General features: G+C 53.7%; 102 protein-coding genes, 4 tRNA genes and 1 pseudogene (2 of these 107 running past the window's edge). 49 read left to right on the plus strand and 58 right to left on the minus strand.

Features of this window, described 5'->3' with window-relative positions:
* Window positions 1–1,354, plus strand: partial view of a hypothetical protein gene (locus tag ACUY4S_RS06415; protein ID WP_458022207.1) — the 3' end only. 2,504 nt of this gene lie to the left of the window's left edge; only the last 1,354 of its 3,858 coding nucleotides appear in the window; its start codon lies off the left edge, out of view; its stop codon occupies window positions 1,352–1,354.
* Window positions 1,355–1,954: 600 nt separating this feature from the next.
* Here the strand turns inward: ACUY4S_RS06415 and ACUY4S_RS06420 are convergent.
* Window positions 1,955–3,157 (minus strand): sugar efflux transporter, encoded by a 1,203-nt coding sequence (locus ACUY4S_RS06420; RefSeq protein ID WP_458022206.1) that lies wholly within the window; start codon window positions 3,155–3,157, stop codon window positions 1,955–1,957.
* Window positions 3,158–3,461: 304 nt separating this feature from the next.
* On the opposite strand from ACUY4S_RS06420, the gene ACUY4S_RS06425 reads away from it, so the two are divergent.
* The gene (locus tag ACUY4S_RS06425) at window positions 3,462–3,704 is read left to right on the plus strand and encodes a helix-turn-helix domain-containing protein (RefSeq protein ID WP_312690783.1); all 243 of its coding nucleotides are present in this window, start codon (window positions 3,462–3,464) and stop codon (window positions 3,702–3,704) included.
* A gap of 52 nt (window positions 3,705–3,756) precedes the next feature.
* Here the strand turns inward: ACUY4S_RS06425 and ACUY4S_RS06430 are convergent, their stop codons facing one another.
* Both ACUY4S_RS06430 and ACUY4S_RS06435 read right to left on the minus strand, forming a co-directional pair.
* Window positions 3,757–4,365 (minus strand): SMI1/KNR4 family protein, encoded by a 609-nt coding sequence (locus tag ACUY4S_RS06430; protein WP_458022205.1) that lies wholly within the window; start codon window positions 4,363–4,365, stop codon window positions 3,757–3,759.
* Window positions 4,366–4,378: 13 nt separating this feature from the next.
* Complete coding sequence (locus ACUY4S_RS06435) at window positions 4,379–4,951, minus strand: hypothetical protein (protein ID WP_458022204.1); 573 nt, start codon at window positions 4,949–4,951, stop codon at window positions 4,379–4,381.
* A gap of 143 nt (window positions 4,952–5,094) precedes the next feature.
* On the opposite strand from ACUY4S_RS06435, the gene ACUY4S_RS06440 reads away from it, so the two are divergent.
* Together ACUY4S_RS06440 and ACUY4S_RS06445 are read left to right on the plus strand one after the other, a co-directional pair.
* The gene (locus tag ACUY4S_RS06440) at window positions 5,095–5,478 is read left to right on the plus strand and encodes a hypothetical protein (RefSeq protein ID WP_458022203.1); all 384 of its coding nucleotides are present in this window, start codon (window positions 5,095–5,097) and stop codon (window positions 5,476–5,478) included.
* Window positions 5,479–5,631: 153 nt separating this feature from the next.
* Window positions 5,632–7,605, plus strand: coding sequence for a tetratricopeptide repeat protein (locus ACUY4S_RS06445; RefSeq protein ID WP_458022202.1), 1,974 nt, complete (start codon window positions 5,632–5,634; stop codon window positions 7,603–7,605).
* 486 nt (window positions 7,606–8,091) lie between these two features.
* On the opposite strand, the gene ACUY4S_RS06450 is transcribed toward ACUY4S_RS06445, so the two are convergent.
* On the minus strand, window positions 8,092–8,283 hold the full coding sequence (locus ACUY4S_RS06450) for a YfgG family protein (RefSeq protein ID WP_312690637.1): 192 nt from the start codon (window positions 8,281–8,283) through the stop codon (window positions 8,092–8,094).
* A 346-nt stretch (window positions 8,284–8,629) separates the two neighbouring features.
* On the opposite strand from ACUY4S_RS06450, the pseudogene ACUY4S_RS06455 reads away from it, so the two are divergent.
* Window positions 8,630–10,861 (plus strand): annotated as a pseudogene (locus tag ACUY4S_RS06455) (EAL domain-containing protein).
* 17 nt (window positions 10,862–10,878) lie between these two features.
* Here the strand turns inward: ACUY4S_RS06455 and ppx are convergent.
* From ppx to purM, 4 genes are all read right to left on the minus strand, one after another.
* Window positions 10,879–12,417, minus strand: coding sequence for an exopolyphosphatase (gene ppx, locus ACUY4S_RS06460; RefSeq protein WP_312690633.1), 1,539 nt, complete (start codon window positions 12,415–12,417; stop codon window positions 10,879–10,881).
* Window positions 12,418–12,420: 3 nt separating this feature from the next.
* Entirely contained in the window at window positions 12,421–14,481 is a 2,061-nt protein-coding gene (ppk1, locus tag ACUY4S_RS06465; RefSeq protein WP_312690631.1) for a polyphosphate kinase 1, read from the minus strand.
* A gap of 267 nt (window positions 14,482–14,748) precedes the next feature.
* Window positions 14,749–15,390 carry a phosphoribosylglycinamide formyltransferase gene (purN, locus tag ACUY4S_RS06470; RefSeq protein WP_312690629.1) on the minus strand — a complete coding sequence of 214 codons (642 nt, stop codon included), beginning with the start codon at window positions 15,388–15,390 and terminating at the stop codon, window positions 14,749–14,751.
* On the minus strand, window positions 15,387–16,424 hold the full coding sequence (gene purM, locus ACUY4S_RS06475) for a phosphoribosylformylglycinamidine cyclo-ligase (RefSeq protein ID WP_312690627.1): 1,038 nt from the start codon (window positions 16,422–16,424) through the stop codon (window positions 15,387–15,389). The genes purN and purM overlap by 4 nt, the downstream gene beginning before the upstream one ends.
* 235 nt (window positions 16,425–16,659) lie before the next feature.
* Between purM and upp the strand changes: the two genes are divergently transcribed.
* From upp to ACUY4S_RS06490, 3 genes are all read left to right on the plus strand, one after another.
* Window positions 16,660–17,286: a uracil phosphoribosyltransferase gene (gene upp, locus ACUY4S_RS06480; RefSeq protein WP_312690626.1), complete on the plus strand. Its 627-nt coding sequence runs from the start codon at window positions 16,660–16,662 to the stop codon at window positions 17,284–17,286.
* Window positions 17,287–17,396: 110 nt separating this feature from the next.
* Entirely contained in the window at window positions 17,397–18,683 is a 1,287-nt protein-coding gene (gene uraA, locus ACUY4S_RS06485; protein ID WP_458022201.1) for a uracil permease, read from the plus strand.
* Window positions 18,684–18,782: 99 nt separating this feature from the next.
* Window positions 18,783–19,484 carry a DnaA inactivator Hda gene (locus ACUY4S_RS06490; RefSeq protein ID WP_458022251.1) on the plus strand — a complete coding sequence of 234 codons (702 nt, stop codon included), beginning with the start codon at window positions 18,783–18,785 and terminating at the stop codon, window positions 19,482–19,484.
* 40 nt (window positions 19,485–19,524) lie between these two features.
* On the opposite strand, the gene arsC is transcribed toward ACUY4S_RS06490, so the two are convergent.
* Window positions 19,525–19,881, minus strand: a complete 357-nt coding sequence (gene arsC / locus ACUY4S_RS06495) for an arsenate reductase (glutaredoxin) (protein ID WP_312690624.1) — start codon at window positions 19,879–19,881, stop codon at window positions 19,525–19,527.
* A gap of 12 nt (window positions 19,882–19,893) precedes the next feature.
* Window positions 19,894–21,357, minus strand: a complete 1,464-nt coding sequence (gene bepA / locus ACUY4S_RS06500) for a beta-barrel assembly-enhancing protease (protein WP_312690622.1) — start codon at window positions 21,355–21,357, stop codon at window positions 19,894–19,896.
* A gap of 219 nt (window positions 21,358–21,576) precedes the next feature.
* Here bepA and ACUY4S_RS06505 point away from each other — a divergent pair, with 219 nt between their 5' ends.
* On the plus strand, window positions 21,577–22,638 hold the full coding sequence (locus ACUY4S_RS06505) for an AI-2E family transporter (protein WP_312690620.1): 1,062 nt from the start codon (window positions 21,577–21,579) through the stop codon (window positions 22,636–22,638).
* 48 nt (window positions 22,639–22,686) lie between these two features.
* Here ACUY4S_RS06505 and focA read toward each other — a convergent pair whose 3' ends face one another.
* The 14 genes from focA to ACUY4S_RS06575 form a co-directional block, all read right to left on the minus strand.
* Entirely contained in the window at window positions 22,687–23,535 is an 849-nt protein-coding gene (gene focA, locus ACUY4S_RS06510; RefSeq protein ID WP_312690618.1) for a formate transporter FocA, read from the minus strand.
* Between the two features lie 108 nt (window positions 23,536–23,643).
* A complete protein-coding gene (locus ACUY4S_RS06515) occupies window positions 23,644–25,581 on the minus strand; it encodes a sigma 54-interacting transcriptional regulator (RefSeq protein ID WP_312690616.1) in 1,938 nt (645 codons plus the stop codon).
* A 130-nt stretch (window positions 25,582–25,711) separates the two neighbouring features.
* Window positions 25,712–26,125, minus strand: coding sequence for a formate hydrogenlyase maturation HycH family protein (locus ACUY4S_RS06520; protein ID WP_458022200.1), 414 nt, complete (start codon window positions 26,123–26,125; stop codon window positions 25,712–25,714).
* The gene (locus ACUY4S_RS06525; protein ID WP_458022199.1) at window positions 26,118–26,885 is read right to left on the minus strand and encodes an NADH-quinone oxidoreductase subunit B family protein; all 768 of its coding nucleotides are present in this window, start codon (window positions 26,883–26,885) and stop codon (window positions 26,118–26,120) included. The genes ACUY4S_RS06520 and ACUY4S_RS06525 overlap by 8 nt, the downstream gene beginning before the upstream one ends.
* Window positions 26,882–27,430 (minus strand): hydrogenase 4 subunit H, encoded by a 549-nt coding sequence (gene hyfH / locus ACUY4S_RS06530; RefSeq protein ID WP_458022198.1) that lies wholly within the window; start codon window positions 27,428–27,430, stop codon window positions 26,882–26,884. The genes ACUY4S_RS06525 and hyfH overlap by 4 nt, the downstream gene beginning before the upstream one ends.
* An 11-nt stretch (window positions 27,431–27,441) precedes the next feature.
* Entirely contained in the window at window positions 27,442–29,169 is a 1,728-nt protein-coding gene (locus ACUY4S_RS06535) for a hydrogenase large subunit (protein ID WP_458022197.1), read from the minus strand.
* Window positions 29,166–30,752 carry a hydrogenase 4 subunit F gene (locus ACUY4S_RS06540; RefSeq protein WP_458022196.1) on the minus strand — a complete coding sequence of 529 codons (1,587 nt, stop codon included), beginning with the start codon at window positions 30,750–30,752 and terminating at the stop codon, window positions 29,166–29,168. The genes ACUY4S_RS06535 and ACUY4S_RS06540 overlap by 4 nt, the downstream gene beginning before the upstream one ends.
* Window positions 30,753–30,756: 4 nt before the next feature.
* Window positions 30,757–31,407, minus strand: a complete 651-nt coding sequence (gene hyfE / locus ACUY4S_RS06545) for a hydrogenase 4 membrane subunit (RefSeq protein ID WP_312690605.1) — start codon at window positions 31,405–31,407, stop codon at window positions 30,757–30,759.
* Between the two features lie 11 nt (window positions 31,408–31,418).
* Entirely contained in the window at window positions 31,419–32,858 is a 1,440-nt protein-coding gene (locus ACUY4S_RS06550; protein WP_458022195.1) for a hydrogenase 4 subunit D, read from the minus strand.
* A 16-nt stretch (window positions 32,859–32,874) separates the two neighbouring features.
* Window positions 32,875–33,822 carry a respiratory chain complex I subunit 1 family protein gene (locus tag ACUY4S_RS06555; protein ID WP_458022194.1) on the minus strand — a complete coding sequence of 316 codons (948 nt, stop codon included), beginning with the start codon at window positions 33,820–33,822 and terminating at the stop codon, window positions 32,875–32,877.
* Window positions 33,823–33,835: 13 nt separating this feature from the next.
* On the minus strand, window positions 33,836–35,857 hold the full coding sequence (gene hyfB / locus ACUY4S_RS06560; RefSeq protein WP_458022193.1) for a hydrogenase 4 subunit B: 2,022 nt from the start codon (window positions 35,855–35,857) through the stop codon (window positions 33,836–33,838).
* Window positions 35,857–36,477: a 4Fe-4S dicluster domain-containing protein gene (locus tag ACUY4S_RS06565; protein WP_458022192.1), complete on the minus strand. Its 621-nt coding sequence runs from the start codon at window positions 36,475–36,477 to the stop codon at window positions 35,857–35,859. Before ACUY4S_RS06565 ends, hyfB begins: the two co-directional genes overlap by 1 nt.
* Before the next feature lie 272 nt (window positions 36,478–36,749).
* A complete protein-coding gene (gene bcp, locus ACUY4S_RS06570; RefSeq protein WP_312690595.1) occupies window positions 36,750–37,220 on the minus strand; it encodes a thioredoxin-dependent thiol peroxidase in 471 nt (156 codons plus the stop codon).
* Entirely contained in the window at window positions 37,220–37,792 is a 573-nt protein-coding gene (locus ACUY4S_RS06575; RefSeq protein WP_312690594.1) for a glycine cleavage system transcriptional repressor, read from the minus strand. The genes bcp and ACUY4S_RS06575 overlap by 1 nt, the downstream gene beginning before the upstream one ends.
* A gap of 145 nt (window positions 37,793–37,937) precedes the next feature.
* Here ACUY4S_RS06575 and dapA point away from each other — a divergent pair, with 145 nt between their 5' ends.
* The 6 genes from dapA to ypfH all read left to right on the plus strand — a co-directional run bounded on the left by dapA (window position 37,938) and on the right by ypfH (window position 44,490).
* Window positions 37,938–38,816, plus strand: coding sequence for a 4-hydroxy-tetrahydrodipicolinate synthase (dapA, locus tag ACUY4S_RS06580; RefSeq protein ID WP_312690592.1), 879 nt, complete (start codon window positions 37,938–37,940; stop codon window positions 38,814–38,816).
* 16 nt (window positions 38,817–38,832) lie between these two features.
* Window positions 38,833–39,867 (plus strand): outer membrane protein assembly factor BamC, encoded by a 1,035-nt coding sequence (bamC, locus tag ACUY4S_RS06585; protein ID WP_312690590.1) that lies wholly within the window; start codon window positions 38,833–38,835, stop codon window positions 39,865–39,867.
* A gap of 110 nt (window positions 39,868–39,977) precedes the next feature.
* Window positions 39,978–40,691 carry a phosphoribosylaminoimidazolesuccinocarboxamide synthase gene (purC, locus tag ACUY4S_RS06590; RefSeq protein ID WP_312690589.1) on the plus strand — a complete coding sequence of 238 codons (714 nt, stop codon included), beginning with the start codon at window positions 39,978–39,980 and terminating at the stop codon, window positions 40,689–40,691.
* A 131-nt stretch (window positions 40,692–40,822) separates the two neighbouring features.
* Window positions 40,823–41,686: a KPN_02809 family neutral zinc metallopeptidase gene (gene ypfJ, locus ACUY4S_RS06595; protein WP_458022191.1), complete on the plus strand. Its 864-nt coding sequence runs from the start codon at window positions 40,823–40,825 to the stop codon at window positions 41,684–41,686.
* A 9-nt stretch (window positions 41,687–41,695) separates the two neighbouring features.
* Window positions 41,696–43,711, plus strand: a complete 2,016-nt coding sequence (locus ACUY4S_RS06600; protein ID WP_458022190.1) for a tRNA(Met) cytidine acetyltransferase TmcA — start codon at window positions 41,696–41,698, stop codon at window positions 43,709–43,711.
* Between the two features lie 77 nt (window positions 43,712–43,788).
* A complete protein-coding gene (gene ypfH, locus ACUY4S_RS06605) occupies window positions 43,789–44,490 on the plus strand; it encodes an esterase (RefSeq protein WP_312690583.1) in 702 nt (233 codons plus the stop codon).
* Between the two features lie 33 nt (window positions 44,491–44,523).
* On the opposite strand, the gene ACUY4S_RS06610 is transcribed toward ypfH, so the two are convergent.
* The 4 genes from ACUY4S_RS06610 to ACUY4S_RS06625 all read right to left on the minus strand — a co-directional run bounded on the left by ACUY4S_RS06610 (window position 44,524) and on the right by ACUY4S_RS06625 (window position 46,758).
* A complete protein-coding gene (locus ACUY4S_RS06610) occupies window positions 44,524–44,724 on the minus strand; it encodes a YpfN family protein (RefSeq protein WP_312690581.1) in 201 nt (66 codons plus the stop codon).
* A 17-nt stretch (window positions 44,725–44,741) separates the two neighbouring features.
* The gene (gene dapE, locus ACUY4S_RS06615) at window positions 44,742–45,869 is read right to left on the minus strand and encodes a succinyl-diaminopimelate desuccinylase (RefSeq protein ID WP_312690579.1); all 1,128 of its coding nucleotides are present in this window, start codon (window positions 45,867–45,869) and stop codon (window positions 44,742–44,744) included.
* 3 nt (window positions 45,870–45,872) lie between these two features.
* Window positions 45,873–46,229: an ArsC family reductase gene (locus ACUY4S_RS06620; protein WP_458022189.1), complete on the minus strand. Its 357-nt coding sequence runs from the start codon at window positions 46,227–46,229 to the stop codon at window positions 45,873–45,875.
* 91 nt (window positions 46,230–46,320) lie between these two features.
* Window positions 46,321–46,758 (minus strand): GNAT family N-acetyltransferase, encoded by a 438-nt coding sequence (locus tag ACUY4S_RS06625; RefSeq protein WP_458022188.1) that lies wholly within the window; start codon window positions 46,756–46,758, stop codon window positions 46,321–46,323.
* A 191-nt stretch (window positions 46,759–46,949) separates the two neighbouring features.
* Between ACUY4S_RS06625 and ypfM the strand changes: the two genes are divergently transcribed.
* The gene (ypfM, locus tag ACUY4S_RS06630; protein WP_100181659.1) at window positions 46,950–47,009 is read left to right on the plus strand and encodes a protein YpfM; all 60 of its coding nucleotides are present in this window, start codon (window positions 46,950–46,952) and stop codon (window positions 47,007–47,009) included.
* Window positions 47,010–47,147: 138 nt separating this feature from the next.
* On the opposite strand, the gene acrD is transcribed toward ypfM, so the two are convergent.
* On the minus strand, window positions 47,148–50,261 hold the full coding sequence (gene acrD, locus ACUY4S_RS06635; protein WP_458022187.1) for a multidrug efflux RND transporter permease AcrD: 3,114 nt from the start codon (window positions 50,259–50,261) through the stop codon (window positions 47,148–47,150).
* Between the two features lie 199 nt (window positions 50,262–50,460).
* Window positions 50,461–52,155, minus strand: coding sequence for a nitrate/nitrite two-component system sensor histidine kinase NarQ (gene narQ / locus ACUY4S_RS06640; RefSeq protein ID WP_458022250.1), 1,695 nt, complete (start codon window positions 52,153–52,155; stop codon window positions 50,461–50,463).
* Window positions 52,156–52,376: 221 nt separating this feature from the next.
* On the opposite strand from narQ, the gene aegA reads away from it, so the two are divergent.
* From aegA to ACUY4S_RS06660, 4 genes are all read left to right on the plus strand, one after another.
* The gene (aegA, locus tag ACUY4S_RS06645; RefSeq protein ID WP_312690575.1) at window positions 52,377–54,356 is read left to right on the plus strand and encodes a formate-dependent uric acid utilization protein AegA; all 1,980 of its coding nucleotides are present in this window, start codon (window positions 52,377–52,379) and stop codon (window positions 54,354–54,356) included.
* 68 nt (window positions 54,357–54,424) lie between these two features.
* Window positions 54,425–55,000 (plus strand): GDP-mannose pyrophosphatase NudK, encoded by a 576-nt coding sequence (gene nudK, locus ACUY4S_RS06650; RefSeq protein ID WP_312690574.1) that lies wholly within the window; start codon window positions 54,425–54,427, stop codon window positions 54,998–55,000.
* A 126-nt stretch (window positions 55,001–55,126) separates the two neighbouring features.
* Window positions 55,127–56,167, plus strand: coding sequence for a DUF1176 domain-containing protein (locus ACUY4S_RS06655; protein ID WP_458022186.1), 1,041 nt, complete (start codon window positions 55,127–55,129; stop codon window positions 56,165–56,167).
* A 49-nt stretch (window positions 56,168–56,216) separates the two neighbouring features.
* A complete protein-coding gene (locus ACUY4S_RS06660) occupies window positions 56,217–57,155 on the plus strand; it encodes a hypothetical protein (protein ID WP_312690570.1) in 939 nt (312 codons plus the stop codon).
* 76 nt (window positions 57,156–57,231) lie between these two features.
* Here the strand turns inward: ACUY4S_RS06660 and tkt are convergent, their stop codons facing one another.
* Window positions 57,232–59,226 (minus strand): transketolase, encoded by a 1,995-nt coding sequence (gene tkt, locus ACUY4S_RS06665; protein ID WP_312690568.1) that lies wholly within the window; start codon window positions 59,224–59,226, stop codon window positions 57,232–57,234.
* A 20-nt stretch (window positions 59,227–59,246) separates the two neighbouring features.
* Window positions 59,247–60,197, minus strand: coding sequence for a transaldolase (gene tal, locus ACUY4S_RS06670; RefSeq protein WP_312690566.1), 951 nt, complete (start codon window positions 60,195–60,197; stop codon window positions 59,247–59,249).
* A gap of 280 nt (window positions 60,198–60,477) precedes the next feature.
* Between tal and maeB the strand changes: the two genes are divergently transcribed.
* Window positions 60,478–62,757, plus strand: a complete 2,280-nt coding sequence (gene maeB / locus ACUY4S_RS06675) for an NADP-dependent oxaloacetate-decarboxylating malate dehydrogenase (RefSeq protein ID WP_312690564.1) — start codon at window positions 60,478–60,480, stop codon at window positions 62,755–62,757.
* Window positions 62,758–62,802: 45 nt separating this feature from the next.
* On the opposite strand, the gene hemF is transcribed toward maeB, so the two are convergent.
* On the minus strand, window positions 62,803–63,702 hold the full coding sequence (hemF, locus tag ACUY4S_RS06680) for an oxygen-dependent coproporphyrinogen oxidase (protein ID WP_312690562.1): 900 nt from the start codon (window positions 63,700–63,702) through the stop codon (window positions 62,803–62,805).
* Window positions 63,699–64,574, minus strand: coding sequence for an N-acetylmuramoyl-L-alanine amidase AmiA (gene amiA, locus ACUY4S_RS06685; RefSeq protein ID WP_312690561.1), 876 nt, complete (start codon window positions 64,572–64,574; stop codon window positions 63,699–63,701). The genes hemF and amiA overlap by 4 nt, the downstream gene beginning before the upstream one ends.
* Window positions 64,575–64,788: 214 nt before the next feature.
* Here amiA and ACUY4S_RS06690 point away from each other — a divergent pair, with 214 nt between their 5' ends.
* The 10 genes from ACUY4S_RS06690 to pdxK all read left to right on the plus strand — a co-directional run bounded on the left by ACUY4S_RS06690 (window position 64,789) and on the right by pdxK (window position 73,148).
* Window positions 64,789–65,214, plus strand: a complete 426-nt coding sequence (locus ACUY4S_RS06690) for a GNAT family acetyltransferase (protein ID WP_312690559.1) — start codon at window positions 64,789–64,791, stop codon at window positions 65,212–65,214.
* The gene (locus ACUY4S_RS06695; protein WP_458022185.1) at window positions 65,201–65,650 is read left to right on the plus strand and encodes a DUF2919 domain-containing protein; all 450 of its coding nucleotides are present in this window, start codon (window positions 65,201–65,203) and stop codon (window positions 65,648–65,650) included. The genes ACUY4S_RS06690 and ACUY4S_RS06695 overlap by 14 nt, the downstream gene beginning before the upstream one ends.
* A gap of 63 nt (window positions 65,651–65,713) precedes the next feature.
* Window positions 65,714–66,286 (plus strand): RpoE-regulated lipoprotein, encoded by a 573-nt coding sequence (locus ACUY4S_RS06700; RefSeq protein ID WP_458022184.1) that lies wholly within the window; start codon window positions 65,714–65,716, stop codon window positions 66,284–66,286.
* Between the two features lie 90 nt (window positions 66,287–66,376).
* The gene (locus ACUY4S_RS06705; protein WP_458022183.1) at window positions 66,377–67,276 is read left to right on the plus strand and encodes a Dyp-type peroxidase; all 900 of its coding nucleotides are present in this window, start codon (window positions 66,377–66,379) and stop codon (window positions 67,274–67,276) included.
* Window positions 67,277–67,451: 175 nt separating this feature from the next.
* The gene (locus ACUY4S_RS06710) at window positions 67,452–68,468 is read left to right on the plus strand and encodes a sulfate ABC transporter substrate-binding protein (protein ID WP_458022182.1); all 1,017 of its coding nucleotides are present in this window, start codon (window positions 67,452–67,454) and stop codon (window positions 68,466–68,468) included.
* A complete protein-coding gene (gene cysT / locus ACUY4S_RS06715; protein WP_312690549.1) occupies window positions 68,468–69,301 on the plus strand; it encodes a sulfate/thiosulfate ABC transporter permease CysT in 834 nt (277 codons plus the stop codon). The genes ACUY4S_RS06710 and cysT overlap by 1 nt, the downstream gene beginning before the upstream one ends.
* Window positions 69,301–70,176 carry a sulfate/thiosulfate ABC transporter permease CysW gene (cysW, locus tag ACUY4S_RS06720; protein WP_458022181.1) on the plus strand — a complete coding sequence of 292 codons (876 nt, stop codon included), beginning with the start codon at window positions 69,301–69,303 and terminating at the stop codon, window positions 70,174–70,176. The genes cysT and cysW overlap by 1 nt, the downstream gene beginning before the upstream one ends.
* Window positions 70,166–71,260, plus strand: coding sequence for a sulfate/thiosulfate ABC transporter ATP-binding protein CysA (gene cysA / locus ACUY4S_RS06725; protein WP_312690545.1), 1,095 nt, complete (start codon window positions 70,166–70,168; stop codon window positions 71,258–71,260). The genes cysW and cysA overlap by 11 nt, the downstream gene beginning before the upstream one ends.
* Before the next feature lie 119 nt (window positions 71,261–71,379).
* The gene (gene cysM / locus ACUY4S_RS06730; protein ID WP_458022180.1) at window positions 71,380–72,291 is read left to right on the plus strand and encodes a cysteine synthase CysM; all 912 of its coding nucleotides are present in this window, start codon (window positions 71,380–71,382) and stop codon (window positions 72,289–72,291) included.
* Window positions 72,292–72,308: 17 nt separating this feature from the next.
* On the plus strand, window positions 72,309–73,148 hold the full coding sequence (pdxK, locus tag ACUY4S_RS06735) for a pyridoxine/pyridoxal/pyridoxamine kinase (protein ID WP_312690542.1): 840 nt from the start codon (window positions 72,309–72,311) through the stop codon (window positions 73,146–73,148).
* A gap of 41 nt (window positions 73,149–73,189) precedes the next feature.
* Here the strand turns inward: pdxK and crr are convergent, their stop codons facing one another.
* The 5 genes from crr to cysZ form a co-directional block, all read right to left on the minus strand.
* On the minus strand, window positions 73,190–73,699 hold the full coding sequence (crr, locus tag ACUY4S_RS06740) for a PTS glucose transporter subunit IIA (RefSeq protein ID WP_049841435.1): 510 nt from the start codon (window positions 73,697–73,699) through the stop codon (window positions 73,190–73,192).
* 40 nt (window positions 73,700–73,739) lie between these two features.
* Window positions 73,740–75,467 carry a phosphoenolpyruvate-protein phosphotransferase PtsI gene (gene ptsI / locus ACUY4S_RS06745; RefSeq protein ID WP_312690540.1) on the minus strand — a complete coding sequence of 576 codons (1,728 nt, stop codon included), beginning with the start codon at window positions 75,465–75,467 and terminating at the stop codon, window positions 73,740–73,742.
* Between the two features lie 47 nt (window positions 75,468–75,514).
* Window positions 75,515–75,772, minus strand: coding sequence for a phosphocarrier protein Hpr (gene ptsH / locus ACUY4S_RS06750; RefSeq protein ID WP_007370907.1), 258 nt, complete (start codon window positions 75,770–75,772; stop codon window positions 75,515–75,517).
* Window positions 75,773–76,151: 379 nt separating this feature from the next.
* Complete coding sequence (gene cysK / locus ACUY4S_RS06755; RefSeq protein WP_312690537.1) at window positions 76,152–77,123, minus strand: cysteine synthase A; 972 nt, start codon at window positions 77,121–77,123, stop codon at window positions 76,152–76,154.
* 140 nt (window positions 77,124–77,263) lie between these two features.
* Entirely contained in the window at window positions 77,264–78,025 is a 762-nt protein-coding gene (cysZ, locus tag ACUY4S_RS06760; protein ID WP_458022179.1) for a sulfate transporter CysZ, read from the minus strand.
* A gap of 228 nt (window positions 78,026–78,253) precedes the next feature.
* Between cysZ and zipA the strand changes: the two genes are divergently transcribed.
* The 3 genes from zipA to ACUY4S_RS06775 all read left to right on the plus strand — a co-directional run bounded on the left by zipA (window position 78,254) and on the right by ACUY4S_RS06775 (window position 81,565).
* Complete coding sequence (gene zipA / locus ACUY4S_RS06765; RefSeq protein WP_458022178.1) at window positions 78,254–79,261, plus strand: cell division protein ZipA; 1,008 nt, start codon at window positions 78,254–78,256, stop codon at window positions 79,259–79,261.
* Between the two features lie 69 nt (window positions 79,262–79,330).
* Entirely contained in the window at window positions 79,331–81,349 is a 2,019-nt protein-coding gene (gene ligA / locus ACUY4S_RS06770; RefSeq protein ID WP_312690531.1) for an NAD-dependent DNA ligase LigA, read from the plus strand.
* Window positions 81,350–81,565 carry a DUF3820 family protein gene (locus ACUY4S_RS06775; protein WP_312690529.1) on the plus strand — a complete coding sequence of 72 codons (216 nt, stop codon included), beginning with the start codon at window positions 81,350–81,352 and terminating at the stop codon, window positions 81,563–81,565.
* On the opposite strand, the gene ACUY4S_RS06780 is transcribed toward ACUY4S_RS06775, so the two are convergent.
* Complete coding sequence (locus tag ACUY4S_RS06780) at window positions 81,562–82,551, minus strand: bile acid:sodium symporter family protein (protein ID WP_312690527.1); 990 nt, start codon at window positions 82,549–82,551, stop codon at window positions 81,562–81,564. The genes ACUY4S_RS06775 and ACUY4S_RS06780 overlap by 4 nt on opposite strands.
* Before the next feature lie 89 nt (window positions 82,552–82,640).
* On the opposite strand from ACUY4S_RS06780, the gene ACUY4S_RS06785 reads away from it, so the two are divergent.
* Window positions 82,641–83,570, plus strand: a complete 930-nt coding sequence (locus ACUY4S_RS06785; protein WP_458022177.1) for a LysR family transcriptional regulator — start codon at window positions 82,641–82,643, stop codon at window positions 83,568–83,570.
* Here the strand turns inward: ACUY4S_RS06785 and ACUY4S_RS06790 are convergent.
* The 5 genes from ACUY4S_RS06790 to ACUY4S_RS06810 form a co-directional block, all read right to left on the minus strand.
* Complete coding sequence (locus ACUY4S_RS06790) at window positions 83,561–83,920, minus strand: FlxA-like family protein (RefSeq protein WP_312690523.1); 360 nt, start codon at window positions 83,918–83,920, stop codon at window positions 83,561–83,563. The two genes, ACUY4S_RS06785 and ACUY4S_RS06790, sit on opposite strands and share 10 nt — an antisense overlap.
* Before the next feature lie 482 nt (window positions 83,921–84,402).
* Window positions 84,403–84,478, minus strand: a tRNA-Lys gene (locus ACUY4S_RS06795).
* Window positions 84,479–84,482: 4 nt separating this feature from the next.
* A tRNA-Val gene (locus tag ACUY4S_RS06800) sits at window positions 84,483–84,558 on the minus strand.
* 40 nt (window positions 84,559–84,598) lie between these two features.
* Window positions 84,599–84,674 (minus strand) — tRNA-Val (locus ACUY4S_RS06805).
* A gap of 41 nt (window positions 84,675–84,715) precedes the next feature.
* Window positions 84,716–84,791: transfer RNA gene (locus tag ACUY4S_RS06810), tRNA-Val, on the minus strand.
* A 257-nt stretch (window positions 84,792–85,048) separates the two neighbouring features.
* Between ACUY4S_RS06810 and gltX the strand changes: the two genes are divergently transcribed.
* Window positions 85,049–86,464 carry a glutamate--tRNA ligase gene (gene gltX / locus ACUY4S_RS06815; protein ID WP_312692319.1) on the plus strand — a complete coding sequence of 472 codons (1,416 nt, stop codon included), beginning with the start codon at window positions 85,049–85,051 and terminating at the stop codon, window positions 86,462–86,464.
* A gap of 50 nt (window positions 86,465–86,514) precedes the next feature.
* Here gltX and ACUY4S_RS06820 read toward each other — a convergent pair whose 3' ends face one another.
* A complete protein-coding gene (locus ACUY4S_RS06820) occupies window positions 86,515–88,671 on the minus strand; it encodes a TonB-dependent siderophore receptor (RefSeq protein ID WP_312692317.1) in 2,157 nt (718 codons plus the stop codon).
* A gap of 157 nt (window positions 88,672–88,828) precedes the next feature.
* Here ACUY4S_RS06820 and ACUY4S_RS06825 point away from each other — a divergent pair, with 157 nt between their 5' ends.
* On the plus strand, window positions 88,829–90,391 hold the full coding sequence (locus tag ACUY4S_RS06825) for an alpha/beta hydrolase-fold protein (protein WP_312692315.1): 1,563 nt from the start codon (window positions 88,829–88,831) through the stop codon (window positions 90,389–90,391).
* A 62-nt stretch (window positions 90,392–90,453) separates the two neighbouring features.
* Here the strand turns inward: ACUY4S_RS06825 and ACUY4S_RS06830 are convergent, their stop codons facing one another.
* From ACUY4S_RS06830 to pdxR, 6 genes are all read right to left on the minus strand, one after another.
* Entirely contained in the window at window positions 90,454–91,053 is a 600-nt protein-coding gene (locus ACUY4S_RS06830; RefSeq protein ID WP_458023379.1) for a nitroreductase family protein, read from the minus strand.
* Window positions 91,054–91,185: 132 nt separating this feature from the next.
* Window positions 91,186–91,395: a YdgH/BhsA/McbA-like domain containing protein gene (locus ACUY4S_RS06835; protein ID WP_312692311.1), complete on the minus strand. Its 210-nt coding sequence runs from the start codon at window positions 91,393–91,395 to the stop codon at window positions 91,186–91,188.
* 201 nt (window positions 91,396–91,596) lie between these two features.
* Complete coding sequence (locus ACUY4S_RS06840; protein ID WP_312692309.1) at window positions 91,597–91,839, minus strand: DUF1158 family protein; 243 nt, start codon at window positions 91,837–91,839, stop codon at window positions 91,597–91,599.
* A 72-nt stretch (window positions 91,840–91,911) separates the two neighbouring features.
* Window positions 91,912–93,819: a methyl-accepting chemotaxis protein gene (locus ACUY4S_RS06845; RefSeq protein ID WP_312692307.1), complete on the minus strand. Its 1,908-nt coding sequence runs from the start codon at window positions 93,817–93,819 to the stop codon at window positions 91,912–91,914.
* 217 nt (window positions 93,820–94,036) lie between these two features.
* Window positions 94,037–95,155: a YbdK family carboxylate-amine ligase gene (locus ACUY4S_RS06850; protein WP_312692305.1), complete on the minus strand. Its 1,119-nt coding sequence runs from the start codon at window positions 95,153–95,155 to the stop codon at window positions 94,037–94,039.
* Between the two features lie 85 nt (window positions 95,156–95,240).
* The gene (gene pdxR / locus ACUY4S_RS06855) at window positions 95,241–96,704 is read right to left on the minus strand and encodes a MocR-like pyridoxine biosynthesis transcription factor PdxR (protein ID WP_458023380.1); all 1,464 of its coding nucleotides are present in this window, start codon (window positions 96,702–96,704) and stop codon (window positions 95,241–95,243) included.
* A gap of 233 nt (window positions 96,705–96,937) precedes the next feature.
* On the opposite strand from pdxR, the gene ACUY4S_RS06860 reads away from it, so the two are divergent.
* The 4 genes from ACUY4S_RS06860 to ACUY4S_RS06875 are packed head-to-tail and all read left to right on the plus strand — an operon-like array spanning window position 96,938 to window position 99,908.
* Window positions 96,938–97,786: a transporter substrate-binding domain-containing protein gene (locus tag ACUY4S_RS06860; RefSeq protein ID WP_312692303.1), complete on the plus strand. Its 849-nt coding sequence runs from the start codon at window positions 96,938–96,940 to the stop codon at window positions 97,784–97,786.
* A 45-nt stretch (window positions 97,787–97,831) separates the two neighbouring features.
* A complete protein-coding gene (locus ACUY4S_RS06865; RefSeq protein WP_458023378.1) occupies window positions 97,832–98,473 on the plus strand; it encodes an amino acid ABC transporter permease in 642 nt (213 codons plus the stop codon).
* 15 nt (window positions 98,474–98,488) lie between these two features.
* Entirely contained in the window at window positions 98,489–99,154 is a 666-nt protein-coding gene (locus ACUY4S_RS06870) for an amino acid ABC transporter permease (protein ID WP_458023377.1), read from the plus strand.
* A complete protein-coding gene (locus tag ACUY4S_RS06875) occupies window positions 99,147–99,908 on the plus strand; it encodes an amino acid ABC transporter ATP-binding protein (protein ID WP_312692297.1) in 762 nt (253 codons plus the stop codon). Before ACUY4S_RS06870 ends, ACUY4S_RS06875 begins: the two co-directional genes overlap by 8 nt.
* 61 nt (window positions 99,909–99,969) lie before the next feature.
* Here ACUY4S_RS06875 and add read toward each other — a convergent pair whose 3' ends face one another.
* The 4 genes from add to ACUY4S_RS06895 form a co-directional block, all read right to left on the minus strand.
* The gene (add, locus tag ACUY4S_RS06880) at window positions 99,970–100,989 is read right to left on the minus strand and encodes an adenosine deaminase (RefSeq protein WP_312692295.1); all 1,020 of its coding nucleotides are present in this window, start codon (window positions 100,987–100,989) and stop codon (window positions 99,970–99,972) included.
* A gap of 69 nt (window positions 100,990–101,058) precedes the next feature.
* A complete protein-coding gene (locus ACUY4S_RS06885) occupies window positions 101,059–101,223 on the minus strand; it encodes a XapX domain-containing protein (RefSeq protein ID WP_312692293.1) in 165 nt (54 codons plus the stop codon).
* A gap of 2 nt (window positions 101,224–101,225) precedes the next feature.
* Window positions 101,226–102,554 carry an MFS transporter gene (locus ACUY4S_RS06890; RefSeq protein ID WP_312692290.1) on the minus strand — a complete coding sequence of 443 codons (1,329 nt, stop codon included), beginning with the start codon at window positions 102,552–102,554 and terminating at the stop codon, window positions 101,226–101,228.
* A gap of 59 nt (window positions 102,555–102,613) precedes the next feature.
* Window positions 102,614–103,336, minus strand: coding sequence for an oligogalacturonate-specific porin KdgM family protein (locus ACUY4S_RS06895; RefSeq protein WP_312692288.1), 723 nt, complete (start codon window positions 103,334–103,336; stop codon window positions 102,614–102,616).
* Window positions 103,337–103,795: 459 nt separating this feature from the next.
* On the opposite strand from ACUY4S_RS06895, the gene ACUY4S_RS06900 reads away from it, so the two are divergent.
* From ACUY4S_RS06900 to ushA, 6 genes are read left to right on the plus strand one after another with little or no spacing between them, the layout of a single operon-like run.
* On the plus strand, window positions 103,796–104,560 hold the full coding sequence (locus ACUY4S_RS06900; RefSeq protein ID WP_312692286.1) for a GntR family transcriptional regulator: 765 nt from the start codon (window positions 103,796–103,798) through the stop codon (window positions 104,558–104,560).
* A 12-nt stretch (window positions 104,561–104,572) separates the two neighbouring features.
* Window positions 104,573–105,628, plus strand: coding sequence for an ADP-ribosylglycohydrolase family protein (locus ACUY4S_RS06905; RefSeq protein ID WP_458023376.1), 1,056 nt, complete (start codon window positions 104,573–104,575; stop codon window positions 105,626–105,628).
* 18 nt (window positions 105,629–105,646) lie between these two features.
* Window positions 105,647–106,702 (plus strand): SIS domain-containing protein, encoded by a 1,056-nt coding sequence (locus ACUY4S_RS06910; RefSeq protein ID WP_312692283.1) that lies wholly within the window; start codon window positions 105,647–105,649, stop codon window positions 106,700–106,702.
* 5 nt (window positions 106,703–106,707) lie between these two features.
* Window positions 106,708–107,622 (plus strand): carbohydrate kinase family protein, encoded by a 915-nt coding sequence (locus ACUY4S_RS06915; RefSeq protein WP_312692280.1) that lies wholly within the window; start codon window positions 106,708–106,710, stop codon window positions 107,620–107,622.
* 14 nt (window positions 107,623–107,636) lie between these two features.
* Window positions 107,637–108,770, plus strand: coding sequence for an esterase-like activity of phytase family protein (locus tag ACUY4S_RS06920; protein ID WP_458023375.1), 1,134 nt, complete (start codon window positions 107,637–107,639; stop codon window positions 108,768–108,770).
* Window positions 108,771–108,796: 26 nt separating this feature from the next.
* The gene (gene ushA, locus ACUY4S_RS06925) at window positions 108,797–110,359 is read left to right on the plus strand and encodes a bifunctional UDP-sugar hydrolase/5'-nucleotidase UshA (RefSeq protein WP_458023374.1); all 1,563 of its coding nucleotides are present in this window, start codon (window positions 108,797–108,799) and stop codon (window positions 110,357–110,359) included.
* Window positions 110,360–110,427: 68 nt separating this feature from the next.
* On the opposite strand, the gene ACUY4S_RS06930 is transcribed toward ushA, so the two are convergent.
* Entirely contained in the window at window positions 110,428–111,729 is a 1,302-nt protein-coding gene (locus tag ACUY4S_RS06930; protein WP_312692274.1) for an ADP-ribosyltransferase domain-containing protein, read from the minus strand.
* A 213-nt stretch (window positions 111,730–111,942) separates the two neighbouring features.
* Between ACUY4S_RS06930 and ACUY4S_RS06935 the strand changes: the two genes are divergently transcribed.
* The gene (locus ACUY4S_RS06935; RefSeq protein WP_312692272.1) at window positions 111,943–113,214 is read left to right on the plus strand and encodes a Glu/Leu/Phe/Val family dehydrogenase; all 1,272 of its coding nucleotides are present in this window, start codon (window positions 111,943–111,945) and stop codon (window positions 113,212–113,214) included.
* A 227-nt stretch (window positions 113,215–113,441) separates the two neighbouring features.
* On the opposite strand, the gene ACUY4S_RS06940 is transcribed toward ACUY4S_RS06935, so the two are convergent.
* Window positions 113,442–114,359: a DMT family transporter gene (locus ACUY4S_RS06940; RefSeq protein WP_458023373.1), complete on the minus strand. Its 918-nt coding sequence runs from the start codon at window positions 114,357–114,359 to the stop codon at window positions 113,442–113,444.
* Between the two features lie 305 nt (window positions 114,360–114,664).
* Between ACUY4S_RS06940 and ACUY4S_RS06945 the strand changes: the two genes are divergently transcribed.
* Window positions 114,665–115,343: the 5' portion of a transporter substrate-binding domain-containing protein gene (locus tag ACUY4S_RS06945; RefSeq protein ID WP_312692268.1), read on the plus strand. Its footprint extends 161 nt past the window's final position; the window shows 679 of its 840 coding nt (coding positions 1–679); its start codon is at window positions 114,665–114,667; its stop codon lies off the right edge, out of view.

Genomic DNA, 115,343 nt, shown 5'->3' on the forward strand with positions numbered 1-115,343 from the left:
GCTGCCGCACATCGGAAAGTACCAACCAGGGGGCGCCACATTTATGGACCTTGATGAAATGCGCAAGGAAGTATTGGAGCGAGTTCTCCTCCGGGACGGTGTGGAGGGCATCTTGCGGCTAGCTCGGATGGTCAAACTCCCGAGTCTTATTGGTCCAGCGCTTCGACATACCTCGATTTCAATGGAGCAGATGATTGAGTTATTACATGGAACATTCAACCATGGTGCTCTGAAAGAGCTGGCTTTTAACATATCAGCAGTTGGTGCCGCACATTTTGGCGATCAATGGAAGGAAGTTTTCGCCGAGCGTGTACTGGCACACGTTCAAGACGAACCTACTAAGGTTCGGTTGCTGCTTGGCTGGCCACAAGACGAGGCGACGTGGTCGCTGGTTGACAGTTTGGGAAGCCAAATACGCGAAATGTACTGGACACAGATCCATTTGCTTCCTATCCACGGCACACTCGAGCAATTGCTGTATGCCATTGATCAATTGCGCCAGCATAACCGCGATATTGACGTGCTCGGCCTTGTGCATTTGCGATTAAAGGATCTGTCAACAGACCTGATTCAGGCTCTCTTAATTAAGGGGGTCTCTCAAGTGGAAGGTGCGGCGAAGCGTATGGGCACAATGCTTTCGTACTACGTCTCGCAAGCACTTACAGAGCTGAGGAAGAGGAGTGACGCACAGGAGATAAATATAGCTCGGATCGAATATGCTTACCTTCCGGTCATCCGTTTCGAGGAGCAGTCACTGATTATTATCGGGCTTATGACGCGTGCCCCCGACCTATTTGTTGATGTGCTATCTCACGTGTTCAGAGGTAAAAGTACCGCGCCGGCAGAGGTTGTTACTGACGAAATGAAAGCGCGAGCCCAGGCATCCTATGGATTACTGAACGCATTCAAGACAGTACCAGGGATCAACGGAGTGGAGGTGGACTCTGACATTCTCGCAGAGTGGGTCTCACAAGCTCGCAGTATTGCCGCGACAAAAGATTTGACCGAAATTTGCGACATCCAAATCGGGAAGCTTCTTGCTCATGCTCCAAGTAACACCAATAAGACTTTTTGGCCGCCCTCAGCTGTATGTAAAGTCATTGAGGACACAGCCTCTAGCGATCTTGAGAGTGGCTTCAGGATAGAGTGTCATAACAAGCGCGGTGTCTATACTAAAACCCTCAATGAGGGGGGGGACCAAGAGCGTTACCTTGCGGAGCAGTATCAACAGTGGGCAGATAGCGCACATTTATACCCAAGGACATCGGTAATGCTGGCAAATATTGCTGACAGCTGGCTCCGCCTGGCAGCAGATGAGGACATCCGAGCGGAACAAGACAAAATGAAATGGTAGAAGGCACCGAGTCGGCCGGGATAGTCTCTGAGTTTATCATTAGTGGAATGCTCCCAGCATTGATCAATACATTGCATGGCACTATTCATGGTCTTTCGATTGTTTTATTTCTCAACTCTTTGTTTTTTGTATTTTATTTTAGTTAATTGATAATGGAGTGGGAATAAGATTTAGTTCCTGTTGATATATTAAATCTCAAATATTAAAGCCCGCGAAAGCGGGCTTTTTTGTTTTTAGATAAAGTATTGTTGAGGGGTTATTAGTGGGTAATTAAATCTTTTCATCGGTTAATTAAGGGTAGGGTTAAACATGTATAAATGGTATTTAATGTAATGCGCTTTATAATTTGGGGGATATGGCATATTTACATGGCTGCGTTGTGGTTTGCTTTTGAACGAATAACATTCGCCTGAGATGTTTTTTTGATATAAAAATAAATTGTTAATATCCTTTGGAGGGCATTACTGGTACTTAATTCGGTAAACACGTGATGCTATAGATCTTAGATAGTCAGTTTTAGTGCCAGAAGCAGAATGAAAACGGCGCAACAGCGCCGGTTTATCGTAATATGATCGCATATTTATGTGCTTAGTCAGCCCGTTACTGAACGCTTTTTGTCGAGTGGCTTCTGTTGATGCTAAACATCAGTAAAGCAGCACAACACACTGATAGCAATGGAACAAACAGAGCGATTTTATAGCTGGCCAGCTGTGCCATCAGACCTGCAATCCCGTTACCCGCCATCATGCCTGTACGCATGGCATTGGAGTGAAATGCTGATGCGAAGCCGCTACGTTCAGGCAACGCGTCCTGAATAACAGAAATTCCCAGGCCGACAAAAATACCAAAGAATAATCCGTTAAAAAGTTGCAACACAATCAATTCGGACATGTTAGTGGCCAGCTGAAGCAGGCTGTAATAGACGGCTGCAAAGAGAAATCCGAACATAATCAGTAGCTCTTTCCCTGTTTTCTCTGCCAGATGAGCAGCGGCAAGCATAACGGGAATTTCCATTATCGCGGTTGCGCCTATCAGAAAGCCCGGAAACGAAGCGGGTAAATGAAGCTCGTGTACCAGGTACAGCGGCATAATGGTCAGGTACATATTATTGGATAAATTTGCCAGCATCATTACTGCGCCCAGTGCCCAAATCATACCCGTGATGCCCCCTTTACTGGCTTGAGGCGTTATTGTTCTGCCTGTATCGGCGATTTTTTTATTCTTCCCAGGCAGCAGCAACAGACTGGCAAGTAAGGTCATGGCTGAAAGCAGGGCTGAGGCCAGAAAATTAAAAGTAAATCCAAATTTGTCAGCAAAGACAAATGCCATAGCAGGTCCGGCAATCCATACAATTGACACGCCTGAACGCATTTGGGTATTAAGCCGTGTGGCGTTCAGCCCTGCCGTCAGTGAATGCTTTCGGATCATCGACAGGAGTAATGGAATAGACGCATTGCCTGGCCCCATAAGAAAAATGCCGATGGCCAGAGCCCCAATAGGTTGACGGCAGATACTGAAAGCTAAACCCGCCAGAAAAAGGGCCATAACAGAAATCATGAAAAGTTGCCTGACCGAATATCCCTTATCTGCAAGAGAACCCATCAGCTGGCTGAAAAACAATCCTGACAGGGCAAATCCCAGGCTGTAGAAAGTGATAAAAATAGGGCTTGCATGCAATCCGTTTATCAAAAACAGGCTCATAACAGGCAAAACGAAGGCATATGAAATGGCGGTCATTACGTTTATCAAGAACAGCCGCCCGGCAATCCCGGAAAAAAAAGCCATAAACAACAGTATCTCCATGTGAGTTAATCATATTTTTTAACACGGAAACTTCACAAAGCAATGCAATATTTCACTCCACATGAGTTGTACTGATTTTTTGGCTCTCAGAACTTCGTCGGCAGACTGTGTCAAACTCCTTAGATAGGATCACCCTGAACGTCCGCTTCACGCTCTTAGTGGACATGCAGGTGGTTATTTCCTCCTGATTAGCATTTAAAGGAAATACATCTCCTCTCTGGCACCTCTAAAGACGTTCCCTTTAATCAGAGTAAGTTTTAGTTTTTGTTCTGACAGTTGATTAAAAAATGAGAATCACCATGGAATACAGGACTGGCATCCGGCAGATATCATTGCGAGTTTACGGAAAAAAGGGACATCGTTGGCGGCGCTTTCTCGCGAGTCGGGGCTGGCTTCCTCCACGCTCGCTAATGCCTTAACCTGGCACTGGCCGAAAGGGGAGCGGTTAATTGCCGAAGCCTTAGATACCCGACCAGAAGTCATCTGGCCGTCGCGGTATCCGGGGTGTAAATCCGATCAGCGTGTGTATGAAGTGCAGAGCGTATAAAGTCTGAAGCGAAAAGCGGTAATGCTCCCGTGCCAGGGCCATTACCGCCTTCTCAATACATCCATTTCTCTACAACCTCATCGCCGAGGTGTTCGCGCAGCAGATCCTCATTGTCCTCCTCGTCGTGGGCTGCCAGCAGGCATTTGAACATCAGCACGTCGAGGTACTGGCCCGCGTCGCTGAAGATCTGTGTCAGCATCGGCGAACTGTCGTGATCGAAGTACCACACTTCGCCCGTTTCCCGATGGAAGCACCACATATTGCCGTTGCCGAGGTAGTCGCCAAAAGCAACTAACTGATCAACCAGCGCCGGGAGTTGTTCTGCATCGGGCGCACCTTCCAGAATGTCGCTAATGCCGGGGTACGCCTCAAGCAGTGGTTCGATGCTGGCGTATTTCTCGGGCGTTACGCTGCACAGCCTTTCCGCCAGATCGAGTGCGCCAATCTGTTCGTGGTAGCAGCGCAGCAAAGGGGGCAGGGGGCAGCTCAGGCGCTGCTCCAGTGCATCGATCTCTTCGGGTTGCACAGGCGTGATAGGCGGTGGGTTATTCCATAAGTCGAGGTAAGCCTGCGCGCAGGCTCGCCACCATGCCTGCCGTTCTGCTTCGTCGGTAAATGCTGGCCACGCGAGTGGCGGCAGTGCCGGGTAATCTGAATCCATTATCGTGTCCTGGTTAATAGGTCTGGCTATCGACAGTGAAGCGGTAATTCATATCCATTTCGGCTGTCGCGTGATTGCGGCCGGTTCTCTTCAGCACGAACTCAATCGCAGGTTCATAATCGTCGCCGCGCAGCACCTCTCCGGCGAGGATCTCAACCTCATACATGCCGTTGACGATGCCAATTTGCGGTCGTCCCGGCTGGCGATAGCGTTCCTCAAGCACGCGGATTTGCGCATCGGTGAAGTTTTGCAGGATCCGCCAGGTAAACAGCATTACCTGCCGGTTTTCGATGCGCAGCACGTAACCGCCGCGCTGGTGCTGCAAACGGCTCTGTGGCTTGAGCAGTTCCGGGGGTTCATCCGCAAGGGTGAAAAGCACGGTGTAGGGGTAATTTTCAATGCCCGCCAGCGGGATAACAATGCCTTGTTGCACCGCGTTGTCGCTGCTCTCATTGCTGATAAATTCCGAAGCCAGGTCGTCCGCCAGCGCATGTTCTTCTTTCCAGGTCTGCAGCAGGCGAATGTCGCCCAGTAAAAAGTAATCAATCAGATCGTTGAGCACTTCAACGAATTCATACCGCATCATCAACTCCTGAGTCAGTTTTGCTGCCAGTGGGGACCATCGTTCAACCGTTCAGCGACGACAGACCCTAACTTATGGCTTTACTGAATGTTTTACTGAACGTTAATGTAATCGAAAATATGTCAACATGCTGAACGGAGCGCGCGATGCAGCGATCACGCTTAATGGGTGAGGGATATGAGCCGCAGGTGTGGCAGGAAGGCGGGCGGCTGACCTACTCGCTGCCTGTGGAGTCTGGATTTGTCAGCTTCGACTTCACATTTGAGATCCAGCAGCCGGATCTGGATGTGCTACTGACCGACGACTACCGCCGCGCGGTGCTGGAAATTGTCGCCCATACGTTGCTCCAGTGCGCGAGTGTGCGGATCAATTTTACGCAGAGCGACTTCGATAAACTGATCGCAGACACGCTACATGCCTCGCCCGAGGGTTTACAAGCGCTCATTGCTCGCGTCAGTCAGGATCATCACATTGGGATTGAACCGTACGCGCAGCAGATCATGGCGCGACGTTGCGGGTTGAAGAGGTAGCGGCCTGCCATTTTGCCAGGCTTCAGGTGCGCCAGATTCAACTGACAGCAGGGCACTAACCCCTCGTAATTAGTAGCTTTTTTTTGGAAGGCCTGGCGGTTAAGGTCTAGGCTAATAGTGTCTAAAACGTCAGCAACCCACAAGGCAACTGTCATGTTCAAACGCCTGCTCTCTGCCATCAGCGGCAAAAACGCCCCTGAACCGACACCGACTACCGATACGCACACTACGGAACCGTCGCCAGACGAGCAGCCAATTGTGGCGTACGACGCTTATGGCCGCGAGATGCAGATCTCGCGCAGTGAGTGGCGCGAGAAGGTATTCTTGCCGTCTCTGGAACAGAAGCGTGATAACGCCGACGAACTCTATCAGGCGATTGTCGACGGGCTGAATGATGGATTTGCTGCGGACCTGGTGCAGGCAGCCGAGCGCCTGCTGGCGATTGATCCGGTTCCTGAACGCAGCCATACCATTCATGGCATTGTGCTGATGGATAACGGCCAGCTTACAGCGGCAGAGAACACGCTGCAGGCGGGCATCGCGAAGGTGGGGGCAACCGGCACGCTGCTCACTAATCTGGCGAAAGTGTTTTCTTCGCGCGGGGAAGACGCGCGCGCAGACGAAACGTTATGGCAGGCAGTGCAGGCTGATCCGAATCAGGAAAATGGCCTGATGTGGTGGGCGTCTATCCAGCAGGAGCGGGGTGGCGATGAGGCCTGGCTCGCCGCGCTGAAAACCGCTGCGGCGTTGCCGGGTAGCTGGCGTGCGCAGCTGTGGCTGGCGCGCCATTATTTGCAACAGCAGGATATTGCTGCCGCCCGCGCATTATATGCCGGGGTGCTGGCTGGCGGGCGGTACGACAGTGGCGCGTTGATGATGATTTCCGGGGATCTGGGTAATAACGGGCAGATCCCGATGATTGTTGAATTGGTGGCGCCGGTGTATGACGAACATCGCCACGATCCGATGGCGGGCCTGAATGTGCTGCGTGCCTGGCAGGCACTGGGTAATGCGCAGGAGGGGGAAAAACTGCTGGCGCGCATGTATGCGCTGGGGTATGCGCCTTTGAAGCAGCACCTTGATGAATTTGCCCGCGCGTTCCAGGAGATGAACCAGCAAGAGGCGACTTCAGTCCCTGCCGATGCCGACGGGCTGAAGGTCAACACGCTGGCGATCACCCAGCCGATCTGGCAATACGGCCTGTGTAAAGCCGACTGGTTGTTTGCCAGCAAAACGGAAGACGCGCCGTCTGTCGGCTTTTTTGCGTTGTCCAAACTGCAGAGCGGCCCCGAACGCACGGAATCGCAGCGCGAAGATGATATTGGGCGCATGTCGCGGGCGATCTCGCTCTATTTTGCCGAGGCTGCACACTACTGGAGCGACTATGCCAGCCGTTTCTATGTGCAGGTGGTCGAAGGGGGCGGGCCAGTGCTGATGGGCGGCGAAATCGACGGCCATGTGCTGTTCGATATTGTCCCGCCGACGATGAAATACTTCGTCACCGGGGAGATGGGCTGCACCGGCGAAGGCGCACAGCGTGAGTGGCAGCTTTCATTAAGCCTGTGGGATTGTGCTGCCCGGGCTAAAATATCGAGCATTACAGAGCGTTGCGTGGACGCGGAACTGGGCGCACTGGTGCTCAGTCTTGAGCAACAGTTACTTACGCAAACAGGCGCGCCGCGCCAGCAGCCGCTGGATGCGTTTTACCTGCGCCCGTCAGCAGAGGCGATGGCGATTTACCTGGGCGAGTTAGCGCAGGCATTTACCCTGACGCTGGTGGCGAACGATACTACCCCGCGCGAGGCGATGTGGGGAGAACGGGCGATGCTCGACTGGCCGCTACAAATGGCGCTGCAGTGGCCGCAGGTGGAGGTCCCAAAATTGATGTATCTCTCCGGGCTGGGTAAAGCGTTCGATTACCATTCCGACACCCTGGCTGAGTACCAACAACGCAGCCTGGAGCTGCTGCGCGATGCACAGCGGAGCAATAGCCCGGCAGCCTCGCTTGCGCCGCTGGTGTGGAAAATCTTTGGCATGAACGAGGAATTCAACGCCCACAGGCAGAATTTACCCGACGATGCGGATCCTGCCTACCGCGACTGGCTTCAGCGCGTGGAAGAAAAGTAGCCGTTGTCTTGGGGCCGCAAATCCTGCGTACGTAATGGCTTATTTAAAGCCCTTTACGGGTGTTTTTTCTTACTAAGGGGTTTCTTACGGCCTCTTTCGGGTCTTATTTCTCTCTTAATGATGCTTTATCAATAATGTTCATATATGTCTTTCTTACGCCTTTTGGGGGGAAGGGTTTCTATATGGCCGTTAATGGATGTGCAGCAATCCGCTTGCGTCTAATCTGCATTGACGCTCTTTGCCCACTGAAATCACACATTCTGCCGGGTGTATTGCTGGTTAAAGGCCGAAGAGTACATTGAACAGGCCCTGGCGGCGTTATCACCGTTAAAGATGTATTCGGCTGGCTAAAGATCCCTTACCAAGCCGGGTAGGGCATTGTTAGTGTGCTGACAAAGGCGCATGAAGATATCGAGAAATACCTGTCCCGAACAGCAGATGTGCGTAAACCCACGCGGTGAACGTGTCGTAAAAGGACGTTAGATTTTAACGTTGGGCGGTGGAATCGATAGTCTGGCTGACTTGTTGCGACTGGACTTTATCCTGATGATGATACCAGGCGCCAATAGTGGAATAGACGAAACGGCCGAAGAAAAACAGGAAGCTGATAAGAAGTACGATACGGGTCATGCGACTGTCAAATCGATGTCGTTTTCGCATACTGGTTGCCTGACTCACAATGGTTCCTTTAAGAAAGCCCGATCAACGGGCGACGGTGCCATTAAGGCACACTCTTTTGGTGAGGTCAATTGCGCCTGGCGCAAAAATGAGGCGAATAAAAAATAAACAGGCTTTATATAAGATAAATTAAATATTTACGTATAGAATAAGTTTTCGCGATTTAGTTAAAAAAATAGCAAAATAATTCTGAGTGACGAGAAATTTTTGATTTAAATCAATTATCGGATATTGTTCAGCACTAAAATTTTGGTTTCTCTAAGCACGGGCACCCTTGTGTCTGCACAGTCAGGTCGGATACCTGCCTGAAACGCCCGCCCGGAACAGGGTTTCTCGTCGAGCATCTATGACATTGTTAAAAAAATATAATCATCTGAAAGATCGGTGGTGGGCACTGCCTCTTGTTGTTCCCGCAGTACTGTTTCCATTATTTAGTCTGGCTAATACTTTTGCGTCCGTCTCCGGCCAGCACGTCATTCTTTATTATCTGCCGATGGCATTGTTAATAAGCCTGATGATGTTTTTTGGCTGGGCGGCATTGCCCGGCATTATTGTCGCGCTGCTCTTGCGTTACGGTGTGCAGGAGCCGTTCATGGTTCTGTTGCATATCCTGCGGCTGCTGATCCCGGTGGTGCTGAGCTGGGGCGGTTACCGTGTGTTCGTAACCCGGCGGCATTGCGTGTCGTATGGTTCTTCGACGCTGATTTCTCAGCGCGTGTTCTGGCAGGTGCTGTGCCCGGCTACGATTTTGCTGATTATTCTTGAAATGGGCGTCTGGCTGAACCTGTACGATCAGCCGGTCAGCGAGTTGAATACACTGGCGCTCAATATGCCAATGTTAATCAACTACTAGGGGTTACTGGTCGGTTTAATTAGCGGCGTTCCGTTTAGTTATGTGGTTATCCGTGTGCTCCGTCATCCGCGTTACGCGCTGACGTGGTTGTCACAGTTGCGTCATGAGTTCGATCCCAAAGTCACCCGCCTGGAAGTGGTTGTCTGGTTTGGTATCGTTGCCGGTATCGTCTTTTTACTGCTCATGCCGCTAAACATGCACAGCTCGATTTTCAGCACCAATTACACCTTATCGTTGCTGTTACCTGTGATGTTGTGGGGCGCGATGCGCTATGGCTACCGCTTTATCTCGGTCATCTGGACGCCATTGCTGATCATCTCCATTCACTTTTTTGATCGCTATTTGCCGAAATTTCCCTCTTACGATGTGCAAATGGCGATCGCCTCGTCCAGTTACCTCGTCTTTACGTTCATTATTATCGCCATGTCGGTAATGGCGACCCGGCAGCGTAAAGTCAACGACCGTGCCCGCCGCCTGGCGTTTATCGATCCAGTGACAAATCTGCCCAACCTGCGGGCACTTAGCCGTGCGTTGTCAGATACACCGTGGTCGGTGCTCTGTTTCCTGCGGGTGCCAGAGCTGGAACTGTTAGGCCGTAATTACGGCGTATTATTGCGCATTCAGTACAAACAGCAGCTGGCAAGTTGGTTAAAGCCTCTGCTGACGGCGGAGGAGTGCGTTTACCAACTATCCGGGCATGATCTGGTTATTCGCCTGAGCACCCAGTCGCACCAGACACGTATCGAAGAACTGGATGCGCGCATTAAACAGTTCCGCTTTGTCTGGGATGATATGCCGCTGCAACCGCAGGTCGGGCTGAGCTATTGCTATGTGCGTTCCCCGGTCAAGCATCTCTATCTACTGCTGGGCGAGATGAGCACTATTGCTGATTTGTCGCTGGCGACTAACCATCCGGAGAATCTGCAAAACCGCGGGGCAGAAAACCTGCAACGTTGTCTGCGTCTGAAAGTCGACATGATGAATCGCCTGCAACTGGCGCTGGAGCAAAACCAGTTTGAGCTGATGGTACAGTTGATCCGGGGCGTTCGTGGAGACAGCTACTATGAAATTCTGCTGCGACTGAGCGACGAAAGGGGCGAAAGTATCAGCCCGGATGAGTTTTTACCGGTGGCCTATGAATTTGGCCTCTCTTCACGCATTGACCTGTGGGTTATCGATCATGTGCTGAGTTTTATGGCCCGCCACCGCGAGCGCCTGCCAGCACAACGCTTTTCCATTAACCTTTCTCCCGCCTCGGTGTGCCGAAAACAGTTCACACAGGAAGTGCGGCGCTTGTTACGTAAATATGGCATTGAAGCCTGGCAACTGATTTTCGAGATCACAGAAAGCAATGCATTGAATAATGTCGCGCAGGCCAACCAGACGCTGGTGCAGTTACAACTGATGGGTTGCCGGGTAGCGATTGATGATTTTGGTACGGGGTACGGAAGCTATGCGCGGCTGAAAACGGTCAATGCAGACATCCTGAAAATCGACGGCAGTTTTATCCGTAATATTGTTTCAAACAGCCTCGACTACCAGATTGTGGCTTCCATTTGCACGCTGGCGCGGATGAAGAAAATGCATGTGGTGGCGGAGTATGTCGAAACGGAAGAGATCCGTAGCGCGGCCATTGCTCTCGGCATTGATTATTTACAAGGGTATATGATTGGTAAACCTGCGCCGCTGGAAAAACTGCTGGAGCCGCCTTTGGCGCAGGTTTAAATGAATGACGAGGCGGTTCAGGCCGCCACGTCAGATTGCTCTTCTTCGATTTTCAACCGCCAGCCGGTCACCGCTTCCCAATAATCCTGCTCTTTTTCCAGATCGAGCAGTACCAGCGCATTCTGACTGAACCAGTCATACGGGAAACTCAGCGTCCAGTGGTTATCGTCGGTTTTCAGGCGCAGCGTCGGCGGTGTTGTCGTCGCCTGACGCTGGTTATTCAGCAGTACCCCGAGGCGTAAAATCTGCACCAGGGGCAAATATTGCTTCTTCTTAAACAGCGTGAAGCGCGGCAGCTCATCAAGCTTAATGCCTTTACGATGGAAGCGCACCAGCGTCGCCATCATCAGCTGTTGCTCCTGATTGAAGCCCGGCAAATCACTGTTTTGCAGAATATACGCTGAATGTCGATGCATACCGCTGTGGTTAATATTCAGCCCGACTTCGTGCAGCATCGCGGCCCACTTCAGCAGCGCCGCCAGTTGCGGATTCCCCAGCCTGGGGTTTTGCGCCAGCCACTGATCGTACATCAGGGTGGTGGTTTCCAGCACGCGTCGCGCCTGCTCGCGGTCAATGTTGTACTGGCTGGCGAGACTCTGCGCAGTGCGGCTGCGGATGTCCTGATGGCGGAAGCGGCCCTCCATCTCATACAGCACGCCTTCACGCAGCGCGCCATCGGAGAGACGCAGTTCGCGGATCGCCAGGGCGTCAAACACGCCGCAAAGAATGGCAAGGCCCGGTACAAACACCGCTTTGCGCTCTTCGGACAGCCCCGGCAGGCTAAGTTCACTGAAGTTTTTATACTTCAGCACTTCTGCTACCAGTTTTTCCAGCCGCTCCGGAGTAATAAAACCGTCTTTCTCGCCGGAGGCGATCAGCACTTCGTGCGCGGCTTTAATGCTGCCCGACGCACCCAGCGCCACGTTCCAGCCCTGAATACGGAACTGCCAGGCCAGCGACTCCAGCTTCTGTGTTGCCGCCATGCGCGCACGGCGGAAATTTTCGCCATTGATCACACCATTTGGGAAGTACATCTGCGCAAAGCTGACGCAGCCCATACGGCGGCTTTCAACCAGCTTCGGTTCGAAGTCTTCACCGATCACCAGTTCGGTTGATCCACCGCCGATGTCGATCACCAGCTTGCGGCCTTTTTCCGGCTGCGTATGTTCCACACCCATAAAAATCAGACGCGCTTCTTCGTTGCCCGGAATGATTTCAATGGGGTAGGGGATCACTTTTTCGGCACGTTTGAGAAACTCCGTGGCGTTCAGCGCCTGGCGCAGCGTATGCGTACCCACGATGCAGACGCTCGACGGATCGAAGCCCTGCAAACGTTCGGCGAATAGCGACAGGCAGGCCAGCCCGCGCTCCATCGCCTCTTCGCTCAGCATATTGTTGCTGTCCAGACCATCTGCCAGATGAACGCGTTGCTTCAGACGGCCGATGATTTGCATCGCGCCATCCACCACACGGGCAATCACCATGTGGAAACTGTTGGAACCCAGGTCGACGGCGGCAAACTCTTCCGGTCGTGGTGTCTTCTCTTGTATCGGCATAGGTTAATCGGGCTGTTCGAGTGATTTGATGTAGTCGTAAATCGCCAGCTGTGCCCGCACTTTGCGGCGGTTGCCGCGCGGCACATAGCGATTACTCAGTTCTTTATCGATATACCTGGCTTTAACGGTATCACTTAAAAGCAAATCAATGATATCCAGAACGCGCTGTTTAAGGCGCGGATCGAGCAGCGGCGCCGCCACTTCGATACGGTAATCGATGTTACGTGTCATCCAGTCAGCGGAAGAGAGATAGACTCTCTTATCGCCGCCATTCTCAAAAATATAGATGCGATCGTGCTCAAGATAACGGTCAACAATGCTGGTGACACGAATATTTTCGCTGATGCCTTCCAAATCCGGGATCAGCGAACACATGCCGCGCACTAATAAGTTCACCGGCACGCCGGAACTTGAGGCCGCATACAGCCTGTCGACCAGACCTTTATCGACGAGGTTATTCAGCTTCAACGTGATCCCCGACGGCTTACCTTCCTGTGCATTGGCAATTTCCGCGTCGATCATGTCATACAGCAGGCGACGTGAGTTCTGCGGCGACACCAGCAGGTAATCAAAGTGCACCGGACGGTACGGGTTTTCAATAAAGTTAAATACCCGGCGAACCTCATTGGTGATCCGCGCATCGGCGGTGATCAACGAGTAGTCGGTATAAAGCCGGGCGGTTTTTTCGTTAAAGTTCCCGGTCCCGATGTGGGCGTAACGTACCACTTCCTCGCCTTCCATACGGGAGATCAGGAACAGCTTGGCGTGAATTTTTAGACCCGGTGCAGAGAAGATAACCTGCACACCGGCTTCGGTCAGACGTTTTGCCCAGTGAATATTCGCCTCTTCGTCGAAGCGTGCCTGCAGCTCCACCACTACGGTCACTTTCTTGCCGTTGTGCGCGGCGTGGATCATAGAATCAATAATGCGGGAGTCTTTCGCCACGCGGTAGATATTGATTTTAATCGCCAGCACGCTCGGGTCGAACGACGCCTGGCGCAGCAGTTCCAGCACATGCTCAAACGTGTGGTAGGGGTAATAGAGCAGGACATCGCGTTCGCGAATGGCGTCGAACCCGTTGCGGAATTTATCAAACCACAGGTGACGCAGGCGCGGCAGCGGCTTGTTGACCAGGTTGGCTTTGCCCACGTTCGGAAAGCCAATAAAGTCTTTAAAGTTGTGGTAACGCCCGCCAGGGATAATGGAGTCATAGCGGGAGATGGTGAGCTTCTCACGCAGCATCTCCACCATTGCATCCGGCATATCGCGCTGGTAAACAAAACGCACCGGTTCGGCTGTCAGTCGCTGTTTCAGGCTGGAGGACATTAGCTCCATCAGGCTCGATTCCATTTCGTGCACCAGATCGTATTCGGCGTCACGGGTCATTTTCATCGAGTAAGCGTTCAGCGTGTCATAATCGAAGAAGCCTTTAAAAATATCATCCAGGCAGTAACGCAGAATGTTATCCAGTAGGATCATGGGCTTACGGCGGCGCGGTGTTTCCGGCGGCAGGTTAACGAAGCGTGGTACTTTGTCGGACGGGATTTCCAGCAGCGCGTAGCGGATTTCATCGCCGCGAATGATTTCTACCGCGAGGTAGGTGTAATCATCTTTCAGGAACTTCACCAGGTTGGTTTCGCGGTTAATCAGCGTTGGCGTAATGTGCTGACGCAGGTACTGTTTAAAGTAGTTGCGCAGCCAGCTTTGCTGGTTTTGCGAGAGCTGCCGTTCGTTAATCAAAAAGATTTGATTACGCGCCATCTCCAGCAGGAGTTCGTTATACAGGCTGTCAAACTCCTGGTCGGCTTTCAGTACGCGGGACTGAATTTTCCCCAGCAAGTGACGCGAGTTAGTCGGTAAGCCTTGCTCTTCGCTGATGATCAGCCGGCGCTTCAGTTCGGCGAAACGCACTTTGTAGAATTCATCGAGGTTATTGGAATAGATGCCCAAAAAACGCATGCGCTCGATCAACGGGTTGCTTTTATCTCCGGCCTCCTGGAGAACGCGTTCGTTGAAGCACAACCAGCTTAGTTCTTTTTCGAGATATAACTTTTCCTGACCCATTCCTGTTTACACTCCGGTTCAATCTCGGGACACGCAAGCCCGTCTCGCGCTTGCGGCGTCCCGACTTACAGGTGAACGTTGCTGGCGTTCCTTCGTATAACACAACTTATTATGGCGAGCTTTGCCATCAGATGTCCAACTGTGCCAAAAAAGTATGACAGTAATCTTTTTTCTGACGTAAGGTGATGAAAATACTGCGGGGAAAAGGCGCGGTTAATGCCGGATAAGCATTGCGCCATCCGGCTACTGGGCCCTGAAAGGTGAGAATTATTCGTCAGCCGCATGGCCTTGTGGCGGTAAGCAGACGCCATCCAGCCAGGCGCTGTTATTTTCCATCTTCAGGCGACCCTCAACAAACCAGCTCACCACCAGCGGATAAATGGCGTGCTCCTGCGCCTGCACGCGTGCGGTGATCTCTTCTTCTGTATCACCGTCAAACACCGGGACTTTGGCCTGCAGGATCACAGGCCCGCCGTCCAGCTCATCGGTCACGAAATGCACCGTGGTGCCGTGCTCGTCGTCGCCGTTCTCCAGCACCTGGCGATGGGTGTGCAGACCAGGGTATTTCGGCAGGAGGGAAGGGTGGATATTCAGTAAGCGCCCGGCATAATGCGCGACAAACGCCGGACTGAGGATACGCATATAACCCGCCAGCACCACCAGATCAGGGGCGTAGGCGTCAATTTCCTGCATCAGTTCACGATCGAAGGCATCGCGGCTGGCAAACTGGTCAGCGGTGAGGGCGTGGGCGGGAATAGCCGCTTCCCGCGCACGTTCAAGGCCGAACGCATCGGCCTTGTTACTGAAGACTGCCCGCAGGGTGCCGTTGATTCTCTTCTGTTTGCAGGCGTCGATAATCGCCTGCAAATTGCTTCCGTTACCGGAAATCAGCACCACGATATTTTTCATTCAATGACCACACGCTCGCTGGAATCGGAGGCTTTGATAATACCGATTTTCCACGCGCTTTCACCTTTTGCATTCAGCAGGGTGATGGCTTTTTCTGCTTCCGCTGCTGGCAGCGCAATCACCATTCCGACACCGCAGTTAAAGGTGCGATACATTTCATGACGGCTGACGTTGCCTGCGCTCTGCAGCCAGTTAAAGACCGCAGGCCACTGCCAGGATGACTCGTCGATCACCGCCTGGGTGTTGTCGGGCAGCACGCGCGGGATGTTCTCCCAGAAACCGCCGCCAGTCAGGTGGGCAATAGCGTGGACGTCAACATTCTCGATCAGATCCAGCACCGACTTCACATAAATGCGCGTTGGCTCCAACAGGTGATCGGCCAGCGGTTTGCCTTCCAGCTGCGTGGTTTGCGGATCGCAGCCGCTTACTTCAATCACTTTACGTACCAGCGAGTAACCGTTGGAGTGCGGGCCGCTGGACGCCAGTGCCACCAGCACATCACCATCGGTTACTTTCGAACCGTCGATAATTTCTGATTTTTCTACCACGCCGACGCAGAAACCGGCCACATCGTAATCTTCGCCGTGATACATGCCCGGCATTTCGGCCGTTTCACCGCCGACCAGCGCACAACCTGATTGCAGGCAGCCTTCGGCGATACCGTGGATCACACTGGCTGCGGTGTCCACATCCAGTTTGCCGGTTGCGTAATAGTCGAGAAAGAACAGCGGCTCCGCGCCCTGTACCACCAGGTCGTTGACGCACATCGCCACCAGGTCAATGCCAATGGTGTCGTGGCGCTTCAGATCCATTGCCAGACGCAGTTTGGTACCTACGCCATCAGTGCCGGAAACCAGTACTGGCTCACGATATTTTTGCGGCAGAGCGCACAGCGCGCCGAAGCCGCCCAGACCGCCCATGACTTCCGGGCGGCGGGTTTTCTTCACCACACCTTTGATTCGGTCAACCAGAGCATTGCCCGCGTCGATATCAACACCGGCATCTTTGTAGCTAAGAGAGGTTTTATCGGTCACTGCTTCAGTCCCCACGCGTTTACTAGCGGTAGAAATAAAATTCGGCGCAATTCTAGCAGTCCAGGCAAACGTTTGCGAGCCTATTATTGTCGGGCCTGGCTTATAACTTTCGATATACTATTCTCCAGGTTGATTGATCGTGATCAAGCGCCTGCCTGTAGCGCAACGGAAAAAAAGCGGTATAATCCGGCGATTTTTTTTGTGGCTGCCACCTGTCTGGGGAAAGGAGAAGAGTATGAAGATCGTGGAAGTAAAACACCCACTCGTCAAACACAAGCTGGGTCTGATGCGAGAGAACGACATCAGCACCAAACGCTTTCGTGAACTCGCCTCGGAAGTAGGCAGCCTGCTGACCTATGAAGCGACTGCCGACCTGGAAACAGAAAAAGTCACTATCGAAGGCTGGAACGGCCCGGTACAGGTTGATCAGATCAAAGGGAAAAAAATCACCGTTGTGCCGATCCTGCGTGCAGGCCTGGGCATGATGGAAGGCGTGCTGGAGCACGTACCGAGCGCGCGTATCAGCGTGGTGGGTATTTACCGTAACGAAGAGACACTGGAGCCGGTGCCGTACTTCCAGAAGCTGGTGTCCAATATCGATGAACGTATGGCGCTGGTGGTTGACCCGATGCTGGCAACTGGCGGTTCGATGATCGCCACGATCGACCTGCTGAAAAAAGCGGGCTGCCACAGCATTAAAGTGCTGGTGCTGGTAGCCGCGCCGGAAGGTCTGGCGGCGCTGGAGAAAGCGCACCCGGACGTGGAGCTGTACACAGCGTCTATTGATCAGGGCCTTAATGAGCACGGGTACATTATTCCGGGCCTCGGCGATGCCGGCGATAAAATCTTTGGTACGAAATAACGCATTAAACATCGAAAGCCGACTTTGATAGTCGGCTTTTTTTTGGGATTCAAACCACTCCCTGCCGTTAAGGACAGGGGGACACACAACAACACTCAGAGGAAAACACTATGACGCGCCGTGCTATCGGGGTAAGTGAAAGACCACCGCTTTTGCAAACCATCCCGCTTAGTTTGCAGCACTTGTTCGCTATGTTTGGCGCAACCGTGCTGGTGCCAATCCTGTTTCATATTAACCCGGCCACCGTGCTGTTGTTCAACGGTATCGGGACACTGCTCTATATCTTTATTTGTAAGGGAAAAATCCCGGCATATTTAGGTTCCAGCTTTGCCTTTATCTCACCGGTACTGCTGCTGTTGCCGCTCGGTTACGAAGTGGCGCTTGGCGGCTTTATCATGTGCGGCGTGCTGTTTTGCCTGGTCTCTTTTATTGTGAAAAAAGCCGGTACCGGCTGGCTGGACGTGATGTTCCCGCCAGCGGCAATGGGGGCAATCGTTGCCGTTATTGGCCTGGAACTGGCGGGCGTGGCGGCGAACATGGCGGGTCTGCTGCCTGCCGACGGGCAGTCTGCGGACTCCAAAACCGTCATCATCTCGCTGGTGACACTGGGCGTAACGGTTTTTGGTTCCGTGCTGTTCCGTGGTTTTATGGCCATTATCCCGATCCTGATTGGTGTGCTGGCGGGCTACGCGCTCTCCTTTGCAATGGGCGTTGTCGATACCACGCCCATTGCTCAGGCGCACTGGTTCGCGCTGCCGACATTCTACACCCCACGTTTTGAGTGGTTTGCCATTTTCACCATTCTGCCTGCGGCGTTAGTTGTGATTGCCGAGCACGTTGGCCACCTGGTGGTGACGGCCAATATCATCAAGAAAGACGTGATCCGCGATCCGGGTCTGCACCGCTCCATGTTTGCCAACGGTCTGTCGACGGTGATTTCGGGTTTCTTCGGCTCCACGCCAAACACCACCTACGGTGAAAACATTGGCGTAATGGCGATCACCCGCGTTTACAGTACCTGGGTGATTGGCGGCGCGGCAATTATCGCTATTCTGCTCTCATGCGTGGGTAAACTGGCGGCGGCGATCCAGATAATCCCGGTGCCGGTGATGGGCGGCGTTTCTCTGCTGTTGTACGGCGTCATTGGTGCGTCCGGTATTCGCGTACTGATCGAATCCAAAGTGGATTACAGCAAAGCGCAAAACCTGATCCTGACCTCCGTTATTCTGATTATCGGCGTGAGCGGCGCGAAAGTGCACATTGGCGCGGCAGAGTTGAAAGGCATGGCGCTGGCGACCATCGTTGGTATTTGCCTGAGCCTGATCTTCAAACTGATCAGCGTCCTGCGCCCGGAAGAAGTGGTGCTGGATGCCGAAGAAAGCGACGTGACGAAGTAATTGTTGCCTCTGTTTGAACCGGGTTTCGCGCCCGGTTCAAACCTCACGCTTTTTTATGATAAACTCACTGCGTTTTTTGTAAGCCCTGTTGAGGTACTTCTGAACACGCCGGCACAGCTCTCCCTGCCATTATATTTACCCGATGATGAAACCTTCGCGAGTTTCTGGCCGGGTGATAACCCCTCTTTACTGGCGGCGTTGCAAAACGTTTTGCGCCAGGCGCACAGCGGTTACATTTATATCTGGTCGCGTGAAGGCGCAGGCCGCAGCCATTTGCTGCATGCTGCCTGTGCGGAGCTTTCTCAGCGCGGCGACGCCGTGGGCTATGTGCCGCTGGATAAACGCACCTGGTTTGTACCGGATGTGCTGGAAGGGATGGAGCAACTCTCGCTGGTCTGCATTGATAATATTGAATGCATTGCCGGTGACGAGCTGTGGGAAATGGCGATCTTTAATCTCTATAACCGTATTCTGGAGTCGGGCAAAACCCGGCTTTTGATCACCGGCGATCGCCCGCCACGCCAGCTTAACCTGGGGCTGCCGGATCTGGCATCACGCCTGGACTGGGGGCAAATCTACAAGCTGCAGCCACTGTCTGATGAAGATAAATTGCAGGCGCTGCAATTGCGTGCGCGCTTACGCGGTTTTGAACTGCCAGAAGATGTGGGGCGTTTTCTGCTTAAGCGTCTGGATCGGGAAATGCGTACCCTGTTTGATACGCTGGATGAACTGGATCGTGCCTCAATCACCGCGCAGCGCAAGCTGACCATTCCCTTCGTCAAAGATATTCTCAAGCTGTAAATCACCGGCCGGATACGCGTTGCGCCCTCCGGCCACCTGATTACAGGATTTCCAACACCTGCTCCGGCGGGCGTCCTATACGCGCTTTACCGTTGGCCAGTACGATCGGGCGCTCAATCAGTTTTGGGTTGTCCACCAGCGCCTGCACCAGCGCATCTTCCGCAAGCGTGCTGTCATCCAGCTTCAGCGCTTTGTAGAGATCTTCTTTGGTGCGCATCAATTCGCGCGCGCTGGACATGCCAAGCAGCGACAGCAGCTGGCGCACGGTTGCGGCATCCGGCGGCGTGTCGAGGTAGAGCACAACCTCCGGCTCCACACCCTGTTCTTTCAGCAGGTTCAGCGTTTCGCGGCTCTTGGAGCAACGCGGGTTATGGTAAATTTGCACGCCCTTTGACATTTCTTCTCCTTATTACATCTTCTGATACGGCTTGAAACGTTGCTGCATCTGCCGTAGCTGATCAATCCGCGCATCATAACGCGCCTGTTGCAGGCTGCCGAGTTTCACCTGCGAACTGGCACTGCTTAACAGGGTGATGGCCTGATCCAGTTTTCCCACCAGCGCCAGGCTTTCCGCACGGGCGGCCAGTTCCTGATCGCGGTTATTCAGGGCTGCTTCCGCCTGTGCCAGCAAGTCCCAGCCATTCACATCTTCTTTATAGCTGAAGGTATAGCGGTTGAGGATCCGCGCCGCTTCTGCCGGCTGGCCACCCTCGAGATACGCATTCGCCAGGTTAAGCTGTAACACCGGGTTGGTTTTTAGCTCCCGCGCGGCATTCAGCCGTTTAATGGCTTCGCCGCTTTTGTTCTGCCCTAAATCGATATCGGTTGCCAGGTCGATAAACCAGGCATTATTGGGATCGGCATTTAGCAGGGGCTGCAATATTTTTTCCGCCTCGGCAAATTTTTTCGCGTCCATTGCCTGTAGTGCACGGCCATATTGCGCGGCATGTTGCTCTCGCACGTTGCCGTTTGCCCAGCTGTCCAGCAGGTCGCTGGTCAGTTGGTTGCGGCCCGAGTTATACATCCCCAGCGTTCTGGCTTTTGCCATATAGAACTCAGCCGATGATTGCACTACCACCGGGCGCATCTGGTTGGCGCGGTTGCGCGCATCTGACAGGCGGCTTTCCGGTAACGGGTGCGTCAGCAGGATTTCCGGCGGGCGGGTGGAGTAGCGAGACTGGTCGAGCAATTTCTCCAGAAAAGTCGGCATCGCCTGCGGGTCGAAACCGGCGCGCTGCAACACCTGAATGCCGATACGGTCCGCTTCCTGTTCATTCTGCTGCGTAAAGCTGATCATCCCTTGCTGCGTACCGGCCAGCGTACCGGTTAGCGCAGCCATCCCGGCTTGCGGGTTCGCCATTGCCAGTAAAATTGAGCCGAGTGCGCCTGCCCAGGTGAGCGGTGCGCTGCGTTTTTGGTCTTCCATCGCCCTTGCCAGATGGCGCTGGGTGACGTGTGAAATTTCGTGCGCCATTACCGAAGCCAGCTGACTCTCATTATCCGTATAGCGGAACAACGCAGAGTGCAGCACCACATTGCCGCCAAAAAAGGCGAAGGCGTTAATTTCGTCGTTATTAATGAGATAGAAGTGGAAGGGGGTTTTTACCGAATCTGCATGGGCAACCAGCCGCATTCCCAGTGTGTTGATGTACTGAACCAGCAGCGGATCGTTAATCAATGGCGCGCTGCCGCGCAACTGGCGCACATAATAGTCGCCCATTTGCATCTCCTGACCGATGGAGAGCGTGCTGCCTGCGGAGGTGCCCATATCTGGCAGGCTGTCTGAGGAGTCCGCAAAGGCCGGGGTCAACGGGCCTGCGCTCAGCGCCATGACAAGGGTTGCGACCAGCGTTCGTTTCAACTGCCTGAACATAACCTCTTCCTGTATTGTAGGGGGTACCAATATGACTTGCGTTTGCGGGCTTCGTTCCTGCTTCCGGCACAGGGAGTGTAGCCGCCTTCCCGGTTGAAGAAAATCCTATTCACCACATTGTTATGTTTCCTGGAAAGGATAAGAAAAGCGAAGTCTTTTTTGTGACATTTCGATACACTTCCCCCTCTTACCCGCCAATGAGGCTCAAGAAAAAACGTTATGCTCGAAATGTTGATGCAGTGGTATCGCCGTCGCTTTAGCGATCCGGAAGCGATAGCACTGCTGGTCATTCTCCTCGCGGGATTCTGTATTCTCTTCTTTTTTAGCGGCCTGCTTGCGCCTCTGCTGGTGGCGCTGGTCATTGCTTATCTTCTGGAGTGGCCTACCGCGCGCCTGCAACGCATCGGGTGTTCGCGTAGCGTTGCCGCCACACTGGTGCTGTTGCTGTTTGTGGGCATCCTGCTGGTGATGGCATTTGTGGTAATGCCGGTTGCCTGGCAGCAGGGAATTAACCTGATTCGGGATATGCCCGGCATGCTCAATAAACTCTCCGATTTCGCCGCCACGCTGCCGCGTCGTTACCCGGCATTGATGGATGCCGGCATCATCGATGCGATGGCGGAAAATATGCGATCGCGCATGCTGACCATGGGCGATTCGGTGGTGAAATATTCGCTGGCATCGCTGGTCGGGCTGCTAACGCTGGCGGTCTATCTTGTGCTGGTGCCGCTCATGGTTTTCTTCCTCGTCAAAGACAAAGATCCATTGCTGAACGCCGTGCGCCGTATTTTGCCGCGCAACCGTGGCCTTGCGGGCCAGGTGTGGAAAGAGATGAACCAACAGATCACCAATTATATTCGCGGCAAAGTGCTGGAGATGATTGTGGTCGGCATCGCCACCTGGATTGGCTTTATTCTGTTCGGCCTCAACTACTCGCTGCTGCTGGCGGTGCTGGTGGGGTTCTCCGTGTTGATCCCCTATATCGGCGCGTTTGTGGTAACTATTCCGGTGGTGGGGGTGGCGCTGTTCCAGTTCGGGTTGGGTACCGAGTTCTGGAGCTGTTTCGCGGTCTATCTCATTATTCAGGCGCTGGACGGTAACTTGTTGGTTCCGGTGTTGTTCTCTGAAGCCGTTAACCTGCACCCGCTGGTGATCATCCTGTCGGTGATTATATTTGGCGGACTGTGGGGCTTTTGGGGCGTGTTTTTCGCCATCCCGCTGGCGACGCTGATCAAGGCGGTGATCCACGCGTGGCCGGATTCGCCGGCGATTGAAGAATAAAGATGCCGGGCGGAGGCCTGAGCGCCGCCCGGCAGGTATTCACTGTGCCTAACGCTGATTACGCAGATAAATTATCCAGTACGTCACGCCAACCAGTAACCCGCCGCCGATAATGTTACCCAGCGTCACCGGGATCAGGTTGGCGGTTATAAAGTTGCTGAACGTTAATGCGGGGAAGCTGTCCGCCGTGCTGTGTATGGCGCTCCAGAAGCTGTCCGGTGCGCAGTAACGAATAATAATCGCTAGTGGGATCAAAAACATATTGGCGATGCTGTGCTCAAACCCGCTGGCGACAAACATGCCAATCGGCAGCAGCATTGCCATCACTTTATCGGTCAGCGTATGGCCGGAATAACTCATCCATACTGCCAGGCAGACCATCAAATTGCACAAGGTGCCGAGGCACACCGCTTCAATAAAGGTGTGATGCATTTTATGGTCGGCAGTAAGCAACACATTCAACCCCCACAACCCGTTGCCGCTCATGGGTTGCCCGGCAAACCAGATCAGCGCGACAAAAAACAGCGCTCCGGTCAGGTTGCCAATATAAACGATGACCCAGTTCAGCGTCAGTTGTCGCCAGCTGATCAGGCCACTGGCTTTCGCCATGACGGTCAATACTGTCGAAGTGAACAGATCCGCGCCGCAAACCACCACCAGAATCAGCCCGAGGGAAAAACACAGCCCTCCCGCCAGCCTGGCCAGCGCGCTGGCCGGTGCCGGCCCGGTGGTCACAGTAATATAGAAAACAAAGGCAATAGAGATAAAAACGCCTGCGGTGATGGCAAGAAAGAACGACAGCTCTTTTTTCTTGCTGACTTTATACAGACCAGACTGCTCGGCGACTTTTGCCATTTCCGCAGGAAGTCGCAGGTCAAACGCATTGCCGGTATCCATTTGATTCTCCTGATTCAATGCACATAAGCGAGATAACGGCCTGATTATGCATAGCGCATACCAGTCATCAGCAGGAGAGTGTTAACGGCTTCACATAACAGGAGAGGGTTACAGCACTTCGCGCACCGCAATCCCCAGGCGTTGCATGCGGGACAAGAGCGTGGTGCGTTTCATTCCCAGTTTTGCGGCGGCGCCGCGTGGTCCGGCGACGATACCATTGGTTTCACGCAGGATCTGGATAATACGTTGACGTTCCTCTTCGTCATTTTCCGGCGGTTCGGGGTTTATCATTTTCGCCACTTTCGGCAAGGTAAACGGGAACGGATCGTGCGCCACCGGTTGCACCATGCTGACCGGCTGGGCGTGCAGTTGCAGGCTGAGGGTATTATCGCGCGACAGCAGGACGGCGCGTTCAATCACGTTCTCCAGTTCGCGCACATTGCCCGGCCACTCGTAGCGCATCAACTGGCGCAGGGTGTCGGCCGGAATGGTGTCGATGGTACGGTTCAGGCGACGCGCCAGTTTTTGTGTAAAGTAGCGAGCCAGCAGGGGAATATCTTCCGGTCGTTCACGCAGCGGCGGCAACACCAGCGGGAACACATTCAGCCTATAAAACAGATCGTTACGGAACTCGCGGTCAATCACCATCTGGCGCAGATCGCGGTTGGTGGCGGCGATGACTCGCACGTTAACCGGAATGGTGCGACTACCGCCAATGCGTTCGATCTCCCGCTCCTGCAAAACGCGCAGCAGTTTCGGCTGTAACTCCAGCGGCATATCGCCAATTTCATCCAGAAACAGCGTGCCCTCATCGGCCATTTCAAAGCGCCCGCGATGGGCATTAATCGCCCCGGTAAACGCGCCTTTATCATGACCAAATAGCTCGCTCTCCAGCAGACTGGCAGGAATGGCGGCACAGTTAATTTTTACCAGCGGTTTATCTTTACGCGGGCTCATCTGGTGCAGCGCGCGGGCGATGATCTCTTTGCCGGTACCAGTTTCGCCGAGGATCAGCACCGTGCTGTCGCTCAGCGCCACAATTTTCACCTGCTGGAGCACGTCACGCATGGCGTCGCTCTGGTGAATAATGTCACCGAAGCTCTGGCTGGATGAGATTTGCTCATTCAGTTTGCGGTTTTCGCTGTTGAGGTTCTCTTTCAGTTCAATGACGTTACGCCAGGCGTCGGCATTATCGACGGCGATGCCGATTCTGTCGGCGATCTGTTGCAGTAATCGACAGTTTTGCTCGCTGAACACGCTGTCGTCATGGTGCGCCAGCAACAGTACGCCGGTGGATTTGTGACTGAAGGCCAGCGGCAGAATAAATACTGCTGCCAGTGATTGCGCCGCCAGAGGCTGCAATAGCGGATCGTTTTGCCACAACGCTTCATCCTCTTCCCGGCGCAGCAATGCGCAGTGCTGGTCGTTTAGCGCCGCCAGTAACAATGGGCTTTCACTGCGCAGCGGGAATTGGGCCGTGGTGGGCGGGCAGGGGGGGAAATGGGTGGCGTGGCAAACCAGCTTGCCTGCATGCAAACTGTCGCGCAGGACCATGCGAATATTATCAATGCCAAAAAAACGGTGGATCGCCTGCGACACATCCGCAATCAGCGCATCGAGATCGAGATGTGATAGCACCGAGTTGGTAATATCCACCAGCACCCGATCGTGATCCCGCTCCTGCTGTAACTGTGCAACAGACTGGCTCAGCTGATCGCGGGCACCTTGCTCTTCCAGCGCCTGGGCGGCCAGTCGGGCCAGCCAGGCAAACAGGGCGTTATCGGCGTCATTAAACGTGCCGTTGTCAGTGCGCACAAAACGCAGTTCCACCATCTCGCGCCCGTCAAGCAGGGCGACATGCACTGAACTGTCGCTGACTTTTCCGCCATATGGCTGGTCGCTACACTCAACGCTGCCATCATCAAAGCAGCGCCAGAAGCGGGTGTTATTGAACGATAACTCGATGTGCTGAACGGGACTGAAGGGCGGCGGCAGGGGGATGAATGCCCGGAGAAGTGAAGCCTGCTCGTTATCGTGTAAAATCATGGATACGTCGCCCTTCCAGATTGACCTGTTATCCCCCACAGTGAGTAGGCAGAGTACAATATCCCTTGTTTTTGTAGTGTTACAAGCTTCACGGATAAGTCACTGTTCTTGTATAAACCAGAGAAATATCTTAACGAAGCAATCGCACCATCAGATAGAGCGCCGGTTCCTGCGTCATATCCTGCAAATGCTGTAATAACTGGCGGCTCCAGCCGCGCCAGGGTTCCGCTGTGGTTTCTGCCAGCCTTGCCAGCGCGGGGGCCAGCATATTGACGTGGCAGGCATCCATCACAATTTCGCCAAAGGTTAACAGCCCCTGCAATTTGCGGCGTGCGTCGCCTTCTTCCAGCAGGGCGATCCACTGTTGATAGTCTGCAAGCGGGCACTCAAGCACAACATTCAGGCAATCTATTACCCCAACGTGGTGACCAATCGCCAGTGAGTAATACATTACCTGGCGACTTTTCTCTTCCAACTCTACGCTGTCATCAACAAATTTTTGCCGTAACGCCCAGAACATCACTCTGGCTTCTGTTTCAGACATGGTTGCGCTCCAGTGTGGACATCAGCTCCTGGACAATGACAGTCAGCCGCGGATCGTCCGCCTGCTGAAGCCAGGCATTTACCCGTGCTGCTCGTTGCTCTGGTGCGCCTGCTGTTAACAGGGCGAACAGGTGATCGGTGATCTCGCGTCCCTGTCGGTACCCGGCCAGTTGCCGCGCCTGCCGCTCCAGGCTCACCCGCAACGCCAGCGGCAGCGCGGGCCAGCGTAACTGCGCGATTTCACCTTCGCCTTGCTCCGTCTCCACCGCATGCAGTTTTTGCTCCAGCAAACCCAGCGCAACCGCAAAACCATGAATGGTTGCAGCGGGTGTGGGCGGGCAACCGGGGATCCACACATCAATCGGCACGATGGTGTCGCTGCCGCCCCATACGCAATAGAGGTCGTGAAAAATACCGCCACCGACGCCGCAAGCGCCGTAAGAGATGGCGATTTTATGGTCTGGCGCAGCCTCCCAGGCGCGCAGGGCGGGCATGCGCATCGCACGGGTGACTGCGCCGGTAAACAACAAGATATCGGCGTGGCGCGGTGAAGCCACCACTTTGATACCAAAACGCTCGGCATCGAAGAGCGGGGTGATGGCGGCGAAAATTTCGATTTCACACCCGTTACAACCTCCGCAGTCAACCCGGTAAACATAGGCGGAACGCTGGATGTCGCGCAGCAGCAGTTGTTTGATTTTCTGCGCCGACGCATCAAGCTGTACCGGCTGGCTGACATGCTGGCTAAGCACCTGACTCATGCTTGCTCCTTAAGGTAATAGTGAACATTAACGCTACCGTGGTGTTCCAGCGCGTCGCGACGGCGGCAGGCCGGGCAGACACAGGCCAGGTCGCGTAGCCTCTGTGCCTGCTCTGGTGCTGACTGGTTGAGCGCCAGCAGATCCGCCGCCAGCGCGACGGATTTTTCCGGTGCAAACGCCACACCGCACTGGCTACAGTGCTGCAGACGAAAGGTGGCGCGTACGTACAGATCCGCTTTACGAGTCACAGCCAGTTCAAACTCTTCAGATAAGTGGATGGCCCGTGTCGGGCACACCTCTTCGCAACGCCCACAGTAAATGCAGCGGCCAATAAATAATTGCCAGACACGGCGGTTCTCTTCGGCGAGCGTTTCCATGGTCAGCGCATTCGCCGGGCAGGCGGTGGTGCAGGCACCGCAGGCAATACATTGCCCGGGATCCAGTTCCGGTTTGCCGCGAAATCCTGGGCACACCTCCAGCGGCGCAAACGGGTATTTCGCCGTGACGTCACCCGCTCTGAGGATAGTTTTCAACAATTTCAGCATCGTTTCTTTCCTTACTTCAGCGGCGAATGGCGACGTTCAAGGCTGTACCGTTCGATCTCTTTATAGGGAACCGTGGTCGATTTCCGTTTCCGCACATCCACCAGCGTGACCCGGTCAGTACAGGAGTAACAGGGATCGAGACTGCCAATGATCAGCGGCGCGTCGGAGACGGTATTGCCGCGCAGCATATAACGCAGCACGGGCCAGTTGGCGTAGGTGGCCGCCCGGCAGCGCCAGCGAAAAAGCTTCTGGTTATCGCCAAGCATGCTCCAGTGCACGTCCTCGCCACGCGGAGCTTCCACATAACCGAGGGCGAACTTATGCGGCTGATAGCTGAAGCCTTCGGTCAGCAGCGGCGTGTCGGGCAGGTTATCAAGGGCGAACTCAATCATCGCCAGGGAGTCAAACACCTCTTTAACCCGCACCATTACACGCGAGAACACGTCGCCATCCGGCCACGTGAACAGGGTTTTCGGCAAGTTGCCGTAGTCGGCATAGGGGTGATCAAAGCGTAAATCGCGGGTAAAACCGCTGCCGCGGATCAGCGGCCCCACCGGGCTGAAATCCCGGGCAACTTGTCGATCCAGCACGCCAACGCCCTGGGTACGCTGCGCCATGTTCGGCGTGGAGAGCAGCATATCCACCAGTTGTGATACTTCCGCACGCATCTCTTTCACCAATTGAATCGTCTTCACACGCTGCGCTTTCAGGATGTCGCGACGAATACCGCCAATCAGGTTCAGACCATAGGTTTTACGCGAGCCGGTGAGCAGTTCCGCCATGGTCATCGATTTTTCGCGGATACGGAAAAACTGCATAAAGCCGGTATCGAAGCCGACAAAGTGGCTGGAAAGGCCAATATTCAGCAGATGGCTGTGCAGGCGTTCGACTTCCAGCAACACTGAGCGGATAGTGTGTGCCCGTTGCGGTACCACAATGCCAAGCGCGTTTTCCACCGAGGTGGTATACGCCACGCTGTGGGCGAAACCGCAAATGCCGCATACCCTGTCCGACAGAAACGTGACCTCGTTATAGCCCATCCGGGTTTCCGCCAGTTTTTCCATGCCACGGTGTACGTAGAACAGGCGGTAGTCGGCATCGACAATCCGTTCCCCATCAACGAACAGACGAAAATGACCCGGTTCATCAGACGTAATATGTAACGGCCCAATCGGGACAATGCGTGCCGAACTGCCGCCATCGTTAACAAAGGCGTAGTTTTCCGTCTCGCGGGTGGGTTCCGGGCGCAGGCGGTAATCCATGGTGTCTTTACGCAGCGGGTGGAGATCGTCCGGCCAGTCATCTGGCAACACGAGGCGGCGCTGATCCGGCAGACCCACCGGGATCAGACCGTACATATCGCGGATTTCGCGCTCGCCCCATACGGCGGCGGGTACACGTGGCGTCACGGACGGAAACTCGCGGGTTTGTGCATCCACCAACGCTTTGACAACGATCCAGCACTTTTCTGCCCCTTCCATCGAGAGGGCGTAGTAGACCGCATAGTGACCATTCAGGGTGCGTTCATCATTGCCAAACAGCACGGGGAGCCAGCCGTCATGCTGGTAGTAAAGATAGTGCACAATATCTGGCAGCAGGTTGAGTTTCACCGTAATGGTCACCTGCTCAAAGGTTTGACGCTCTTCGTCCAGCACCGCACCAGGAAACTGCGTTTTTAACGCGGCCAGACAAGCGTTGCCGCGCGGTTGTTGAAGACTGACACTGGCTAAATAACTCACTTTGACTCTCCCGGAACATGCAATGGCGTTGCGAAGGTCGTGGTGTCGAAAGCAGACCACAGCCCGCTAAATGAGGGTGACGGTTGATCGTTGCCAGACAAGACAATCGTGGAGGCATTCGCCAGCAGGCTGCTGACCGGCTGCGGAATATGGGTGCCCATCACCAGCATCATCGCCAGCAAAATCATCATTGGTAGGGTCGTCAGCCAGCCCAGCTCGCCGCCTGCTACTTGCTGCGGCGGAGTGGCAAACAGCGCTTTGGCGACCATGCGCACCAGCCCGCCGAGCACCAGTGTCAGCAGCAGCAATAACAGCACGGTCACCAGCAGGTGCTCTGCCGCCAGCCCGGCTGTCACGGTCATAAACTCGCTGAGGAAAATGTTGAAGGGCGGCATCCCGCCGAGCGCCAGCGCGCCGCCGCCGAGCAGAACGGCGGTGAGGGGCATCACTTTCAGCATGCCGCATACCACGTCCAGATTACGGGTACCGTACTTCAGCAATACATTCCCGGAGCCGCAGAACAGCAGGGTTTTGGCGAGGCTGTGGTTCAGCGTATGCAGCAGCGCCGCCAGAATACCCAGCGGGCCGCCAATCCCCAGAGCCACTGCCACCAGCCCCATGTTCTCCACGCTGGAGTAAGCCAGCAGGCGTTTCATGTCCTGTTGCACCAGGATAAAAAAGGCCGCCACCGCTACCGACAACATGCCAAAAATCAGCAACAACCGGCTGGGGAAGGTTTCGCCAATGGCGTGGCAAATGATGATGTAATAGCGGATCAACACCAGCAGTGCGCAGTTGAGCAGCACCGCTGAAAGCAGGGCGCTGACCGGGCTGGGGGCTTCACTGTGCGCATCCGGCAGCCAGGCGTGCATCGGGAAGAGGCCGGTTTTGGTACCAAACCCAATCAGCACAAACACAAAGGCCAGCGTCATCAGCGTGGGATCCAGCTGACTGCTCGCTTTCAGTACTTCGGTCCACAAAATAGCGTGATCCGGCTCTGCCATAAAGCTGGCGGCGTTGGCATAAACCAGTACCGTGCCGAACAGGCCAAACGCGACGCCAACGGTGCAGATAATGATGTATTTCCATGCCGCTTCCAGCGATGAGCGCTGACCATAAATGCCCACCAGAAACGCCGAACTGAGGGTAGTGGCTTCAATGGCAGCCCACATCACAATCAGGTTATTGCTGGTGACTACCAGCAGCATGGTGAACAGGAACAGATGGAAAAAGCCGTAGTAGTTGCATAGCGTGGGGACGGTGATTTCACCGTGATCCACTTCATGGCGCATATAACCAATGGAGTACAGGCCGGTAAGAAAGCCAATAATGCCCAGCAACGACAGGAATAACCCGCTGAGGCTGTCGATATGCAGCCAGCGATGGGCCGCAAAAATTTCCCCTTCGCCGACGCCTTCCACCACGGTAAACAGGGCGATGACCAGCAACAGACTGATGCCGATACTGTGGATCGTTGTGACGAGCGAGCGTGCCGCCGCACGGCTGAGACGGCAAGCGAAGCAGAGCAGTGAAACCCCCAGCGGCGTCAGCAGCAACAGCGTAAACATCAATGCATGACTCATGGTGTTACCCCTTCAGCGCCGTAAGATTGTTCACATCCAGCGTGCCGTGGGTGCGCCAGATTTTGCGCGCCAGCAACGCCATCACAATCACTGCAAAAATGGCATCGGTGGCGATGCCGATCTCCACCAGCTCCGGCGCACGCCAGGCCAGCAGCGCCAGCACCAGATGCGAGCCGTTCTCCATCAGGCAATAGCCGAACACCTGGCGCAGAATGTTGCGCTGACTGATGATGCACAGCAGCCCGAGCAGAAAGTGGCCCAGCGCGACAGCCAGCGCCGGTTTCAGTTGCGCCACCATCGGCAGTTGCACCGGGCGCACCACAAACCAGCACAGCAGCACAATGACGGCCGCCATCAGCACCAGCGTTGCCGGGCCAAACAGCCGGCCGCCTTCGTCATCGGGTGCCATTTTGCGAAACGCATAACCCATGATCAGCGGCACCAGCAGCACCTTGGTGAAAAGGGCGCTAAACGACCACATCAGCAGTTGATCGGCATGAAGTAACTGCGAAAGGGTAAAGAAGAGAGACACCAGCACCAGCGATTGCAAGGCATACAGCCAGCAGGAGACGGAGTAGCGTCTGGCGCAGGTGACCAGCAGCGAGGTAAACATCATTAACCCCGCCAGATTATTGACTATCAGTGTTCCGGTCATTGTCGGTTCCCTTATCCAAGCCACGCCGCAGCAATTACGCTTGAGCACAGCGACATCACGATCAGAATGATCAGCACCAGTTGCATGGCATATGGCAGCGGAGCGGCCTGTGCCACCTCTTCACTGGGTTCACCCGGCACCACCCGCCCGAACCACCAGATAAACCAGCCGAAACTGGCGACCGACTCCACCAGCGCCAGGACCATTACAGGTAACAAAAGAGGGTACTGGGCGGAGAGGGCAAAACCGGCGGCAAAGAGCGGGAACTTACTGAAGAAGCCGTTAAACGGCGGCACACCGGTGATAGCCAGTGCCGCAACGCAAAAGCCGATACCGGCAACGGGCAATATACGTATCACGCCGCGCAGACGCGGCAGCATCCTTGTACCGCAGCTGTAGCTGAGCGCACCTGCAACAAGGAAAAATAAGCTCTTGGCAAACGCGTGGTTGAAGATGTAGACCACCCCCGCTTTGAAGGCGAGCGGCGAACCGAGCGTAGAGAGCGACAGCGCGAGAAAGATCCATGCCAGTTGCGAGATGGTTGACCATGCCAGCAGGCGCTTCATATCTTTTTGCGGCAGGTACATTAAAAAACCGTACACCAGCGTCAGGGTCGCCATGGCAATGGCTGTCCAGCTTATGGCTGGCGGGATTGAACCGCCTTCTGCGATCGCCCGTGCGAAGATATAAACCCCGACTTTCACCATTGACGCGGCATGTAAGTACGCACTGACCGGCGTCGGGGCTTCCATCGCATCCGGCAGCCAGGCTTGTAACGGCAACTGCGCCGATTTGCCCCACGCGGCAAAGAGGATGCCGCCATACACCAGATACGCCGCGGGCCCGTGTAACTGGCTGAGTGCGCTCAGCGCAAAGGTGCCGGTATTGAGAAACAGCGCGGCGGCCGCCAGGTAGAGGCCAAGCGAACCGACATGGGTGATCAGCAGGGCTTTCATCGCGGAACGCTGGGCTTTTTCACTCTGGTAATAACTGATCAGGGCCCACGAGCAACCGCCAGTGATTTCGAAAAACAGCAATTGCCCCAGCAGCGTGGAGGAGAGTACCAGCCCGGACATGGCGCCAATGAAAACCAATAAAAACGCGTAATAACGGTTACTGCCTTCATGGGGATGTTCGCGGTTGCCACGCGTCAAATAACCCGTGGAGTAGAAAGCCACCAACAGACCGAGAAAGACCACCACAAAGAGGATCAGCGTGCTAAGTCGATCGATTTGTAAGCCAAACAACGCCACCTGCCCGACCGCCAGCAGCGGGATGTCGACGGCTTCACGACCCGCCTGGTAAAAGTGAAATGCCAGCGCGACGGTGGCGACCGTCACCAGCAATGCAAATAGCGTGGCCAGCTGTGGCGCGATTCGCCGGGGAGCCACAGAGACGACCAGCGCGCCGATAAAAGGCAGCAACAGCGTCGTCAGCGCAAGATTTTCCATAGTGTTCCAGTGCTCCTTACAAACCGGTAAGCCAGAGAACGTATGACAGCGCAGCCAGACTAAAGCCGAGCCAGGTCAGGTGATGCGTCAGTAAAAAACGGCCGCGTGCCAGTGCGTTCTCCACCATGGACGCCAGCGTGAACACCAACAGCAGTTTGAGCAGCGTGCTCGCCAGCGACAGCGCCATCGCCCCGATGGTGAGGGTGGTGGCATTACCCCACGGGAAAAAAAGCGCGACGAACAACGAGGCCATCACCACTTGTTTCAGGCCAACGCCCCACTTCACCAGCGCCAGTCCGGCACCGGAATATTCGGTTAATGGCCCCTCTTGCAACTCTTGCTCGGCTTCGGCGACATCGAAGGGGATTTTGCCCATCTCAATAAAACAGGCGAACCCACACGCCAGCAGAGCCAGTAGCGTGGCGACTGGCGAGATCCAGCCAGTAGCTAGTGTGCTGCTGATGGCACTGATATTGGTGGAGCCAGCCAGTAACGCCAGTACCAGCAATGAGAGGATCAGCATCGGCTCGACCAGTATGCCCAGCGTCAGTTCGCGGCTCGCGCCCAACCCGGCGAAGGGACTGCCGGTATCCAGCCCGGAGAGCGCGAAGAAAAAGCGAAACAGCGCAAAGAGATAAATTAAGGTGATCAGATCGCCCGCTCCGGCAAAGGGTGAGGTGCGGAAAAACAGCGGTAAGGTCATGGCCACCAGCAACATACTGCTGAGCAGTACCCAGGGCATTACACGGAATATCAACCCTGAGGATGCCGGCGCGACGGCCTGTCGCTTAAGCAGTTTTTGTAAATCACGGTAATCCTGCAAAATTCCCGGTCCGCGCCGGGAGTGCATGCGCGCGCGGATCTGCCGGGACAGGCCAGTAAACAGCGGCGTTAGTGCCAGCAGCAGGGCTGACTGAAGCAGGGCAAACAGCCCGAGTGACCACGCAGAAAGTTGTTCGGTCATTATTGTTCTCTCCTTACAGCGCTATCGTCAGCAACAGGGTTACCAGGGCGGCAATCATGTACAGGCAGTAGAGCCGGAAATCACCGCTTTGCAGGTGTTGCACTCCCTGGGCAATGCGCTGTGTGCCGCGAACCAACGGGCGGATGAGCTTCTCATCCCAGAACGGTTCGGTACGCGTTGCCGCCTGGGTAATGCCGCCAAGGCTTCGCTGGAGCGGTTGAGCCGGATCAAGCTGTTGGCGCAGGCGATAGAGCGGGCCAAACATCACCCGTAATGGCTGGGTAAAACTGCCTGCCGACGGGGCCATACCTTTTTCCCATGCGTAACCACAGGCCCAGGCATCGCCGCTGCGGCGATAAACACCACGCGTAGAGCGATTGATAGACCAGAGCAGGCCCGGCAAGAGTGGCAGGACTAACAACAGCAGGAACACCGTCGAAGGCGTCAACATGGCTTGGTGAACATCGCCGGGGATAAGTGTTGCGCCCTGCGCCACGGCCAGCGTGGCAGGTGGCGTTAAGGTAAGAACAATCTGCATCAGATACGGTGCAACAACACTCGCGCCGACGCCAGTCAATACACACAGCAGTGCCAGCAGCAACATGGCCGCCACCATCGGCCAGGGTGCTTCGCGCGCCTGATCAGCTTGTTCACTGCGGGCATTACCGCAAAAGCTGACGCCATATACTTTGACGAAGCACATGGCCGCCAGCGCCCCGGTGATCGCCAGCATTACAATGGCAATGGGGCCAGCAAGGCGGGGGATGAGGGCGTCAATGCGGGTCAGGGAAAAGAGGGACTGATAGGTATACCACTCGCTGATAAATCCGTTCAGCGGCGGCATGGCGGAAATCGCCAGGCAACCGACCAGAAAGGCACCTGCTGTCCACGGCATCCGTTTCGCCAGCGCGCCCATTTTGTCCATATCACGGGTATGCAGACGGTAGATAATCGCGCCGGCGCCGAGAAACAGCAGCCCTTTGAACAGTGCATGGTTCAGCAGATGAAACAGAGCGCCGAGCAGACCCACAGCGGCAATCACCGGCTGATGCAGGGCAATGCCCGTCATCCCCACGCCCACGCCCATCAGAATGATGCCGATGTTCTCAACGGTATGCCATGCAAGCAGGCGTTTGATATCGTGTTCCGCCAGCGCGTACAACACGCCCAGCACCGATGAAACAGCGCCGAAGGCCAGTACCAGTACTCCCCACCACAGCGGAATGCCGCTGTGACCGAGCAGATCAATACCGACTTTGATGATGCCGAAAATACCGATTTTCACCATTACGCCGGACATTAATGCCGACGCGTGCGATGGCGCTGCCGGGTGCGCGCGTGGCAACCAGCTGTGCAGAGGTAACATCCCCGCTTTGGCGCCAAAACCCAGGAACGCCAGCAAAAACACAGCCGATGCCGTGCCAGGGGAAAGCGACAGGGAACGGAAACTGGCGAAATCCAGGCTGCCGCTCTGCCGCCACATCAGGAAGAAGGCGATCATGATCAGCACAGACCCGGCATGGGCAATAAAAAAGTAGAGCAACCCGGCGTGGATCGACTCTTCATCCTGGTCGGTGATCACCAGGAACCAGGAGGCGAGGGACATCATTTCGAACAAGACAATGAACCAGAAGGCGTTATCCATCACCACCAGACCGACCATTGAGCCGATAAACAGGTTCATGAAGAAGCCCATTGCCGCTGCACCTTTATGCAGGTATTCGCGAACATAGGCGAGAGAGTAGAGCCCGCATACCGTTACCAGCAGCGAAATCACCAGCACCATGAAGGCGCTGAGGCTGTCCAGCCGTACCTGCAAAGGCGCAAAGTCGAACGGCCCTGCGACGTGCCAGTTGAGGGTTTCGCCCCCGCTAAGCGCCACCAGGGCACTGGCAATACCCAGCACACCGCCGAGCATTGCGGTAATGCCCGCGACGTTAATCGCCAGCGCCTGGCGGTGTGAGAGCAGCAGGGAGATCACGCCGCCTGCAACGTAGAGAATAATTGACCACATTAATAATTGCAGGGCATCCATTAGCGTTGCTCCGACGAAGAGGAAAACGTACCGACCGTCAGATCCGTCGACTGCATCGCGGCTTGTTCCCGGCGTGCTTTGAGGTGCTTATTGACCACGGCATCGGTGACCAGGTGCAGAGCGTTGGTAGGGCAGGCCCGCACGCAGGATGGCCCTTCAGGCAGGAAGTGGCAGAGATCGCATTTCACGGCGATGGTTTGTACACCGGCGTTCCAGCGTAAAAAGGGGTGATCCGTTTGCGCGCTCGCGGGAACATCCCGCAATTGCTCCTCGGGAACAGAGTGTTCGTAGCGGACGGGAACATTCAGCGGGCGGCTGCCGGAAGGCGTAATGGCACCGAAAGGGCACACCAGTCCGCACAGTTTGCAGCCAATGCACAGCGTTTCATTCAGATAAACGGCGTCATCCTGCAAGGAAATGGCATTGACCGGGCACACCTGTTTACAGGGGGCGTCATCGCAGTGCCGGCAGAGTATCGGCGCGGTTTTGCTCTCGGTACGCACCAGCGTCAGCCGGGGATGGTGCTGTAAACCCTGGATTTTATGTACATCCGAACACGCGGCAAGGCAGGTATTGCATCCTATACACCACTCGGGACTGGCCATCACAAAGCGGTTCATGTCGGCTCCTTGAAAACAAAGACAAAAACGTTGAGCCTGCCTAAGCACAAGCTATGCCAGAATTGAATTATCTTTTATTTCAAGAGGTTAATATTTTCCGGAAAACGGGGTGAACAAAAGTGATGGTCAGTAGCGAACGAAAAATATCCTTTCGACACCAGTGACGAGCGCGGAGAATAAAGTGTGATTAACGTCAAAATTGCGGTAAAGGAGGGCACAGAAGAGGAGAGGGCAAACCCGGTCGGGCTGCCCTCCGGAAGCGGGATACGCGATCAGGCGTTCTCTTTCAGCCAGGCGACCACAATGTCGTGGTGATTGCTGGTTTTGAAATCATCAAACACATGTTCGATTTTGCCGTCTGCATCAATCAGGAAGCTGATACGGTGAATGCCGTCATAGGTTTTGCCCATAAACGACTTCTCGCCCCAGACACCAAATTGCTCGCATACCTGATGGTCTTCATCAGAGAGTAGCGTAAAGTTGAGCAGCTCTTTTTCGGCGAAACGGGAGAGTTTTTCCGGTTTATCCGTGCTGATACCCAGCACTTCTACACCCGCTTTTTTTAACTCATCCATGTTATCGCGCAGGCCGCAAGCCTGGACAGTACAGCCTGGTGTCATGGCTTTCGGGTAGAAATAGACCAGTACACGCTGTCCCTGGAAGTCGGCCAAATTTACTTGTTCCCCGTCTTGATCCGGCAAGCTAAATTTCGGTGCGATATCACCGGCTTTCAGTGGATTCATTACTTAACTCCATCCTGTTCATCATGCTGTGAATAGTTGACGATGTTTATACTGCCTTGTGCATTCAATTCTGTACATAGTGCTTTGAACGCCCGCTCAATATTTGATGCGTCTTGTGACGCAGGACTGTGAGCGGTTATCTGGATAAACAACTGCGGCGTGGCGTCGTGATTTCCGGGTTGTGTGCGGGAAACCAGCTCCGCGATATTCATATCATGGGCATCGAAAAGCGCGGTGAAACGCTCAATTAAATGCGGTGAATCAGGGACGTCAACCTGCACCCAAACGGTGGCTGGCATATCAGGACGCGGGCGCGCGTCGGTGCGCTTCATCACGATCAGCAAATCCAGCTCTGCGCCTTTCAGCGGTAAGGTTGATTCGATGAGCGTAATGGCGTTCCACGACCCGGACAGCAGCATAATGAACGTGAACTCTTCCCCCAGCATCGCCAGACGGCTGTCTTCAATATTACAGCCGCAGCTGCTGACGTGGCGTGTGATCGTGTTCACAATGCCAGGCCTGTCGGCCCCCAGCGCAGTGATAACCAAAAAATGTTGTGATGAGGCTGTCAAACCTGTGCTTCCTGTCAAACGTGAGGTAATCATAAGGAAAGCATAAAAAAAACCGGCATACAACCGCCACAGGGACTCAGGTCTCTTGCTTTTCTTACAGTACCGCACGTACCATTGAGAATCTTGTTCGCACAGAGGATGGCCCATGTTTACGGGAAGTATTGTCGCGCTTGTCACGCCGATGGATTCGCAAGGTAAAGTCTGCCGGTCAAGCCTGAAAAAACTGATTGATTACCATGTCGCCAACGGAACATCGGCGATCGTTTCGGTAGGGACTACCGGTGAATCCGCCACGCTGAGCCATGACGAGCACGGCGATGTGGTGATGCTGACGCTGGAACTGGCTGACGGGCGTATTCCTGTTATCGCTGGTACAGGCGCGAATGCCACCGCTGAGGCCATCAGCCTGACGCAACGTTTTAACAACAGCGGCGTAGTGGGTTGCCTGACCGTTACCCCGTATTACAATCGCCCGACTCAGGAAGGTCTGTTCCAGCATTTTAAAGCCATCGCCGAACATACTGACTTGCCGCAAATTCTGTATAATGTGCCGTCGCGCACTGGTTGCGATATGTTGCCGGAAACCGTAGGCCGTCTGGCGAAAATTAAAAATATTATCGGTATTAAAGAAGCGACAGGGAACTTAAGTCGTGTTCACCAGATCAAAGAGCTGGTTTCAGACGACTTTATCCTGCTGAGCGGCGACGATGCCACTGCGATGGACTTTATGCAGCTCGGCGGTCACGGCGTGATCTCCGTGACCAGCAACATAGCGGCACGTGATATGGCCGATATGTGCAAGCTGGCGGCGCAAGGGCACTATGCTGAAGCGCGCGTGATTAACCAGCGTCTGATGCCGTTACACAACAAACTATTTGTCGAACCCAATCCGATCCCGGTCAAATGGGCATGTAAGGAGTTGGGACTTGTAGCAACCGACACGCTGCGTTTGCCGATGACGCCCATTACCGATAACGGTCGTGAGGTTGTCCGTGCAGCGCTTAAGCATGCCGGTCTGCTGTAAAGTTTAGGGAGATTTGATGGCTTACTCAGTACAGAAGTCGCGCCTGGCGAAGGTAGCGGGTGTTTCACTTGTGATGTTGCTCGCCGCCTGCAGTTCCGATTCACGTTACAAGCGTCAGGTTAGCGGTGACGAATCCTATCTGGATGCTGCTCCGCTCGCTGAACTTCATGCGCCGGCCGGGATGATCCTTCCGGTGCAGAACGGGGATTACAATATCCCTGTCACCAATGGCAGTGGCGCCCTTGGTAAACAACTGGACATCCGCCCGCCCGCACAGCCGCTCGCGCTGGTAACCGGTGGACGTACGCAATTCACTGGCGATACCGCGACGTTGATGGTGGAAAATGGCCGTAACAGCACGCTGTGGCCGCAGGTTGTGAGCGTTATTCAGGCGAAGAATTACGCCATCGCCAAACGCGATGATGCGACGCAGACCCTGACCACCGACTGGGTTGACTGGAACCGTCTGGATGAAGATCAGCAGTACCGTGGTCGTTATCAAATCTCGGTAAAACCGCAAGGTTATCAGCAAGCGGTCGTGGTCAAACTGGTTAACCTGGAACAGGCAGGCAAACCGGTTGCTGATACCGCATCGCTGCAGCGTTACAGCACCGAAATGCTGAACGTGATTTCCGCCGGTCTGGATAAATCCGCCAACGATGCACAAAAAGCCGCAGACAACCGCAGCGTATCGTCGCTGGATGTACAGAGCGGCGCGGATGATACCGGTCTGCCGATGCTGGTGGTTCGTGGTCCGTTTAACGTGGTGTGGCAGCGTTTGCCTGCCGTGCTGGAAAAAGTGGGCATGAAAGTGACCGACAGCACCCGTTCTACCGGCAGCATGGCGGTGACTTACAAACCGCTGTCTGACAGTGGCTGGCGCGATCTCGGCGCTCGCGATCCGGGCCTCGTTTCCGGTGATTATAAACTGCAGGTCGGCGATTTAGATAACCGCAGCAGCCTCCAGTTTATCGATCCGAAAGGTCATACTCTGACGCAGTCGCAGAATGATGCGCTGGTAGCCGCATTCCAGTCTGCCTTTAACCACTAATCCCGAAGGCCGGATCGCATCCGGCCTTTTTTTATTATGGTGACGCAAACGTGTGCGTCGGCGTAAAATAGTGAAATTCGATTTATATCCTCACACCTGGAGTAACAAAGATGCAAAAGCAAGCTGAGTTGTATCGTGGCAAAGCGAAGACCGTATACAGTACGGAAAACCCGGATCTGTTGGTGCTCGAATTCCGCAATGATACATCAGCAGGGGATGGCGCGCGCATCGAGCAGTTCGATCGTAAGGGCATGGTGAACAACAAGTTTAACCATTTCATTATGAGCAAATTGCAAGAAGCCGGAATCCCGACCCAGATGGAAGCGCTGCTCTCTGATACCGAATGTCTGGTAAAAAAACTGGATATGGTGCCGGTTGAGTGCGTTATCCGTAACCGTGCCGCGGGTTCGCTGGTGAAACGTCTGGGCATTGAGGAAGGTATCGAACTGAATCCGCCGTTGTTCGATATGTTCCTGAAAAACGACGCGATGCACGACCCGATGGTCAACGAATCCTACTGTGAAACCTTCGGCTGGGTGAACAAAGAAAATCTGGCGCGCATGAAAGAGCTGACTTACAAAGCCAACGATGTGCTCAGCAAATTGTTTGATGATGCGGGCCTGATCCTGGTCGATTTCAAGCTGGAATTCGGCCTGTTCAACGGTGAAGTAGTACTCGGCGATGAGTTCTCTCCGGATGGCAGCCGTCTGTGGGACAAAGAGACCCTGGATAAAATGGATAAAGACCGTTTTCGCCAAAGTCTGGGCGGCCTGATTGAAGCTTATGAAGCTGTCGCACATCGTCTCGGTGTGAAGTTAGACTGAGTATACCTGCCGTTTGCCTGGGGGATGCCCGCATCCTCTGGGTTCCTGTACCTTTTTTCCTGTGGTAATCCTTTCCTAAGCGCCTACGATCATATATACACTGAGTCCATTACTGGGAAAGTGAGGTGGTTATGCGCTGGCAAGGGCGTCGAGAAAGTAACAATGTTGAAGACCGGCGCAATGAGTCGGATGGGTCGTCATTTCGCGGGCCGCGTTTTCGCCTGCCTGGCGGCAAAGGGGGCATTATTCTGCTGTTGCTGGTGATGGTCGCCAGTTATTACGGGGTGGATTTAACCGGTCTGCTGACCGGGCAGCCCGTCAGCCCACCGTCCCAACAGCGTAGCGTCAGTCCGAATGAGGACGAATCCGCGCATTTCACCCGTGTCATTTTTGCCACCACCGAAGATACCTGGGGGCAACTTTTTGCCGGCATGGGCCGTCAATACCACCAACCCACGCTGGTGATGTACCGCAATTATACCCGCACCGGTTGCGGAACCGGGCAGTCGATTATGGGGCCGTTTTACTGCCCGGCGGATAGCAAGGTCTATATCGATCTCTCTTTTTATGACGACATGAAAAACAAACTGGGCGCTGATGGCGACTTTGCCCAAGGGTACGTGATTGCGCATGAAGTTGGCCATCACGTACAGAAGTTACTTGGCACAGAAGAGAAAGTACGACGCCTGCAACAGAACGCCTCGCAGAAAGAGGCCAACGCGCTATCGGTGCGCATGGAACTGCAGGCGGATTGTTATGCCGGCGTCTGGGGGCACAGTATGCAGCAGCAGGGAGTGCTCGAGCCGGGCGATCTGGAGGAGGCGCTGAATGCCGCCCAGGCCATTGGCGATGATCGCTTACAGCAGCGTAGCCAGGGGCGTGCGATCCCGGACAGTTTTACCCATGGTACCTCGGCCCAGCGTTACAGCTGGTTCAAACGCGGCATGGACAGTGGCAATCCGGCGCAGTGCGATACCTTCAGCGGGCAGCTGTAACCGTTAACGATGCAGGTATTTCTTCGACTGAGCGCGCAAATGGCGCGTGAAGGCATTCGCCGTTTGCTGGTGGTGAGCGGCGGCGCCCGGTGGTGTGAACAGCAGGCGGAGCGACTGCGTGACGCGCTGCCTGGCGACTGGTTATGGGTGGGGGACAGCGCAAACTGGACAAAGCAGTGCTCTCCGCGCGCGCTGTCCACGTTACTGGGGCGCGAATTCACCCATGCCGTTTTTGATGCGCGCCAGGGTTTCGATGTTGCGGCTTTTGCCGCCCTGGGAGGCACGCTCAGGGCCGGTAGCTGGCTGGTGCTGCTCACCCCTTCGCACGACCTGTGGCCGGCGTTGCCGGATGCGGACAGTTGCCGCTGGAGCGACACGGCAGAACCCGTTGCCACACCCGTCTTTGTGCACCATTTCTTACGCACTCTCGCAGCGGATAAGCAAGCGGTGGTGTGGCACGAACCTCATTCTTTTACCTTGACGCATTTTCCTGCGCGCGAGGACTGGCACCCGGCCACGGGGGAACCCGTGCACGAGCAGGCCGACATTCTTGCCGCACTGCACGCCATGCCCCCCGGCGTGGCAGTCGTTACCGCACCGCGAGGCCGCGGTAAGTCGGCGCTGGCCGGAATGCACATCGCGCAGCTTCCTTCACCGTCGACGGTGACCGCTCCGGCACGAGCGGCGACCGATGTGCTGGCACATTATGCCGGCGAACGCTTTGTATTTACCGCCCCGGATGCCTTATTGCAAAAGATCGCCGACGCTGGCCCGCAGCGTGGCTGGCTGGTGGTTGATGAAGCCGCGGCGATCCCCGGCCCCTCACTGCATGCGCTGACCACAGCGTTTGAGCATGTGCTCCTTACAACCACGGTGCAAGGGTATGAAGGAACCGGGCAGGGGTTTTTGCTGAAGTTTTGCGCCAGCTTCCCCCGGCTGCATCATTATGCGTTGAGCACGCCGCTACGCTGGGCGAAGGGGTGTCCACTGGAGCAGTTTATCAACACGTTACTGCTCTTTGACGATGCGCAAATCGCTGAGATTGCCCCCGGCGCCAGCACTCTGCAACCGTTGGCACAGAATGCCTGGCAAAACCAGCCCGCACAGCCCATGGCACTTTATCGCCTGCTGGCAAGCGCCCACTATCGTACTTCCCCCCTGGACTTGCGGCGCATGATGGATGCGCCAGGGCAGCACTTTTGGCTGAGTAGTCACGGCCCGGCGCTGACAGGCGCATTGTGGCTGGTGGAAGAAGGTGGATTAAGCCCGGAACTCAGCCAGGCGGTATGGGCCGGTTTTCGCCGTCCGCGCGGGAATTTAGTGGCACAGTCGCTGGCGGCACACGGCGGCAGCCCGCTGGCAGCGACCCTTCGCGGGCTACGGGTGAGCCGTATCGCCGTGCACCCTTTCTGCCAACGCCAGGGCATAGGGTCGGCGCTGATCGCCAGCGCGCAGGCGCATTCTGGTGATTATGATTATCTGTCGGTCAGCTTTGGTTATACCCCGGGTTTATGGCGTTTCTGGCAGCGCTGTGGTTTTGCACTGGTGCGTCTCGGCAGCCACCGTGAGGCCAGTAGCGGCTGCTATACGGCGATGGCGCTGCTACCACTGACGGCGGCGGGAGAGGCGCTGGTCAGGCACGAGCAGGCTCGTCTGTCGCGTGATTTACCGTTCCTGGCACACTGGCGAGAGGAAAAGTTGCCACTGCCTGCTGTGCAGACGACTACCCTTAATGATGAAGACTGGCGCGAACTGGCGGGGTTCGCCTTTGCGCATCGTCCGCTCTCCAGCGCGCAGGGGGCATTGTGCCGCCTGCTTCAGCACAGTGATTTAGCGCTGGCATCGCTGCGTGGCGTACTCACCGAGGGGAAAAGTGAGCACTTGCTCTGCCGTGAGTTGAGCATTCACGGGCGTAAAGCTCTGCTGGCGCGGCAACGCCAGGATACCGCGCTGGCCCTTAGCATGTGCGATCCTCAACGCACAGCATGTCTGAAAGAACAGGTACAAAAGCTGCAGTTTTTTTAACTAACTCATTCAGTTAAATGGCATGGTCATTATTGCTCCCCGGCGTAAACTGCACTCATCGAGTTAAGGAGACCACCATGAAACATGACCATTTTGTAGTGCAAAGCCCGCAATCCCCGGCAAAACAGTTGCTGCTGCTGTTTCATGGCGTTGGTGATAACCCGGTTTCGATGGGGGAAATTGGCCGCTGGTTCACCTCCCACTTCCCCGAGGCGCTGATTGTCAGCATCGGCGGCGCGCAGCCCAGCGGCATGGCGCCGGGGCGGCAGTGGTTCTCCGTAGTGGGCGTGACGGAGGAGAACCGCCAGCAGCGGGTCAACGAGGCAATGCCTGTATTTATCGATACGGTGCGTTACTGGCAACAGCAGAGCGGTGTCGGGCCGCAAGGCACGGCACTGATTGGCTTCTCGCAGGGAGCGATCATGGCGCTGGAAGGGGTAAAAGCACAGGACGATCTGGCGTCGCGGGTTATCGCTTTTAATGGTCGCTACGCCACGCTGCCGCAGAAAGCCCATGCAGCGCAGACCATCCATTTGATTCACGGCGGTGAAGACAACGTCATTGATCTGGCCTGGGCAGTTTCCGCGCAGGAGGCGTTGCTAGGCCACGGTGGCGATGTCACGCTGGATATTGTTGATGATTTGGGGCATGCCATAGACGATCGCAGTATTGAGCTGGCGCTAAACCACCTGCGCTATACCGTGCCGAAGCACTACTTCGACGAAGCGTTAAGCGGCGGAAAACCTAACGACGATGATATTGTTGAACTGCTGATGTGAAATCGCCACTCCTGAGGAGTGGCGTGCGGCAGGTTACTTCTTCGGCTGGTCTTTGTTGGGCCAGTCGTCATCGTCATCCCACTTATCGTTAAAATCACGATGCGGAGGAAGATCCGGTTTGTTAGCGAGGAATTTTTTATGATCGACGCGCGTCAGATCTTTAATCACGTTAATGATCACGCCGAGTAAAAAGACCAGTACCAGGATCCACCAATATTTAGCAAGCCACTCCATGCAATCCTCCAGGCCCGTCAGGCGATAAGCTGTTCCATAATGCGTTGATACATACGCGCAAGCATCTGCAAATCGGCGGCATTCACGCATTCGTTAATCTTGTGAATGGTCGCGTTGACAGGCCCGAGTTCCACGACTTGTGCGCCCATCCGCGCGATAAAACGGCCATCGGACGTGCCGCCTGTGGTCAACAGCTGCGGTTTGATCTCATTATAGTGCTCAATGGCGTTCACTACCGCATCCACCAGTTTGCCGCGCCCGGTCAAAAACGGCTGCCCTGAAATCCACCACTCTACCGTATAACGCAACTGATGTTTCTCCAGCAATGCAGCCACTTTTGCTTTGATCATCTCATCCGTCAGTTCAGTACTGAAGCGGAAGTTGAACTGCACAAACAGTTCCCCGGGGATGACGTTGTTGCTGCCCGTACCGGCTTTAATATTGGCTATCTGCATGCTGGTCGGCGGAAAATACTCATTGCCGTGATCCCACTCAATGCTCACCAGTTCGTTTATCATCGGCGCAGCACGGTGCACCGGGTTATCCGCAAGGTGCGGATAGGCAACGTGCCCTTGCACGCCATGAATCGTCAGGTTGCAGGTCATCGAGCCGCGACGGCCGTTTTTCACTACATCGCCGACCACTTCGGTACTTGAGGGTTCACCGACCAGGCAGTAATCCAGGCGTTCATTGCGCGCCATCAGCGCTTCCACCACTTTAACGGTACCGTGAGTGGCGCTGGCTTCTTCATCTGAAGTGATCAGAAATGCCAGGCGACCTTTGTGCTGCGGATGCTGAGCGACAAAACGCTCTGCGGCAACCACCATCGCTGCCAGCGAACCTTTCATATCGGCCGCGCCGCGACCAAATAGCATGCCATCGCGGATGGTGGGTTCAAACGGTGGATTGATCCAGCGATCGGCATCCCCTGGCGGAACCACATCGGTATGACCAGCAAAGGCCAGCGTTTCGCCCTGACCGCGCCATGCCCAGAAGTTTTGCGTGTCGCCAAAATTCATCGGCTCAATGGTAAAACCGATAGCGCGCAGGCGTTCAATCATTAACGCCTGGCATCCCGCATCATCAGGACTCAGAGAAGGGCGACGAATAAGCTGCTGTGTCAGCTCAATAACCGGGCACGACATAAACTACACCTCGTTGATAAACTTCTCGTAACTGGAATCATTGAAACCCAGCAGCATAGGCTTACCGGGCGCGCAGAGCAATGGGCGTTTAATTATTGCCGGCATTTCCAGCATCAGCGCGGCGGCGGCCTCAGGGGTCGTAATGGTGGCGCGCAGCGATTCATCCAGTTTACGCCAGGTCGTGCCGCGCGTGTTCAGCAGCGCCTCCCAGCCAAGTTCTGCAATGAAACTATGCAGTAATGATGCATCAATACCGTCGGCCCGGTAATCATGAAAGCGATATGCCACCTGGTTATCTTCCAGCCAGCGGCGCGCTTTTTTGATGGTGTCGCAGTTTTTGATGCCATACATCGTCAACATGGTGAATCCTTTTGTCTCATTTCAGGTTATTCGTACAAGAAATTAGAATAACGGAATTAATAAAGAATTTCATTCGCCAGTTAATTATATTTCAGCGAATATAACCACTCTGCTCCAGCTTGAATAAACTCTCAGCGGTAGCGCATACCATGCCGGTGGTTAAAAAACGAAAACCATATTGTTGATAAAATCCTGTTTTTTCGGGTACGGAATAAATAAAGAGTTTGCCGAAAGGTAATAACGTTTTCACGATGTCAGTCATTAATTGTTTGCCGTAACCACGGCCCTGATGAGAAGGCGAGACAACAATATCAGCCACATAGCTGGCCCATGTCAGATCGCTGATGGCGCGTGCGGTAGCGACCAGTTCGCCGTCATGGTAACCGAACCAGCAAAAGGTGCTGTTACGCCATGCCTGTTCGACCTGTTGCAGCGGGCGCTGGTTGAGTCCTCCGGCGGCAAGTAAGTGGCTTAACCTCTGCCAGTCAACCGCATTAATGGTAGATTTATCACACAATGTGATCGTCATTTCATTTAGTCCTAAAGTTTTTATGGAATATTGCCGTTACTCACATTAAATGAAAGAACAACGGCTCATAGTAATATCACGTTATTCAAAATACCCTGCAAACAACGATTGAAGCAATTGTTTAAAATATCTTCACAGTGGTCATCAGATTGAGTAAAATGGCCACAATAATAAGAGAAAGAGAGGTAGTTATGATTGAACATGAACTGGGGAACTGGAAAGACTTTATCGAAGGCATGCTTCGTAAATAATTTCCAAAAGCTTATTAAGCAGTGACGGCTTATAACTAAAAGTGTGAAAACAATCACATGAAAAAGGCGACCCGCAGGTCGCCTTTTTTGTTGCCTGGCTTACATCACCGCCAGGTCATCGGTGATGCATTGGCTGTATTACTGCGCGCGTTCTCTCAGCGGGAAGCGGCGACGTACCAGCACAAAGAACAAAGGTACAAAGAAGATAGCCAGCACGGTAGCGGAGATCATCCCGCCTATCACCCCGGTTCCTACCGCATGCTGGCTACCGGAGCCTGCGCCCGTGCTGGTTGCCATGGGCAACACACCAAACACAAACGCCAGCGAGGTCATCAGGATCGGGCGTAAGCGCTGGCGACAGGCATGTAACGTCGACACCAGCAAATCTTCACCTTTTGCATTCATATCATTGGCGAATTCGACAATCAGAATGGCGTTCTTCGCCGAGAGGCCGATGACCGTCAACAGACCGACCTGGAAATAAACATCGTTCTCCAGACCACGCGCCCAGGTCGCCAGCAGTGCGCCTATCACCCCGAGCGGCACCACCAGCATGACCGAGAACGGCACTGACCAGCTTTCATATAACGCGGCGAGGCACAGAAACACCACCAGCAGAGAAACGGCATATAGCGCCGGCGCTTGCGCACCAGAGAGGCGCTCCTGATAAGACATGGCCGTCCACTCCAGACCAAAGCCGCCCGGAAGTTGATTCACCAGCTTTTCCATCACGTTCATTGCCGTACCGGTGCTGACGCCAGGCGCTGATTCACCGACAATTTCCACGGCAGCATAACCGTTGTAACGCTCCAGGCGCGGTGAGCCGGTTTCCCAGCGCGAGGTGGCGAAGGCCGAGAAGGGCACCATACCGCCGCTGCTGTTGCGCACATACCACAGGTTAATATCCCCCGGCAGCATGCGATATTTTGCCGCCGCCTGGACATACACTTTCTTGACGCGGCCACGATCCATAAAGTCGTTAACGTAGCTGGAGCCCCACGCCGTTTGTAACGTGTCGTTGATATCATCAATGGACACGCCCAGCGCCTGCGCTTTGCGCTGATCGATATCGATTTGCAGCTGCGCGCTGTCATCAAGCCCGTTATGACGAACCCGTGTCAGCGCAGGGTCTTTCGACGCCATGTCAAGCAGGCGGTCGCGGGCGGCCATTAGCGCATCGTGGCCTGCACCTGCATGATCCTGCAGCTCCATATCGAAACCGGCGGAACTGCCCATACCGCTGATCGCCGGCGGGCTGCTGGCGAAGACGCGAGCTTCGTTAATACGGTTAAACGCTTTGGTGGTCCGCTCAATAATGGCAAACGCGCTGCCACTGGTGGGATCGCGTTCATCCCAGTCCTTCAGGCGGACAAACAGACGCGCCACGTTTTGCCCGTTGCCGCCAGGGCCGGAGCCAACGGTGGAGAAGACCGACTCGACATTGGCTTTTTCGTGAGTCGCAAAATAGTTTTCGACTTTTTCGACCACTTTCAGGGTTTGTTGCTGCGTTGCCCCGCTGGGTAACTGCACCGAGGTGGTGAACATTCCGCGATCTTCCAGCGGCAGAAACGAGGTGGGCAGACGCAGGAATAACAGCACCATGCCGCCAATCAGCAAAATGTAGAGCACCATCCAGCGCAGACTGCGGTGCAGAATCTTACCCACTGCGGTTTCGTAACGGGCGGCGTTGCTGTCAAACAGGCGATTGAAGGCGCCAAAGAATCCTTTTTGCCCGTGCAGTTCGCCTTTATGCAGCGGTTTGAGCAACGTGGCGCACAGCGCCGGGGTGAGGATCATCGCCACCAATACCGACAGCACCATCGCCGACACAATGGTGATCGAAAACTGACGGTAAATGGCACCCGTAGTGCCGCCGAAAAACGCCATCGGCACAAATACGGCCGAGAGCACCATCGCGATCCCCACCAGCGCGCCCTGAATTTGCCCCATCGACTTACGCGTCGCTTCTCGCGGCGAAAGCCCCTCTGCTGACATGATCCTTTCTACGTTCTCCACCACCACAATGGCGTCATCCACCAGCAGGCCGATAGCGAGCACCATGGCGAACATGGTTAAGGTATTAATGCTGTAGCCGAAGGTATAGAGCACCGCGAAAGTCCCCAGCAGCACCACCGGTACGGCGATGGTGGGGATCAACGTTGCGCGGAAATTTTGCAGGAATAAATACATCACCAGGAACACCAGTGCGATAGCTTCCAGCAGGGTTTTTACCACATCGATAATTGAGGCTTTCACAAACGAAGTGGTTTCGTAAGCGACTTTGTACTCCAGTCCATGCGGAAAGAAGGGCGCCAGCTCATCAAGGCGCTTGATGACCTGTTCCGCCGTCTCCATTTCGTTCGCCCCGGAGGCGAGTTTTACCCCCAGCCCGGACGCCGCATTGCCGTTATAACGGCTGAGATAGTCATATTTCTCAGCGCCCAGTTCGACGGTGGCGACATCGCCAAGCTTCACTTCAGAACCGTCCTGATTGACACGCAACGTAATATCACGGAACTGTTGCGGGGTTTGTAGCAGTGACTGGGAATTGATGGTGGCATTCAGCGCCTGGCGATCGACCGAAGGCGTGCCACCCAACTGGCCAACGGCAATTTGCGCATTTTGCGAGCTAATGGCAGATGTCACGTCGGAGGTGGTCATCTGGTAACTATTGAGTTTGGCGGGATCAAGCCAGATACGCATGGAGTACTGTGAACCGTAGGCATCAATATCGCCGACGCCATTTACCCGGCTGATAGGGTCCTGAATATTACTGGCCACGTAGTCCGCAATATCTTGTTTATCCATTGAGCCGTCGGTCGATACGAAGGCCAGCGTCAGGATGTTGGTATCACCGGTTTTGCGCACCGTCACGCCCTGGTTCTGCACCTTCTGCGGCAGCTTACGCAGGGCGGATTGTAACTGGTTTTGCACCTGCTGCACGGCTTCGTCAGGATCGGTGCCGGCTTTAAAGTTCAGGGTGACAGTAGCCTGGCCTGTCGCGCTGCTTTGCGAAGACATATACATCAGGTTATCGAGCCCGGTCATGTTCTGCTCAATCACCTGGGTGACGGTGTTCTCCAGCGTTTGCGCAGAAGCGCCCGGATAACTGGCCGTAATGCGCACGTTGGGTGGGGCTAAATCGGGGTATTGTTCGACCGGGAGAGAAATAATGGCAAGTGTTCCCGTAAGACAGATGAGGATCGCCAGTACCCACGCAAAAATGGGGCGATCAATAAAAAAATTCGCCATCAGAAGCCAGACCTCTATTGCTGCGCATCATTATTATTACATTGCTCGCCACAATGTAGCGGCAATGCAGCAACCAATCGTGGAGAAATTAAGGAGAAAATGTAAATTATCATGCCGGGTTGAGGCATAACGCCGCACCGCGTGATTTAAGCAAAATTGCGTCCTCTTAAGAGTTGTAATTGTTTGCTTTTCTTTACGTTTATTGACGTCCGGCAGCGTCTGCCAGTGGAAAACGCAACATCACCTGTGTACCGTGCTCCGCTGCCGACGTAATCTCCAGTTCACCCGCCAGTCGCCCGGCGCGTTCACGCATAATACTCAATCCGTAATGGCCGTCCGGCTCTATTGTGCTACGCATTCCAATGCCGTTATCACGAATATAAACGGTATGCAGTCCGTCGGGATCGGTCACACAGCTCACGCTGATTTCGCTGGCATTGGCATGTTTAATCGCGTTGATCACCGCCTCGCGAATAATGTGCAGGACGTTAATTTGTTGCTGCGCGTCCAGCGCCTGGGTCGGCAGGCGGCAATCCAGTGTCAGCCGTGCCTGGGTCTGGCTTTGCAACAGATCCAGCGCTTCGCGCAGCGCTGCCGTTAAGTCGCTTTGCTGTAAAGAGAGGCGAAACGTGGTAAGCAGCTCGCGAAGCTGTTGGTAGGCATTGTTCAGCCCGCGCGAAAAGTCATCAATAATCGTATGCGCGGGCGCGTTGCTCTCCGGCACGGCGCGCTTGAGCAACGCAAGCTGAATGCGCAAATACGACAACATCTGCGCCAGCGAGTCGTGCAGTTCGCGGGCAATGGTGGCGCGCTCCTCCAGGAGGATCAGTTGCTGGTGCTGTTTCTGCGCCTGGTTGATGTACAAGCCGCGGCCAAGAATGGTGGCGATATTGCGCATTAACGGCAGTAAAGCCTGCTGCTCCACGCTTTGCCAGCGCAACTCGCCCAGCACGGTTTCCAGCATATTCACCGGCAGACTGTGCAATGGCTGTTGCGGGTCCCGTACGCCCTGCTGAAGGCACCAGTTTTCGTTCACGCTCAGTTCAAGAAAACTGACCGCTTCATGTTCATAAACAATGTTCAGCACCTGGCGCAGGCAATGTGCGTCAATCTGGCTGGTATTCAGCGCCTGCGAGCACTGGTACATCAGTTCAAGACGTCGGTGTGCTTCGTGGAGGTCCCGCGTTTTCTCGGCAACCGATGCTTCCAGCGAGCGGTACAGTTTTAACAACTCTCCGGACATCCGATCGAATGTTGAGGCCAGCAGCCCCAGCTCATTATCCAGTTGCGTCTTAAGCGGTGGATAAGAGAAGTGTCCCTTCTGGATCTGCTGACTGGCGGTCATCAGTTGTTGCAGAGGAGCCACCACTTGCTGGCGAATGCGGCGCAGGGTAAAGAAGACCAGCGTGAATATCCCGCACGCCCCCAGCAGTGAAATCAATACCACCAGCAGCATTTTGCGTTCGGCATAGTGCTGCAACGCCAGTACGAACAGATCGATATTGCCAACATAATGCTGAATATTTTGCTGGTACCACTGGCGGTCATTGTGGGCCAGGCGCGCATCCATCTCGCGCCATGTTTCGTGCAATTGCCCATAACGCAGTTGCACGTCCTGCGGAATGTACCAGCGCTGCAAGTGCTGCAATACCGGCGAATTCAGCGTTTGCAGGTAGCGCTGGCGGTGTTCAGCGAGCATGGACGGAGCGCTTTGCAGATCGTAACCAAGGCGATAGCTCTGCATGCGCAGCGAACCAGCAATGTTAACGGCTTCTGCATCTTTCAGGCTGCTGGCGAGGGTGGTTAGCGCAACGCCAGTGGAGAGTAAAGAGAGCAGAACAATATAAAAAAACGCCCGGGCAAGGCTGGTTGAAACGGGTTTTTTGACTATCACAGCAGTAGTTTCCAATTCCTGATGTTACCCGCGAGGGACGGCGGTTCGCATAGCCATAGAATGAAATGAGTGTTCAGAAATCCTGAAATAAATTGATCTGCTACAAGTTCGTGACAAATAGATAAACATTATGGGCAATTGAACATTGCCTGGCACCAATAGCCCCGGTAAATACAGGGGATATAAAAATGAGGTTTATTAAACCAGAAAAGAAGGGTGCCATGAATCGTTTTATTATGGCGAATAGCCAGCAGTGTATAGGGTGTCATGCTTGCGAAGTCGCGTGTGTCATGGCGCACAATGATGAGCAACATGTGCTGCACCCGGCGCAATTTCACCCGCGCATTACGGTGATCAAACAGCAACAGCAACGCAGCGCGGTAACATGCCGCCACTGCGAAGCTGCCCCCTGTGCCCGTAGTTGCCCGAATGGCGCGATCGCGCGTGTCGATGATTCTGTGCAGGTTAACCAGCAAAAGTGTATCGGATGTAAAGCCTGTGTGGTGGCCTGCCCGTTTGGCACTATGCAAGTGCTGGTGACTGCCGTTGGCGAGGGCGCGGTAAAAGCCACTGCGCATAAATGTGACCTGTGTGCTGGTCGGGCTGACGGCCCGGCTTGCGTGCAAAACTGCCCGGCGGATGCGTTGCAACTGGTGAATGGTGACGCGCTGGCAGGCATGGCGAAAGCGCGTCGTCTGCGCACTGCCAGCCATGAAGCGCAACCCTGGCACCGCGTTGCCGCGCTGGCCCCGGCGTTTGATGATCGCAAAGTGCGGCAAATGCGCAAGACACCGTCGCGCGGAGAACCCGATAAATTACCGCTGGCGGCCCGCAAAGTGGGCTTCGACGAAATTTATCTGCCGTTTCGCGCCGGACAGGCACACCGCGAAGCAGAGCGCTGCCTGACGTGCGGTGAGCATAGCGTGTGTGAATGGACCTGCCCCTTGCATAACCATATTCCGCAGTGGATCGCGCGGGTGAAAGAGGGCGATATTGCCGCTGCGGTCGAGCTTTCTCATCAAACGAACTGTTTGCCAGAAATTACCGGTCGCGTTTGCCCGCAGGACCGTTTGTGTGAAGGCGCCTGCACCGTGCGCGACGATTATGGCGCGGTCACCATCGGCAATATTGAGCGCTATATCTCCGATCAGGCGCTGGCGCAGGGCTGGCGTCCAGACTTGCGGCAGGTACAAGCGGTAGACAAACGTGTGGCGATTATCGGTGCCGGTCCGGCAGGACTGGCCTGTGCCGATGTACTGGCGCGGCATGGCGTCAGTGCGACGGTGTTCGACCGTCATCCTGAAATTGGCGGGCTGCTGACATTTGGTATCCCGGCCTTCAAACTGGACAAATCGTTACTGGCGCGTCGGCGCGAGATTTTCAGCGCGATGGGCATTCGTTTTGAGCTGAATTGCGAAATTGGTAAAGACATCGCACTCGACACGTTGATCAACGACTTTGATGCGGTATTTGTCGGCGTGGGTACCTACCGTTCGATGAAAGCGGGCCTGCCGAATGAAGATGCGCCGGGCGTATATGATGCGCTGCCCTTCCTGATTGCCAATACCCGGCAATTAATGGGGCTGCCGGAGAGCGCCAATGAACCCTTTATCAACACAGAAGGGCTGAACGTGGTGGTACTGGGCGGTGGCGATACGGCGATGGATTGCGTGCGCACGGCGCTGCGTCACGGTGCCGGTAAAGTGACGTGCGCATACCGCCGCGACGAAGCCAATATGCCCGGCTCGAAAAAAGAGGTGCAAAACGCCCGCGATGAAGGCGCGGCATTCGAGTTCAATGTGCAGCCGGTGGATCTGCAACTGGATAGCGACGGTAAGGTTTGCGGCATTCGCCTGCTGCGTACGCAACTGGGCGAACCGGATGCCAAAGGGCGCCGTCGCCCGGTACCGATTGCCGGTAGTGAATTCGTGATGCCCGCCGATGCCGTGATCATGGCGTTTGGTTTTAACCCGCATGCCATGCCGTGGCTGGAGCAGCAGGGCGTGCGACTGGACGATTGGGGACGGATCGCCGCCGCGGTCGATTCGCGCTATCGCTACCAGACCAGTAATCCGAAAATTTTCGCCGGTGGCGATGCGGTGCGTGGGGCAGATTTGGTGGTGACCGCAATGGCGGAAGGTCGCCATGCCGCGCAGGGAATGATGGACTGGCTTGGCATTACCGCACCCGGTAAACATTAACGGCTTTCGCGACAAAACAGGCTTCACGGCGTACTATGACGTTAAGTTGTTAGCGCTTTGGAGCCTGTATGTCGCTGAAAATTGAAGTTATCAAAGATAAACTCCTCTCTGAAAATTACTTTATCCTGCGCAATATCACCTACGATCTGACCCGTCAGAATGGCGAAGTAGTGCGCCATAAGCGCGAGGTTTACGATCGCGGAAATGGCGCGACAATCCTGCTCTATAACCGTGAAAAGCAGAGCGTGCTGTTGATCCGTCAGTTTCGTATCGCTACCTGGATCAACGGTAATGAAGACGGCCGCTTAATTGAAACCTGCGCCGGTTTGCTGGATGACGATGAGCCAGAAGTTTGCATTCGTAAAGAGGCTATCGAAGAGACCGGGTACGAGGTCGGCGAGGTACAAAAAGTCTTCGAGCTGTATATGTCACCGGGTGGCGTGACGGAATTGGTGCATTTTTTTATTGCTGAATACAGCGATGCGCAGCGCGCGAATAACGGCGGCGGCGTGGAAGATGAAGAGATTGAAATCGTGGAATTGCCCTTCACTCAGGCTTTATCAATGATGGCCCGTGGAGAGATCCGCGATGGCAAGGCGGTGATTTTACTGCAATACTTACAACTCTCCGGGATAATGAACTGAATATTAAGGTCTTTTTGGTCCTTCTTTCACATGAAGCTATCCGACAAATCTGATTGAGCAAGCGAACCGGGGAATAGAAGATGGCGCACGTCTTACATCTATTATTCTTCCGGGGTTGTTCCGTTCATGCGTTATCGCAGTTTATGTTTGCTATTCGGGCTTTTTACCGCGCCGTGGCTGTGGGCTGCGCCTGCACAACAGGCTTTTTCCGACTGGCAGGTCACCTGCAATAACCAGAACTTTTGCGTCGCGCGCAATATTGGCGTGCATAACGGTCTGGTGATGACGCTCGAACGCAGCGCTGGTGCGCGTACCGACGCCACCCTACGTATCGATCTTGGCAGCAAAGACACTCCACCATTAAAAGAACCGCCTATTGCGCCACGCCTGTTGCTTGACGGGCAGCCATTGCCGCTGGCGGGCGAACACTGGCAAATCACGCCCTGGCATTTAATGACTGACAATGCGGGCGGCATTGCCACCTTTTTAAACGTGATCCAGGAAGGGAAGACGATCACCCTGCAAAATGGTAAGGGCTCACTGTCGCTCATTGGCCTCAAAGCAGCACTGCTGTTTATTGATGCGCAACAAAAACGCGTTGGCAGTGAAACGGCGTGGATAAAAAAAGGCGATGAGCCGTCGCTGAGCGTACCTCCGGCCCCCGCGCTGAAGAAGGTAGTACAGACCAATGATATGCCCGCGCCGCTGACGCATAGTCAACTGAACGACTTACTGGATTATGCCAACTGGCGCATGAACAACAGCCAGTGTTCCCTGGATCCAATGCGCCGCCAGGTGCGTGTGACGGCCCTGACGGATGACAAAGCCCTGTTGATCATCGACTGCGAAGCTGGCGCGTATAACACCGTGGAACTGGCGTGGCTGGTTTCCCGGCAAAAGCCCTTTGCCTCGCGCCCCGTTCGTTTGCGTTTGCCGTTCACCCCGGACAATGGCAACGATGAAATGGAACTGATGAACGCGGCTTTTGATGAGAAAACCCGTGAACTGACCACTCTGTCAAAAGGGCGTGGCCTGGTGGATTGCGGTGTGTCGAGCCGCTGGCGTTTTGACGGGCAACGTTTTCGTCTGGTGCGCTACGCTCAGGAACCGACCTGCGATAACTGGCACGGCCCTGATGCCTGGCCAACGCTGTGGGTGACGAGATAAGCGTAACCTCTCTATAATCCCCCCTGGGATTTTGACAGGGAAAACAACAATGAAGCACGTTTATGCACAGTGGGTTGCCGTTTGCCTGCTGTTTTTTGCCGCTGTACCCGTACAGGCGGAACTCAGCAGTACCGATCGCCAGGCCATTACTCAGCAAGTCCAGCACTGGAACAGCTATCTCAATGGTGAGCAGGGCGCGACCGACAGTAATCTTTACGCCGCCCAGGTGCAGTGGTTTGGCCAGAACCTGGCCAGCGATGCGGTGCTCAGCAAACAACGCGATTTCAAACTCCATTCGCCGCAGTACGCGCAGCGGATTATCAGCACGCTCGACATCAACGAAGATGAGACGGGCCAGGTGTGGGTAGAGTTTGTTAAACAGGCGGGTATCACCGCAGACAAGCTGAAAAACTACCCGGCGCAACTGGGGTTTAAAAAAGAAGCGGCGGGCTGGCGTATCCGTGATGAGACGGATTTGCTCACCCGACTGAATCAAAAAGATCCGGCAGCAGAAGGGCGACTTGCCAAAGGCAAATTCGATGGCGTGAATAAAGATGTGGTGTGGGTTACCGCCCGCGATCCAAAAAGCGGTGGCAGCTGCGATATGGACGGCGACTGCCAGTGCTCGTTATGGAGCAGCAATCCTGCGGTTCAACCGGCTATTGTGCCGCAGTGCATTGGCGGCGGCGTTGATGTGCTGTCGACGCTGGATGACAGCGGACGCGATCGGGTCGTTATCTTCCCGGAATGGTGGACCAGTGCCTGGCGTGTGGTTTATGTCTATGACATTCAGCAAGGACAGTGGATCAAAGCGTTACCCCCTTTCCCCATGAATATTAATGTTCAGGAACAGGATGATGCGGCGACGCTGGTTCAGCGCGATCCGCAGCACAGCGGCAGGGTGCTGGTGAAAAAAGCGCTGTGGGACGATAAGCAAGAAGAGATTGTCACACCGCAGGTTAGCGAAGCATTAATCAGCCTGAAATGAACGATAACCACCTCCAGAGGCGGTGGTTTAAAACTGATAATAAAAAAAGCGCCAGCCGGACGGCTGGCGCAGGGACTTATTTTTTCAGTACGGCTTTGGCTTTTGCCACCACGTTTTCGACCGTAAAGCCGAAGTACGGGAAAAGTTTCTCCGCAGGCGCAGATTCGCCGTATCCGGTCATTCCGACAATGGCCCCTTTCAGGCCCACGTATTTGTACCAGTAATCCGCAATGCCGGCTTCCACCGCGACGCGCGCGGCGACATCCGACGGCAGCACGGATTCGCGCCAGGCCTCGTCCTGGGCATCGAAGATGTCGGTAGAGGGCAGGGAAACGACTCGCACTTTATGGCCTTCAGCACTGAGCTGCTCGGCGGCCTTCATGGTGATCTCCATTTCTGAGCCGGTGGCAATCAGGATCAGATCCGGTTTACCGTCGCTGTCTTTGAGGATATACCCCCCACGGCTAATGGCTTGCACCTGCTCCGGGGTTCGCTCCATTTGCGTCAGGTTCTGACGAGACAGGATTAACGCTGTTGGGCCGTGGTGGCGTTCTACCGCCAGTTTCCAGCCCACGGCCGCTTCCACCTGGTCACAGGGGCGCCAGGTACTGAAGTTTGGCGTCAGACGCAGGCTGGCAAGCTGCTCAACAGCCTGGTGCGTCGGGCCATCTTCCCCTAAGCCAATTGAGTCATGGGTATAGACCATAATCTGCCGCGCTTTCATTAGCGCCGCCATGCGCGCGGCGTTACGGGCATATTCCACGAACATCAGGAAGGTGGCGGTATAGGGGATAAACCCCCCGTGATGCGCAATACCGTTGGCAATTGCCGTCATGCCAAACTCACGTACGCCATAATGGATGTAGTTACCGGCAGGATCTTCTTTGAGCGAGGTCGAACCCGACCAGATAGTCAGGTTGCTCGGTGCCAGGTCCGCTGAGCCGCCCAGTAGCTCCGGTAACAGCGGGCCGTAGCTATTAAGAGTGTTTTGTGACGCTTTACGGGTGGCAATTTTTGCCGGGTTAGCTTGCAGATTGTCGATCCATTCGCGCGTCGTTTGTTCCCACCTTTCCGGCAGGCCGCCGCTCATCCGGCGTTTAAATTCGGCGGCGAGATCGGGGTAGGCTTTCTCCCACGCTGCCAGTTTTTCATTCCAGGTTTGCTGGGTTTTGGCGCCGCGTTCACGGGCGTCCCATGCCTGGTAAATCTCTTTCGGGATCTCGAATGCCGGGTATTTCCAGCCCAGCTGCTGGCGGGTCAGTGCCACTTCTTCTTCACCCAGTGCCGCGCCGTGCGACTCCTCTTTCCCGGCTTTGTTTGGTGAGCCAAAACCAATCGTTGTGCGGCAGATGATCAGCGACGGTTTGTCGGTGACGCTTTGCGCCTCAAGGATGGCTTTTTTCACCTCTTCGGCGGAGTGACCGTCGATTTCGCCCACCACATGCCAGTTATAGGCTTCAAAACGTTTGGCCGTGTCGTCGGTAAACCAGCCTTCGGTTTCACCATCAATCGAGATGCCGTTGTGATCGTAAAAACCAATCAGTTTACCCAGCCCCAGCGTGCCTGCCAGCGAGCACACTTCATGCGAGATGCCCTCCATCAGGCAGCCGTCACCCATAAACACATAGGTGTAGTGATCGACAATGTCATGACCCGGGCGGTTGAACTGCGCCGCCAGCGTCCGTTCGGCAATCGCCAGCCCGACGGCATTTGCCAGCCCCTGACCCAGCGGGCCGGTGGTGGTTTCTACGCCAGGCGTATAGCCAATTTCCGGGTGTCCCGGCGTTTTGGAGTGCAACTGGCGGAAGTTTTTCAGCTCCTCAAGCGGCAGATCGTAACCGCTCAGATGCAGCAGGCTGTAGAGCAGCATCGAGGCATGGCCATTCGAGAGAATAAAGCGGTCGCGATCGTACCAGGTGGGATCGGCCGGGTTATGGCGCAGAAAATCATTCCACAGCACTTCGGCAATATCTGCCATCCCCATCGGCGCCCCAGGGTGGCCGGAATTGGCTTTTTGCACCGCGTCCATACTCAGGGCGCGAATGGCGTTAGCAAGCTCTTTACGGGACATAATTCACTCCATGGCAAGGGTTAAAATTTGGCGGCGATCAGATCTTCGAGTTTGCGCTGGTCGACGGCAAACTGGCGAATGCCGTCCGACAGTTTCTCTACCGCCATCGGATCCTGGTTGTGTTCCCAGCGGAATTCCGCTTCACTCAACGGTTCGGGGCGGTGGAAGGTTTGGCGAGATGGCACCAGCTTGCGCTCAACAATGCCTTCCTGGTCCTGCAACTCCTGCAACAGCGCCGGCGAAATGGTCAGGCGGTCGCAGCCAGCCAGCGCGAGGATCTGCTCGGTGCGTCGGAAACTGGCACCCATCACAATGGTCTGATAGCGATGTTGTTTGAAATAATCGTAAATGTTGCGCACGGATTTCACGCCAGGATCTTCATCCACCACATAAGGTTCCAGCGGCTTGCGTTCGTTATACCAGTCGTAAATACGCCCTACGAAAGGCGAAATCAGAAACACGCCAGCTTCGGCACATGCGCGCGCCTGGGCAAACGAGAACAGCAGCGTCAGGTTGCAGTGGATACCCTCTTTTTCCAGCTCTTCCGCCGCGCGGATCCCCTCCCACGTGGCAGCCAGTTTGATCAGAATGCGTGAGGTATCGATCCCTTGCTCTTTGTACAGAGCAACCAGTCGTTTGGCTTTGGCGATGCTTTTAGCTTTGTCGTAAGAGAGGCGGGCATCGACTTCGGTAGAGACTCTCCCCGGCACACTTTTCAGAATTTCCGCACCAAAATTGACCGCCAGTTTGTCGCACGCTTCTGCGACTTGCTGTTCCTGGGTGTCACCGTGCGCTTTGCCAAAGGCGATGGCGTCTTGAATCAGGTGGGCAAAGTGATCGAGTGCGGCGGCCTTCAGCAGCAGAGAGGGGTTGGTCGTGGCATCTTCAGGCTGATAGTGACGGATGGACTCAATGTCGCCGCTGTCCGCTACTACGGTAGTGAATTGTTTAATGCCGTCTAAGTGGTTCATGAAATTAACTCCTTTAAAAGCAGTAGGTTATTGGAGTGCTTTCGTTGGCACTTTTGTGAGGATGAGAGGTGCATAACAAAAAAGCATAGCAGACAGCCCCCTTGCTTGCTGTTAGTGACGGGTAACAAAGATGTGAGTAATTGATAGAAATTTTGTTTATGGAATGGCGAGATTTTGGCTATGTTCAAAGTTTGTCACCGCGACAGAGGCCATACTAGGCGGCGCATCGGGATCGTAATCACGCTTTATCACTCTGAAAGCAACGTGAAAGGAACCTCAAATGGATGACCAGTTAAAACAAAGTGCCCTCGATTTCCACGAATTCCCTCGACCGGGGAAAATTCAGGTTTCCCCGACTAAGCCCCTCGCCACCCAGCGCGATCTGGCGCTGGCCTATTCGCCTGGCGTTGCCGCACCGTGCCTTGAAATCGAAAAGGATCCTCTCGCGGCTTACAAATATACCGCCCGCGGTAATCTGGTGGCGGTGATCTCTAACGGCACCGCGGTGCTGGGCCTTGGCAATATTGGCGCGCTGGCCGGTAAACCGGTGATGGAAGGGAAAGGGGTACTGTTCAAGAAATTTGCCGGTATTGATGTTTTCGATATCGAAGTGGATGAGCAGGATCCGGACAAATTGATCGACGTTGTGGCCGCGCTGGAGCCGACCTTTGGCGGCATCAACCTTGAAGATATCAAAGCGCCGGAGTGTTTCTACATTGAAGCCAAATTGCGCGAACGGATGAATATTCCGGTATTTCATGACGATCAACACGGCACGGCAATTATTAGCACGGCTGCCATTTTGAATGGTTTGCGTGTCGTTGAGAAAAATCTCTCTGATGTGCGCATGGTCGTCTCTGGCGCAGGCGCGGCGGCCATTGCCTGTATGAATCTGCTGGTGGCCCTCGGGATGCAGAAACACAATATTGTGGTCTGCGACTCGAAAGGGGTGATTTACAAAGGGCGTGAGCCCAACATGGCCGAAACCAAAGCCGCATATGCCGTGGACGATGACGGTAAACGCACGCTGGCGGAAGTTGTGGCCGGCGCGGACATCTTCCTCGGCTGTTCCGGGCCAAAAGTTCTGACGCCAGAGATGGTAAAAGAGATGGCGCGCCAGCCGCTGATCCTCGCGCTGGCTAACCCGGAGCCAGAGATCCTGCCCGATTTGGCGAAAGCGGTACGTCCGGATGCCATAATCTGTACTGGCCGTTCTGATTACCCCAACCAGGTGAACAACGTCCTTTGCTTCCCGTTTATTTTCCGTGGCGCGCTGGATGTTGGCGCAACGGCGATCAATGAAGAAATGAAACTGGCGGCGGTGAATGCGATTGCCGAGCTGGCGCATGCTGAACAAAGCGAAGTCGTGGCCTCCGCCTATGGCGATCAGGATCTGAGTTTTGGCCCGGACTACCTGATCCCGAAACCGTTTGATCCGCGCCTGATTGTCAAAATCGCCCCTGCGGTCGCGAAGGCGGCCATGAAATCCGGTGTGGCGACGCGGCCGATTGCCGATTTTGATGCTTATATCGATAAACTTACTGAGTTTGTCTACAAAACCAATCTGTTTATGAAACCGATCTTCTCACAGGCCCGTAATGCGCCGAAGCGCGTGGTGCTGGCCGAGGGGGAAGAGCCGCGTGTACTGCATGCCACGCAGGAACTGGTCACGCTGGGGCTGGCAAAACCGATCCTCATTGGTCGCCCGAGCGTTATTGAAATGCGCATTCAAAAGCTTGGTCTGCAAATTCGCCCGGAAGTGGACTTCGAGATCGTCAATAACGAATCTGACCCGCGCTTTAAAGAGTACTGGACCGAGTACTTTGCCATCATGAAACGCCGTGGGATCACGCAGGAGCAGGCGCAGCGTGCGGTGATCGGCAACACCACCATTATTGGCGCCATCATGGTTCATCGTGGTGAAGCGGACGCGTTAATCTGCGGCACCATTGGCGACTACCATGAACACTTTGGCGTGCTGCAGCAAATCTTTGGCTATCGCGATGGCGTGCATGTGGCCGGGGCGATGAACGCGCTACTGCTGCCAAGCGGCAACACCTTTATTACCGACACTTACGTGAATGAAGATCCTACCGCTGAGCAACTGGCGGAGATCACCCTGCTGGCGGCAGAAACAGTGAGACGCTTTGGCATTGAACCGCGTGTTGCGCTGCTGTCACATTCGCAGTTTGGCTCCTCCAATGCCCCGGCGGCAGTGAAAATGCGTGAGACGCTGGCGCTGGTACGGGAGCGAGCGCCGGAGTTGATGATCGATGGCGAAATGCACGGCGATGCCGCGTTAGATGAAACCATTCGCCACGAGCGTATGCCGGACAGCCCGTTAAAAGGGGCGGCGAATATCCTGATCATGCCGAATGTGGAAGCGGCGCGCATTAGCTATAACCTGCTGCGTGTTTCCAGTTCGGAGGGGGTCACCGTCGGGCCGGTATTGATGGGAGTAGCGAAACCGGTGCATGTCTTAACGCCGATAGCCTCGGTACGCCGTATTGTAAATATGGTCGCGCTGGCGGTCGTTGAAGCGCAAACACAACCGTTGTGATTTTCCATGCTATCCGGCACAGGCTGCCGGATAGCAGCTGGAAAGTTACACCCACTCTCTGACTTTTATAAACTCGCTGAGGGCGGCCTCCGGGCTGCCTTCTGCGGGCTGGTAGTTGTATTCCCAGCGCACCAGCGGCGGCATTGACATCAGAATCGACTCGGTACGCCCGCCCGTTTGCAAACCGAACAGCGTTCCGCGATCCCACACCAGGTTAAACTCCACATAACGCCCACGCCGGTAGAGCTGGAAATCACGCTCGCGTTCGCCATACGGCAGGTCTTTACGCCGCGCCACAATCGGCAGGTAACCCTCGGTATACCCTTTCCCCACGGCCTGCATAAAGGCGAAGCAGTGATCAAAGTCCGGGGTGTTCAGATCGTCAAAAAACAGCCCGCCAATCCCGCGCTGCTCATCCCGGTGTTTGAGGTAGAAGTAATCATCGCACCACTTTTTGTAACGCGGATAGACCTCTTCGCCAAACGGCTGACAGAGATCCCGGGCCGTGCGGTGCCAGTGCTGCGCATCCTCATCAAAACCGTAATAGGGCGTGAGATCGAAACCGCCGCCAAACCACCATACCGGATCGGCGCCGGGTTTTTCGGCAATAAAAAAGCGCACATTAGCGTGGCTGGTCGGCACATAAGGGTTGCTCGGGTGCACCACCAGCGACACGCCCATGGCTTCAAAACTGCGTCCTGCCAGTTCCGGACGGTGTGCAGTGGCGGAGGCGGGCATGGCATCGCCGTGCACATGCGAGAAGTTAACTCCGGCTTGCTCAAACACACTGCCGCCGCGCAATACCCGGCTGCGCCCGCCGCCGCCCGCTTCCCGTTGCCATACGTCCTCGGCGAATTCACTGCCGTCGATGGCGGAAAGCTGGCGACAAATCTCATCCTGCAGCTGTAGCAGGGCTTCTTTTACCGGTTGTACATCGGGTTTCATCCGCGTCTCTTCACATGGGCTTTGTGGTTATCGAACCAGCTAAAGTAACTCAGCACACCATCGGCGATGGCGGTAGCGATCTTCTGGCGAAAGGCCGTGGTGCCGAGCAGCTTCTCCTCCGCCGGGTTGGTGATAAAGGATGTTTCCACCAGTACCGAGGGGATCGACGGGGATTTTAGCACCACAAACGCGGCCTGTTCCGTGCTGCTACTGTGCAGGCGATGCACTGGCTTGATCTGTTTAAGAATGTGCGAGCCCAGCGTCAGGCTGTTTTTAATGGTGTCGGTTTGCACCAAATCGAACAGCACCTGCTGAAGCAGGTGGTCTTTATCTGTCGCTTTTTTACCGGCGACTTCATCGGCGGCGTTTTCTTTATCCGACAAGTATTTCGCCATTGCGCTACTGGCGCCGCGGTTAGAAAGCGCAAAGACCGATGCGCCCGCCGCACTGGGGTTAGTAAAGCCGTCGGCGTGGATCGACATAAACAGATCCGCACCATGCTGGTGGGCAATCTCTACCCGATCATACAACGGGATAAATTTATCGCCGGTGCGCGTCAGGCGAGCGTCTATGCCCTTGGCGCGCAGCTGCGCGCGAACATTTTTGGCGATCGCCAGCACCACGTGCTTCTCTTTTGAGCCGTTATGGCCAATGGCGCCGGTATCAATCCCGCCGTGGCCGGGGTCAAGCATCACAATGCGACGGGCACCGGCTTTTTTCGCTTTTGGCTTACTGTGGCCGGTGGTGGTTTTTAAGGGGGGCTCTTCCCTGGCGATGGCGCGAGACATGCCCGACAATGTCAGTGCGGCCAGACCTGCTTTCAGGATCTGACGACGCGATGTGAGGGTTTTTAAAGGTTTAAAGGTGCTCATACAGCCTGAATTGTATTATCCGTGGTCTTAGGTGTTATATCGTATCGTGTTTGCGGTTACGACAGTCCGTAAGAACTATTGTTTTACTTTTCATTTCAATACGTGACAGAGTGACATTATGCCATTTTTCCTGGTCGATGACGCCGGATATTGGCTACGGCGGCGCTTCGGGCCATAATCGCTATTATCACAGCTAAAAAAGATGGGAAATACCATGGAGATACGCGTTTTTCGCCAGGCAGATTTCGAAGAAGTGATCACCTTGTGGGAGCGTTGTGGTCTGCTGCGCCCCTGGAACGATCCGGAAATGGATATTGAACGCAAAGTGAATCACGATGTGAGTCTGTTCCTGGTAGCAGAAGTGGGTGGCGAAGTGGTCGGCACGGTAATGGGGGGGTACGACGGCCATCGCGGATCGGCCTATTACCTGGGTGTTCATCCTGAATTTCGTGGGCGCGGCATTGCCAATGCGCTGCTCAACCGTCTGGAAAAAAAGCTGATTGCCCGCGGTTGCCCCAAAATTAATCTGATGGTGCGGGAAGAGAACGAGATGGTCATTGGGATGTATGAACGTCTGGGCTATGAGCACGTCGACGCGGTGAGTCTGGGCAAACGTTTGATTGAAGATGAAGAGTACTGATATCCACCCCGCCGATTACGATAGCCACGGTCGCCTAAAACTTTCTTTCCTGTTCTGGTGCGTGTTGTTGTTACAGGCCCGCACCTGGGTGCTGTTTGTGATTGCCGGCGCGTCGCGCGGGCAGGGCGATGCGTTGCTCACCTTGTTTTACCCCGATCATGACGCCTTCTGGCTCGGGCTATTGCCTGGTATGCCTGCGGCGCTGGCGTTTTTACTCAGCGGACGGCGGGCGCGTTTTCCCCAACTCTGGCGCGCGATGTACGTCTTACTGTTGCTGGCGCAGTTGTTGCTGCTGGTCTGGCAGTTCTGGCGCTGGTTTAGCGGCGAAGCCGTTTCAGGCACGGCGTTGGGGCTGGTGATTGCCGATAGTGTGGCATTATGGTGGTGGCTGACTAACCGTCGTCTGCGCGCCTGTTTTACAACAGATGCAGATTAAACGGCACTTTTTATCCTTTAGCGACTCCAACAGGCGTTAAATGAACAAGAAAGGAATGTGTGCATGAAATCCCTGCGTATGGTTATTTGCGTGTTGCCGCTGGCGTTAGCCGGCTGTTCCACGCTCTCCTCTGTGAACTGGTCTGCGGCGTATCCGTGGAACTGGTTTGGTTCGTCCCTTGAGGTTAGCGAAAATGGCGTGGGCACTATCACCGCCAGCACGCCGCTCAGCGAGCAGGCAATTGGCGAGGCATTAAGTGGTTATCATTTGCGCAGCGGCATGAAAACTGAAAAAGGCACCATCGTGCGTTATTTCGAAGCGCTGAAGGATGACCAACTGGCATTGGTGATTAACGGTGAGAACGGGGCCGTAAGTCGCATTGATGTGCTGGACACCGAGGTTGCCAGCGAAAAAGGCGTGAAGATCGGCACACCGTTTACTGACCTGTATGACAAGGCCTTCGGTAACTGCGTGATGGGCAGCGGCGACGACAGCGCCAGCGTGGAATGTAAAGCCCCTGGCAGCCAACATATTAGCTATCTGTTCAGTGGTGCATGGAGCGGCCCGCAAGGGTTAATGCCGTCTGACGACCTGCTGAAACACTGGAAAGTCAGCAAGCTGATTTGGCGCCGTTAATTTGATCGAAACGCGCCGATAAGCGACAGAAAACGAGTACAATGCGGGCATCAATGCCACGGGTGCGTGGCATTTTTCTCAGGAGGAGTGATGTCCCAGGTTCAAAGTGGCATTTTGCCAGAGCATTGCCGTGCGGCAATTTGGATTGAGGCCAGCGTAAACGGGGACACAGATGCCCTGCGCGCAGGTTGTAAAGCGTTTGCCGATAAACTGGCAACGTTTCAGGTTAAATTCCCCGATGCGGCTCTCGGCGCGGTGGTGGCTTTTGGCGACCGCGTCTGGCGCGAACTGAGCGGCGGCGAAGGGGCTGAGGAGCTGAAAGCCTTCCCGGGTTATGGGAAAGGGCTGGCCCCGGCAACGCAGCACGATGTGCTGTTCCATATTCTTTCGTTACGTCATGACGTTAACTTTTCGGTGGCGCAGGCCGCACTGGACGCTTTTGGCGATGTGCTTAGCGTGAAAGAAGAAACCCATGGTTTCCGTTGGGTGGAAGATCGCGATCTCAGCGGCTTTGTTGATGGCACGGAAAACCCGGCAGGCGAAGAGAAACGCCGTGAGGTGGCGATTATTCAAACGGGGGTTGACGCCGGTGGCAGCTACGTGATGGTGCAGCGCTGGGAACATAACCTGAAGCAGCTTAACCGCATGAGTGTGGGCGACCAGGAGATGATGATTGGCCGTACCAAAGAGGCCAACGAAGAGCTCGACGGCGATGCGCGCCCGCTCACATCTCATCTAACCCGCGTTGATTTGAAAGAAGATGGCAAGGGACTGAAAATTGTCCGCCAGAGTCTGCCTTACGGCACCGCCAGCGGCACGCACGGTCTCTATTTTTGCACCTATTGTGCCCGCCTTTATAATATTGAGCAGCAACTGTTAAGTATGTTTGGCGATACCGACGGTAAGCGCGACGCAATGCTGCGTTTCACCCGCCCGGTCACGGGCGGATATTATTTCGCGCCCTCTCTCAACAGACTGCTGACGCTGTAGTTTTACACCGCACAACAGCAAGGCCGGGCAAGGCTGCAACTGCCCGGCATACTCCCTTCTGCTTATATTCTTTTCTGATTCCAAATCACCAATTGGTATATAAAACCGTTACTGGTTTCATGCGCGTTATAAATAAACTGATGGTCGAAGAGTCATCAGCTTATAAAGGTGCGCAATGGCCGTTAACTTACTTAAAAAAGGATATCTGACGCTGGCAGCCATGACGCTGTGTGTTGCGCAGGCGCAGTCGACGGAACTGCTTAATAGCTCCTACGACGTTTCTCGTGAGCTTTTTGCGGCGCTCAATACGCTGTTTGAACAGCAGTGGGCTAAAGATAACGCAGGCGATAAGCTGACGATCAAGCAATCCCATGCCGGTTCCTCAAAGCAGGCGCTGGCTATTCTGCAAGGCCTTAAGGCCGATGTTGTGACCTATAACCAGGTGACCGATGTGCAGATCCTGCATGACAAAGGTAACCTGATCCCGGCGAACTGGCAGAGCCGTTTACCGAACAACAGTTCACCGTTCTATTCGACCATGGCGTTCCTGGTACGCAAAGGCAACCCGAAAAATATCCACGACTGGAACGACCTGGTGCGTTCTGACGTGAAGCTGATCTTCCCGAACCCAAAAACCTCCGGCAACGCACGCTACACCTACCTGGCGGCGTGGGGGGCAGCCGAGCAGGCGGAGGGTGGCGATAACGCCAAAACGCAGCAGTTTATGACCCAGTTTTTGAAAAACGTTGAAGTGTTTGATACCGGCGGGCGCGGTGCGACTACCACTTTTGTTGAGCGCGGCCTTGGCGATGTGCTGATCTCCTTCGAGTCTGAAGTAAATAATATCAGCAAGCAGTATGCAGCCCAGGGATTTGAAGTGGTGGTGCCGAAGGTCAACATTCTGGCTGAGTTCCCGGTCGCGTGGGTGGATAAAAACGTGAAAGCCAACGGCACAGAAAAAGCGGCGAAAGCCTATCTCAACTGGCTGTATTCCCCACAGGCGCAGACCATTATTACGGATTACTACTACCGTGTGAACAACCCTGATGTCATGGCAAAACTGAGCGATAAGTTCCCGCAGACGGCGTTATTCCGCGTGGAAGAGAAGTTTGGTTCATGGCCGGAAGTGATGAAAACCCATTTCGCCAGTGGCGGCGAGCTGGACAAGTTACTGGCGGCGGGGCGTAAGTAATGTTTGCAGGAGCGGCTAAACGTGTCTTGCCCGGTTTCGGTTTAAGCCTGGGCAGCAGCCTGTTTTTTGTGTGCCTGGTGTTGCTGTTGCCGTTGAGCGCGCTGGTGATGCAACTGGCGCAGATGAGCTGGGGGCAGTACTGGGAGGTGATTTCGAACCCGCAGGTGGTGGCGGCGTACAAAGTCACACTGCTGTCTGCGTTTGTCGCCTCGGTGTTTAATGGCGTGTTCGGCCTGTTGATGGCCTGGATCCTTACTCGCTACCGCTTTCCTGGCCGCACGTTGCTGGATGCATTAATTGATCTGCCTTTTGCATTGCCGACAGCGGTTGCCGGGCTGACGCTGGCGTCTCTGTTTTCAGTGAACGGTTTCTACGGTGAATGGCTGGCGAAGTTCGATATTAAAGTGACCTACACCTGGCTGGGGATCGCCGTGGCGATGGCGTTTACCAGCATTCCCTTTGTGGTGCGCACCATTCAACCGGTACTGGAAGAACTGGGGCCGGAATATGAAGAAGCGGCGGAAACGCTGGGTGCAACGCGCTGGCAGAGTTTTCGCAAAGTGGTCTTACCGGAGCTTTCTCCGGCGTTGATAGCCGGTGTGGCGCTCTCTTTTACCCGCAGCCTGGGCGAATTCGGTGCGGTGATTTTTATCGCCGGGAATATTGCCTGGAAGACGGAAGTGACCTCGCTGATGATTTTTGTCCGGTTGCAGGAGTTTGACTACCCGGCCGCCAGCGCGATTGCGTCTGTAATCCTTGCTGCTTCATTGCTGCTGCTGTTCTCCATTAACACTTTGCAAAGTCGCTTTGGCCAGCGTGTGGTAGGTCACTAATGGCGGAAATAACTGAATTGAAACGCTACGACAAATCTCAGGTGAACTGGGGTAAATGGTTGTTGATTGGCGCGGGTATTCTGCTCTCTGCCTTTATCCTCGTCGTGCCGATGATTTACATCTTCGTGCAGGCGTTCAGTAAAGGGCTGGCGCCAGTGCTGCAAAACCTGGCCGATGCCGACATGCTGCATGCTATCTGGCTCACGGTATTGATTGCGTTGATCACGGTGCCGGTGAACCTGGTGTTTGGTACGTTGCTGGCATGGCTGGTGACGCGGTTTAATTTCCCCGGCCGCCAGTTGCTGTTGACGCTGCTCGATATTCCGTTTGCGGTATCGCCAGTGGTCGCCGGTCTGGTATATCTGCTGTTTTACGGCTCCAATGGGCCGCTCGGTGGCTGGCTGGACGAACACAACCTGCAAATTATGTTCGCATGGCCCGGTATGGTACTGGTGACAGTGTTTGTAACCTGCCCGTTCGTGGTACGTGAGCTGGTGCCGGTGATGTTGAGTCAGGGCAGCCAGGAAGATGAAGCAGCTATTCTGCTGGGCGCGTCCGGCTGGCAGATGTTCCGGCGTGTGACGCTGCCGAACATCCGTTGGGCGCTGCTCTACGGCGTGGTGTTGACCAACGCCCGTGCGATTGGCGAGTTTGGTGCGGTGTCGGTGGTTTCCGGTTCGATTCGCGGCGAAACGTTGTCGCTGCCGTTGCAGATTGAATTACTGCAGCAGGATTACAATACGGTCGGTTCGTTTACCGCCGCGGGCCTGCTGACCCTGATGGCTATTTTGACGCTGTTTTTGAAGAGTGCGGTGCAGTGGCGTTTGAACAATCAGGAAAAACGCCAGCAACAGGAGGGAAATCATGAGCATTGAGATTGCCAATATTAAGAAGTCTTTTGGTCGCACCCAGGTGCTGAATGATATCTCGCTGGATATCCCTTCCGGGCAAATGGTGGCGTTGCTGGGGCCGTCCGGTTCCGGTAAGACCACATTGCTGCGCATTATTGCCGGTCTGGAGCACCAGACCAGCGGTCGCATTCGTTTTCACGGTACCGATGTCAGCCGGTTGCATGCCCGCGAGCGCCGCGTAGGTTTTGTGTTTCAGCATTATGCGCTGTTTCGCCATATGACGGTGTTCGACAATATTGCTTTCGGGCTGACGGTGTTGCCGCGGCGCGAACGACCGAATGCGGCTGCCATCAAAGCCAAAGTGATGAAGTTACTGGAAATGGTGCAGCTTGCACACCTGGCCGATCGCTTCCCGGCTCAACTTTCTGGCGGACAGAAGCAGCGTGTTGCCCTGGCGCGTGCGCTGGCGGTAGAGCCGCAAATTCTGCTGCTGGATGAACCCTTTGGCGCGCTGGATGCGCAGGTGCGTAAAGAGCTGCGTCGCTGGCTGCGTCAGCTTCATGAAGAGCTGAAATTTACCAGTGTGTTTGTCACTCATGACCAGGAAGAGGCCACTGAAGTGGCGGACCGCGTGGTCGTAATGAGCCAGGGTAATATTGAACAGGCCGATGCGCCGGATCAGGTCTGGCGTGAGCCAGCGACCCGTTTTGTGCTGGAATTCATGGGTGAGGTTAATCGCCTGAAAGGAACGGTGCGTGGCGGGCAATTCCATGTTGGCGCACACCGCTGGCCGCTGGGATATACGCCTTCTTATCAGGGCGAGGTGGATTTGTTCCTGCGCCCGTGGGAAGTGGACGTTAGTCGGCGCACCAGTCTTGATTCACCGTTGCCGGTACAGGTGCTGGAAGCCAGCCCGAAAGGGCACTACACGCAGTTAGTTGTGCAGCCGCTGGGCTGGAACCCGGACCCGCTCACCGTGGTTATGCGTGATGAGCCGGCTCCGGTGCGCGGCGAGCGGCTGTTCGTCGGCTTGCAGAATGCGCGCCTGTATAACGGTAACGAACGTATTGAAGCCGCGCAGACGCTTGCTCTGGCGGAATCTGCCTGATAGGTTAGTCAGCATGTCTATCGCCCGGTGGCGCTTTGCTTACCGGGCCTACAATCTCTACATAGCTTTGTAGGCCGGGTACGCGTAGCGTCACCCGGCTTTTTTATTGAGCGAAAATCGTGAACACATTAGAACAAACCATTGGCCATACGCCGCTGGTCAAACTACAACGTCTGACACCGGGTAACGGCAGTGAAATCTGGGTCAAGCTTGAAGGAAATAACCCCGCAGGATCGGTTAAAGATCGTGCTGCATTGTCGATGATAGTGCAGGCGGAAAAACGCGGCGAAATTAAGCCTGGCGATGTGTTGATTGAAGCGACCAGCGGCAATACGGGAATTGCGCTGGCGATGATTGCGGCACTGAAAGGCTACCGGATGAAGTTGCTAATGCCAGACAACATGAGTCAGGAGCGGCGCGCAGCTATGCGGGCCTACGGAGCTGAACTGGTGCTGGTCAGCAAAGAGCAGGGGATGGAAGGTGCACGCGACCTTGCACTGGCAATGGCGCAACGCGGCGAAGGCAAGCTGCTCGATCAGTTCAACAATCCCGATAACCCTTATGCCCACTACACCACCACCGGCCCGGAAATCTGGCAACAGAGCGGCGGGCGCATAACCCATTTTGTCTCCAGCATGGGCACGACGGGCACCATTACCGGCGTCTCGCGCTTTTTGCGCGAGCAGAACAAACCGGTGACCATTGTCGGCCTGCAACCGGAAGAGGGCAGCAGCATCCCGGGGATTCGTCGCTGGCCCACAGAGTATATGCCCGGCATTTTTAACGCCGCTTTGGTTGATGAGGTGCTGGATATCCATCAGCGTGAGGCGGAAAATACCATGCGTGCACTGGCGGTGAAGGAGGGGATCTTCTGCGGCGTCAGTTCCGGCGGTGCCGTTGCAGGGGCTTTACGCATCGCGAAAGCGAATGCCGGTGCGGTGGTCGTGGCGATTATCTGCGATCGTGGCGATCGCTACCTCTCCACCGGTGTGTTTGGAGAAGAGAGTTATTCGCAGGGCGCGGGGATTTAACCCGTAAAGGAGACGTAATGGAGATGATCCTGTTCAGGGACAAAACCCGGGCGCAGCAGGCCGATATTGTGGCAGTGCAGTCGCAGGTTGTGTATGGCAGCGTAGGTAACAGCATTGCGGTACCCAATATTCGTCAGCACCAGTTGAATGTTTTGGCGGTGCCGACGGTGCTGTTCAGTAACACGCCGCACTATGACACCTTTTACGGCGGTGTTATCCCTGATGAGTGGTTCAGCGGTTATTTACGGGCGCTGGAAGAGCGCGACGTTTTGCGTGACGTCAAAGCCGTCACCACTGGCTATATGGGGAGCGCCAGCCAGATAAAATTGCTGGCGCAGTGGCTCATGACGCTGCGAGAAAAGCATCCGCAACTGACGATTCTGGTTGACCCGGTAATTGGCGATACGGACAGCGGCATCTATGTTAAACCGGAAATCCCCCAGGCCTATTGCGACCATTTGTTGCCGCTCGCGCAGGGTATCACGCCGAATGTGTTCGAGCTGGAGGTGTTAAGTGGTAAACCATGCCGGGATCTGCAAAGTGCCATTGAGGCGGCGCAGGGGCTGTTATCAGAAACATTGCACTGGGTGGCGATCACCAGTGCGCCCGTGGATGTGGATGACGGGCAAATTCATGTGGTTTTGGTGACGGCAAGCGGGGTGACCATCAGCGGTTATCCGCGCGTGGCAACGGAGTTAAAAGGCACGGGCGATCTGTTTTGTTCTGAGCTGGTGAGCGGCATTGTACAGGGTAAGTCGCTTGATGAGGCCGTGCGCGCAGCGGGAGAACGGGTAGTCGATGTGATGGGATATACCCTTGAGAAGGGTTACGACGAGCTGATCCTGCCGACGCGATAAAAAAAGGCGCCTTGCGGCGCCTTTTTTTATATGTGGTGAGCTTACTTCTTGATGCGGATCACCGGGGTTTCGCCCACGGTCACGCTACCAGACAGCTTGATCAGCTCTTTGATTTCATCCATGTTGGAGATAACAACCGGCGTCAGGGTAGACTTGGCTTTTTCTTCCAGCAGGGCCAGATCAAATTCGATTACCGGATCGCCAACTTTAACGCGCTGGCCTTCTTCCGCGATACGTTTGAAACCTTCGCCTTTCAGTTCAACAGTATCGATACCAAAGTGAACGAACAGCTCGATGCCGCTATCGGACTCGATAGAGAAGGCATGGTTGGTTTCAAAGATTTTGCCGATAGTGCCGTCAACCGGAGCTACCATTTTATTGCCGGTCGGTTTGATAGCAATGCCATCACCAACGATTTTCTCAGCGAAAACAACATCAGGTACATCTTCAATGTTAACGATTTCGCCAGAAAGCGGGGCAATAATCTCAATGGTTCCGGTGTCTTTTTTATCATCAGAAACCAGAGATTTCAGTTTATCGAACAAACCCATGATCTTCTCCTAAGCAGTAATTTGGGCCGCATCTCGTGGATTAGCAGATTGTTTTTTCTTCAATGAACTTGTTAACCAGCGTCATTAACTCGTCCGTTGTCGGTTGAGCAAGAGCCTGCTCTGCTAACACCTTCGCATCTTCGAAGTTCGTGTTACGAATGATCTTCTTAATGCGCGGGATAGAAATGGCACTCATACTGAATTCATCCAGACCCATCCCCAGCAACAGAAGTGTAGCACGTTCGTCGCCAGCAAGCTCACCACACATGCCAGTCCATTTGCCTTCAGCATGAGAAGCATCAATAACTTGCTTGATCAAAGTGAGTACGGACGGTGACATCGGCTGGTAAAGATGTGAAATCATATCATTACCACGGTCAACTGCCAGAGTGTACTGCGTTAAATCATTGGTACCGATACTAAAGAAATCAACTTCTTTCGCCAGATGGCGAGCAATTGTCGCAGCGGCAGGGGTTTCCACCATTACGCCAATTTCAATCGTTTCGTCGAAGGCTTTGCCTTCATCGCGCAGTTCCTGTTTGTAGATCTCAATCTCTTTCTTCAGTGCACGCACTTCTTCAACAGAGATGATCATCGGGAACATAATACGCAGTTTGCCGAAAGCCGAAGCACGCAGGATAGCGCGAACCTGATCGCGAAGGATCTCTTTACGATCCATGGCGATACGCACTGCGCGCCAGCCAAGGAACGGGTTCTCTTCTTTCGGGAAGTTCATGTACGGCAATTCTTTATCGCCGCCAATGTCCATGGTACGCACGATAACAGCCTGTGAGCCACACGCTTCAGCTACCGCTTTATAGGCGTCGAACTGCTCTTCTTCAGTCGGCAGCGCGTCGCGATCCATAAACAGGAATTCGGTACGGTACAGGCCAACACCTTCAGCGCCATTGCGCTCCGCGCCCGCGATATCGCGAACGGTACCGATGTTGGCGCAGACTTCAACCTGATGGCCATCAAGGGTGATTGCCGGCAGATCTTTGAGTTTCGCCAGTTCGGCTTTCTCTTCGGCGACCTGAGCCTGCGCAGCGCGCAGTGTCTCGATCTCTTCATCGCTCGGGTTGACGTAAACTTTGTTGTTTACGGCATCGAGGATCAGATAGTCGTCATTTTTAACCTGAGCGGTAACGCTACTGGTACCCACAATCGCTGGCAGCTCAAGGGAACGCGCCATGATGGATGTATGGGAAGTACGGCCGCCAAGATCGGTGATAAAACCGAGCACTTTTTTCAGGTTCAGCTGTGCGGTTTCTGACGGCGTCAGATCCACAGCAACCAGGATCACTTCGTCCTGAATTGCGCTGAGGTCGATAATCGGCATACCCAGAATATTGCGCAGCAGGCGTTTACCGATGTCGCGCACGTCAGCTGCGCGCTCTTTCAGGTATTCGTCGTCCAGCTCTTCCAGGGCAGTTGCCTGACCTTCGATAACTTCATGCGCCGCAGCATCGGCAGTCATGCTCTTATCTTTAATCAGGGCTATGATTTCCTGCTCCAGCTCCTCATCTTCGAGCAGCATGATGTGCCCTTCAAAGATGGCTTCTTTTTCTTCACCGAAAGTTTCACCCGCTTTCGTTTTGATCGCTTCCAGCTGTGCCGATGCCTTGGCACGACCGCTCAGGAAACGCTCAACTTCCTGGTCAACCTTGTCGGCAGAAATTTTCTTCCGGTCGATGACGATCTCGTCTTCTTTCAGCAACAATGCCTTGCCGAAAGCGATACCCGGGGATGCTAAAATGCCTGAAATCATAACCCTACCTTTACTTGTGACTGATCTTGAAGAGAACCCGGAAAAACTTACTCGAGTTCCGCCATCAGTTTAACCAGATGTTCAACTGCTTTTTGCTCGTCTTCGCCTTCAGCGGTCAGCGTGACAACGGTGCCCTGAGTCAGGCCCAGAGTTTGCAGTTTGAACAGGCTTTTCGCGCTGGCGCTTTTGCCGTTGGAAGTCACAGTGATCTCAGAAGAGAAGCCTTTCGCTTCTTTAACAAACTGAGCAGCAGGGCGGGTGTGCAGACCGTTCGGAGCGGTAATGGTAACTTCTTGCTGGAACATTGTATTTCCCCAACTTATAGGTTTAGTGTTGTGGAACTAAAGTCTAGCCTGGCGGTTGGACTTTAGCCTGTATAGTTAGCGCTGGCGTAACAGAACAAGGGACAGAAGCCGACTGACCAAACAGCCGTAGACCTTCGATCGCTGACGTTTCGACCACCATTAAACATTATGCCGCTAAAGCCAGAATTGAACCAAATCATAAAATCGATTCAGCTAGCTCAAATCAGACATCAGATTAATTTCGCGCTTCAAAATAAATGTGATGGTTAAATACCAGACCCTGAGGATCCAGGCAATGCCAGGTGGGGTAAAAATTTGATGTACGCCACAAAAAAGCACCTCGATGGGTGCTTTTTTGCGCGTATTTAACAATCTGGCATCACTGTTGCAGTTCTTTTTCCGTGAACAGGTCTGCAAACAAAGCGGTACTTAAATAGCGTTCGCCTGAAGAGGGCAGGATCACCACGATATTTTTGTTGGTGAAGGTTTCGTCTTCTTGCAGTTTCAACGCGGCAGCAACTGCTGCGCCAGAAGAGATCCCAGCCAGAATACCTTCTTCTTCCATCAGACGACGTGCAGTGCTAATGGCTTCTTCGTTGGTGATTTTGACAACTTTATCGATCAGTTTCAAATCCAGGTTGCCAGGAATAAAACCTGCACCGATACCCTGAATTTTATGCGGGCCGGGTTTCAGCTCTTCACCCGCCAGCGCCTGTGAAATAACCGGCGAGTCGGTCGGTTCGACCGCTACCGAAATTAGATCGGTTTTGCCTTTGGTATTTTTGATGTAGCGGCTAACGCCAGTCAGCGTACCACCGGTACCCACGCCGGAGATAAACACATCAACCTGACCGTCGGTATCTTCCCAAATTTCCGGGCCGGTAGTTTTTTCGTGGATTTCCGGGTTAGCCGGATTACTGAACTGCTGCAACAGCAGGAATTTAGCCGGATCGCTGGCAACAATCTCTTCTGCTTTCTGGATCGCGCCTTTCATGCCTTTTGCGCCTTCGGTCAGCACCAAATTTGCGCCCAGGGCTTTCAGCAGTTTACGGCGTTCGATGCTCATGGTTTCCGGCATGGTCAGCGTCAGTTTGTAACCGCGCGCCGCCGCCACGTAAGCCAGCGCAATACCGGTATTACCGCTGGTGGGTTCTACCAGCTCAACGCCCGGTTTCAGTACGCCACGTTTTTCGGCATCCCAAATCATATTGGCACCGATACGGCATTTCACGCTGAAGCTTGGGTTGCGGGACTCGACCTTCGCCAGGATACGTCCGTTACCGATGCGGTTCAGTCGAACCAGCGGCGTATGACCAATAGTCAACGAGTTATCTTCAAAAATCTTACTCATAGCCTGTCCTTAACTGTCTGAATTTTGGGAACCACATCAGCATACGCACTTACTGTTGATGCGGAAGTAAGGAATTCGCATATCTATATACTGCGTCGAAATAATGCTAAGCAGTATGGAATAAGAAAAGGAATAATTCCTTAACGCCACGCCGCATGCTTATCACGGTAGCAATCGACCCACATTGCCGTTGCGCCACAGACCGCAACCGGCATTACGACCAGATTCAACACCGGGATCAGCGTAAAAAGGCTGGTCAGCGCGCCAAACTGCATATTGGTGACCTTACGGGCACGCAGCGCAACGCGCATCTCTTTAAAGGGCACTTTGTGGTTGTCGAAGGGATAATCGCAGTACTGAATCGCCAGCATCCACGCGCTGAACAGAAACCACACCACCGGCGCAACGGTTTGCCCAACGCCAGGAATAAAATAAAGCAGCAACAGAACAGCAGCGCGCGGCAAATACCAGGCGAGTTTCTGCCATTCGCGTTTCATAATACGCGGCACATCTTTAAGCAGCTCACCAATCCCGGCATCCGGCGGCGTAGCGCCGGTGAGGCGCGCTTCAAGTTGTTCTGCCAGCAGGCCGTTAAACGGTGCGGCAATCCAGTTGGCGATGGTCGAGAAGAAATAGCCGAACACTAACAGAATAGAGATAACCACAACCGGCCATAACAGATAGCTGAGCCACTGCAGCCAGTCAGGTACGTGACGCATTAAGGAAGGGATCCAACTATCTAGACGGGTAAACAGCCACCAGAATGCGCCGCCCATCAGCAGAATATTCACCAGTAACGGCAGGATCACGAAACGACGAATGCCGGGCAGCGTGACCAGCTTCCAGCCCTGAGAAAAGTAAAAAACACCGCTGCGTACAGAGGCCGGGGTCGAGGGATTCATAATCTGGCTATACTCCTTTTCTTACAGCCGGAAAAACTGAAGCTTATAATATTCATCAGACGGGGGAAACCCGTTCAGAAATGTTCGAAAAAACAGCAAAAAGCACGATTTAGCAGATCTTTATGCGGTGAATGCCAACCGCGCACTTGCACTTGAGGTAATGGGCAAATACTCTTAGTGAGTAAAGGTTTGCCGTGGTGGCAAGGTGTTAGAACAACAGAGAATATAATGATGCAGGATTTGCGTCTGATATTAATCATTGTTGGCGCGATCGCCATAATTGCGTTACTGGTTCACGGGTTCTGGACCAGCCGCAAAGAACGTTCTTCTATGTTCCGCGATCGCCCATTAAAACGCATGAAGTCGCGTCGCGACGATGACGAGTTATATGACGAGGATGTCGAAGACGACGAAGGCGTGGGTGAAGTGCGTGTTCATAAAGTGAATACCGCAGCCAGAGGCGCAAGCGAGCAGGATGCGCCGCGTCAGCCGCCGCAGCATCAATATCAGCCGCCTTATGCGTCGGCACAGCCGCGCCCATCGGCGCCGGTACACGCGCCGGAAGATCCCGTGCACGCTGCACCGCAACAGCCTGTTTCTTCGCCGCAACCTGAGCGTCCCGCTCCGCAGGCGCCTGTGTTTGATGCATCGCCGGTGCGCCAGCCTCAGGCTCCGCAGCAGCATGCGCCGCTGCACCAACATCAGCCTCAGCAGCAACCTCAACAACAACCTCAACCGCAGGTACAGATGCAGGAACCGGCTCCGCAGCCGGAACCTGAGCCGGTTGTCGACGCGCCGGTAGAAAAACCGCAGCGTAAAGAGACGGTGATCATTATGAACGTGGCTGCACATCATGGCAGTACGCTGAATGGTGATGTCCTGCTGAACAGCATTCTGCAGGCTGGCTTTAAATATGGCGATATGAACATTTTCCATCGCCATCTCAGCCCTGACGGTAGCGGTCCGGCGTTGTTCAGCCTGGCGAATATGGTGAATCCTGGTACATTCGACGTCGAGATGATGGGCGAACTGACCACGCCAGGCGTGACGATTTTCATGCAGGTGCCTTCGTACGGCGACGAGTTGCAAAACTTTAAGCTGATGCTGCAATCCGCTCAGCATATTGCCGATGAAGTCGGCGGCGTGGTGCTTGACGATCAGCGCCGCATGATGACGCCGCAAAAACTGCGTGAATACCAGGATCGTATTCGCGAGGTTAAAGACGCCAACGCGTAATGGTCCGCTAAAACGATCCCCTTCCAGAACCCCCGCCAGTCGGGGGTTTTTTATCATTGATGGTGCGATATGGAATCAATTGAACAACAACTGACTGAACTGCGAACCACCCTTCGCCATCATGAATATCTGTATCATGTTATGGACGCGCCGGAGATCCCGGATGCGGAGTACGATCGTCTGATGCGCGAGCTGCGCGAGCTGGAGACGGCACACCCCGATTTGATCACCCCGGATTCACCGACACAACGCGTTGGTGCTGCGCCATTAACTGCCTTCAGCCAGGTGCGCCATGAAATGCCGATGCTGTCGCTCGATAACGTCTTTGACGAAGAGAGCTTTCTCGCCTTCAACAAACGCGTGCAGGATCGCCTGAAAAGTGTGGATGCCCTGACCTACTGCTGTGAACTGAAGCTTGATGGCCTGGCGGTAAGTATTCTTTACGAGCAGGGTGTCCTTATCCGCGCGGCAACGCGTGGTGATGGCACAACGGGTGAGGATATCACCACCAATGTGCGAACAATTCGCTCTATTCCATTGAAACTCCACGGCGACAATATCCCTGCGCGGCTTGAAGTCCGCGGAGAAGTGTTTTTGCCGCAATCTGGGTTTGAGAAAATCAACGAAGACGCACGCCGTACCGGGGCAAAAGTGTTTGCTAACCCGCGAAATGCAGCTGCCGGTTCGCTGCGTCAGCTCGATCCGCGAATCACCGCCAAACGCCCGCTCACTTTCTTCTGTTATGGCGTCGGTGTCCTGGAGGGAGGAGAACTGCCGCGTAGTCATCTGGCGCGCTTACAGCAGTTCAAAGCTTGGGGTTTGCCTGTGAGTGATCGCATACGCCTGTGTGACAGCCCGGAAGCGGTACTGGCGTTTTACCATCAGGTGGAAAATGATCGCCCTACGCTGGGTTTTGATATTGATGGTGTGGTGATCAAGGTTGATTCTCTCGACCTGCAGGAGCAACTTGGTTTCGTTGCCCGCGCGCCGCGTTGGGCTGTGGCGTTTAAATTCCCGGCGCAAGAGCAGATGACGTACGTGCGTGACGTGGAGTTTCAGGTCGGGCGAACCGGGGCTATCACGCCGGTAGCTCGTCTTGAACCCGTGCAGGTTGCCGGGGTGCTGGTGAGTAATGCCACTCTGCATAATGCCGATGAGATTGACCGTCTTGGATTACGCATTGGCGATAAAGTGGTGATCCGCCGCGCCGGGGATGTGATCCCACAGGTTGTGAATGTGGTGCTTTCCGAGCGCCCGCCAGAGACGCGGGAAGTGGTGTTCCCGGCGCACTGCCCGGTCTGCGGCTCTGATGTGGAACGTGTGGAAGGCGAAGCGGTAACGCGCTGTACAGGTGGTTTGATTTGCGGCGCACAGCGCAAAGAAGCGCTGAAACACTTCGTCTCCCGCCGCGCGATGGATGTCGACGGTATGGGCGATAAAATCATCGATCAACTGGTCGAAAAAGAGTACGTGCATACGCCTGCCGATCTGTTCCGTTTAAGTGCCGGAAAACTGACCGGGCTGGATCGCATGGGGCCGAAATCGGCACAAAACATCGTTAATGCGCTGGAAAAAGCCAAAGAGACAACCTTTGCCCGCTTCCTTTATGCGCTTGGCATCCGGGAAGTGGGTGAAGCAACAGCCGCCGGGCTTGCTGCATATTTTGGAACACTGGAAGCCCTGATGGCAGCCTCTGTTGATGAACTGCAAAAAGTCCCGGATGTGGGCGTCGTCGTGGCTAAGCATGTCGACAATTTCTTTAATGAAGAGAGTAACCGCGAGGTTATTCGCCAGTTGGTCAGCGATGTGGGCATCCGCTGGCCCGCACCGGTGGCGGTAAATGCAGAAGAGATCGACAGCCCGTTTGCCGGAAAAACGGTCGTCCTGACCGGCAGTCTGAGCCAGCTCTCCCGCGATGAAGCCAAAGCGCGCTTAACCGCGCTGGGGGCGAAAGTGGCGGGGAGCGTCTCGAAGAAAACCGACCTGGTTATTGCGGGCGAAGCGGCAGGCTCCAAACTGGCGAAAGCGCAAGAGCTGGGCATTGCCGTGATTGACGAAGCGGAAATGATCAGGTTGCTGGGAGAGTAAATGGAAAAGGAGCACCTGGTCGAGATTGCCAATACCGTCATGCCTTTTGGTAAATACCAGGGGCGACGGTTGATTGATCTGCCGGAAGAGTACCTGCTGTGGTTTGCCCGCAAGGATGAGTTTCCTGCCGGGAAGCTGGGCGAACTGATGCAAATTACGTTGCTGATTAAAACCGAGGGGCTGACGCATCTGGTTCAGCCCCTGAAACGTCGTTAAGCTTTCGCTGCTTCCTGCGCCTGGCTTTTTTCCGCCTGGCGTTTGTAGCGACGTGCCAGTACAGCGCAAACCATCAACTGGATCTGATGGAAAATCATCAACGGCAATACCATCATGCCAATGGCCGATGTCGGGAACAGGATATTGGCCATTGGGATACCATTGGCGAGGCTTTTCTTCGAGCCGCAGAATACGATGGTGATTTCATCGGCTTTGTTAAACCCGCATTTGCGCGCCACCACCACGTTCACCGCAATCACGATTGCCAGCAGCACCATACTGACGACCACGATAAACAGCAGCGACCCCAGCCCGACTTTGTGCCAGATTCCGTTCACCACCGCTTCACTGAAGGCGGAGTAAACCACCAGCAGAATCGAGGTCTGGTCGGTTTTGGAAATCCACTTTTTGTGTTTTGCCACCCATGCGCCGGTCCACGGGCGGGAAAGGTGGCCGAGCACAAACGGCAGCAACAGTTGCAGCATAATCTTGCCCACCTGGTCGAGGCTACCCTCGGCGCCATGCAGGTTCATCAGTAGTCCGACCAGCAACGGCGACAGGAAGATCCCTAACAGGCTGGATGCCGATGCGGAACAGACGGCTGCGGCCACATTACCGCCAGCAAGCGAGGTAAAGGCGATAGCCGACTGGACCGTAGCCGGCAAAATGCACAGGTAGAGGAAACCGCTATACAGCTCCTGGCTGACATTCACGGGCGACCACCAGACAAACAACACGCCCAGTGCGGGGAACAGAACAAACGTGCTGCACATGACCCACAGGTGTAAACGCCAGTGGCTGCCACCGGCAATAATCGCTTCGCGGGAGAGTTTGGCCCCGTGCATAAAAAACAGTAATGCAATCGCGGCAGTGGTCAGCCATTCGAAAAAAGGCACAAAGCTGCCGCGCGCGGGAAAGAAGGAAGCCAGTAAAACAGTACAGATGAGGGTCAGTGTAAAAGGGTCGAGAATACGAAACAGTTTCATATGCACTCCTGAAAGACGATGCCGCTATTGTGCTTTTTCTGCTTTGAGAAATAAAATTGATTTATTGCATCCATTCATGAATTTTTAATATGAATTATTCTTTACGTCAGTTGCGCGTATTTGTCACGGTAGCGCAGGTCAAAAGCTTTAGCCGGGCAGGGGACATCATTGGCCTGAGTCAGTCTGCTGTTAGTCACAGTGTTAAGGAGCTGGAACAGCAAGTGGGTGTGCGTCTGCTGGATCGTACCACCCGTGAAGTGGTGCTCACGGAAGCCGGGCAACAGCTGGCACTGCGCCTTGAGCGTGTGTTAGATGAGCTTAGCAGCACGCTGCGTGAAGCCGGGCGGGTAGGGCAGCAATTAACCGGCACAGTACGTGTTGCGGCCAGTCAGACGATTTCGGCACATCTTATCCCGCAGTGCATTGCCAGCAGCAATCAACTTTATCCGGAGATTGATTTTGTGCTTCACGACAGGCCGCAACAATGGGTGCTGGAGAGCATCCGCCAGGGCGAAGTCGATTTCGGTATTGTTATCGATCCTGGCCCTGTCAGCGATTTACTGAGTGAGGAGATCCTGCAAGAGCCGTTCTTTTTGCTGTGCCGTAACGATCACCCATGGTCGCAACTGGCTTCTGTGCCTTGGCTGGCGTTAGATGGCGCGCGGCTGGTGGTGCAGGATTACGCGTCGGGAAGCCGGGCTTTGATTGACGCCGCGCTGTTGCACTTCGGCATACAGGCGCAGATTGTGCAGGAGATCGGCCATCCGGCTACGCTCTTTCCGATGGTGGAAGCGGGTATTGGCATCAGTATTTTACCGGCACTGGCGTTACCGTTGCCCCAGGGAAGCCAGCTGGCGGTAAAACGTCTGGCGCCGGAGATGTTGCGTAAAATTATGCTGGTACGACGAAAAAACCGTTCGCTTTCCGGGGCGGCACAGGCGTTATGGGAAGTCGTAAAAGAACAGGCCCGGTGTTTAAACCGGGCCCGAGAGGACGATCCATTATTTACTCAGACGTAAATATCAATCTGGTGATCGTCTGAAGGGTTATTTACACCTTCCGCTTTTGCTTGCGGTTGCTGCTGAGCTTGTTTCTGTTCAGCTTCTTCCGCTTGTTTACGCTGTAATTGTGCCAGTTGCGCTTGCAGCTGTTGGATCTTCGCCTGGATGATTTCTTGCTGTTTCTTTTTCTCTTCCGTACTACCGCTGCCGTTAGAAATTTCTTTCAGCTGTTGAGTCAGTTTGGTGATCTGCGCGCTGATCCGGGAGATCTGCGCAGCGGTATCGCTGCTGGCAGAGGATGAACTGCCGCTGGTTTTACTGGTATTGCTTTGTACTACTGACGGGGTTGTTGCTGAGATTGTTGTCATTGTGCCTCCCTTTTTGCCATAAAACATCATTATCGGCGTAACCAAAAACTTCTTGAGTTGCGTTCAAACAGTGAGCGCAATGTGAGCATCATATTCACAGAATAAGGATAAATTATGGATCTCTGTTGCGTCATTTATCTATTGAAAAATAAAGAATTTTATTGTGTTAATGATTGCAGATAACACGGCTTTTAGTGCCAGCTTAAGGTAAATGTAAGGTATTGTGTCCGTGCTGGCAGGCACTTATGACATATAAAAAATAATCTTTATGTGGTGATATCTCTGGCTGCATTTTTAGCATCATAGATGGGATAAGGCGCAGATGACTTCTTGGCGCAATGCTTAGCAGGGCGGGAGAGTAAAGGGCAAAAATGGGTAGAAAATGGCCCGGATTTGCTCGCGCCTCGATAAGCCGTTGTCTCATGGGATATGCTGTGAACTTTTAGATAGCAAAAAAGCGCCTTTAGGGCGCTTTTTTACATTGGTGGGTCGTGCAGGATTCGAACCTGCGACCAATTGATTAAAAGTCAACTGCTCTACCAACTGAGCTAACGACCCGAAGTGGTGGGTGATGACGGGATCGAACCGCCGACCCCCTCCTTGTAAGGGAGGTGCTCTCCCAGCTGAGCTAATCACCCACTTCGGTACTTCAATGATAAGAATTCGCTGGCGAGAAAGTGGTGGGTGATGACGGGATCGAACCGCCGACCCCCTCCTTGTAAGGGAGGTGCTCTCCCAGCTGAGCTAATCACCCACTTCTCATTCTTATCTACACTGCGGGAACCACAAAAATCGTGGTGGGTGATGACGGGATCGAACCGCCGACCCCCTCCTTGTAAGGGAGGTGCTCTCCCAGCTGAGCTAATCACCCCCGCTGTGTGGAGTCGCATTATAGGGAGAGTTGAAAATGAGTCAACGCATTTTCAAAAGAAATTGTTCGTTCGTCGTAAAATTAGACAAACCGCTGCGTAATCCGCCGCGAGAGCATGATTTCTAAACAAAATACGCCGATAAGCCCCTGATTGCGGCAACAACATTGAGGAATCAGCCCACAGTGATAGAATATTGCCCACTTTTCATTTCAGGTATTGCCGACGGTCGGCATCTTTCTCAACGTAAGGCCATTTCATGAAAATCAAAACTCGCTTCGCGCCCAGCCCCACCGGCTATTTGCACGTAGGCGGCGCGCGTACTGCTCTCTATTCCTGGCTATTTGCTCGTAATCACGACGGTGAGTTTGTGCTGCGTATTGAAGACACCGATCTTGAGCGCTCCACCCCGGAAGCAATTGAAGCCATTATGGATGGCATGAACTGGCTGAATCTGGAATGGGACGAAGGCCCGTACTTCCAGACCAAACGTTTTGATCGCTACAACGCGGTCATTGACGAGATGCTGGAAGCCGGCACCGCCTATAAATGCTACTGCTCGAAAGAACGTCTTGAGCAGCTGCGTGAAACGCAGATGGCAAACAATGAAAAACCGCGCTACGACGGCCGTTGCCGCCACGATCATTCGCATCATGCTGCGGATGAGCCTTGTGTGGTGCGTTTTGCCAATCCGCAGGAAGGTTCGGTCATTTTTGACGATCAAATTCGCGGTCCGATCGAGTTTAGCAATCAGGAACTCGACGATCTGATCATTCGCCGTACTGATGGCTCCCCAACCTATAACTTCTGTGTGGTGGTGGATGACTGGGACATGGAAATCACCCACGTGATCCGTGGTGAAGATCATATCAACAACACCCCTCGCCAGATCAACATCCTGAAAGCGCTGAACGCACCGGTTCCGGTGTACGCACACGTTTCTATGATCAACGGCGACGACGGTAAAAAGCTCTCCAAACGCCACGGCGCAGTCAGCGTTATGCAATATCGTGATGACGGCTACCTGCCGGAAGCGCTGCTGAACTACCTGGTGCGTCTGGGCTGGTCCAGCGGCGATCAGGAAATCTTCACCCGTGAAGAGATGATCAAATTGTTCTCGCTGGGTGCGGTGAGCAAATCGGCCAGTGCCTTCAACACCGACAAACTGCTGTGGCTGAACCATCACTACATCAACACGCTGGATCCGGAATATGTGGCGACACACCTGCAATGGCATATTGAGCAGGAAAAGATCGACACCCATACCGGTCCGCAGTTGTTTGAACTGGTAAAACTGCTGGGCGAACGTTGTAAAACGTTGAAAGAGATGGCCGCAAGCTGCCGTTATTTCTATGAAGAGTTTGATGCGTTCGACGCCGATGCGGCGAAAAAGCACCTGCGCCCGGTGGCCCGTCAGCCGCTGGAAGTGGTGCGTGACAAACTTGCAGCGATTGCTGAATGGACCGCAGAAAACGTGCACAATGCGATTCAGGCGACGGCGGATGAACTGGAAGTCGGCATGGGTAAAGTCGGCATGCCGCTGCGCGTTGCGGTGACCGGCGCGGGTCAGTCCCCGGCACTTGACGTGACTGTTCACGCGATTGGCAAATCCCGCAGCGTGGCGCGTATCGACAAAGCGCTGGCGTTTATTGCTGAGCGCGAAAACCAGCAGTAAGCATAACGGTTATCACTGCGAAGCCGCCTTCTTTGAAGGCGGCTTTTTTATTACCAGCTGTAGCTCACCGTGGCCGTCATCGTACGACCAATGCCATAGAAGCAGGCGCTGCTGCCGCTACAGGCCGCCACATATTTGGTATTGGCCAGGTTGTTAACGTTAAACTGCATGTTTGCCCCTTTCAGGCTGCTGCTCAGCTCGCCGAGATCGTAACCAAGCATCGCGTCGTACAAATCCACCGCCGGCACTTTGAAGGTGTTTTGCGCATCGCCATACGAGGTGCCGATATAGCGCATACCGACGCCAGCGGTCAGGCTTTTCAGCGGCCCGCCAGGCAGGGTATAGCTGGCAAATGCCGACGCCATATGCGTGGGGATACGCGCCGGGGTTTTCCCCTGGGTGCCTGCCACCGTCGTGTCGGTGTTTTCCGCATTGGTATAGGTATAAGAAGCAATCAGGTTCAGGCTGTTAAACAAGGTGGAATGCAGTTCAGCCTCCAGACCTTTTGAGCGGATCTCCCCCGCGTTTTCATACCAGCCTTCGGTGCTGTTGTAGGTGGGCACATTATCCTGACGCAGGTCGTAAACAGCCAGTGACATCAGGGTGTTTTCCACGGGTTGGTATTTCACCCCGACTTCCGTCTGCTTACCGGTAGTTGGTTTAAACGGCGCAACACCTGGCGCGCGGTTGGTTTGCAGGTTCGGCTCAAATGAGGTGCTGTAGCTGATGTAAGGCGACAGGCCAAAATCAAAAGCGTAGAGCAGTCCGGTGCGCCAGGTCAATTTGCTGTCGTTTTGCTGCACGGTCGGGTCTGTAGAGGTGAAATCGGTGGTACGCACTTCCGACCAGTCATAACGACCGGAAAGCAGTAATTCCCAGTTATTCCAGCTCAACTGATCCTGCAAATAGATCCCCATCTGGTCGAGATTCTGCTGCTCGTTGGTGCGGGTGCTGAAGGTGCTTTCATCCACGCTGACGCCATACACAGGCTGGGTCCAGTCGAAGTCGTACTGTGAACCGCTGCCCCGTTGCAGCAACTGATGGTCGCGGCTTGATTTATAATCCAGCCCGCCTAACAGCGTGTGGTTAACGTCGGCAGTTGCAAACTGTGCTTCGAGCTGGTTATCAAGACCGAACTCATCCGTCTGGCGTGTTTCACGCTGGGCATTACGTGTTAATACCGTGCTGTTGGCCGCGTTGTTGGCATACACCAGGTAACGGTATTTCTGTTTAAGGGTGGAATAACGGGCGTTCTGGCGCAGGGTAACCACCTCATTGAGTTGGTGCTCAAATTCGTAGCCAACCAGGGTCTGTTCGCGCCATGACTGATCATAATTTGGATCGCTAACGTTCATATCACGCGGCAGGTAACGGCCGTTGGCGCTGACCACGGTTCCGTAATACGGCAGGAAGTTACGGTAACCGGCATCCGGATCTTTCTGGTAACTGGTGAGCAGGGTAAAGCGGGTCTGATCGTTAGGATACCAGGTGATCGACGGCGCAATGGCCATACGAGTCTCTTTATAGTCATCCACCTGGTTATTCTGCGTACGGGCAATACCATTAATGCGGTACAGCACACGCCCGTCATCGCTCAGTTTGCCGCCAAAATCAAACGCGCCTTCGGCCAGCTTATTATTCCCGGTGCGAAACTGCACATTGTGGATAGCCTCGCTGGTCGGGCGTTTACTGGTCATGCTTATAAGTCCGCCAGGATTGACCTGGCCAAACAGTACCGATGCCGGGCCGCGCACCAGTTCGACCCGCTCTAACAGCCAGGGATCAAGTGTCCCGGTTTGTGACGAGGCGGTTGCGCCATAGCTCAGGCCATCAAGGAACTTCGGTACATAACTAAAACCGCGCACAAACACTTCGTCATTACGGTTAGACGATCCCCGGTATTCGGTAAACACTCCGGCACTGTAGCGCAGCGCCTGCGAAACAGAGCTGACATCAAGCGCTTTCATTTGATCGCGGGTAATGACCGACACGGACTGTGGTGTTTTCACCAAATCGGTCGCCGTTTTCGTGGCTGAGAGGGTTTTCGTTGCCACAATGCCTTTTACCGGCGCGTGGGGATCTTCCACTGTTCCCGGCGTGACGACCAGTGTTTCTTCCGCAGAGGTTTTTGCCAGCGTCGGGGAGCTTATGCTCCCGGCCGCCAGGCTGAGCAGCCAGAGTTGCATCATTTTGTTATTTTTAAACATCAGTTAAAACGTCCCGTTTTAGAAGTTGCCATTCAAATAACCCCTTATTTATTCAGTAAATAAAGGAGTCCGACATTAATAACGGATTTGATGATATTGCAAATGCTTACCATTTGCATTAGCGTTGTTTGCAATTTTGTGAAGGGATATCCTGCCGATGAAAATGGCATTAAGTGGGTTACTGATAGGTATAAGCACCCTGCCGGCGGCGGCTATGCCGTGCGGATCCGCCTCTGTACAGGGAGAACAACAAGGGAAGTTTGACGCCAGTGGCGAAGTCTGTTTTCAACTGCCAGCGCTGGGAGAGAATTATGTCACCGCTACCTTATCCGGCGTCACGGATGCCCATCTGCTGGATACGCAAAACCGCCGCTTGCGTGCGCTACTGGAAGGCGGCCCGGCTGATGGCGAACAGGCGCTGCTTTTTTCACTCCCGGTGCAACAACCCTCATCGCTTGTGCTGCATGGTCATGAAGGTAAGCGCTGGTCTTTCACATGGCGAATGAAAGAAACCACACCGCTGCCGCGCCCGCAAACACTGGCGCCGGTAAGCCCGCGCTTGCAGCAACTGGTCAACGAACTCGCCGCAGGCGGCACGACGGATGCTTTCTGGCAAGAGAGAAAGCGGGCAGGGACGCCACTCATCGAGCCGGTAGATGACCATCATAAGCGGGTGACGTTTTTATGGCGCGGAGCGCGCGGCAACGTGTTTATTCTGGGATCGCCAGCCGGCGATCATGATCCATTATTTCGCCTTGCGCACTCGGATGTGTGGTTCCGCAGTTATGTCGTACCGGCGGATACACGCATGCAGTACCAACTGGCTCCGGATGTGCCGAAAGTCGATGGCACTCCACGCGATCAACGCCGGGCAATCCTCGTCAGCGCACAGGCTGATCCGCTCAATCCGCATACGCTGAGCAACGGCTGGGCCGACCGCTGGAACCGATCATCACTGCTCGACTTAAGCCCGTCGCGCTACTTTTCAACCGAAGCCATGGCGCAACCGGTGCGGCACGGCGTCGTATCGCGACATGCATTTTACAGCGAGCGGTTGGGTAATAGCCGTGAAATCATCCTCTATCGGCCCAGGGCTTCGCAGCCCGCGCGCTGGACATTAATCCTCTTCGATGGGCAAACCTGGCAGGGGGAGTACCACACCGCCAGCGTGCTGGATGGTTTGATTGCTCGCCATGCGTTACCGCCCATCAATATTGTTTTTATCGACAGCCTCGACCATACGCGACGCGGCAAAGAGCTGCCGCCGAATGCTGATTTTGCCGATTTTATGGCGCTTGAACTCACGCCGTGGTTAAAACAGCGAGGGTTGCCGATGACGCGGACCAAAACGGTGCTGGCCGGTGCCAGTTACGGTGGGCTGGCCTCGTCATGGGTGGCGTTACGTTACCCGCGTCTGTTCGGTAATGTATTGAGTCTTTCCGGATCGTACTGGTGGTCACCGAAAGGGGAAGCCCCGGGCTGGTTGTTGCGCCAATACCAGCAAGCGCCGCGTTACCCACTGCGTTTTTGGATCCAGGCGGGCCGGTTTGAATCACAAGGAGCCGACGGCGGGATCTATGCGAACAGCCTTGCGTTTGAGCAACAGCTCCGTGAAAAAGGCTACAGCGCCAGTTTTCACCCGTGGTCGAGCGGTCATGATTACGCCGCGTGGGTCGAAGCGCTGGTGCACGGTATGCGCAATTTTACCGGGCTGAAATAAGGGTAAACACATAAAAAAGCCCGGCAGCGCAAAGGCTGGCCGGGCGTGCATCATGCGGCGATTTAGCGGGCTACCACAAAGCGTTTATCGTCGTCCATATAGGCTTTTTCACCCGCCGGGGCGACGATAGAACCAAAGTTCATGTGGCCGCGCAGTTTCCAGTTGGCAGGAATGTTCCAGGTGCGCTGCACGTCGGCATCAACCAGCGGGTTGTAATGCTGCAGGTTTGCGCCAATTCCTTTCTCTGTCAGCGCCAGCCATACAGCATACTGCGCAATGCCGGTGCTGTGTTCGGACCAAACCGGGAAGTTATCGGCATAGGCGGCAAACTGTTCCTGCAAACCTTTCACCACATCCTGATCTTCAAAAAACAGCACGGAACCGGCGGCGGCAGCAAAGCCATCAATTTTTTCTGACGTGGCGTGGAAGTTCTCTTCCGGCACGATTTTCCGCAGTTGCTCACGGGTCAGTTCCCAGAACTGCGCATGTTCTTTACCCAGCAGGATCAGCGCGCGGGAACTCTGTGAGTTAAACGCCGACGGCGCCTGACGAATGGCTTCTTTAATGGTTTCAATCACAACGTCATCTGCTACCGGCAGGTTTTTACCCAGGGCATAAATGGTTCTGCGTTGTTTCGCTAAGGCGAGAAAGTTGTCTGACATAACTGCTCCTGAAGTTGACCGTTCAACAGCCGCCGGGGCGGTCTGAGAAAACAAAGCGTTAAAAATTTTCTGCAACGGATTCATGTTCGCCTGATCCTGGTAGTGATAGCGCCCCGTTACGGGGCGACTTTTTTATTTGCTCAGTACTGCGGTCATATACACGCGGTTGTCGGTACGGGCGCTGGTAATTTTGTAAGAGGCATTCGCCTGTTCTGCCTGCGCGGCGATTTTTGCTTCTGCGCCGCTAAGGGTAGATGCGCTGGCGCTGATGCTTTGTGCAAAAGAACCGAAAGAGATAGCGGAAAGGGCAGCAACTGCAACGAAAGTTTTGATGAATTTCATGGTCGTATTCCTGTTCAGTTTTGTTTGGGAAGGGCTGGTTTGCCCTGATGTGATAAATCATAAGCCTGCGAATCGCTGAAAAAAAGCGGAACAATTTGCGGATAAGATTCAAAAAAATAGAACAAGAATGGAGTGGGTTATGCAGGTCAGGAAGGGGGGTTAACCCTGCCGCCTACAGGCAAGGGCAGGGGATTAAGGTTCTCAGACCGCCAGCCAGCGTCGCCAGATAAAGCGCAGCACAAAGAACTCAATGGTGCCAAGCAGTAAAAACCACAGGCAGTAAAGCAGGGTATAGAGCTGATTGAGATCCAGCAGATGGAACCACTGCATCAGGTTTTGCGCCAGTTGCAAACCCAGGCTTGGCGCAGGCAGCAGCAACACAGAAATGAATGCCATCAGCAGAATACCTGCCAGCGTGACCACGGATTCTAAAGGGTGTTTCATAAGCGTCTTTGGTAGTGAAAAGTCGCATTGTCGGGGAAAGCTGGCGTGAGCGCAACGTTCCCCAACGGACCATCAGGCTACAACAAAGCGGTCAACCAGGGTTGCCATCGTTTCAGACTGCTGATCCAGCATCTGGCTGGCGCTGGCGGCGCTGGCTACCAGTCCGGCATTCTGCTGGGTCACTTGCTCCAGCTGGTTCAGCGCCTGGTGCACCTGGGAGACGCCGAGCGATTGTTCGCTGGCCGCACGGGCAATATCACTGACGAACACCAGCATCTGACTGGTATTTGTTTTTGCTGCCTGCAACGCGCGATCGGAAGCCTGCACCAGCGTCACGCCCTGCTGGATCTGTTCCATATTTTTGGTAACCAGTTCGCGGATCTGGTGCGCTTCGTTGGCGCAACGTTGCGACAGATTACGAACTTCGCTTGCCACCACCGCAAAGCCTTTGCCCATCTCACCGGCACGCGCCGCTTCGACGGCGGCATTCAGCGCCAGCAGGTTCGTCTGGAACGAGATTTCATCGATGGAACTGACAATGTTGGAGATCTGTTCGCTGGATACGCGGATCGCGCTCATGCTATGGCTGGCTTCACCTGCAACCCGACTCGCTTCCTGAACCTGTTTCTCCATCTCTTCGGTCAGTTTTTTCGCTTCGTTGGCGTTATCCGCCGTTTGATTCACGGCGGTGGCAATTTGCTCCATGCTGGCTGCAGTTTCTACCAGCGATGCGGCCTGCTCGTCCGTGCGGGAGGCCAGATCCTGATTACCGCCCGCAATCTCTGAACTGGCGCCGCGCAGCACATTCGCCCCGTGTTTAATTTCACTCACAATGTGCTGAATATTTTCGATGGCCTGGTTATATGCACGGTTAAGCAGTGAGAGTTCATCCGTGCCGGGAACCTCCAGCCGCTGGGTCAGATCGCCGTTCATCCCTTCAATGGTCGAAAGGGAAGTATGAAGCTGGCGATGAATGCTACTGGCGACCAGCAGGGCAAAAAATAGCGCAATAATCAGCGCGGCAACGCTTATCACCGCAAAAAACACAACACCATGCCAGGCTTTATCTGCAAGGGCTTGTGCCGTTTGCAGCAGCGAATTGGCGGAAGCGTCTTCCACTGCTTTCAGCACGGAAATGCGATCGGTCTGCGCTTTAAACCAGTCGGCTGGCGCAATACCGAAGCCACCCGTCGCGGCATGATCAAGCGCAACCTGGCGCAATTCCAGCGCATGCGTAGCCTGCGGAGTTTGCAACTGCGCGGCCAGTTTTTCGTTGACGCTGGCGGTACTGAAGGCACGGGTCGCAGCCAGCCAGGATTGTTGTTTTCCCACCACTTCATTGAGCTGGCGGAACTGCCCATCGTTAAAACGGTCGGCAGAGAAAACGTTCGACATCAGCGCGCGCTCCACGCCAGTCTGCTCTTTGGCGTTTAACACGCTGTAGTATGCGGCCAGCTGATTGACAATGTCGCCATTGTCGGTGAGTTGGCTGATACCGCCCACGACGTTGAGTAAGTCGCTGATAATCGCGCTATACCACCCTAACGACTCGGTACCGCTGACGCTCTGATTACGCACCTGCTGGCGAAAATCCTCCAGCCCTTGCTGGTGCTGACGGAACTGCTCCAGTGCACGACGAATATCATTATTGGCGTTTTGTTCCGGGAATTGTTTAAGGGCCGCGGTGAATTGCGCGATGGCCTGTGCAGAAAGCGGATATTGCGCTGACAATTCGCCGGAGAATTGCTGGCCTTTACTGCCTAAATAGCCGGCGCTAAGCCCACGCTCTTTTTGTAATTCCTGAATGACATTGCCGGCGTTTTTTGCCAGTTCCGTCAACGAGATAATCGTGCGCATCTGCTGGCCTGTTTCCACGCGCGACAGGATGCCGCTGGTGGCCAGCCAGATTAACGCAAACAATAACGGCAGCAGTGCTAACAGTAATTTTGCTTTCATCGAAAAACGGTAGATCCAACTCATAAATATGCCTCATGTTTGCGATTGCTCATATTTGTTATCGGAATACAGATTGGCGGCTTTATTTTAACGTCAGGCTTGTTGATATTTATCAATTCCGCTGATTTCTCCTACCACTTTAGAGGTATTATTGCTGGCGTAAATAAAGGCTTATTAAAAATAAGCCTTTAATGATTGATCATAATTATTAATGCATCAGCCCCTGAGGGAGGTATTGCCTTTAGCCCGCCGCCCATATTTCGGCATGCTTTTGCACCAGGCCAATCAGCGAGCCGCCATCAGCAACAAATTCGCGCATCAGTTGCGCCTCGCTTTTGCCGCGTTTTACGACCCTTGCCAGCTCATCCAGCGCACTTCCTGCGTTGAGCTTATCGGCCCAGGGGGCCAGCTTATCCAGCAGTTGCGCCAGTGAGTCAGCAATCGTGCACTGCTCGCCGGTATGCACATCTGTCAGCACCCCTTCCAGCCCATAACGGCAGGCCTGGAAACGGTTAAATTTATATAACAGATAATCCCGCTCCTGATGTTTAAACGGGCGCTCTGCCAGTAACCAGTGCGATAACGCCTGAATAAACCCGGCCACGTTAATGGCATGGGATAGGGTGAGAGGCGTGTCCATTACACGCACTTCAACGGTACCGAAATTGGGGCTGGGACGAATATCCCAGTGCAAATCTTTGATGCTTTCAATCATCGAGGTGTAGCTTAAACGACGAAATAACCCTTCAAACTCCTGCCAGTTTGCGACCCATGGCATTGGGCCGTTATCCGGGAACGAAGAAAAAATATTCAGCCGCGACGAGGCATAGCGGGTATCCGTACCCTGGTTGTAGGGTGAGGCAGCGCTCAGAGCAATAAAATGCGGCACGAATCGGGAGAGGCCGTGCAATAAATAGATCGCATCGTCGCCATTGGTGCAGCCAACATGCACATGCTGACCAAACACCGTGGCTTGCTGCATTAAATAGCCGAACGTCTCCAGCGTGCGGGAGTAACGTTCATCATGACAAATTTCCTGACGCTGCCATTTCTGAAACGGGTGCGTGCCGCCACCGCAGATTTGCACATGGTGCTGCGCGGCAGCCTGCAAAATAACATGCTGCATGGCGGAGAATTGATGCGCCGCCTGGTCAATGTTACGGCACACGCCGGTGGCGATTTCCAGCATACTTTCGGTAATGTCGTGCTTCACTTCTCCGGCGGAAACCTGACCTTCCACTGACGCAATCAGCCGCGAAGAGTCCTGGCTCAGGTCGTATCCCGGCGGGTTGACCACCTGGAGCTCCAGTTCAATACCGAGGGTAAAGGCGTCGGAAACATGAAAATCGGCAAGTGGCATAGCGGCCCCTTCTGCAATGTGTTTCCTCAAGTATGGAAGTGAAAAGGCGATCCTTCCTGCGCAGCACCTCCGGCTGCTTAAAATGTCAGCATAACTGCGCCAGTTGTTCGCGCAGCACTTCCACACCCGGTGCGATTGCCTCCGGATGAATAGCGTGAAAGCCCATCCGGAAAAAGTTATCTGGCGGGGCATCCTGTAGAAAATGGCGCGCGCCGGGTTCAATAAGAACGCCTGCGTGTGCGGCGCGCCAGGTGAGTTGCTGGGTGCTGATCTGCGCCGGGGTGCGGAGCCAGAATGCATTGGCATGCTCGCTACCCGGCATGGCTTCGCACTCCGGCAGGAAGGTGCGCAGTGCGTGATGCAGGCAGTCCCAGCGCCGGGCCGAGTCATCGTGGTAGCGGCGTAAATGGGTTTCGTAGTGTCCCTGGGCAAGAAAATGCGCCATCTGATATTGAATGTTGGTCGGTGGATGGCGATAAACCAGGCGGCGCAGGGCGCGTGCCTCATCAATAATTTCCGGCGCGGCGACCATATACCCAAGCCGCAGACCAGGCGACAGAGCTTTCGACAGGCTGCTGACGTAAATCACCCGCCCGCTGCGATCGCTGGCTTTTAATGCGGGCAACGGGTTTTGCATAAAGTTACTTTCCGAGTCGTAATCATCCTCAATGATCACCGCATCGTGGCGGGTGGCATAATCCAGCAGCTCTGTGCGGCGGGCTTTACTCATGGTCACCCCGGTCGGCACCTGGTGCCCCGGCGTGACATAGTAGTAGTCGCACGGTGTTTCATTGAGCACCAGTCCTTCGCTGTCCACCGGGTGCGGCACAATCTGCGTATCGCTTAATAAGAAGGTGTTAATCGCTTCGCGAAAGCTGGGGTTTTCTACGGCGACGCGGGTCGTGCGCGACATTAACAGGCGCGTCAGCAGATAAAGGGCATTTTGCGAGCCTAGCGTAATCAGGATCTCATCCGGTGCGGCGACAATTCCACGTTTGGGCAGTACGCGGGTGCGGATCTGCTCAATTAACATCGGTACATCCTGGTCAATATGATCAACCACCCATGCCGGATCGCGCACCCCGCCGTGCAGCCAGTTTGCCGCCGCGCGCCAGGTGGCAAGTGGGAATTGCTGGGTATAGGGCTGACCGTAAATAAACGGATAACGGTAATGCATCCAGCCTGCAGGTTTGAGGATGGATTCCTGCTGACTGGGGGTAATTTTCAGGCGATTGCTCCAGTGTGGTGCAAGGCTCTCGCATTCGGGTGCAGGCTGCCCGTTCGTTTGCCCGCAACTGTAGTAATCCGGGTGCAGGTAGTAACCACTGCGTGGGCGGCTCACCAGGTAGCCTTCATTGACCAGGCTCTCAAAAACCAGCGCGGTGGTATTACGTGACACATTGAGCTGGCTGGCAAGCTGACGGCACGAAGGCAGCGGCGTATCGGCCGGGAAAATCCCACTCAGAATGGCGTTGATTAAGGATTCGCGCACCTGTTCCTGCAATCCACGCTGGCCGTCAAAGTTTACATTCAATAAATGGCGAATCATGCCGTACTCCTCTTTCAGCAGTGCTTTACTGGGTGGAGCAAAATCCATACCAGCTTCCTGGTAACTGACACATCCTTTTGCAACAACTGGCTCTATTCACAACAGCGTAAGCCTCCCTATTGTAAAAACGCAGTCACAAAAACCGGACGACTTATTAGTTTCGGCATATATCTTGCAACGCTTCCAGCACACCCCGGATATACCGGTCTGGCACATTAAATAAGGGTGGAAAGATGAAAAAAGTATTCGGCAAATATTGCCTTGCAGCCATGATGACGCTGGCATTTTCTTTACACGCAGTGGCCGCTGATCTTCCTGAAATCGAAAAATCCGGCACGCTGAAAGTGGCGACGGAAGATGATTATGCGCCGTTTAACTTTATGAATAACGGCCAGACAGACGGGTTTAATAAAGACATGCTCGACGAATTACGCAAATATGCGAAATTCAATATTAACCAGAGTATTTTACCGTGGACGGGCTTACTCGCGGCGGTCTCTACCGGCCAATATGATATGGCATTAACCGGGGCGGTTATCACCGATGAGCGCCTCAATGTATTTAATTTCACTCCCCCCTGGGCCTCGGCGCAGCACTATTTTGTTAAACGTGCAGACGATAAAACATTAAATACCATTGCCGACCTGAGCGGTAAAAAAGTGGGCGTACAGGCGGGCAGTGCTCTTCTGGCGCGTTTGCCGGAGCTGAAAGCGATGCTGGAGAAAGTCGGCGGCAAGCTTGGCCCGGTAGTTGAGTATCAATCCTACCCGGAAGCCTATGCCGACCTGGCGAACAAACGCGTTGATTATGTGATTAACGTGGTGATTTCAGTTAACGATTTAGTGAAAGCGAAGCCGAAAGTGTTCGCTAAAGGACTGGCGGTGTCTGGCCCGGGTTATATGGCGTGGCCGATTTCGAAAAGCTCGCCGGAACTGCTGAAATTTATGACCGGGTTTATGAACCACATGACGGAAACCGGCAAGCTGGCGGAGTTGCAGAAAAAATGGTTTGGCGAAACCTACGACCTGCCAAAAGAGCCGATCACCAGTGCCGATCAGTTTCATAAGTTAGCGGGCATTTAAGGGCAACGCGGCGGGCAACCGCCGCCTGTTTTAACAGGAGGGAACATGGACTTAATTTCATGGCAATTGTTGATTGAAGGCGCATGGACGACCCTCTGGATCTCGGGTGTGGCCATTGCATTCGGGGTGGTTATCGGCCTGATCATTGCTTTCATTCGCATGATGAAGGTCCCGTTTGTTGATCAGTTTCTGGTGGTTTACATCAGCCTGGCGCGCGCCACGCCGTTGGTCACGCTGGTGCTGTTCCTGTTTTTATCCCTGCCAACGCTGGGCATCAATCTGGATAAGACGCTGGCGGCTATCGTGGCCCTGACGCTCAATACCTCGGCGTTTAATGCGGAAATCTGGCGCAACGCCTTTCGCAATTTCCCCCGCGAACAGCGGGAGGCGGCGGAGTCGGTGGGAATGCGGCGCTGGACCTACTTCCGGCAAATTATGCTGCCGCAAATGTGGATAGAGAGCCTGCCTGCGCTGGTCAACGAGATGTCTTTTTTGATCAAAGGCAGCCCGGCAATTGCGGTAATCGGTGTGGTGGATCTGACGCGTGTCACCAACCGTATTTCATCGGTAACGTATGAACCGCTGTCGCCGATCCTTGCCGCCGGGCTGTTGTATGTCTTGATTATCGGCCTGCTATTGAAGTTGCAGGGCATGGCGGAACGTAAAGCGAAGCGCCTGGCGCGATAAAAAGGCGGAGGAGTTATGAATCAATGGGGAATTATCTGGGCGGCGCGAGAGAGTTTTTTTAACGGGCTGCTGTCGACGCTTGAACTGTTTATTACTGCCGCCGTGGTGGGGTTACTTATTGGCGTGGTGCTGTGTTATGTCATGGAATGTCAAAACCGGGTGGCCCATCGACTGATTATCGCTTTTATAAGCCTGATGCGCGCTCTGCCATTTTTGATCCTGGCGTATCTGCTTTATTACGGGCTGCCGCAAATAGGGATCAGTATGGACGCCTGGACGGCAGGGTTATTCGCGCTGGTGATTTATCATGGCGCCTATTTCTTCGAAATATTACGCAGCCAGAGAAGGCTCTTTTCGGCGGGCTATATTGAGGCGGCAGTGTCTCAGGGTTTCTCACGTTATAAAATATTCCGCCGTATTGTATTGCCAAATATTTTTTCATCTGCGTTGCCCTTGCTGGGTAATCAACTCATTATTTGCCTGAAAGACACTGCCTTTCTGTGCATTATTACCGTGCAAGAGATCACCGCCGCCGCTAATAGCGTGCAATCCACTTACTTTATTCCGTTTAATGCCTTTATTGTCGCTATTGCGCTCTATTGGGGGATCAGCATTCTGCTGGAGTTGCTGATTAAGCGGTTAAGTCATTACGGCGCTAAAAGAGGAATGACCCATGCCTGAATCAACGGCGGTAAGTATCAAAAACGTGTCCAAACAGTTTGATAATGTCGAAGTACTGCGCGATATCAACCTGACGGTAGAAAAGGGCACCGTGGTGAGCATTCTTGGTTCCTCAGGATCCGGGAAGTCAACACTGTTGCGCTGTATGAACTGGCTGGAGCAGCCGGATCGCGGGGAAGTGCGCATCAGCGGTCAGCGTATTGGCGTGGATGAAAAGACCGGTAAAGCGATGTCGCACAAAGATCTCTCCCACATTCGTGAACGAGTGGGGATGGTGTTCCAGAGTTTTAACTTGTGGCCACATTTGACGGTGCTGGAAAATGTGACCGAAGCGCTGGTGCATGTGAAAGGCATGAAACGCGAGACCGCCAACGAGGTGGCGCGCCGTCAGCTGGAAAAAGTCGGCATGAGTCACAAGCAGGATGTCTACCCGATTACCCTCTCCGGTGGGCAAAAACAGCGCGTGGCGATTGCCCGTTCGCTGGCCATGTCGCCAGAAGTGATCCTGTTCGATGAACCGACTTCCGCACTCGATCCCGAACTGGTGAATGAGGTGCTGGGGGTGATGAAAGATCTTGCCGCGGAAGGCTATACCATGGTGGTGGTCACGCACGAGATGGATTTTGCCCGCCAGGTGTCAGATGAGGTGGTGTTTCTGGAGAAAGGCTTGCTGATTGAAAAAGCCCCACCGGAAAAGTTTTTCACCGATCCGGATTCGGACCGGGTGCGTAAGTTTTTACAGTCCAGCCGCTAAACTGTTTCCGGATACCGCAGCCCGCCCACCTGTGATGTGAACGGGCTGCTATCGCGAGGGATCAGTGAAATCTGCGCTCCCGGTTTTGCAATTTACTCATAATGAATTTTATCCGCTCTCCTTCACTCATAAAGGCGGCATTTAGTCCATTTCGTTGTAATTGACAGATATGCTCTTTCGTGAGGCCGACATCGTTAACCGCGCGTTCATACTCTGAACGGAGGGTAATGCCTTCCACAAAGGGATCATCCGTGTTCAGTGTGGCCAGAATGCCATGTTCCAGAAAGGTTTTTACCGGATGCTGGCTCAGATGCTGGACAGTGTTCGTTTGCAGGTTTGAGGTCAGGCAGCATTCAACCACAATGCCCCAGTTCGCCAGATATTCCAGTAACCACGGATCGTTTACTGCCTGTACGCCGTGGCCGATTCGCTCCGCGCCCAGCAGCTTTATCGCATCCCGGATGCTTTCAGGCCCGGCAGCTTCGCCTGCATGTACCGTCACGCGGAACCCTTTTTCGCGGGCTTTGGCAAAGTGTTCGGTAAATAAACGGCAGGGATAGTTGAGTTCATCTCCCGCCAAATCCACCCCAACGATGTCGTCTTTGTAGGCTAACAGTGCGTTCAGTTCTGCCATACAGGTGTCTGGCCCCCAGGTGCGGCTTAAAATGCCGATAAGGTTGATGCCAATCGGGAATTCAGCCATTCCTTCACGCACACCATCAATTACCGAACGCACAACACCTTCCAACGGTAAATCAAACGCTTTCGCCATGTAATAGGGGGAAAAACGCAGTTCTGCGTAATCCAGACCTTCAGCGAAAGCGCTGTAAACATTTTGCCTGGCGACAAACTGACAGGCCTCCAGCGATCCTAATACGCTGACGCCAATATCCAGTTTCGCCAGGAAGGAGAGCAGATCCGGTTGAAAATTTGTAACTTGTACATGAGGACGAAGTTTTTCCGGTTCGTAAGAGGGGAGGTCTACGCCATATTTTTGTGCCAGCATAATGATCGTGTTGATGTCGATATTGCCATCAAGATGCCGATGCAGATCCACTAAGGGGAATTTTTTAAGCAACATCCGAATGCCTTTATGAATTATCGTTGTGCAACAAAAGTGGCAGAGTTAACTCTGCCACCTGTGGGTTAACTAGCGAATAAAAGTAATGACATAATTACCAAGATGCCCACCAAGATAGACACCGACTACGCCCATGACGCCGGGTAAATACGGAGGTGCCGGAATGGGTAATTTTATAAGCGTAAAAAGTGTTCCCACAATGATACCGGCGAGAGTGGCCAGTAATACATCCATACTTACTCCTTAACTAGCTGTGCACGAATCGTTTGATAGTACTCATCATCAATAATGAATTTCCGCATAAGCCATGCGACCAACAAATGGAATACACCAGGAATCAGCGTCATCATTAATGATATGGCGGCCAGGGAAGTATCTGGTTGTACACTGTCCGGTGTGTAATTGGCGTAACTCAAAATATAACCTACAAGGCCGCCTGCCAGACCCATTCCTAACTTCTGGAAGAATAAAATCCCGCCAAAAGCCAGCCCGGAAACACGCTCTTTATTTTTAACTTCACCGTAGTCTACGGCTTCAGCAATTGAAGCCCAGTACACCGGCAATTGCATATCAGCCAGGAAAGTAATAATGAAATAGAAGATAAATGCCAGAACCAGAGCATCTCTTCCAACGACCATAAACATAACGGCGCTAAAAATAAATGTCGCCGCCTGTGAAATTCTGAACATGGTCAGTTTATTCATCCGCTTAGCGGCAAAATTTGCGCCGAACATCGACAGAATCGATGCGACAACGCCCGTGGTTAAAAACAGTGGGATGAGCGCGTCACCGCCATTCAGATAGTATTTTGCGTAATAAGCTGCTACCGCACTGCGCACGGAGCCGCCCAGCATAATTACCAGAATAACGATACCGAGTATCATCCACTGATCATTTCTCAGCAGGGAGCGAAACTGCTGTGATAAAGGAATGCGACTGGGTGTGTGAGTGATCCTTTCTTTGATAGTGAAAAAACAGTAAAAACACAACAGTGTGCCTAAGGCACCCATTGCGGCCATCGCAATTTGATAGCCGCTGGCCAGATTTCCCTCTCCCAATTTAGCTGCTGCAAACGGTACGATAATCGATACGAGGAACATGCCGATTTTCGTCATTACAAAACGATAGGTGTTGGCGCTAAGCCTTTCGCGACTGTCATCGGTGATTACGCCGATAACAGAGACGTAAGGAATGGCAATAAATGTATATGCCAGTGTCAGTAGAATATAAGTAGCATAAGCCCAGATCAGTTTGCCGAGGTAGCTGAAATCAGGGGTAATAAACATCAACAAGATAGTGATGCCGAAGGGGATGGCGAATATTAACAGATACGGGCGATAACGCCCCCAGCGGCTACTGGTCTTGTCAGTGATCATACCAATGAGCGGATCGATAATCGCATCCAGCACTCTTACCGTCAGCAGCAATAAACCCACATCCGCTGCTTTCAGTTTAAAAATATCCGTATAGAAATAGGCGACGATCAACTGCATTGACATCATGACAATGGAAATTGCCATGTCACCGGCACCAAACCCAATTTTTTCTCGAATGGTGAGTTTCATAAGAACCTCGGTGGCAAGAACGTGGGTACATTCGTACCCACGGTTCAGGTTTAGTTATGTCAGAAGGAGTAAGTTACGCCGGTACGGTACAGAGCCTGGCGGTTGCTGGATGTTTTATCCGGCCCTTTTTCATCAGCAATACTGAAGTAAGGGAACCATGAGCCCCACTGGTAACCCACACGCGCAGTGACGCGGTAGTTTTTGTTGCCATTATTCCAGGTCAGGTACTCGTTATCGTTGTAAGTCACGTTCAACTGGTACTGGAAGTTTGTCCCTTCCGGACGGTAATCCAGCCACCAGTCGTAACGGATGTTATTACGATCGGTATTGCCATAGGATTTTGACTTCGCGGTTGCTCTATCCATGTCATAACGGAAGCGGAAAGAGGTGCGCCACACTTTGCTAAAGTTATATCCCGCTGTTACGCCATATTCATAGGTGCTCCAGTATTCGCTGGAATCAAGCCAGAACATCGGTTCCAGCCAGAATTTTTTATCTTCCAGCGGGTTAAAACGATACATGACAGAGAAACCATGACCATTATTATTGAACTGCGAAGGATCCCAGGTATTTTTGGAGCCTTCTTTTGAGTTGTAGCGCAGTTCGCCAATCATGCCGAAACCGTTTTTGAAGAACATACCCATTTGCACACGGTCATTAAAGTTATGTGATTTGGCATAATATTCATTCTGCCAGTTAATGTACCCGTGTGGCATTTCGGCATGTACCAGTGGCGCCATCAGAACAAAAGATGGTAATAAGCAGAGGTGTTTAATTTTCATGATAAATATCCTTAATTATGCTGTGCTGTCAGAAATAGAAATGACGCTGCCTTATGCTTTGTTTATTTCTGACAAAGCTAATCTGCAAAAAATGTAATCATCATTTTTCTGTAGTAAAGCTCTAAGCGAGTGATATACATTCTCAATTTTATTCCGGGTATCTGTTCTCCTTCGCCACTGATTTTATATTTAGATGCCTGCAATATAATTATTGGAGGTATTTACCGTGTTTCTGAATTAAACCTAACAAAAGGCTGGTGTAGACCAAAGTGGTTTTGTCTTGATCTGTGATGGTGATCATGTTAAAGGCTTGACTTATTTTAATTTTATGCATATCGGATTGAAAACAAACGATTATTTGAAATAGAGTGTGATCCGGGTTACATTTCATTACGAATGCAATTGTGATGCTTTCATCGGGATAGTATTTATTGGTGTAGACCAGAAGGGCAAACAAAAATGAAAAATGAAAAACTCAGCGAGAACTTGAACCTGGAAGGACAAAGTAAGTACAAGCAGATCATAGACATAATGATAGAAAAAATTGTTTCCGGGCAGTGGGCGGCTGAATTTGTCATCCCCTCGGAACGTGAGCTGGCAGAAGGATTTGGCGTCAATCGCATCACCGTCAGAAAAGCGATTGCCCATCTTAAGCAGCGTGGCTATCTGCACAGTGCGGCGAAACAAGGCAACTACGTTTTACCACCCCGAAGCCATGATTCTCATCTGCTTTACAGCTTTAGCGATGATATCAAGCGTAACGGCGGTAAACCCGGGCAAACGGTACTTGAATTTAGCTATGTGCCCGTCAGCGAAGTCACCAGGACAAACCTGCAGATGCCGTTAACCATGCAAACAGTATTAAAAATTAAAAGGATAAGATTCTCTGACACTACCCCGATGGGCATTCAGACCTCTTATCTGAAACTGAAGCCAGAGCAGAAAATAGACAGGCAGGAATTGGAAGACCGGGGTTCTCTTTATCATTTGCTTGAAGAGAAATATGGCATCGAAATGGTAGAAGCCTATGAGTCCATTGGCGCGCGACTACCTTCTGCAGCCGAAAGACAACATCTTGAAATTGGCAGCGATGAAGTGGTGCTGACCACCTCGCGCATAACCTATGCCAGTGACAGGAAACCCATTGAATATGTGGAAACGATTTATCCGACCAGTCGTTACGTTTACCAACTGAAGGTGAGTAAGGACACGTTTGAATATTAAAGGAGAGTTGTAATGTGTCAAATCAGACAGAAATACGATGATAAAGTTTTAGGTGCACTCGCATGTGCGGGCATGGGCGATGCGCTTGGCGCGGCGACTGAGCTTTACAGTATTGACGAGATCCTCGAACGTTATCACGGCTTTATTGCTGATTTTCAGACGCCGCCAAATGATACATTCGCCGGTTCCCTGGGGGGCATTGCCGGATTGATTACCGATGATGCAAGCCAGATGTATGTCTTTGCAGAGGGATTGATCAAGACGGGGAAAGCGCATTTCGATACCAGTGCCTGGACAGAGTGCCTGCTGCGCTGGGCATCGATGGAGCCTTATGCAAACTATAAGGGACCGACGACTGAGCAGGTCGTGAAGGCGCTAAAAGAAGGGAAACCGACTAACACAATCGGTCTTATCGGAACCTCTTCCCGCCAGGCGCCAAATGTAGGCACCACCAATGGCGCAGCCATGCGCGTTGCGCCAGCCGGGCTGGTATGGCCGGGCCAACCCGAAAAAGCTTGCGAACTGGCATTCGCAACCTGTTTACCGTCTCACGATACCAACATTGCGATTGCCAGCGCGTGTGCAATCGCTACGGGGGTTTCCACCGCGATGCTTGCCGATGCGACAGTCGAGAAGATTATTGCCAGTACGCTTCGCGGGGCTGAATACGGTGAGGAGCTGGCAGCGCAGCGTTGTAGGGTTGTTGCAGGGCCGAAAATCGGTAAGCGTTTGAAGCTGGCGCTGGATATTGCCCAGAGTAATAGTCGCCTTGAAACCTTCTTGCGAGAACTGGAAGGGTACGTTGGTAACTCCGTTAACGCGCATGAATCTGTCCCCTCGGCGATTGCGATATTCGCCTTCTGCCAGGGCGCACCGTGGCAAACCATCCATGCGGCGGCGAATGCGGGAAATGATACTGACAGTATTGCCACGATGGCAGGTGCGATGGCAGGCGCATATAAAGGTTTTGCCGCATTGCCATCCGATAAATATCAATTTTTCTATCAGGTGAATAAAAAAGATTTTGATGTGGAACGTATTGCTCAGGAATTAAGCGCCCTCTGCTAACCTGGAGGAGTCATCAAAATGAGTACGGCAAAAGAACGGGATACGGCATCGGCAATTATGCCGCTGTCGGCAACCCGAGAAGAAGTTTCAGCAATCACACATTACATAAAGCATCATAATATTAATGATGCGAGAAGCCAGGCTGCGGCTTTTATTAATGTGCAAAGTGTGCGTCAGGTATTGCTGGTCGGATCGGGTGACTCCTATGCTCTGGCATTATTATATGCAGCCATGATAAATAGCATAACGTTACTTCCGGCGCGGGCAATCCAGTCCTATGAGTTTATTAGTGAAAAAACGGAATATTTAGACAGTTCCTGGTTAGTTGTCGTTTTGAGTGCAAGTGGCCGGGCATCACCCGTGCTTGATGCCTTAATTAAGGCTCAGCATACACGTGCCCAGGTACTGGGAATAACGAATAATACAGGAAGTTTATTTGCTACTCAGGCTCAGAAATTGCTGGTTACGCAGGCGACAAAAAAGGGGATGCCTACCCAGAGTACCTTTGCTATGGCGCTATTTCTTGATGCAATAATCGTCATTTTGCATCCGGAATATGCCAAAAGGTACAAGCCACAATTTCATAAGCTTTATCTTTACGCGAAATATTTGCCAGATGTCTCCCGTCTCTCGCGTGGGGAAGAGTTGATGCAATACCTGTTTAGTAAACGGGTGACGCTTTTAGGGAGCGGTGGAAATCTGGGGCTGGCGACATTGTTATCAAACCTGCTGTGGTGTGGACCGCAACTTACCAACCAGGTTTTACCTCTGGAGGAATTTGAGCATGCGCTACGCCTTAACCAATGCGGAGAACAGGATCTTGTCATTCTGTTTGATTGTACCGGAAGTCAGGGGGCTCTTGCTTATCATGTAAAACAGCAATTACGGAAAAAGAATGCCACAGTAATTCAGATTAATAACAGATTATTGAGTTTTGTGTTTAGTGGTAATTTTAAGATTTTTTCAAGTAATGATGATTGTCATTATTACGCAATGCTTGCCATCTTTAGCTTGATTATCTCTGCTACGGAAAAATATCTGTCATGTGGGGGAGAGCGGATCTCGCAGGAGTAAATAAAATGAAAACCTTTGATGTTGTTGCGGTTGGCAGTGGAACCGTAGATCTTATTTTTCGTGTACCCCGACTTCCTGGTAATGACGATAAAGTCGTTGGAAAAAAAGTTGCTGAGCTTATCGGTGGCACAGTCGCTAACTCTGCCTGTGTCATGGGACGTTTGGGATTACGTGTGACCTCATTATCAACTGCCGGTGATGATTATTATGCACAGGAAATCATTAATGATTTCCATAAAAATGGTGTTGATACGCGTTTTATTCTCCGCAAAACCGGCATCGCTGCCAATATGGCGATAATTTTCCTGGATGACTCAGGTGAAAAGGCACTGGTGTATGCGCCGAATGATGAAACAGAAACGTGTATGGTTCAGGCTCCGCAGGCGATTGACTGCAGCCGACTCGTTTATATCATGCCAGGACAACTCGACAAATTCCGTACACTTGCGAGGTATGCGAAAGAAAAAAATACCAAAGTTGTCATTGATGTAGAGTCGCATATTAAAAACAGTCAGCAGAATATTAAAGAAATATTATCTCTGTCTGATGTCGCGATTTTTAACAAGGAGGGCTTTCGCACCAGCCTGCAACAGGAGCCTGATGGCGACTTTTTACGCCAGCTGGTTGCAGAGCACGATCTGGATGCGCTGGTCGTCACCTGTGGTGGCGAAGGGGTTATCGCCTGTGACAGACAGGGGGTGGCTGTACACCCGGGCTATCGTGTACCTGTCGTCGACACCACCGGGGCCGGAGATACCTTCAATGGTGCTTTCATTTATTGCTATCTGAATAATCAACCGCTCGCCGACTCTTTGGGTTTCGCCAGCGCTGCGGCGGCAATTAACATCTCTCATTACGGTGCCAGAGGAAAATTATCTTCCGTGGAGGATGTCATCCAGTTCCAAAAACAATATCAATAACTTTGGGGGTAATTATGAAAAAGCTAACATTAGCTCATTGTGTTGCATTAGCCATGGCGTTCACCGCGCTTAATGCTTCTGCCGCAGGATCGGAATTGCGTTTTTTAAATGAATATTCAATTCCAACATCAACCAGTTATCAGAATGCGAAATTTGGTGGCTTATCCGGGATTGCTTATGATGCAGGTAAGCAAGTCTATTATTCGATTTCGGATGCGCGTAACACGACGGCGGAAGGCGTAGCGAGATTTTATACACTCAAAATCAACACCAATACTAAAGGTATTAAGCGCGTCGATATCCTCGACATGAAAGCGCTGAACGATGAAGCCGGAAATGCTTTTAAAGAACAAACGGTCGATGGAGAAGGGTTAGCGCTGACACCAGACAGAAAAAGCCTTCTCTGGACATCTGAACTGGGTAGCCCGCTTCGTTTGTCTTCTCTCGATGGCAAAATGAAGACGGATTACGCAGATAAGATTCCCGCTTCCTATAATGCAGGCGGCGACCTGAAAAAAGCGCCGGAGGGTTTACGTAACGGTGCCACGTTTGAAGGAGCCAGCGTAACGCCAAGCGGCAAATACCTTTATGTCGCGGCGGAAAGCGCGCTCAAGCAGGACGGTGCAATTAGCACCACGGTAAACTCATCACCGGTACGTATTCTTAAGTTTGCTCTGCAGCCTGATGAACGCGTAGGCGAGTTGCTGGCTGAATTTATTTATAACGTTGATCCTATCCCCAAAGTCACGAAGCACGGTGTTAGCGATAACGGACTTTCTGAAATTCTCGCTATCAGTGATGATAAATTAATTGTGACTGAACGTGCCGGGCGAAACGCGAGTGAAGGGTTTAATGAGTTTGATTTTACTATCAGAACTTATCTTTCCGACCTTTCGCAAGCCAGCAATATCAAAGGTCAAAAAAGTATTACGGAAATCGAGAAGAAAAACTTGCTGCAACCTGCCACTAAAAAATTGTTGATTGATTTTGATGACTACACCAAAGCACCTGATTGTATTGAGGCGATGACGTTTGGTCCGTTAGTGAAGGGGAAGAAGTCCTTAATCTTTGTTTCTGATAATAACTTCCAGCCTTATCAATCCACCAAGTTCTTTATGTTTGTGGATGACAACGGGGTGCTGAATTAAATACGTTGCTGATTGCAGGAGGCAACATGCTATTTTTACGCAATTTATTATTGTCACTCATCATACCGTTTCTGCTGACTCTGTCAGTGCAGGCCAGTACGCCTGAAAATACAGGTTCGTTGCAGCTGACAATTTTGCATACCAACGATCATCATGGTGCGTATTGGCAAGACAAATCCGGCAATAATGGATTGGCTAACCGCTATGCGATGATTGAACGTATTCGCAAAGACGTGGCCGCGCAGGGAGGCGCGGTTTTATTACTCGATGCCGGTGACGTCAATACCGGCACGCCGGAATCAGATCTGTTGCTCGCTGAGCCCGATTTTAAGGCAATGGCGACGATCGGTTACGATGCAATGACGTTGGGGAATCATGAGTTCGATAATTCTCTTGATATTCTACGTCGCCAGCAGGAATGGGCCGGATTTCCTTTTCTTTCCGCCAATATTTACGATATCAAGACGCAACATCGCGCTTTTACGCCTTATTCAATCATCAAGAAAAAAGGATTGAAAATTGGCGTGTTCGGTTTGACCAGTGTGGATACCAAAGTCGTTGGCAGTAAAACGGTGTTGGCTAATCTGGATTTCAGATCGCAGGTCGATGAGGCGCGCAACGTATTAGCGGAGATGGCCAAAGAGAAGCCGGATGTCGTGATTGCACTGACGCACCTGGGGTATTACTACGACGGTCATCACGGTTCCAGCGCGCCGGGCGATGTTGAGCTGGCGCGAGCGCTTCCTGCTGGTCGCGTTGATATGATTATTGGCGGGCATACTCACACTGCTGTCTGCATGGGCGAAAAGGCGCTAAATAAAGAGTGGAGTAAGCAGGGAGCCTGCCAACCGGATCGCCAGAATGGCATCTGGATTATGCAGGCGCTGGAGAGTGGGCGTTACCTCGGCAGAGCGGATTTTACCTGGCATGACGGCAAACTGACGTTAAACCGGTATCAACTGTTACCTGTAGTCGCGTCTGATGAGGTGAAAACGGCAGAGGTTCAGGCAGTTTTCACCGTGCTGGAAAGCTATAAAAAACACATTGATGCGCAATTAAACGTGCCGGTTGGCGTATTCACTCAGGCTTTCGAAGGTGAACGTGAGAGTGTGCGTTCACGTCAGACCAACATGGGTGAGTTAATTATCGCCGCTCAAATGGACAAAACCCAGGCGGACTTCGGCATCATCAGCAGCGGAAGTATTCGCAGCGGCATCGGTGCCGGGCCGGTATCCTATCGTGATGTGCTAAAAGTTCAGCCGTTTGGTAACTCGGTGACCTATGTGTCGCTAACCGGTAAGGAGATTGTGGATTATCTCAATGTGGTGGCATTTAAAACACCCGGTTCGGGAGCGTATGCCCAGTTCCATAACATCAGTTTCGACCGGCAGGACAATACCGTTACCCATGTGCTTATTAACGGTAAGCCGCTGGAAATGGATAAAACCTACCGGATGAGTCTTCCAAGTTATAACGCAACAGGAGGCGATGGCTATCCGGAGTTAAGCCAGCATAAGGGTTATGTGAATACCGGATATATCGACGCTGAGGTATTGAAGTCTTATATCGCGCGTAAATATCCGTTATAAATTGTACGATTTCTCGTTATACATTAACGGCCACCGGATGTTGCGGTGGCCATATTATTTATCCGCGACTATTTGGTGCGCTGCGGGATCATATGCACAGGTCGCTGTCTGACGATGTTGCCGTAACGATAATCTCGGATAACCGCATCAGGATCGTTCCAGATTTCTTCATCCACTTCTTCCAGGTCAATTTCCAGACCAAACTCACCTTTTTGCACATGTTTAACCTGAAAAACGGTATAAGCAGGATAAAGCACTTCTGCCTGTTTAATATGCGTCAGTTGTGTAATATTGCGCCCACTGGTTCCAACCACATTTAAAATTGCCGTGTCGGAATGAAAACCTGAGCCAAAACGCTGGCGCATAATGAATTCTGCGGCAACGCCCTTAGCCGCGCTGGTTGAGAAAAAGGTTTTTGTTGTGACGTAATCACCCGGTTTCCATGCTCTGCGTTTGCCATCTTTCCCGGTCGTAACGGTCATACTTCGCGTTACCGGTACACCCGATGTTTCATAGGTAAACCCTTTCTCGATAAAGGCACCGCGATAGGTCTTCCCTTTGTGAGAGGGCAGGCGGGATAACGCATTAATTAATTCAACCCCTTGCCCCATATGGTAACCCTGTGCTTTTTCTTGTTCGTTCAGCTCCCTGAACCCCAGGGTGATGGTATGAAAAGGGAGCGACTCTTTACTGTAAAGGTTGATGATATCGCGCTCCGCCTGTGTCAATTTTTTTACCCCGCCACTGGCAACGGACGCAGAATGTAAACGCTGGTGCCAGGACTTCGCCAGATCGCTGACGGAATTTGCGAACGGGTTAACACGCTGGTCGCTTAAAATTTTATTGCCTGGGCTGTTTTGATCGTTACTCCAGAACTGGCGTTTTTTGAAGGCCTTGTCATACACCGGATCGCTGCCAGAGCGAAGGTTGTATTGAGGGCGGCGCTGCTTTGCTATTTGCGAACGTAGCATTGAGGATATTGGCCATGGCTCGATACCAACATCATCGACAAAAGCATCTGGATGCTCTTTGATATAACGGAGCAGTTTTTTTGCGCCGACATCGGTGGCGTTCACATACCGTTGCAGTGTCAACGGCCCAACGGCTTGCCGAATCGCGAGAGCCAAATCGGAAGGGTCCAGCTTTGACGTCGACGGTGTTCTTTTTATTTTTTCTCGGGTTGTTGCATCCTCCTGAGCGCGTAAACTTTCCAGATAGAGATAAAGAGTCTCTCCACGCGAAAGAATATTTTTAAACCGCTTATGGAGTTCGGGAAGGGAACCCGTCAGTAAAGTCGATGTGAGCGTGACATCACCCTGCGGCGTGAGTGCCCGGTTTATTTTCCCCAGAATGGCTTCGATACTGAACATGATCCGGCCCCCTTAATTAGCCCCTTTAATAAGCATGATGGCCTCCTGAATCCGTGCCAGAAACCGGATTAGAGAATCAGAATTCTCATGAATATTTCCCCGCATGCGGCCCGATAGCCTTTCCGTATGACGCTATAGCAATCTCGTAACGGCCCTGCCGTGGCGCCTGCAGTACCCTGAACGCCGTATTCATTCTGAAATGAGAGGTGAGGGGTGTCTGAATTGTCTTATGTGTCAGGTGAGCGTCACTCGGCGTGGTCAACCTACCTTGCACAGGTTGAGCGTGTGCTGCCGCTACTGGGTGAATTGAGTCACTGGGCGGATACGTTGCGTCACCCCCGGCGGGCGTTAATTGTCGATATTCCGCTGGAAATGGATGACGGCAGCGTGCGTCATTTTGAAGGTTACCGGGTACAGCACAACCTGTCACGCGGGCCGGGTAAGGGCGGGGTGCGTTTTCACCCGGATGTGACGCTGGAAGAGGTCATGGCGTTGTCGGCGTGGATGACCATTAAATGCGCGGCGCTGAATCTGCCGTTTGGCGGTGCGAAAGGGGGCGTGCGTGTCGATCCTGCGGCGTTATCACGCAAGGAGCTGGAGCGCCTGACCCGGCGTTATACCAGCGAAATTGGCATATTTATCGGTCCACAGCAGGATATCCCGGCGCCGGATGTCGGCACCAATGCGCAAATTATGGCGTGGATGATGGATACCTGGTCTATGAACGTGGGCGCACCGTCAACCGGCGTGGTGACGGGCAAACCGGTGCACCTCGGCGGCTCGCTCGGCAGGGTAAAAGCCACCGGGCGGGGTGTGTATATAACCGGATGCCGTACCGCGCAAACGCTGGGTATCGACGTGGCGCAAAGCCGTGTGGCAGTACAGGGGTTTGGCAATGTCGGCAGTGTGAGTGCTGAGTTGTTCCACCAGCATGGCGCGCGCGTGGTGGCGGTACAGGATCAGTTTTCCACCCTCTATCACCCTGACGGGATTGATATTCCGGCGTTACTTAACTGGCAGCAACAGCACGGTCGGATCAGGGGTTTCCCGGGTGCGGATACTATCGCCGATGCGGTTTTCTGGTCGCTGGAGTATGAGATCTTAATCCCGGCGGCGCTGGAGGGGCAGATCACCGCCGAACGCGCGGCCGGGCTGAGTTGCAAGCTGGTGCTGGAAGGGGCAAACGGGCCAACGTTGCCGGAAGCGGATGATGTGTTGCAGCAACGCGGCATTGTGGTGGTGCCGGATGTGATTGCCAATGCGGGCGGTGTGACAGTGAGTTACTTTGAGTGGGTACAGGACTTTTCCAGCTTCTTCTGGAGTGAAGAGGAGATCAATAACCGGCTGGACACCATTATGCAAAGTGCGCTGGATACGGTGTGGAATAAATCGCAGACGCTGGGGGTGACGTTGCGCACCGCGGCCTATGCGCTTGCCTGCGAGCGTATTTTGCTGGCCCGCAAAGACAGAGGGTTGTATCCGTAGGCTGGATAAGCGTTAGCGCTATTCGGGTATTTTTGTATGGCGATACTGATTTTATTTTTGCCAAAGACGCTGGAGCGGCGGGCCGGGGGGGATAAGGGGGGGCTCCCCTTATCCCGTTCATCGCATGAAGGGTTGAAATACTCACTGTACCATTCGTGAACGGAATCATTTCTCAATGCCTGAATTTGCGCCTATGCCCGGCGGCGCTAGTGCTTATCCGGCCATATTCAGGACGAGCGTATAATCCGCCCTTTGCGCTGGCGCTGGTCGCACCAAAGGGTGAAAATCCCCGCCAGCGCCACAATGACAGCGCCCAGCACGGTGGAATGTCCCGGCAGGCTGTCGAGAAACAGATACCCAATCACCATCGACCACACCAGCGTGGTGTAATCAAAAGGTGCCAGCAAAGAGGCATCGGCATACCGCAGGCCAAGGGTAACGAGAATTTGCGCCACGCCGCCAAAAAATCCGCAGCCGATCAATAAGAACCACTGCCTGCCTTCCGGCATTCTCCAGCCGAATGCCAGCGTTGCCAGACCAATTAAGGTGGTCATCAGTGAGAAATAAAAAACAATCGCGCCCGGTGATTCAACACCATTTAAAAAGCGGATCTGCACATTAGACGTGGCGGAGCACATTGCCGCTAACAGGGCAAAAACGGTTCCCAGCGCTGCGCCATTCATCATGAAACCCGCGGATAAAAAAGCACTGCCTGCAGACAGATTTGCCGCCAGCATAAGTAAAATACCGCTAAAGCCGACCCCGACGCCCAGCCAGCGGGAAAAACGCACCCGCTCTTTTAATAAAATGGCCGCCATGACCAGCGTAAATAAGGGGGCTGCATAACTGATCGCCGTTGCGTCTGCCAGAGAGATATAAACCAGGGCAAGATAGTTAAAATACATACCGCCGGTTCCGGAAAAACCGCGGACTAAATGACCGGGAATATTTTTGGTTTTAATACTCTGCCGCACGCTACCCTGCATCTTTAACCAGATAAGCAAAGGAAACAGCGCCACAAACGAACGAAAGAAAATGACCTCTCCGGTGGGAATGCTGCCCTGAAGCCCTTTCACGCAGGCCAGCATCAACGTGGCGCACAGCGCGGACATGATTTTCAGCAGCACCCCAAATTTGGCATTCATTCTTTTACCTTTTCGACATCAACGCATCAGGCACGCAAAAATCGCGTGTACGGCCTCACCTTAAAACGGTGAAAAGCGCCGCCGATAAGATAATTTCCCTCTGTCTGAATAACCTTTTCTTATTATGTTAATGCCTGACGATGGAGCGCTGAGTCATATAAATTGCGTATCCCACGACAGGGTTTCCCTCTTATGCCGCTCAGTATTAAGTCGATATATTGCCAAAACAGGCTTCGCCAGGTTATCTGGCGGCGCTGGCGCGAATCAGCGTGTATTCAACGAATTCATTTTCTGGGGAAAACATCATGACAGTAAAAAAAGGCGCACTGGCATTGCTGGCTTTACCGCTCTGTTTGGCCTCTTCATACGCAGCGGCGGATCTGCTTGGAGATATCACCGCCCGCGGCGATTTGAAATGCGCGGTCTATTCCGATGTCCCGCCGTTTTCTTCTCCGGACGCCAAAACACGCCAGCTTGCGGGAATGGATGTTGACCTCTGCCAGGCGCTGGCGCAGCAAATGGGGCTAAAACTGACGCTGGTGCCCACTTCCGTTGAGGCGCGTATTGCGGTGATTTCCACCGGGCGCGCCGATGTGTTGATTGCCAACCTTGCGTATACCAAAACCCGTGGTAACCAGATCCAGTTCAGCGACCCGTACTACGTGGCGAAAGAGATGCTGCTGGTGAAAAAAGCCAACGCGGATAAAACGCTCGCCGACTTTAAAGGCAAGCGCATCAGCGCCACCAAAGGCACCACCTCGGAACAATCAATTGTACTGAAAGGCGGGAAACCTGTGACGTTCCAGGACGCTGCGTCGGCATTCCTCGCGCTGGAGCAGAACAAAGCCGTGGGGTTTGTTACCAACACCATGACCGGCATCAAGATGATTTCGCAGGCCAAAAAAGACGGCATTGAGCTGGCAATGATCAAAGAACCGATGGCACTGGAGCCGATTGGTGTGGGCATGAAGCGTGATGAACCGG

Source organism: Kosakonia beeri, from assembly GCF_054165705.1.

Coding starts and splice junctions, on each gene's coding strand:
- ACUY4S_RS06420 (WP_458022206.1), bottom strand. CDS start 3,157: ATGGAGATACTGTTGTTTATGGCTTTTTTTTCCGGGATTGCCGGGCGG.
- ACUY4S_RS06430 (WP_458022205.1), bottom strand. CDS start 4,365: ATGGATTCAGATTACCCGGCACTGCCGCCACTCGCGTGGCCAGCATTT.
- ACUY4S_RS06435 (WP_458022204.1), bottom strand. CDS start 4,951: ATGATGCGGTATGAATTCGTTGAAGTGCTCAACGATCTGATTGATTAC.
- ACUY4S_RS06440 (WP_458022203.1), top strand. CDS start 5,095: ATGCAGCGATCACGCTTAATGGGTGAGGGATATGAGCCGCAGGTGTGG.
- ACUY4S_RS06445 (WP_458022202.1), top strand. CDS start 5,632: ATGTTCAAACGCCTGCTCTCTGCCATCAGCGGCAAAAACGCCCCTGAA.
- ppx (WP_312690633.1), bottom strand. CDS start 12,417: ATGCCGATACAAGAGAAGACACCACGACCGGAAGAGTTTGCCGCCGTC.
- ppk1 (WP_312690631.1), bottom strand. CDS start 14,481: ATGGGTCAGGAAAAGTTATATCTCGAAAAAGAACTAAGCTGGTTGTGC.
- purN (WP_312690629.1), bottom strand. CDS start 15,390: ATGAAAAATATCGTGGTGCTGATTTCCGGTAACGGAAGCAATTTGCAG.
- upp (WP_312690626.1), top strand. CDS start 16,660: ATGAAGATCGTGGAAGTAAAACACCCACTCGTCAAACACAAGCTGGGT.
- uraA (WP_458022201.1), top strand. CDS start 17,397: ATGACGCGCCGTGCTATCGGGGTAAGTGAAAGACCACCGCTTTTGCAA.
- arsC (WP_312690624.1), bottom strand. CDS start 19,881: ATGTCAAAGGGCGTGCAAATTTACCATAACCCGCGTTGCTCCAAGAGC.
- bepA (WP_312690622.1), bottom strand. CDS start 21,357: ATGTTCAGGCAGTTGAAACGAACGCTGGTCGCAACCCTTGTCATGGCG.
- ACUY4S_RS06505 (WP_312690620.1), top strand. CDS start 21,577: ATGCTCGAAATGTTGATGCAGTGGTATCGCCGTCGCTTTAGCGATCCG.
- focA (WP_312690618.1), bottom strand. CDS start 23,535: ATGGATACCGGCAATGCGTTTGACCTGCGACTTCCTGCGGAAATGGCA.
- ACUY4S_RS06515 (WP_312690616.1), bottom strand. CDS start 25,581: ATGATTTTACACGATAACGAGCAGGCTTCACTTCTCCGGGCATTCATC.
- ACUY4S_RS06520 (WP_458022200.1), bottom strand. CDS start 26,125: ATGTCTGAAACAGAAGCCAGAGTGATGTTCTGGGCGTTACGGCAAAAA.
- ACUY4S_RS06525 (WP_458022199.1), bottom strand. CDS start 26,885: ATGAGTCAGGTGCTTAGCCAGCATGTCAGCCAGCCGGTACAGCTTGAT.
- hyfH (WP_458022198.1), bottom strand. CDS start 27,430: ATGCTGAAATTGTTGAAAACTATCCTCAGAGCGGGTGACGTCACGGCG.
- ACUY4S_RS06540 (WP_458022196.1), bottom strand. CDS start 30,752: ATGAGTCATGCATTGATGTTTACGCTGTTGCTGCTGACGCCGCTGGGG.
- hyfE (WP_312690605.1), bottom strand. CDS start 31,407: ATGACCGGAACACTGATAGTCAATAATCTGGCGGGGTTAATGATGTTT.
- ACUY4S_RS06550 (WP_458022195.1), bottom strand. CDS start 32,858: ATGGAAAATCTTGCGCTGACGACGCTGTTGCTGCCTTTTATCGGCGCG.
- ACUY4S_RS06555 (WP_458022194.1), bottom strand. CDS start 33,822: ATGACCGAACAACTTTCTGCGTGGTCACTCGGGCTGTTTGCCCTGCTT.
- hyfB (WP_458022193.1), bottom strand. CDS start 35,857: ATGGATGCCCTGCAATTATTAATGTGGTCAATTATTCTCTACGTTGCA.
- ACUY4S_RS06565 (WP_458022192.1), bottom strand. CDS start 36,477: ATGAACCGCTTTGTGATGGCCAGTCCCGAGTGGTGTATAGGATGCAAT.
- bcp (WP_312690595.1), bottom strand. CDS start 37,220: ATGAATCCACTGAAAGCCGGTGATATCGCACCGAAATTTAGCTTGCCG.
- dapA (WP_312690592.1), top strand. CDS start 37,938: ATGTTTACGGGAAGTATTGTCGCGCTTGTCACGCCGATGGATTCGCAA.
- bamC (WP_312690590.1), top strand. CDS start 38,833: ATGGCTTACTCAGTACAGAAGTCGCGCCTGGCGAAGGTAGCGGGTGTT.
- purC (WP_312690589.1), top strand. CDS start 39,978: ATGCAAAAGCAAGCTGAGTTGTATCGTGGCAAAGCGAAGACCGTATAC.
- ypfJ (WP_458022191.1), top strand. CDS start 40,823: ATGCGCTGGCAAGGGCGTCGAGAAAGTAACAATGTTGAAGACCGGCGC.
- ACUY4S_RS06600 (WP_458022190.1), top strand. CDS start 41,696: ATGCAGGTATTTCTTCGACTGAGCGCGCAAATGGCGCGTGAAGGCATT.
- ypfH (WP_312690583.1), top strand. CDS start 43,789: ATGAAACATGACCATTTTGTAGTGCAAAGCCCGCAATCCCCGGCAAAA.
- ACUY4S_RS06610 (WP_312690581.1), bottom strand. CDS start 44,724: ATGGAGTGGCTTGCTAAATATTGGTGGATCCTGGTACTGGTCTTTTTA.
- dapE (WP_312690579.1), bottom strand. CDS start 45,869: ATGTCGTGCCCGGTTATTGAGCTGACACAGCAGCTTATTCGTCGCCCT.
- ACUY4S_RS06620 (WP_458022189.1), bottom strand. CDS start 46,229: ATGTTGACGATGTATGGCATCAAAAACTGCGACACCATCAAAAAAGCG.
- ACUY4S_RS06625 (WP_458022188.1), bottom strand. CDS start 46,758: ATGACGATCACATTGTGTGATAAATCTACCATTAATGCGGTTGACTGG.
- acrD (WP_458022187.1), bottom strand. CDS start 50,261: ATGGCGAATTTTTTTATTGATCGCCCCATTTTTGCGTGGGTACTGGCG.
- aegA (WP_312690575.1), top strand. CDS start 52,377: ATGAATCGTTTTATTATGGCGAATAGCCAGCAGTGTATAGGGTGTCAT.
- nudK (WP_312690574.1), top strand. CDS start 54,425: ATGTCGCTGAAAATTGAAGTTATCAAAGATAAACTCCTCTCTGAAAAT.
- ACUY4S_RS06655 (WP_458022186.1), top strand. CDS start 55,127: ATGCGTTATCGCAGTTTATGTTTGCTATTCGGGCTTTTTACCGCGCCG.
- ACUY4S_RS06660 (WP_312690570.1), top strand. CDS start 56,217: ATGAAGCACGTTTATGCACAGTGGGTTGCCGTTTGCCTGCTGTTTTTT.
- tkt (WP_312690568.1), bottom strand. CDS start 59,226: ATGTCCCGTAAAGAGCTTGCTAACGCCATTCGCGCCCTGAGTATGGAC.
- tal (WP_312690566.1), bottom strand. CDS start 60,197: ATGAACCACTTAGACGGCATTAAACAATTCACTACCGTAGTAGCGGAC.
- maeB (WP_312690564.1), top strand. CDS start 60,478: ATGGATGACCAGTTAAAACAAAGTGCCCTCGATTTCCACGAATTCCCT.
- hemF (WP_312690562.1), bottom strand. CDS start 63,702: ATGAAACCCGATGTACAACCGGTAAAAGAAGCCCTGCTACAGCTGCAG.
- amiA (WP_312690561.1), bottom strand. CDS start 64,574: ATGAGCACCTTTAAACCTTTAAAAACCCTCACATCGCGTCGTCAGATC.
- ACUY4S_RS06690 (WP_312690559.1), top strand. CDS start 64,789: ATGGAGATACGCGTTTTTCGCCAGGCAGATTTCGAAGAAGTGATCACC.
- ACUY4S_RS06695 (WP_458022185.1), top strand. CDS start 65,201: ATGAAGAGTACTGATATCCACCCCGCCGATTACGATAGCCACGGTCGC.
- ACUY4S_RS06700 (WP_458022184.1), top strand. CDS start 65,714: ATGAAATCCCTGCGTATGGTTATTTGCGTGTTGCCGCTGGCGTTAGCC.
- ACUY4S_RS06705 (WP_458022183.1), top strand. CDS start 66,377: ATGTCCCAGGTTCAAAGTGGCATTTTGCCAGAGCATTGCCGTGCGGCA.
- ACUY4S_RS06710 (WP_458022182.1), top strand. CDS start 67,452: ATGGCCGTTAACTTACTTAAAAAAGGATATCTGACGCTGGCAGCCATG.
- cysT (WP_312690549.1), top strand. CDS start 68,468: ATGTTTGCAGGAGCGGCTAAACGTGTCTTGCCCGGTTTCGGTTTAAGC.
- cysW (WP_458022181.1), top strand. CDS start 69,301: ATGGCGGAAATAACTGAATTGAAACGCTACGACAAATCTCAGGTGAAC.
- cysA (WP_312690545.1), top strand. CDS start 70,166: ATGAGCATTGAGATTGCCAATATTAAGAAGTCTTTTGGTCGCACCCAG.
- pdxK (WP_312690542.1), top strand. CDS start 72,309: ATGGAGATGATCCTGTTCAGGGACAAAACCCGGGCGCAGCAGGCCGAT.
- crr (WP_049841435.1), bottom strand. CDS start 73,699: ATGGGTTTGTTCGATAAACTGAAATCTCTGGTTTCTGATGATAAAAAA.
- ptsI (WP_312690540.1), bottom strand. CDS start 75,467: ATGATTTCAGGCATTTTAGCATCCCCGGGTATCGCTTTCGGCAAGGCA.
- ptsH (WP_007370907.1), bottom strand. CDS start 75,772: ATGTTCCAGCAAGAAGTTACCATTACCGCTCCGAACGGTCTGCACACC.
- cysK (WP_312690537.1), bottom strand. CDS start 77,123: ATGAGTAAGATTTTTGAAGATAACTCGTTGACTATTGGTCATACGCCG.
- cysZ (WP_458022179.1), bottom strand. CDS start 78,025: ATGAATCCCTCGACCCCGGCCTCTGTACGCAGCGGTGTTTTTTACTTT.
- zipA (WP_458022178.1), top strand. CDS start 78,254: ATGATGCAGGATTTGCGTCTGATATTAATCATTGTTGGCGCGATCGCC.
- ligA (WP_312690531.1), top strand. CDS start 79,331: ATGGAATCAATTGAACAACAACTGACTGAACTGCGAACCACCCTTCGC.
- ACUY4S_RS06775 (WP_312690529.1), top strand. CDS start 81,350: ATGGAAAAGGAGCACCTGGTCGAGATTGCCAATACCGTCATGCCTTTT.
- ACUY4S_RS06780 (WP_312690527.1), bottom strand. CDS start 82,551: ATGAAACTGTTTCGTATTCTCGACCCTTTTACACTGACCCTCATCTGT.
- ACUY4S_RS06785 (WP_458022177.1), top strand. CDS start 82,641: ATGAATTATTCTTTACGTCAGTTGCGCGTATTTGTCACGGTAGCGCAG.
- ACUY4S_RS06790 (WP_312690523.1), bottom strand. CDS start 83,920: ATGACAACAATCTCAGCAACAACCCCGTCAGTAGTACAAAGCAATACC.
- gltX (WP_312692319.1), top strand. CDS start 85,049: ATGAAAATCAAAACTCGCTTCGCGCCCAGCCCCACCGGCTATTTGCAC.
- ACUY4S_RS06820 (WP_312692317.1), bottom strand. CDS start 88,671: ATGTTTAAAAATAACAAAATGATGCAACTCTGGCTGCTCAGCCTGGCG.
- ACUY4S_RS06825 (WP_312692315.1), top strand. CDS start 88,829: ATGAAAATGGCATTAAGTGGGTTACTGATAGGTATAAGCACCCTGCCG.
- ACUY4S_RS06830 (WP_458023379.1), bottom strand. CDS start 91,053: ATGTCAGACAACTTTCTCGCCTTAGCGAAACAACGCAGAACCATTTAT.
- ACUY4S_RS06835 (WP_312692311.1), bottom strand. CDS start 91,395: ATGAAATTCATCAAAACTTTCGTTGCAGTTGCTGCCCTTTCCGCTATC.
- ACUY4S_RS06840 (WP_312692309.1), bottom strand. CDS start 91,839: ATGAAACACCCTTTAGAATCCGTGGTCACGCTGGCAGGTATTCTGCTG.
- ACUY4S_RS06845 (WP_312692307.1), bottom strand. CDS start 93,819: ATGAGTTGGATCTACCGTTTTTCGATGAAAGCAAAATTACTGTTAGCA.
- ACUY4S_RS06850 (WP_312692305.1), bottom strand. CDS start 95,155: ATGCCACTTGCCGATTTTCATGTTTCCGACGCCTTTACCCTCGGTATT.
- pdxR (WP_458023380.1), bottom strand. CDS start 96,704: ATGATTCGCCATTTATTGAATGTAAACTTTGACGGCCAGCGTGGATTG.
- ACUY4S_RS06860 (WP_312692303.1), top strand. CDS start 96,938: ATGAAAAAAGTATTCGGCAAATATTGCCTTGCAGCCATGATGACGCTG.
- ACUY4S_RS06865 (WP_458023378.1), top strand. CDS start 97,832: ATGGACTTAATTTCATGGCAATTGTTGATTGAAGGCGCATGGACGACC.
- ACUY4S_RS06870 (WP_458023377.1), top strand. CDS start 98,489: ATGAATCAATGGGGAATTATCTGGGCGGCGCGAGAGAGTTTTTTTAAC.
- ACUY4S_RS06875 (WP_312692297.1), top strand. CDS start 99,147: ATGCCTGAATCAACGGCGGTAAGTATCAAAAACGTGTCCAAACAGTTT.
- add (WP_312692295.1), bottom strand. CDS start 100,989: ATGTTGCTTAAAAAATTCCCCTTAGTGGATCTGCATCGGCATCTTGAT.
- ACUY4S_RS06885 (WP_312692293.1), bottom strand. CDS start 101,223: ATGGATGTATTACTGGCCACTCTCGCCGGTATCATTGTGGGAACACTT.
- ACUY4S_RS06890 (WP_312692290.1), bottom strand. CDS start 102,554: ATGAAACTCACCATTCGAGAAAAAATTGGGTTTGGTGCCGGTGACATG.
- ACUY4S_RS06895 (WP_312692288.1), bottom strand. CDS start 103,336: ATGAAAATTAAACACCTCTGCTTATTACCATCTTTTGTTCTGATGGCG.
- ACUY4S_RS06900 (WP_312692286.1), top strand. CDS start 103,796: ATGAAAAATGAAAAACTCAGCGAGAACTTGAACCTGGAAGGACAAAGT.
- ACUY4S_RS06905 (WP_458023376.1), top strand. CDS start 104,573: ATGTGTCAAATCAGACAGAAATACGATGATAAAGTTTTAGGTGCACTC.
- ACUY4S_RS06910 (WP_312692283.1), top strand. CDS start 105,647: ATGAGTACGGCAAAAGAACGGGATACGGCATCGGCAATTATGCCGCTG.
- ACUY4S_RS06915 (WP_312692280.1), top strand. CDS start 106,708: ATGAAAACCTTTGATGTTGTTGCGGTTGGCAGTGGAACCGTAGATCTT.
- ACUY4S_RS06920 (WP_458023375.1), top strand. CDS start 107,637: ATGAAAAAGCTAACATTAGCTCATTGTGTTGCATTAGCCATGGCGTTC.
- ushA (WP_458023374.1), top strand. CDS start 108,797: ATGCTATTTTTACGCAATTTATTATTGTCACTCATCATACCGTTTCTG.
- ACUY4S_RS06930 (WP_312692274.1), bottom strand. CDS start 111,729: ATGTTCAGTATCGAAGCCATTCTGGGGAAAATAAACCGGGCACTCACG.
- ACUY4S_RS06940 (WP_458023373.1), bottom strand. CDS start 114,359: ATGAATGCCAAATTTGGGGTGCTGCTGAAAATCATGTCCGCGCTGTGC.